Origin of the sequence: Nocardia sp. NPDC051900 (assembly GCF_044452545.1) — a bacterium.
Lineage (GTDB): Bacteria > Actinomycetota > Actinomycetes > Mycobacteriales > Mycobacteriaceae > Nocardia > Nocardia sichangensis.
Map to the genome: position 1 here is coordinate 1 of NZ_JBITBU010000026.1, position 97440 is coordinate 97440.

General features: G+C 68.3%; 85 protein-coding genes and 3 pseudogenes. 48 read left to right on the forward strand and 40 right to left on the reverse strand.

Going from position 1 to position 97440, the window contains the following annotated elements; all coding sequences use genetic code 11:
- The coding region (locus ACIA5H_RS32950) for an amino acid adenylation domain-containing protein (protein WP_397079769.1) at positions 1–4133 on the forward strand (4133 nt) is incomplete at its 5' end.
- A gap of 49 nt (positions 4134–4182) precedes the next feature.
- On the opposite strand, the gene ACIA5H_RS32955 is transcribed toward ACIA5H_RS32950, so the two are convergent.
- The 4 genes from ACIA5H_RS32955 to ACIA5H_RS32970 all read right to left on the reverse strand — a co-directional run bounded on the left by ACIA5H_RS32955 (position 4183) and on the right by ACIA5H_RS32970 (position 8378).
- On the reverse strand, positions 4183–5121 hold the full coding sequence (locus tag ACIA5H_RS32955; protein WP_379253670.1) for an undecaprenyl-diphosphate phosphatase: 939 nt from the start codon (positions 5119–5121) through the stop codon (positions 4183–4185).
- Positions 5122–5543: 422 nt separating this feature from the next.
- Complete coding sequence (gene dmpG / locus ACIA5H_RS32960) at positions 5544–6569, reverse strand: 4-hydroxy-2-oxovalerate aldolase (protein ID WP_356965940.1); 1026 nt, start codon at positions 6567–6569, stop codon at positions 5544–5546.
- Positions 6566–7549 (reverse strand): acetaldehyde dehydrogenase (acetylating), encoded by a 984-nt coding sequence (locus ACIA5H_RS32965; protein WP_397079772.1) that lies wholly within the window; start codon positions 7547–7549, stop codon positions 6566–6568. The genes dmpG and ACIA5H_RS32965 overlap by 4 nt, the downstream gene beginning before the upstream one ends.
- Before the next feature lie 4 nt (positions 7550–7553).
- Positions 7554–8378, reverse strand: a complete 825-nt coding sequence (locus tag ACIA5H_RS32970) for a 2-keto-4-pentenoate hydratase (protein ID WP_397079774.1) — start codon at positions 8376–8378, stop codon at positions 7554–7556.
- A gap of 196 nt (positions 8379–8574) precedes the next feature.
- On the opposite strand from ACIA5H_RS32970, the gene ACIA5H_RS32975 reads away from it, so the two are divergent.
- On the forward strand, positions 8575–9306 hold the full coding sequence (locus tag ACIA5H_RS32975; RefSeq protein WP_379253872.1) for an IclR family transcriptional regulator: 732 nt from the start codon (positions 8575–8577) through the stop codon (positions 9304–9306).
- A 487-nt stretch (positions 9307–9793) separates the two neighbouring features.
- Positions 9794–10039, forward strand: a complete 246-nt coding sequence (locus ACIA5H_RS32980) for a hypothetical protein (RefSeq protein ID WP_356965934.1) — start codon at positions 9794–9796, stop codon at positions 10037–10039.
- Between the two features lie 198 nt (positions 10040–10237).
- On the opposite strand, the gene ACIA5H_RS32985 is transcribed toward ACIA5H_RS32980, so the two are convergent.
- From ACIA5H_RS32985 to ACIA5H_RS32995, 3 genes are all read right to left on the reverse strand, one after another.
- Complete coding sequence (locus ACIA5H_RS32985; RefSeq protein WP_355075525.1) at positions 10238–10378, reverse strand: hypothetical protein; 141 nt, start codon at positions 10376–10378, stop codon at positions 10238–10240.
- A 254-nt stretch (positions 10379–10632) separates the two neighbouring features.
- Positions 10633–11721, reverse strand: coding sequence for an NAD(P)-dependent alcohol dehydrogenase (locus ACIA5H_RS32990; protein WP_397079889.1), 1089 nt, complete (start codon positions 11719–11721; stop codon positions 10633–10635).
- A 6-nt stretch (positions 11722–11727) separates the two neighbouring features.
- Positions 11728–12198, reverse strand: coding sequence for a DUF4334 domain-containing protein (locus tag ACIA5H_RS32995; protein ID WP_364438961.1), 471 nt, complete (start codon positions 12196–12198; stop codon positions 11728–11730).
- Positions 12199–12294: 96 nt separating this feature from the next.
- Here ACIA5H_RS32995 and ACIA5H_RS33000 point away from each other — a divergent pair, with 96 nt between their 5' ends.
- From ACIA5H_RS33000 to ACIA5H_RS33020, 5 genes are all read left to right on the forward strand, one after another.
- Positions 12295–12876 (forward strand): TetR family transcriptional regulator, encoded by a 582-nt coding sequence (locus ACIA5H_RS33000; protein ID WP_379253675.1) that lies wholly within the window; start codon positions 12295–12297, stop codon positions 12874–12876.
- A 169-nt stretch (positions 12877–13045) separates the two neighbouring features.
- Complete coding sequence (locus ACIA5H_RS33005) at positions 13046–14989, forward strand: glycoside hydrolase family 15 protein (RefSeq protein ID WP_364438967.1); 1944 nt, start codon at positions 13046–13048, stop codon at positions 14987–14989.
- 113 nt (positions 14990–15102) lie between these two features.
- Positions 15103–15738, forward strand: a complete 636-nt coding sequence (locus ACIA5H_RS33010; RefSeq protein WP_379253676.1) for an MspA family porin — start codon at positions 15103–15105, stop codon at positions 15736–15738.
- Positions 15729–16070, forward strand: a complete 342-nt coding sequence (locus ACIA5H_RS33015) for a hypothetical protein (protein ID WP_379253677.1) — start codon at positions 15729–15731, stop codon at positions 16068–16070. The genes ACIA5H_RS33010 and ACIA5H_RS33015 overlap by 10 nt, the downstream gene beginning before the upstream one ends.
- Before the next feature lie 415 nt (positions 16071–16485).
- Entirely contained in the window at positions 16486–17544 is a 1059-nt protein-coding gene (locus tag ACIA5H_RS33020; RefSeq protein ID WP_356965927.1) for an LLM class flavin-dependent oxidoreductase, read from the forward strand.
- Between the two features lie 54 nt (positions 17545–17598).
- Here ACIA5H_RS33020 and ACIA5H_RS33025 read toward each other — a convergent pair whose 3' ends face one another.
- The gene (locus ACIA5H_RS33025; RefSeq protein ID WP_397079780.1) at positions 17599–18630 is read right to left on the reverse strand and encodes an aldo/keto reductase; all 1032 of its coding nucleotides are present in this window, start codon (positions 18628–18630) and stop codon (positions 17599–17601) included.
- Between the two features lie 367 nt (positions 18631–18997).
- Between ACIA5H_RS33025 and ACIA5H_RS33030 the strand changes: the two genes are divergently transcribed.
- Together ACIA5H_RS33030 and ACIA5H_RS33035 are read left to right on the forward strand one after the other, a co-directional pair.
- A complete protein-coding gene (locus ACIA5H_RS33030) occupies positions 18998–20212 on the forward strand; it encodes an LLM class flavin-dependent oxidoreductase (RefSeq protein ID WP_397079782.1) in 1215 nt (404 codons plus the stop codon).
- A gap of 11 nt (positions 20213–20223) precedes the next feature.
- Entirely contained in the window at positions 20224–21591 is a 1368-nt protein-coding gene (locus tag ACIA5H_RS33035; RefSeq protein ID WP_397079784.1) for an NtaA/DmoA family FMN-dependent monooxygenase, read from the forward strand.
- Between the two features lie 143 nt (positions 21592–21734).
- Here the strand turns inward: ACIA5H_RS33035 and ACIA5H_RS33040 are convergent, their stop codons facing one another.
- The gene (locus tag ACIA5H_RS33040; protein ID WP_397079786.1) at positions 21735–22592 is read right to left on the reverse strand and encodes a MerR family transcriptional regulator; all 858 of its coding nucleotides are present in this window, start codon (positions 22590–22592) and stop codon (positions 21735–21737) included.
- A gap of 123 nt (positions 22593–22715) precedes the next feature.
- Between ACIA5H_RS33040 and ACIA5H_RS33045 the strand changes: the two genes are divergently transcribed.
- The 6 genes from ACIA5H_RS33045 (at position 22716) to ACIA5H_RS33070 (ending at position 29064) form a co-directional block, all read left to right on the forward strand.
- Positions 22716–23210 carry a DUF6764 family protein gene (locus ACIA5H_RS33045; protein WP_355075507.1) on the forward strand — a complete coding sequence of 165 codons (495 nt, stop codon included), beginning with the start codon at positions 22716–22718 and terminating at the stop codon, positions 23208–23210.
- Positions 23211–23275: 65 nt separating this feature from the next.
- Complete coding sequence (locus tag ACIA5H_RS33050; RefSeq protein ID WP_379253682.1) at positions 23276–24391, forward strand: polyprenyl synthetase family protein; 1116 nt, start codon at positions 23276–23278, stop codon at positions 24389–24391.
- 17 nt (positions 24392–24408) lie between these two features.
- Entirely contained in the window at positions 24409–25941 is a 1533-nt protein-coding gene (crtI, locus tag ACIA5H_RS33055) for a phytoene desaturase family protein (RefSeq protein ID WP_397079789.1), read from the forward strand.
- Positions 25942–25952: 11 nt separating this feature from the next.
- Positions 25953–26876: a phytoene/squalene synthase family protein gene (locus tag ACIA5H_RS33060; protein ID WP_397079791.1), complete on the forward strand. Its 924-nt coding sequence runs from the start codon at positions 25953–25955 to the stop codon at positions 26874–26876.
- A 123-nt stretch (positions 26877–26999) separates the two neighbouring features.
- Positions 27000–27581: a TerD family protein gene (locus tag ACIA5H_RS33065; protein ID WP_379253685.1), complete on the forward strand. Its 582-nt coding sequence runs from the start codon at positions 27000–27002 to the stop codon at positions 27579–27581.
- A gap of 133 nt (positions 27582–27714) precedes the next feature.
- A complete protein-coding gene (locus ACIA5H_RS33070; protein ID WP_397079794.1) occupies positions 27715–29064 on the forward strand; it encodes a family 1 glycosylhydrolase in 1350 nt (449 codons plus the stop codon).
- A gap of 74 nt (positions 29065–29138) precedes the next feature.
- Here the strand turns inward: ACIA5H_RS33070 and ACIA5H_RS33075 are convergent, their stop codons facing one another.
- A complete protein-coding gene (locus ACIA5H_RS33075; RefSeq protein ID WP_397079796.1) occupies positions 29139–29966 on the reverse strand; it encodes an SDR family oxidoreductase in 828 nt (275 codons plus the stop codon).
- A gap of 155 nt (positions 29967–30121) precedes the next feature.
- Here ACIA5H_RS33075 and ACIA5H_RS33080 point away from each other — a divergent pair, with 155 nt between their 5' ends.
- Together ACIA5H_RS33080 and ACIA5H_RS33085 are read left to right on the forward strand one after the other, a co-directional pair.
- Positions 30122–31747, forward strand: coding sequence for a glycoside hydrolase family 13 protein (locus ACIA5H_RS33080; protein ID WP_397079799.1), 1626 nt, complete (start codon positions 30122–30124; stop codon positions 31745–31747).
- Between the two features lie 150 nt (positions 31748–31897).
- Entirely contained in the window at positions 31898–32788 is an 891-nt protein-coding gene (locus ACIA5H_RS33085) for a manganese catalase family protein (RefSeq protein WP_379253874.1), read from the forward strand.
- Between the two features lie 115 nt (positions 32789–32903).
- Here the strand turns inward: ACIA5H_RS33085 and ACIA5H_RS33090 are convergent, their stop codons facing one another.
- From ACIA5H_RS33090 to ACIA5H_RS33100, 3 genes are all read right to left on the reverse strand, one after another.
- Positions 32904–33467, reverse strand: coding sequence for a hemerythrin domain-containing protein (locus ACIA5H_RS33090; RefSeq protein ID WP_379253689.1), 564 nt, complete (start codon positions 33465–33467; stop codon positions 32904–32906).
- 95 nt (positions 33468–33562) lie between these two features.
- Positions 33563–34858 (reverse strand): FAD-binding domain-containing protein, encoded by a 1296-nt coding sequence (locus ACIA5H_RS33095; protein ID WP_397079802.1) that lies wholly within the window; start codon positions 34856–34858, stop codon positions 33563–33565.
- A gap of 167 nt (positions 34859–35025) precedes the next feature.
- Entirely contained in the window at positions 35026–35709 is a 684-nt protein-coding gene (locus ACIA5H_RS33100; protein WP_355075491.1) for a TetR/AcrR family transcriptional regulator, read from the reverse strand.
- A gap of 65 nt (positions 35710–35774) precedes the next feature.
- Between ACIA5H_RS33100 and ACIA5H_RS33105 the strand changes: the two are divergent.
- Together ACIA5H_RS33105 and ACIA5H_RS33110 are read left to right on the forward strand one after the other, a co-directional pair.
- Positions 35775–35894, forward strand: a pseudogene (locus ACIA5H_RS33105) (SDR family NAD(P)-dependent oxidoreductase); the annotation flags it as partial.
- Between the two features lie 26 nt (positions 35895–35920).
- A complete protein-coding gene (locus tag ACIA5H_RS33110; RefSeq protein ID WP_397079804.1) occupies positions 35921–36655 on the forward strand; it encodes a 2OG-Fe dioxygenase family protein in 735 nt (244 codons plus the stop codon).
- An 86-nt stretch (positions 36656–36741) separates the two neighbouring features.
- On the opposite strand, the gene ACIA5H_RS33115 is transcribed toward ACIA5H_RS33110, so the two are convergent.
- A complete protein-coding gene (locus ACIA5H_RS33115) occupies positions 36742–38544 on the reverse strand; it encodes a CocE/NonD family hydrolase C-terminal non-catalytic domain-containing protein (RefSeq protein ID WP_397079806.1) in 1803 nt (600 codons plus the stop codon).
- 353 nt (positions 38545–38897) lie between these two features.
- Positions 38898–40121: a cytochrome P450 gene (locus ACIA5H_RS33120; RefSeq protein WP_379253693.1), complete on the reverse strand. Its 1224-nt coding sequence runs from the start codon at positions 40119–40121 to the stop codon at positions 38898–38900.
- Between the two features lie 233 nt (positions 40122–40354).
- Here ACIA5H_RS33120 and ACIA5H_RS33125 point away from each other — a divergent pair, with 233 nt between their 5' ends.
- Positions 40355–40705, forward strand: a complete 351-nt coding sequence (locus ACIA5H_RS33125) for a hypothetical protein (protein WP_379253875.1) — start codon at positions 40355–40357, stop codon at positions 40703–40705.
- Positions 40706–40755: 50 nt separating this feature from the next.
- On the opposite strand, the gene ACIA5H_RS33130 is transcribed toward ACIA5H_RS33125, so the two are convergent.
- Positions 40756–41391, reverse strand: a complete 636-nt coding sequence (locus ACIA5H_RS33130; RefSeq protein ID WP_397079809.1) for a TetR/AcrR family transcriptional regulator — start codon at positions 41389–41391, stop codon at positions 40756–40758.
- A 229-nt stretch (positions 41392–41620) separates the two neighbouring features.
- Between ACIA5H_RS33130 and ACIA5H_RS33135 the strand changes: the two genes are divergently transcribed.
- The 5 genes from ACIA5H_RS33135 (at position 41621) to ACIA5H_RS33155 (ending at position 45711) form a co-directional block, all read left to right on the forward strand.
- Entirely contained in the window at positions 41621–42547 is a 927-nt protein-coding gene (locus tag ACIA5H_RS33135; RefSeq protein ID WP_397079811.1) for a metal-dependent hydrolase, read from the forward strand.
- Positions 42548–42558: 11 nt separating this feature from the next.
- On the forward strand, positions 42559–43719 hold the full coding sequence (locus tag ACIA5H_RS33140) for a hypothetical protein (protein WP_379253695.1): 1161 nt from the start codon (positions 42559–42561) through the stop codon (positions 43717–43719).
- A gap of 138 nt (positions 43720–43857) precedes the next feature.
- Positions 43858–44313 carry a peptide-methionine (R)-S-oxide reductase MsrB gene (gene msrB / locus ACIA5H_RS33145; protein WP_355075479.1) on the forward strand — a complete coding sequence of 152 codons (456 nt, stop codon included), beginning with the start codon at positions 43858–43860 and terminating at the stop codon, positions 44311–44313.
- Positions 44310–44825, forward strand: coding sequence for a peptide-methionine (S)-S-oxide reductase MsrA (gene msrA / locus ACIA5H_RS33150; RefSeq protein WP_397079814.1), 516 nt, complete (start codon positions 44310–44312; stop codon positions 44823–44825). The genes msrB and msrA overlap by 4 nt, the downstream gene beginning before the upstream one ends.
- A 301-nt stretch (positions 44826–45126) precedes the next feature.
- The gene (locus tag ACIA5H_RS33155; protein WP_397079816.1) at positions 45127–45711 is read left to right on the forward strand and encodes a DUF2165 domain-containing protein; all 585 of its coding nucleotides are present in this window, start codon (positions 45127–45129) and stop codon (positions 45709–45711) included.
- Between the two features lie 22 nt (positions 45712–45733).
- On the opposite strand, the gene ACIA5H_RS33160 is transcribed toward ACIA5H_RS33155, so the two are convergent.
- The 3 genes from ACIA5H_RS33160 to ACIA5H_RS33170 all read right to left on the reverse strand — a co-directional run bounded on the left by ACIA5H_RS33160 (position 45734) and on the right by ACIA5H_RS33170 (position 50427).
- On the reverse strand, positions 45734–48637 hold the full coding sequence (locus ACIA5H_RS33160) for a UPF0182 family protein (RefSeq protein ID WP_397079818.1): 2904 nt from the start codon (positions 48635–48637) through the stop codon (positions 45734–45736).
- 67 nt (positions 48638–48704) lie between these two features.
- Complete coding sequence (locus tag ACIA5H_RS33165; RefSeq protein WP_397079820.1) at positions 48705–49046, reverse strand: hypothetical protein; 342 nt, start codon at positions 49044–49046, stop codon at positions 48705–48707.
- 82 nt (positions 49047–49128) lie between these two features.
- On the reverse strand, positions 49129–50427 hold the full coding sequence (locus ACIA5H_RS33170; protein WP_397079822.1) for a DUF3533 domain-containing protein: 1299 nt from the start codon (positions 50425–50427) through the stop codon (positions 49129–49131).
- A gap of 65 nt (positions 50428–50492) precedes the next feature.
- Between ACIA5H_RS33170 and ACIA5H_RS33175 the strand changes: the two genes are divergently transcribed.
- Positions 50493–51092 (forward strand): TetR/AcrR family transcriptional regulator, encoded by a 600-nt coding sequence (locus tag ACIA5H_RS33175; protein ID WP_397079824.1) that lies wholly within the window; start codon positions 50493–50495, stop codon positions 51090–51092.
- Between the two features lie 39 nt (positions 51093–51131).
- Here ACIA5H_RS33175 and ACIA5H_RS33180 read toward each other — a convergent pair whose 3' ends face one another.
- Together ACIA5H_RS33180 and ACIA5H_RS33185 are read right to left on the reverse strand one after the other, a co-directional pair.
- On the reverse strand, positions 51132–51278 hold the full coding sequence (locus tag ACIA5H_RS33180; protein ID WP_379253700.1) for a DUF1059 domain-containing protein: 147 nt from the start codon (positions 51276–51278) through the stop codon (positions 51132–51134).
- Positions 51279–51343: 65 nt separating this feature from the next.
- Positions 51344–51949: a QsdR family transcriptional regulator gene (locus ACIA5H_RS33185; RefSeq protein ID WP_397079827.1), complete on the reverse strand. Its 606-nt coding sequence runs from the start codon at positions 51947–51949 to the stop codon at positions 51344–51346.
- A gap of 142 nt (positions 51950–52091) precedes the next feature.
- Between ACIA5H_RS33185 and ACIA5H_RS33190 the strand changes: the two genes are divergently transcribed.
- From ACIA5H_RS33190 to ACIA5H_RS33200, 3 genes and pseudogenes are all read left to right on the forward strand, one after another.
- Entirely contained in the window at positions 52092–53585 is a 1494-nt protein-coding gene (locus tag ACIA5H_RS33190) for a carboxylesterase/lipase family protein (RefSeq protein ID WP_397079829.1), read from the forward strand.
- A pseudogene (locus ACIA5H_RS33195) lies at positions 53582–54250 on the forward strand (enoyl-CoA hydratase); the annotation flags it as partial. The gene ACIA5H_RS33190 and the pseudogene ACIA5H_RS33195, both read left to right, overlap by 4 nt.
- 128 nt (positions 54251–54378) lie before the next feature.
- Positions 54379–55869, forward strand: a complete 1491-nt coding sequence (locus ACIA5H_RS33200) for an AMP-binding protein (protein WP_397079831.1) — start codon at positions 54379–54381, stop codon at positions 55867–55869.
- Here the strand turns inward: ACIA5H_RS33200 and ACIA5H_RS33205 are convergent.
- The 5 genes from ACIA5H_RS33205 to ACIA5H_RS33225 form a co-directional block, all read right to left on the reverse strand.
- Positions 55858–56745 carry a VOC family protein gene (locus ACIA5H_RS33205; protein ID WP_397079833.1) on the reverse strand — a complete coding sequence of 296 codons (888 nt, stop codon included), beginning with the start codon at positions 56743–56745 and terminating at the stop codon, positions 55858–55860. The two genes, ACIA5H_RS33200 and ACIA5H_RS33205, sit on opposite strands and share 12 nt — an antisense overlap.
- A gap of 16 nt (positions 56746–56761) precedes the next feature.
- Positions 56762–57841 carry a 2Fe-2S iron-sulfur cluster-binding protein gene (locus tag ACIA5H_RS33210; protein WP_379253876.1) on the reverse strand — a complete coding sequence of 360 codons (1080 nt, stop codon included), beginning with the start codon at positions 57839–57841 and terminating at the stop codon, positions 56762–56764.
- A 56-nt stretch (positions 57842–57897) separates the two neighbouring features.
- A complete protein-coding gene (locus ACIA5H_RS33215) occupies positions 57898–58125 on the reverse strand; it encodes a hypothetical protein (protein WP_355075456.1) in 228 nt (75 codons plus the stop codon).
- Positions 58126–58136: 11 nt separating this feature from the next.
- Complete coding sequence (locus ACIA5H_RS33220) at positions 58137–59279, reverse strand: Rieske 2Fe-2S domain-containing protein (RefSeq protein WP_379253706.1); 1143 nt, start codon at positions 59277–59279, stop codon at positions 58137–58139.
- Between the two features lie 93 nt (positions 59280–59372).
- Complete coding sequence (locus ACIA5H_RS33225; protein WP_397079836.1) at positions 59373–59879, reverse strand: flavin reductase family protein; 507 nt, start codon at positions 59877–59879, stop codon at positions 59373–59375.
- A 224-nt stretch (positions 59880–60103) separates the two neighbouring features.
- Between ACIA5H_RS33225 and ACIA5H_RS33230 the strand changes: the two genes are divergently transcribed.
- The 4 genes from ACIA5H_RS33230 (at position 60104) to ACIA5H_RS33245 (ending at position 65268) form a co-directional block, all read left to right on the forward strand.
- Complete coding sequence (locus ACIA5H_RS33230) at positions 60104–60937, forward strand: IclR family transcriptional regulator (protein WP_397079838.1); 834 nt, start codon at positions 60104–60106, stop codon at positions 60935–60937.
- A gap of 37 nt (positions 60938–60974) precedes the next feature.
- Positions 60975–61550 (forward strand): PadR family transcriptional regulator, encoded by a 576-nt coding sequence (locus ACIA5H_RS33235; RefSeq protein ID WP_379253708.1) that lies wholly within the window; start codon positions 60975–60977, stop codon positions 61548–61550.
- A 61-nt stretch (positions 61551–61611) separates the two neighbouring features.
- Complete coding sequence (locus ACIA5H_RS33240; protein WP_397079841.1) at positions 61612–62847, forward strand: bifunctional 3,4-dihydroxy-2-butanone-4-phosphate synthase/GTP cyclohydrolase II; 1236 nt, start codon at positions 61612–61614, stop codon at positions 62845–62847.
- Between the two features lie 141 nt (positions 62848–62988).
- A complete protein-coding gene (locus tag ACIA5H_RS33245; RefSeq protein ID WP_397079843.1) occupies positions 62989–65268 on the forward strand; it encodes a LuxR C-terminal-related transcriptional regulator in 2280 nt (759 codons plus the stop codon).
- Between the two features lie 20 nt (positions 65269–65288).
- Here ACIA5H_RS33245 and ACIA5H_RS33250 read toward each other — a convergent pair whose 3' ends face one another.
- From ACIA5H_RS33250 to ACIA5H_RS33260, 3 genes are all read right to left on the reverse strand, one after another.
- Positions 65289–66143, reverse strand: coding sequence for an alpha/beta fold hydrolase (locus ACIA5H_RS33250; protein ID WP_397079845.1), 855 nt, complete (start codon positions 66141–66143; stop codon positions 65289–65291).
- A complete protein-coding gene (gene hsaA, locus ACIA5H_RS33255) occupies positions 66143–67306 on the reverse strand; it encodes a 3-hydroxy-9,10-secoandrosta-1,3,5(10)-triene-9,17-dione monooxygenase oxygenase subunit (RefSeq protein ID WP_379253712.1) in 1164 nt (387 codons plus the stop codon). Before hsaA ends, ACIA5H_RS33250 begins: the two co-directional genes overlap by 1 nt.
- 96 nt (positions 67307–67402) lie before the next feature.
- The gene (locus tag ACIA5H_RS33260; RefSeq protein ID WP_397079847.1) at positions 67403–68884 is read right to left on the reverse strand and encodes an FAD-dependent oxidoreductase; all 1482 of its coding nucleotides are present in this window, start codon (positions 68882–68884) and stop codon (positions 67403–67405) included.
- A 162-nt stretch (positions 68885–69046) separates the two neighbouring features.
- Between ACIA5H_RS33260 and ACIA5H_RS33265 the strand changes: the two genes are divergently transcribed.
- The 3 genes from ACIA5H_RS33265 to ACIA5H_RS33275 all read left to right on the forward strand — a co-directional run bounded on the left by ACIA5H_RS33265 (position 69047) and on the right by ACIA5H_RS33275 (position 72966).
- On the forward strand, positions 69047–71443 hold the full coding sequence (locus ACIA5H_RS33265; RefSeq protein ID WP_397079849.1) for a PEP-utilizing enzyme: 2397 nt from the start codon (positions 69047–69049) through the stop codon (positions 71441–71443).
- 80 nt (positions 71444–71523) lie between these two features.
- Positions 71524–72429: a tyrosine-protein phosphatase gene (locus ACIA5H_RS33270; protein WP_397079851.1), complete on the forward strand. Its 906-nt coding sequence runs from the start codon at positions 71524–71526 to the stop codon at positions 72427–72429.
- A gap of 336 nt (positions 72430–72765) precedes the next feature.
- Positions 72766–72966 carry a hypothetical protein gene (locus ACIA5H_RS33275; protein ID WP_364436780.1) on the forward strand — a complete coding sequence of 67 codons (201 nt, stop codon included), beginning with the start codon at positions 72766–72768 and terminating at the stop codon, positions 72964–72966.
- A gap of 46 nt (positions 72967–73012) precedes the next feature.
- Here the strand turns inward: ACIA5H_RS33275 and ACIA5H_RS33280 are convergent, their stop codons facing one another.
- Complete coding sequence (locus ACIA5H_RS33280) at positions 73013–73798, reverse strand: tyrosine-protein phosphatase (RefSeq protein ID WP_397079854.1); 786 nt, start codon at positions 73796–73798, stop codon at positions 73013–73015.
- Complete coding sequence (locus ACIA5H_RS33285; protein WP_397079856.1) at positions 73788–75950, reverse strand: pyruvate, phosphate dikinase; 2163 nt, start codon at positions 75948–75950, stop codon at positions 73788–73790. The genes ACIA5H_RS33280 and ACIA5H_RS33285 overlap by 11 nt, the downstream gene beginning before the upstream one ends.
- Before the next feature lie 366 nt (positions 75951–76316).
- On the opposite strand from ACIA5H_RS33285, the gene ACIA5H_RS33290 reads away from it, so the two are divergent.
- Complete coding sequence (locus ACIA5H_RS33290; protein ID WP_397079858.1) at positions 76317–77903, forward strand: FadD3 family acyl-CoA ligase; 1587 nt, start codon at positions 76317–76319, stop codon at positions 77901–77903.
- A 345-nt stretch (positions 77904–78248) separates the two neighbouring features.
- Here ACIA5H_RS33290 and ACIA5H_RS33295 read toward each other — a convergent pair whose 3' ends face one another.
- From ACIA5H_RS33295 to ACIA5H_RS33310, 4 genes are read right to left on the reverse strand one after another with little or no spacing between them, the layout of a single operon-like run.
- On the reverse strand, positions 78249–79067 hold the full coding sequence (locus tag ACIA5H_RS33295) for an SDR family NAD(P)-dependent oxidoreductase (protein ID WP_397079861.1): 819 nt from the start codon (positions 79065–79067) through the stop codon (positions 78249–78251).
- 58 nt (positions 79068–79125) lie between these two features.
- On the reverse strand, positions 79126–79857 hold the full coding sequence (locus tag ACIA5H_RS33300; protein ID WP_379253719.1) for a glucose 1-dehydrogenase: 732 nt from the start codon (positions 79855–79857) through the stop codon (positions 79126–79128).
- A complete protein-coding gene (kstD, locus tag ACIA5H_RS33305; protein ID WP_397079864.1) occupies positions 79857–81566 on the reverse strand; it encodes a 3-oxosteroid 1-dehydrogenase in 1710 nt (569 codons plus the stop codon). Before kstD ends, ACIA5H_RS33300 begins: the two co-directional genes overlap by 1 nt.
- 14 nt (positions 81567–81580) lie before the next feature.
- The gene (locus ACIA5H_RS33310; RefSeq protein ID WP_356965835.1) at positions 81581–82336 is read right to left on the reverse strand and encodes a glucose 1-dehydrogenase; all 756 of its coding nucleotides are present in this window, start codon (positions 82334–82336) and stop codon (positions 81581–81583) included.
- Between the two features lie 217 nt (positions 82337–82553).
- Between ACIA5H_RS33310 and ACIA5H_RS33315 the strand changes: the two genes are divergently transcribed.
- The 4 genes from ACIA5H_RS33315 to ACIA5H_RS33330 are packed head-to-tail and all read left to right on the forward strand — an operon-like array spanning position 82554 to position 85847.
- A complete protein-coding gene (locus tag ACIA5H_RS33315; RefSeq protein ID WP_397079868.1) occupies positions 82554–83681 on the forward strand; it encodes an LLM class flavin-dependent oxidoreductase in 1128 nt (375 codons plus the stop codon).
- 26 nt (positions 83682–83707) lie between these two features.
- A complete protein-coding gene (locus ACIA5H_RS33320; protein ID WP_397079870.1) occupies positions 83708–84466 on the forward strand; it encodes a glucose 1-dehydrogenase in 759 nt (252 codons plus the stop codon).
- 18 nt (positions 84467–84484) lie between these two features.
- Complete coding sequence (locus tag ACIA5H_RS33325; protein WP_397079873.1) at positions 84485–85432, forward strand: alpha/beta hydrolase; 948 nt, start codon at positions 84485–84487, stop codon at positions 85430–85432.
- A 34-nt stretch (positions 85433–85466) separates the two neighbouring features.
- Positions 85467–85847 carry a hypothetical protein gene (locus tag ACIA5H_RS33330; protein WP_355075416.1) on the forward strand — a complete coding sequence of 127 codons (381 nt, stop codon included), beginning with the start codon at positions 85467–85469 and terminating at the stop codon, positions 85845–85847.
- A 28-nt stretch (positions 85848–85875) separates the two neighbouring features.
- On the opposite strand, the gene ACIA5H_RS33335 is transcribed toward ACIA5H_RS33330, so the two are convergent.
- Both ACIA5H_RS33335 and ACIA5H_RS33340 read right to left on the reverse strand, forming a co-directional pair.
- A complete protein-coding gene (locus ACIA5H_RS33335) occupies positions 85876–87402 on the reverse strand; it encodes a flavin-containing monooxygenase (protein ID WP_397079876.1) in 1527 nt (508 codons plus the stop codon).
- Positions 87403–87964: 562 nt separating this feature from the next.
- Positions 87965–88597 (reverse strand): TetR/AcrR family transcriptional regulator, encoded by a 633-nt coding sequence (locus ACIA5H_RS33340; RefSeq protein ID WP_397079878.1) that lies wholly within the window; start codon positions 88595–88597, stop codon positions 87965–87967.
- A 96-nt stretch (positions 88598–88693) separates the two neighbouring features.
- Between ACIA5H_RS33340 and ACIA5H_RS33345 the strand changes: the two genes are divergently transcribed.
- Genes ACIA5H_RS33345 through fadD11 form a run of 6 tightly spaced genes read left to right on the forward strand, consistent with a single transcriptional unit; the run spans position 88694 to position 96461 of the window.
- Positions 88694–89587 (forward strand): metal-dependent hydrolase, encoded by an 894-nt coding sequence (locus ACIA5H_RS33345; protein ID WP_397079881.1) that lies wholly within the window; start codon positions 88694–88696, stop codon positions 89585–89587.
- A complete protein-coding gene (locus tag ACIA5H_RS33350) occupies positions 89584–90636 on the forward strand; it encodes a PDR/VanB family oxidoreductase (protein WP_379253728.1) in 1053 nt (350 codons plus the stop codon). The genes ACIA5H_RS33345 and ACIA5H_RS33350 overlap by 4 nt, the downstream gene beginning before the upstream one ends.
- 59 nt (positions 90637–90695) lie before the next feature.
- Complete coding sequence (locus tag ACIA5H_RS33355; RefSeq protein WP_379253729.1) at positions 90696–92198, forward strand: aldehyde dehydrogenase family protein; 1503 nt, start codon at positions 90696–90698, stop codon at positions 92196–92198.
- Positions 92195–93661 (forward strand): flavin-containing monooxygenase, encoded by a 1467-nt coding sequence (locus ACIA5H_RS33360; protein ID WP_397079884.1) that lies wholly within the window; start codon positions 92195–92197, stop codon positions 93659–93661. The genes ACIA5H_RS33355 and ACIA5H_RS33360 overlap by 4 nt, the downstream gene beginning before the upstream one ends.
- 8 nt (positions 93662–93669) lie before the next feature.
- Positions 93670–94635 carry a short-chain dehydrogenase/reductase gene (locus tag ACIA5H_RS33365; RefSeq protein ID WP_397079892.1) on the forward strand — a complete coding sequence of 322 codons (966 nt, stop codon included), beginning with the start codon at positions 93670–93672 and terminating at the stop codon, positions 94633–94635.
- A complete protein-coding gene (gene fadD11, locus ACIA5H_RS33370) occupies positions 94632–96461 on the forward strand; it encodes a fatty acid--CoA ligase FadD11 (RefSeq protein ID WP_397079886.1) in 1830 nt (609 codons plus the stop codon). The genes ACIA5H_RS33365 and fadD11 overlap by 4 nt, the downstream gene beginning before the upstream one ends.
- A gap of 114 nt (positions 96462–96575) precedes the next feature.
- On the opposite strand, the gene ACIA5H_RS33375 is transcribed toward fadD11, so the two are convergent.
- The 3 genes and pseudogenes from ACIA5H_RS33375 to ACIA5H_RS33385 all read right to left on the reverse strand — a co-directional run.
- Positions 96576–96707, reverse strand: a complete 132-nt coding sequence (locus ACIA5H_RS33375; protein ID WP_379253732.1) for a hypothetical protein — start codon at positions 96705–96707, stop codon at positions 96576–96578.
- 84 nt (positions 96708–96791) lie between these two features.
- Positions 96792–97085 carry a hypothetical protein gene (locus tag ACIA5H_RS33380; RefSeq protein ID WP_356965813.1) on the reverse strand — a complete coding sequence of 98 codons (294 nt, stop codon included), beginning with the start codon at positions 97083–97085 and terminating at the stop codon, positions 96792–96794.
- 114 nt (positions 97086–97199) lie between these two features.
- Positions 97200–97346 (reverse strand): annotated as a pseudogene (locus tag ACIA5H_RS33385) (FAD-dependent oxidoreductase); the annotation flags it as partial.
- Between the last annotated feature and the right edge of the window lie 94 nt (positions 97347–97440).

The window sequence follows — 97440 nt, forward strand, 5'->3', positions numbered from 1 at the left end:
TGGCGAAGTTCGATCTGCAGTTGGCGGTGGCGGAGAATCTCGACCGTCACGGTGGGGCGGGTGGGTTGTCGGCGGCGTTCACCTATGCCACCGATCTGTTCGATGACGCGACGGTGCGGGATTTCGCCGATCGGTTCACCCGGATCCTGGCCGCGGTGGCGGCGGATGCGTCGGTGGTGGTGGGTGATATCGATGTGCTGGCCGCGGGTGAGCGGGAGTTGGTGTTGCACGAGTGGTCCACTCCGGGGGCGCTGGTGCCGGAGGTGACGTTGGTCGATGTCATCACCACCCAGGCCCGTAACCGCCCGGACGCGGTCGCGATCCGTTCGGGTGAGGGGTCGTTGACGTTCGGTGAGCTGCATGCGCGGGCGAATCAGGTGGCGCGGGCGTTGATCGCCCACGGTGCGGGTCCGGAGTCGTTGGTGGCGGTGGCGGTGGCGCGGAGCGAGGAGTTGCCGGTCGCGTTGTTGGGGGTGTTGATCGCGGGGGCGGCGTATCTGCCGATCGATACCGGTTATCCGGTGCAGCGGTTGGAGTTCATGCTCGAAGACGCCGCCCCGGTGTGCGTGCTGACCACGGTGCAGCAGCGGGAGGCGGTGCCGTCGGGTGGGTTGCCGGTGGTGTTGCTGGAGGCGGCAGGAGAGTTTTCCGATGCGCCGGTGAGTGATGCCGATCGGGTGGGCCGGTTGCGTGCGGACAATCTGGCGTATGTCATCTACACCTCCGGTTCCACCGGGGTGCCCAAGGGTGTGGGTGTGGCGCACCGCAACGTCATCGAGTTGCTGGCGAACACGCAGCCGTTGTTCGGGTTCGACGAGACCGATGTGTGGACGCTGTTCCATTCCTTCGCGTTCGACTTCTCGGTGTGGGAGTTGTGGTGCGCGCTGGCGCACGGCGGCAGCGTGGTGGTGGTCGACTATCTGACCTCCCGCTCACCGGAGCAGCTGCGCGAACTGCTGATCCGCGAACAGGTCACGGTGCTGAATCAGACGCCGTCGGCGTTCTATCAGCTGGTGGAGGCCGACCGCGCCGCGGCGGGCGGGGCGGAGTTGGGGTTGCGGTATGTGATCTTCGGTGGGGAGGCGCTGGATCTGCGGAAGCTGGGCCGCTGGTATGCCCGCCATGGTGAGCGGACGCGGTTGGTGAACATGTACGGCATCACCGAGACCACGGTGCACGTGTCGTTCCTGTCGTTGGACCAGCAGATGGTCGACAACCCGGCCAGCGTGATCGGGCGGGCGATCCCGGGCCTGGAGGCGTATGTGCTCGACGACCGGTTGCATCCGGCGCCGGTCGGGGTGGCCGGACAGATCCATGTGGTCGGCGCGCAGCTCTCGCGCGGGTATCTGGGGCGTGCGGGGTTGACCGCGACACGGTTCGTGGCCAACCCGTTCGGTGCGCCGGGCTCGCGGATGTATCGCTCCGGGGATATCGGGCGCTGGCGTGCCCGTGGTGACGACGCCGCCCTGGAGTACGCCGGTCGCGGTGATCAGCAGGTGCAGTTGCGTGGGTTCCGCATCGAACTCGGGGAGATCGAGGCGGCGCTGCTGCGGTGTGCCGGGGTCGGGCAGGCGGTCGCGGTGGTCCGTACCGACGAGCATGCCGGTGACCGTTTGATCGGCTACGTCGTGCCCGACCCCGGCGCGAGCATCGACCCCACCGCGGTCCGCGGCGAAGTCGCCGAATTCCTGACCGGGTACATGGTCCCGGATGCGGTGGTCGTGCTCGAGGTGTTGCCGTTGACGGCGAACGGGAAACTGGACCGCCGGGCGCTGCCCGCGCCGCAGGTGGTGTCGGCGGTGGCGTTCCGCGCGCCGAGTTCGCCGGTGGAGCAGGCGGTGGCCGAGGTGTACGCCGGGCTGCTGGGCGCCGGCGAGGTCGGGTTGGACGACGACTTCTTCGCCCTGGGCGGCAACTCGCTGCTGGCCACCCGCGTGGTCGCACGCATCAACGAAGCCCTCGACGCCGATGTCGCGGTACGCGAACTGTTCGAAGCCCCGACCGTGGCCGCGCTCGCCGCGCGGGTGGTGCCCGGCGCCGGCGGCGGCGCCCGCACCGTGCTCGAACGCACCGAACGCAGCGAACCGATCCCGTTGTCGCTGGCCCAGCAACGCATGTGGGTGCTCAACCAATTCGACCCCGCCTCCGCCGCCTACAACATCCCGATGGCCATCCGCCTGCACGGCGCCCTGGACGTCTCCGCCCTGCGCTACGCACTGGCCGACGTCCTCGAACGCCACGAATCCCTACGCACCCGCTACCCCGCCGGCGGCCCCGGCGGACTACCGTTCCAGCAGATCCTCACCGTCGACCAAGCCCTCCCCACCGGACTGGAAGTCGTGGTCACCGACGACCCCACCACCCAGGTGATGGACTTGATGCTCACCGGCTTCGACGTCACCACCGAAGTCCCCGTCCGCGCCCTGCTGCTGGAATCCGGCCCCGATGAACACCTACTGGCGTTCGTGGCCCACCACATCGCCGCCGACGGCGCCTCCATGGCCCCGCTGGCCCGCGACCTGGTCACCGCCTACCTCGCCCGCATCGGCGGCAACTCCCCCCGCTGGGCGCCACTGGAAGTGCAATACGCCGACTACGCCATCTGGCAACGCCACGTCATCGGCACCGACGACGACGAAACCTCCGTCGCCGCACGACAACTCGCCTACTGGCGCCACCAGCTCGCCGGGCTCACCGGGCAAGCCGAACTCCCCACCGACCGGCCCCGCCCCCCGATCCCATCCATGCGCGGCGCCAACACCGGCTTCGCGGTCTCCCCCGACATCCACCAAGCCCTCACCGAGCTCGCCCGCGCCCACAACTGCACCCTGTTCATGGTCGTACACGCCGCCCTCGCGGTCCTGCTGGCCCGCCTCACCGGCGACCCCGACGTCGCGATCGGCACCCCCATCGCCGGACGCGGCCAACGCGCCCTCGACGAACTCGTCGGCATGTTCGTCAACACCCTCACCCTGCGCACCCGCGTCGAAACCGGCACGAGCTTCACCGAACTCATCGACCAAGCCCGCGAAACCGACCTCGCCGCCTTCGCCAACGCCGACATCCCCTTCGAACGCGTCGTCGAAATCGTCGCCCCCGGCCGCGCCACCACCCACAACCCCCTGTTCGGGGTCGTGCTGTCATTCCAGAACAACGAACAACCCACCCTGCAACTACCCGGCCTCACCGTCACCGCCCTGGACACCGACACCGTCGCCGCCAAATTCGACCTACAAGTCAACATCAACCCCCACCACCACGACGACGGCACCCCCGCCGAACTCGACACCATCTTCACCTACGCCACCGACCTCTTCGACGAAACCACCATCCACACCCTCGGCCACCGACTCGAACGCATCCTCACCACCATCGCCACCAACCCCCACACCCCCATCGGCGACATCGACATCCTCGACCCAACCGAACGGGAAATGGGCACGGCCAGAAGCGTTCCCACCCCGCCGCCGAACTCGGCGGCGACCGCGGGCACCACACTCGCCCAAACACTCGTGGCCGCTGTCGAGGACGATCCGGACGCCCCCGCCATCCTGGCCGGCGACGACGAGCTGTCCTACCACGATCTGGAGACCCGCTCTTCGCGTTTGGCGCGGGTGCTCATCGCGCGGGGCTGCGGTCCCGGCGCGGGCGTGGCACTGCGTCTGGATCGCGGCATGGAAGCGGTCATCGCGACCTGGGCCGTCCTCAAAACAGGCGCCGCCGTCGTCCCCGACACCGCACTGCCCGACGACCTCGAGGCCAAAATCGGCCTCACCCTCGGCGATCCACCCACCGGCACCCTCGACTGGCTCGCCCTCGACGACCCCGCCGTCATCGCCGAGATCGCCGCCGAATCACCCCGCCCGGTCACCTACGCACACCGCACCCGGGCGCTGACCGGCACCGACCCGGCCTTCGTCGGGGACCAGACCCTCAGCTACGACGATCTCGCCATCGCGGCCGCGCAACTGCGCGACCGGGACGAACTCACCTACGAGTCCGAGATCCCCTACCGCGGCGAACCGAGATCCTCCGCCGTTGTCATCGAACTGGTCGCCGCCGGGATGGTCGGCGCGGCGGTCGTCCTGGACACCGACGAGGAGGTGCACGCCGACGAATGCGTGACCGGTTGATCGTTCCGGCCGCGCCGGAGCCGGATCGGCCACTTCGGCCGAGCAGAGCTCAACTGAAGTGGACGACCGAGAGGGTGCCTGCGACGATGCAGTACATGGCGAACGGCAGTAGGGTCCGGGTCTGGAAGTAGCGCTCCAGGAACCGTACTGCCAGCCACGACGACACCCCGGAGACGATGGCTCCGAACAACACCGGTCCACGGATGCCTTCGGTTTGCGGGCCGACCAGTTCCGGTAGTTCCAGGACTCCCGCGCCGAGGATCGCCGGAGTGGCCAGCAGGAAGGCGAATTTCGCCGCGTGCTCGTGCGCGAGACCCCGCGACAGGCCGCCGACCATGGTCAGGCCCGCCCGGCTGAATCCGGTCAGCAGCGCGCCGACCTGCGCGAAGCCGATGCCGAGAGCGTCCGCTGTCCCGAGGGCGGCCAGCGGCCGGTCGGATTGGCGCCGAGTCTCCGCCTCGGCCGTGCGGGTGCCTCTGCGGGCTTCCCGTCGAGCGAACCTCCGCCCGTATTCGGCCAGCGACGGCTCGTTCCGCCGGCGCAATCCCTCACCGACGATCAGCACGATGCCGTTGAGCGCGAGAAAGATACCGGCGTAGAAAGGCGTCCCGAACAGCGCGTGCAGCGGATGTTCCAGCAGGAAGCCGAGCACGCCGACCGGAATGGTGGCGACGACGATCGACCAGGCCAGCCGCTGGGGGATGGTGTCGAGGCGCCCGGTGCGCAGCGTGGTGAAAAAGCCCGCCACGATGACGCACCAGTCGCGCCAGTAGTAGCCGAGCAGCGCCACCGCCGTCGCCACGTGCAGCGCCACCACGAACGCCAGATACGGTGTGCCCGCACCGGGCTCGCCCTCGCCGGTCAACTTCTCCCAGTCGCCTCCGAGCCATGCCGCGACCAACACGGAGTGCCCCAGGCTGGAAATCGGGAACAGTTCGGTGACACCTTGCACCGCCCCGATGACTGTCGCTTGAAAGTAAGTGAGCATCGCCCCGAGTCTCGCACGCACACAACGCAACCGTGTGAGGGCCTCTCGCGGCCGGAGACGACGGCGGTCCCGCCGCGGCGGTGGCGCTGTCGCGGCGGAACCGCAATGTCTCTGTCCGGCAGCCAAAGCCGCGGAAGGACCGTCGGAGCTCGCAGAGGATCGACGAGACGAAGAGGGCACGCGGCCTTCGGAAACCATGGGCCGTATGGCCGGGATCCAGGTGGGCGGAAGCCGCACCGGCGCGGCAAAGCCGCTGACCCAGAACACATCACAAAGGATTTGTGACGGCGATCGTTCTGCGTCCGCAGCGACACTACGTAGCCAGGAGTGTCCACGAACTCGGACACTCCGCACTCCCCGCTCGGACAATCCGAGTCGGAAAGCCGACGGTGGCAGATCACCGTCGGCGAGCTCGATGCCGTTCAGGCGGTGGCGCCGGAGGATTCGGCGACCAAGTCGAGCGCGATGTCGACGATGAGGTCCTCCTGCCCGCCGACCAACCCGCGACGGCCCACCTCGAGCAGGATCGTGCGCACGTCGATGCCGTAACGCCGCGAGGCCGTTTCGGCGTGCCGCAGGAAGGACGAGTAGACCCCGGCGTAGCCGAGCGTGAGTGTTTCGCGGTCCACGCGGACCGGGCGATCCTGCAGGGGCCGCACCAAGTCGTCGGCCGCGTCCTGTAGCGCGAACAGATCGCAGTTGTGCTTCCAGCCGTGCAGGTCGGCGACGGCGACGAAAGGCTCGATCGGGCAGTTGCCCGCTCCGGCGCCGTGCCCGGCGAGCGAGGCGTCGACCCGGGTGACGCCTTCTTCCACCGCCACGACGGAATTGGCCACCGACAGCGAGAGATTCTCGTGCGCGTGGATTCCGATCTCGGTGCCTGGGTCCAGCACCTCGCGGTAGGCGCGGACCCGGTCACGGACTCCGTTCATGGTCAGCCGGCCGCCGGAATCGGTGACGTAGACGCAGTGCGCCCCATAGGATTCCATCAGTTTCGCCTGTTCGGCCAGGCGAGCCGGTTCGGCCATGTGGGACATCATCAGGAATCCGGAGACGTCCATCCCGAGTTCCCGTGCGGTGGCGATGTGCTGGGCGGACACGTCGGCTTCGGTGCAGTGGGTGGCCACGCGCACCGAGCGCACACCGAGCCGGTAGGCGTGCTTCAGTTCTTCGATGGTGCCGATGCCGGGCAGCAGCAGCGAGGTCAGCCGGGCGTGCGTGAGATTGTCCGCGGCGGCTTCGATCCATTCCCAGTCGGTGTTGCTTCCCGGGCCGTAGTTCAGGCTGCCCCCGGCGAGACCGTCGCCGTGGGCTACTTCGATGCCGTCGACACCGGCCGCGTCGAGCGCCGCCACGATCCGGCCGACGTCGTCCGGAGTGATGCGGTGGCGCACGGCGTGCATGCCGTCGCGGAGTGTGACGTCTTGGATGAACAGTTGGGTGGTCATCGGAGCGCTTCCTGTCCCGCCGGAGCCGCGGCGATCGTGTCGGCGATGGATTCGGCGTAGCGCACGGCCGCCGAGGTCATGATGTCCAGATTTCCCGCGTACGCCGGGAGGTAGTGGGCGGCGCCTTCGACCTCGAGGAACACCGTCACCTGATGGGTGGGCGCGGTCGCCGTGTCCGGGCCGAGCAGGGTGTGCACCGGTTGGTCCTGCGGGACGGCGGTGATCTGGACTTGCTGCTTGAGGCGGTAGCCGGGGACGTAGGTGGCCACGTGCGCGATCATCTGTTCCACCGATTCGCGAATCGCCTCATGGGTGCCGGGATCCGGCGCGGTGACCAGGCACAGCACCGTGTCGCGCATGATCAGCGGCGGGTCCGCCGGATTGAGGATGATGATGGCTTTCCCGCGCCGCGCGCCGCCGACCGTTTCGATCGCGTGCGCGGTGGTTTCGGTGAACTCGTCGATATTCGCCCGCGTACCCGGTCCCGCCGACTTCGAGGCGATGGACGCGACGATCTCGGCGTAGGCGACCGGCGCCACGCGCGAGATGGCGGCGACGATCGGGATGGTGGCCTGCCCGCCGCAGGTCACCATGTTGACGTTGGGCGCGTGGCGATGCGCGTCCAGGTTCACCGCCGGGACGACGAACGGGCCGAGCGCTGCGGGTGTCAGATCGATCAGGCGTTTGCCGAGCGGTTCGAGCACCGCGGCGTGGGCGGCGTGGGCTTTGGCGGAAGTCGCGTCGAAGACCACGTCGATCTCGCCGAAGTTCGGCAGTTCCAGCAGGCCTCGCACGCCGTCGGACGTGGTGGGCACGCCGAGTCTGCGCGCGCGGGCCAGACCGTCGGATTCCGGGTCGATGCCGACCATCGCGCCCATCTCCAGGACGGTCGAGTGCCGGATCACTTTGATCATCAGATCGGTGCCGATATTGCCCGATCCGATCACCGCGACTTTGAGCTTGGCGGGGCTGTCGTTCATGGTTTCACTCCCGAATGAAGGTCGCGGTCACCGATCCGAGACCGGTGATGTCCGCGGTGACGATTCCAGGGGCCTCGATCGGCGCCATCGGTCCGAGCGCTCCGGAGAGCACTGTCTGCCCGGCGCGCAGTGGCCTGCCGAACTCGCGAGTGGTCCGCGCCAGCCAGGCCAGTGCGTGCAGCGGATCGCCGAGGCAGGCCGCGCCGTTTCCCGTCGACACCTCGACACCGTCGATCGACATCCGCATCTGCGCCGTGACGGGCTCGAAGGAATCGAGGGTGCGGCGTTCGGCGCCGAGCACGTACAAACCGCTCGAAGCGTTGTCGGCGACGGTGTCACCGAAGGTGATGTCCCAACCGGCGATGCGGCTGTCGACGATCTCGAGCGCGGCCACGGCGTAGTCGATCGCGCCGCGGACCTGCTCGTCATCGAGCGGCCCCTCCGCCAGGTCCGCGCCGAGCACGAACGCGATCTCGGCTTCGACCTTCGGCTGCAACAACCGGCTCAGCGGCACGGGTGTGTCCTGCCCGTAGTACATGTCGTCGAACAACACTCCGAAGTCCGGTTGATCGACACCGAGCTGCCGCTGCACCGCCGGGGAGGTCAAGCCGATCTTGCGGCCGACCACCTCGGCGCCCGCCGCGATGCGCTCGGCGGTCAGCAGTTCCTGCACCGCGTACGCGGCGGTCACGTCGTCGGCACCGATCAGGTCGCGCACCGGTCCGCACGGGGTGCCGGAGCGGGCGGCCGCGCTGAGCAGGTCGGCGGCGGCGATCGTGGCAGCGTCGGCAGCCACGGAGCGTCGGTCAAGGCCTGGGGGTGTTGGCATCGGAAGTCCCGGATCTCGTGAGGGGGTGAAACAGTGCTCTCACTGTCGCCGCAGGTGGGACGCATCCGCCAGCATTGCGTTCCACTGAGCCGAACGCCGCCGCGGTAGAGTGAGCGGGTCCGGAGGTTGGAGGTCGACCGTGTCATCCGCGTTCGCTGGTCGTGCGATAGACGGTTCGACCGTGCTCGGCAAGATCATGGCCGTGCTCGAGGCGTTCTCGATCGATGACACCGCGTTGAGCCTGGCCGAGCTGGGACGGCGGACCGGCATTGCGAAGGGCACGCTGCACCGGGTCCTCGCCGACATGGTGGCGGTCCGACTACTGGACCGGAACGACGCCGGGTATCGGCTCGGAAGCTATGTGTTCGAGCTCGGGATGCGCGCATCGGTCGAACGGAGTCTGCTCGAAGTGTCCATTCCATTCCTGGAGGAACTCAACGCGCGCATCCACGAGACCGTCCATCTGGGCATTCTCGACGGCACGGATGTCGTGTACCTGACGAAGATCGGCGGACGCAGGCAGGCCAGCGCTCCGTCGCGGATCGGGGGCCGTATGCCGGTGCACTGCACGGCCATCGGCAAAGTATTACTGGCCAACGCCGACGCGGCGCTTCGTGACCAGGTGCTGGCCGCGCCGCTTCGCCGCTACACCCCCCGGACGATGGCCCTACCGGGCACGTTGCGCACCCAGCTGGATCGGATCGCCGCCGACGGAGTGGCCTTCGAATTCGAGGAATCCGCGCCCGGCATCGTCTGCGTGGCCGCCCCCGTTCGCGAGGCGGACGAGGTGGTCGCCGCGATCAGCGTGGCGGGCCCGTCCCATCGGTTCAATCCCGAGACCCACGCGGCATCGGTCCGCGCGGCCGCCGACGGCATCGGAGCGACCCTGACCCGGCGGACCCGGTTGCTGTCCGCCCCTCCCTCCTGAGCACCAGGAAGACCCCGCCCGGCACGAGGCCGGACGGGGTCGGTAGTCCCCCAACGCGTATTTGTCGCTGAACCGCAGCCCGCGCTCCGCCGCACGCACACGAAAGCAGGCACAGGCAGGGCAAAAGGTCGGCGAATCCGAGTTCGCTGACGGGTTCCCAGGAGGTATATCCATCTGTTACATTACCGATGCGGAGCCTATATAAACACGTGCTGCTCCTTCGTCCGAACGACAACGACGTCACCGGACATCCGACCCGACAACGACGTCGGCAGGCCGACAACGGCGTCGGCCACAAGCGGATCCCATCCACCAGACAGCGCCTCGAGTTCTCGCCCATGCATCGCTCGCGACGGCCCGGCAGCGGCCGGCGCCTGCTCGCGCGGCCGTCCGACGTTCCGGCCGATTCGCGCCGCGCGGCACGGAGACGGACGACTCGCGGCGACGTGCCACCCGATCGGACATTGAGCCGGAGGAACCCATCGACATGCCGATCCCCTTCTCGAGCGGGTTCGATTTGATCACCGCACTCGACGTGCGCAATGTCGAAGCGCATCTCGCCGAGGCCGTCGCGGGCTGTACCGCGTGCGCCACGACCGCCAGGCCGGGGCCCGGCTGCCCCGCGGGTCTCGCCGCACAGATCCACAACGCCGCGACGGCTCCGCTGACGGCGATCGAGATCATCGACGGACTCCTCGCGCTGCGCCGGACGCCACAACCGGACGGGGCGTAGCACACGCGCACGTGCGCCGTCATACCGGAATGAGGTAGTTCAGAGAACGTTCGCGGATCCGCTCCGCGCGGGCCGGGACAAGGAAACCGGACGGCACGCCCCCCAGGCCGACGTGCCGTGAGCAGTTCAGCCAATGAAATCCACCGGGACATCTCCCCCGCTGCTCGTACTCGCACCCGGCGAACCGGCGGCCGGGGATCAACTCGATGTCGTGGTCTGAGTTCGGGGGAAGCGGTGGCCCATGACATCCGCCCACCATGCGCTCAAACGCGACTCGGGCCAGATGATCCGGTCTCGGTCTTCATCGTCGGTGCCGGGCACGTTCGCGTCCTCGATCACGATGCAATTCCTTTGCGCCATTCAACCTTAGGGGCCCCTCGTTCTCGTGCGGCGCAAGCGATTTCATGGCATTTGTCGAACCGGCCGGTGGTCGAGCAACGGGGATGCCCCGATCGCGTACCGGCGCGACCGCGCTGTCGAGCCGATACGTGCACCGGGTACCACCCGCGACCACAAACAAACCGTTCTTTCGGTGCCAGTTGTCGGAACCGCCGTGCGTGCCGAGGCGCAGCCGCGGCCTGACTTCGGTCACCTCACCAGGTGAGGACCGGTTTGACGACCGTGCCCGCGCGCTGGTCGGCGAGCGCGACATTGATGTCGGCGTGCGGGTAGGTCGTGACGAGACGGTCGATGGGGAACCGTCCCGCGGCGTGCAGGTCCAGCAGCTGCGGGATGAAGGTCGCGGGCACCGCGTCGCCTTCGAGGCAACCGCGGATCACCTTGCCGCCCAACACGATATCGCGCAGATCGATCGCCGGGACCCCGGCGCCCAATCCGACCGCGACCACCGTGCCGCCGATCGCCGCCGCGCCTGCCGCCGTGGCGAGCACGCCCGCCGATCCCGTGGTGTCGAGCGCGTGGGTAGCCCCGCCGTCGGTCAGCTTCCGGATCATGGGCACGATGTCGTCGGCCGCCGGATCCAGGGCCGCGGTCGCGCCCAGTTCCCGCGCCAGCGCCCGCCGCAGGGGTGACGGCTCCACCACAACCAGTTCGTCGACCTCGCACGCCACCGCCGCCAGCACACCCGCCATACCGACCGCGCCTGCGCCGTAGACCGCCACGCGGGCATCGCGATCCGGCCGCAGCACATTGAGCACCGCCCCGGCGCCGGTGAGGAACCCGCAGCCCAGTGGGGCGAGCACAGCCGGATCGACCTCGGTGTCGACGACCACCGTGTTGTCGGCGGTGGTCAAGGCGTACGCGGCGAAGCTGGACTGGCCGAAGAACCCGTCCCGCACCGTGGTTCCGGCGACGGTGACCCGGCGCGACCGGTCCGCCCGCGCGCCGAACTGGTTGAGTTCCACCGCTCGCTCGCAGTACGCCGGGCGTCCCGCTCGGCAATTGCGGCACGACCGGCAGTGCCGGAAGGTCAATACGACACGGGCACCGGGACGGACACCGGTCACCGCCGCGCCGACGGCCGCCACCACTCCGGCGCCCTCGTGGCCGAGCAGCACGGGACGGTCGGCGGCCCCAGCCGCCCGGGTGACCAGGTCGGTGTGGCAGATGCCGGTGGCCTGGACCCGGACCAGGATCTCGTCCTCGCGGGGGCCGTCGATCTCGACGGATTCGACGGTGAACGGCGCGGCGGGGTCGCGCGACAGCACCGCGGTGGTGGTCACCATCGGTCAGATCCGCTCGAGCAGGAAGTAGAAGTACTCGCCGTCGGCCAGCACCAGCTCCGGCCTGCCGTTCATGATGCCCATCAGCGTGTTCTCGTCGAGCCATTTGAAGTGGTCGAAGACCGGGCGCTTGTCGTAGACCATGGTGGCGGTGACCTCGCCGCGGAACTCGATGTTCCACAATGTCGCTTCCCCACCGCCGCCGAGCTCGACATCGGAGAACAGCGATCCGTCCTCGGCGCGGCAGATCAACGGCTTGGCGTCCAGCACACTGTGGAACGTCTTGCCGTACCAGCGGCTCACCGACAACGCTTTGCGCAGCGGATGCCCGGTCGGGAACGCCGCTCCCTTCCACTCGCCGAGGATGTCCTCGGCGCGCGCGGTGGGCAGGCCGGCCCACAGCGCGTCCAGCTCCGCCGCGGTCACTCCGGTCTCCCGCGCGACGAGTTCTCGCCAGCCAGTCCCCACAGAGCCCATAACCAAACCATCCTCGTTCCCGCCGCAGTTTCCCGAACCTTTTGGTTCGGCAACTGTATATCCGAACCAAAAGGTTCGGCAAGATAGGATGCGGCCATGCGCGCAGCAGGTCAGGCCACCCGCGAACGAATCCTCGTCGCGGCCAAAGCGGAGTTCGCCCGGTACGGCATCGCGGGAGCGCGCATCAACCGCATCGCCGACGCGGCCAAAGCGAGCAAGGACCGGCTCTACGCGTACTTCGCGGGCAAAGACGAGCTCTACGCCGCGGTCACCGAGGAATGGGTCGCCCAGACCACCGACGAGACCGCCCTCGACGCCGCGGATCTGCCCGGTTACGTCGGCCGACTCTTCGACCACTACGTCGCGCACCCGGACAACGCCCGGCTGCAGGCATGGGCGGAGATCGAGCAGACCCACATTCCCGCCGCCGAAGACGCCATCCGCCGGATCATCGCGGGAAAACTCGCCGAGATCCGCCGCGGCCAAGAGCAGGGATTGATCACCGGGGCGTTCGCGCCCATCACCTTGATCGTCATGCTGACCGACCTCGCCCGCACCGCGGCCATGCACGCCACCCGCACCACCCGGCACAACATCACCGAACGCCGCGCCGCCACCGTCCTCGCCGCCCGACGACTGGTCAGCCCGGAGGCACCCGGAGCCGACGGCGGTCGCTAGATCTCGGGGCTTGCCGATCCGGCCCACGAGGTGATGGGCTGATGGGAGCGTCGCAGCACTCACGCCTCGATACCGCGCACAGTGTTCTCCCGAAGAAAGGCGGTGCACCAGATACTCGCCGGTGGACGACCGCCGGACGGTAAGCCCCGAGACGACGACGGAGAAACGCATGGACGAGATCGAAGGCACACCGCGGCTCACAGCGTTCCCACGCATCGACGACTACGGGTTCATCTCCGATTGCGAGGTCACCGCCTTGATCGCGCCCAGCGGTGCCATCGAGTGGATGTGCCTGCCGCGCATGGACTCTCCCAGCGTGTTCGCCGCGATACTCGATCGCTCCGCCGGCTCGTTCCGGTTCGCTCCCGCCGACTTCGTGGTGCCCACCGATCGTCGCTACATCCCGGGCACGATGGTCATGGAGACGAGCTGGCGCAGCGGCGAGGGCTGGGCGACGGTGCGCGATGTACTGCTGGTCGGGCCGTGGCGGCACCAGAAACCCGGCCGCAGCGCCCACCGGCGCACGCCAACGGACTACGACGCCGAGCACATCCTGCTGCGCACGGTGCACTGCGAGACCGGGCAGATCCAGTTCGGGCTCGACTGCCAACCGGCCTTCGACTACGGCAGGCATCGCGCACGGTGGGAGTACCTCGGCAGTTATCACCTCGCACAGGCCGGCGCCGACGGGACCGATCTGCAACTGACCTTGAGCACCGACATGCGCTTGGGTCTGGAGGGAACGCACGCGGTCGCCCGCACCCTGTTGAAGAAGGGGGACACCCGGTTCTGCGCGCTCGCCTGGGGCAGTCGTGACGCTCCCGGCGACGTCGCGGAGGCCGAAGAGCGGCTGCTGCGCACGATCCACCACTGGCGGCACTGGCTGGCGGGCGGGCGATTTCCGGACCATCCCTGGACCGCCGAACTCACTCGCAGTGCGCTCACGCTCAAGGGATTGACCTTCGCTCCCACCGGGGCCGTCGCTGCCGCCGCCACCACGTCACTACCCGAAACACCTGGTGGTGAGCGTAATTGGGACTACCGCTATTCCTGGATCCGCGACTCCGCCTTCGCCTTGTGGGGCCTGTACACGCTGGGTTTCACCTGGGAGGCGAACGACTTCTTCTCCTACATTCTCGACCTGACCGAAGAAGCCCGCGACATGCAGATCGTCTACGGCATCGGCGGCGAGACCGATCTCGCCGAACAGACCCTCCCCCACCTGCGCGGCTACGACAACGCGGGCCCGGTGCGCATCGGCAACGAGGCCTACCGGCAACGTCAGCACGATGTGTGGGGCGCCGCGCTGGACGCGGTCTATCTCTACGGTCGTCATCAAGATCAGATCGATGCGCGGGCCTGGCCGCTGCTCGGCCGTGCGGTCAAGAGCGCCCTCACCTACTGGCGCGAGCCCGACCACGGCATCTGGGAAGTCCGCGGACAGCCCAGGCACTTCACCTCGAGCAAGGTCATGTGCTGGGTCGCCGCCGACCGCGGCGCCCGGCTGGCCCGCATCCACCAGGACTTCGCCCGCGCGCACCGGTGGCAACAGGCCGCCGACGAGATCCACGCCGACATCTGCGCACACGCGGTCGACTCCCGGCGGGTGTTCACCCAGTACTACGGCAGCACCTCGCTGGACGCTTCGACCCTGCTCATCCCGCTGGTACGTTTCCTGCCACCCGAGGACGAGCGGGTGCGCAACACGGTGCTGGCCATCGCCGAGGAACTGACCGAAGACGGTCTCGTCCTGCGGTACCGCGTCGACGAGACCGACGACGGATGCGCCGGGGAGGAAGGCGCCTTCACGATCTGCTCGTTCTGGCTGGTATCGGCGCTGTCGGAGGTCGGCGAGAAGAAGAAGGCCAAGCAGCTGTGCGAGAAACTGCTCGGCTACGCCAGCCCCCTCGGCCTCTACGCCGAGGAGATCGATCCCCGAACCGGCCGTCATTGGGGCAACTATCCACAGGCGTTCACCCACCTCGCCCTGATCAATGCCGTCATGCACGTCATCCAGGACGAGCAAGCGCTCCTGCGGCAGGCGCTCGGCGGCGAATCGATCGCACCGCGACTGGACGACGCATCGCTCACCCGGGGATACATCCACCGCTGACGAGAACCCGATCGGCGAAACCCGCTGTACCCCAATGGCGGGCGGCCTTCGCGCCGCCACGTCAGCGGAGTCAGTACTATCGCGTTCGACTGTTAACAGGACTAAGGATTCCATTGAAGGGCTCGACGATGGCGATGCTCGGCATCGCCGCGACCGCGGCATTCGGCATGACCGCCGCCCCCGCGACCGCTGACCCAGTGGCAGACAAATCTCGTGTCGTCGGCACCGAGGACGGCTGGGAATTGCGGATCAGCAAGACCGCCGAAGACGTGCAGCGCGTACCCAATCTCGCCGCGACACCGTTCACCAGGGAAGGATTCGTCACCTTGTCGGCCGCGGCAGACATCGGCGGCGAGGGCCGGGAGGCGGTGAACTCCGGAACGCTGCAATTGGGATACCAGATCGGCTGCCAGATAGACGTCTCCAACGGCCTGACCGTGGGCATCTCCGCGGCTATCGGCCCGAACGCCACGGTGACCGTCGCCCCCTCGCCCGGCCTCGGGATCGGCGGCAGCGCGCTGGCCCTGCCGAGCATGTCGACGACCATCAAGCCGGGCACCATCAACAGCATCACGCTGGGAACGAAACCGCTTGCCGGACCGCACGGCTCGATCTCCGTCGATCAGATCCAGATCAAGATCGACGCGTGCGCGGGCGCGGTGAGCCTGCGCTCGTTCGCGATCGTGTCGATATCCACGGCGACGGCGGACAATTCGGTCGCGGTCTACGGTGACCCGATATGGCTGTGACGCACGGGCGAGCGCCGCGACGCTGGATGGCGCCGATCGGCGTGTCGGTTTCGCTGATCATCGCCGCGGCAACCGCCTCCGCCGAGCCGATCGTGCCGGTCGGCCCGGGACCGAACTGCGGCGAATCACCCTCCTCCGCCACCGCTTGCGGCAACGACAAGCCCGTACCCGGGACGCGCGGCGGGCCGGCCGCGCCGCCACCGGCACTGCCGTTGCAAGTGCTGGCGCCCCCGCCCGCCAAGTCGGCGCCCAATACCAATACGCCCGCCGGTGCGCTGGTTCCGCCCGCGCCGGGACCGGGCTCGGGCACCCCGATCGTTCCGGTCGGATAACCAACGGGCCGGTCGCCGTTGCTCCGCCGGGCACGGCGACCGGCCCCGTCGATTCACCGCCGGGCAGGATCGCCGCGGGACATGCGCGCACAGCTCGGCTCCGACCACTCGCTCGCCCGCACAGCGATGTGATTCCGCCGCCTCCCCCGGTCGACGCCAGGATCGCTCCGGGACTGTGATCCACCGAAAATCGGTATCGCGCAGGGCATATCGGCCGCGCTGGAATCTGGATGAATTTATTGCTCATCGCGGCGAATCGTCGCAGCTCAGGAGCGGTGGTCCAGGGTGAACGACGCGGGCTGTGAACGGCCTACGGCCTCGTTCGAGGTCGATAATTCCGATGTCCGAAGGCTGGTCGACCCGCCAGCCGGGTGATTCGCCGTTGATCACGCCCGCCGAACAGGAATAACCGCCGATGAGTTTCCTTTGGTATATCCCGAATCAGGTCACGCCGGGACACCGCGGCGACACCATCGTGGCCGACCACAACAGCCTCGACACCCTGACCGCTCAGGCGAAGGCGCTCGAGGAGCACGGGTGGCAGGGCGCGTTGCTCGGCACCGGGTGGGGTCGCCCGGACACCCTCACCGTCGCAACGGCTCTCGCCGCCAGGACCACGAGTTTCGAGCCGCTGATCGCGATCAGACCGGGCTACTGGCGTCCGGCGAACTTCGCATCGGCCGCGGCGACCCTCGACCACCTCTCCGGCGGCCGGGTGCGGGTGAACATCGTGTCGGGCAAGGACGATCTCGCGGCCTACGGCGAGACCGAGGGCGATCAGGCCGAGCGTTACGCCCGCACGAAAGAGTTCCTCCAACTCGTCCGTCGGCTGTGGACGGAGGAGAACGTCACCTACCGGGGTGAGTACTACCAGGTCAGCAATTCCACCGCGCTGCCGAGGATCGTCCCGCGCGGCGAGCGCCGCCACCCGAAGCTCTACTTCGGCGGTGCGTCGGAGGCCGCGGAGCGGGTAGCGGCGACCGAGGCCGACGTCCAGCTCTTCTGGGGCGAGCCCCTGTCGGGAGTCAGGGAACGGATCGAGCGCCTGCGGTCGCTGAGCGAGGAACTCGGTCGCGAACATGCGCCCCTGGAGTTCGGCCTGCGGGTCACCACTTTCGTCCGCGACACCACCGAGCAGGCCTGGGCCGAGGCGGAGGCGAAGGTCGCCGAGATGGCCGACAACCACCACGCCCCCGTGCCGAACCCACATCGCCGGACGGCTGTGGGACAGCAGCGACTGCTGGATCTGGCCGCGAAGGGCGAGGTGCTCGACGACAACCTCTACACCACGCCCGGGAAGTTCGGCGCGGGTGGCGCCGGGACCACCTGGCTGGTCGGCTCCCCCGAAGACGTCGCCAAGTCGCTGCGCAAGTACCAAGATCTCGGCATCACGCACTTCGTGCTCTCCGACACCCCGTATCTGCGCGAGATCGAGCGCCAAGGCAACCAGCTGCTTCCGTTGCTGCGAGATTGACGGGACCGAGACGGGGCAGCGCCCGCGCTGCCCCTCCCGACCGCTTGCGCGAAGTCAGAGTTTCAGGCCGGTCCCGTGCACGCCGTGCTCGTCGATGAGTGCGAGTTCGTCGTCGGTGAACGCGGGGAAGTTCAACGCCGCGATGTTGTGGTCGAGCTGCGCGGTGGAACTCGCGCCGATCAGCGCGGAGGTCACTTCGGGGCGCCGCAGCACCCACTGCAGCGCCAGCTGCGCGAGCGACTGACCCCGCGCCTGGGCGATCTTGTCGAGCGCGGCGGTGCGCTGCCGGTAGGCCTCGTCGATGACGTCCGGCGACAGGAAGCTGCTGTTGCGCGCCCGCGCCCCGTCGGGAATCGTCTCCAGGTACTTGTCGGTCAACAGGCCCTGGGCCAGCGGCGAGTAGACGATCGTGCCGAAGCCGTCCTGGCGGGCGGTGTCCAGCAGGCCGTTTCGTTCGGGGCGGCGGTCGTAGATCGAGTAGCGCGCCTGGTGGATCAGCAGCGGGACGCTCGCGTTCCGGAGCAGCTCGGCGGCCTCGTGGGTGCGGTCGGGCGCGTAGTTGGACAGGCCGATGTACAGCGCCTTGCCTTGTTGCACCGCGCTGACCAGCGCGCCGACCGTCTCCTCCAGCGGCGTGCTCGGATCCGGGCTGTGATGGTAGAAGATGTCGACGTACTCGGTGCCCAGGTCGCGCAGGCTGTGTTCGAGCGAGGTGAGGATCGACTTGCGCGAACCGCCCCTGAGGTAAGGGCTGGGCCCGATCGGGTTGCCCGCCTTGGTCGAGAGGATCAGCTCGTCGCGATAGGGAGCGAGGTCCTTGGCCAGCACCGCCCCGAAGTTCTTCTGGGCGGCGCGATGCGGGGGACCGTAGCGGTCGGCGTTGTCGAAATGCGTGATGCCGAGATCGAAAGCGTGCAGGATGATCTCGCGTTGCGTCGCGAACGGGTAATCGGTGCCGAACTTCTGCCACAAGCCGAAGGAGAAGGCGGGAAGGTCGAGGCCGGAGTTGCCGGTCCGGCGGTACGGGACCTTTTCGTACCGGTCGTCGGCGGCGGCGTAGGTCAGGTCGAAGGGGCCATAACTCATCGGTGTGTATCTCTTCCTTTCGATGCGCGATCACGGAGAGTGGACCACTTCCGTCCCTGCCGTTGCGACCGGTCGGCTCACGCTGATCGAAACCCATGGTCGCCGGGCACGGCCACCCGGGGTATTTCCCATCGATCGAGCTGATCCGAATCGTTGACACCCCGTGCGCGATGACGGTCGTGCCCGTGCCCGTAGCGCCGCTCACCGCCGTGGCCACGTGTTATCCGAAGCCACTGATTGCCGCGCGGCGACCGGCCATTGATCCGGCCGAGGCCGGTGATTCCCGCCATGGTCATCGTCGGGCGGGTACGCGCAGGTTCGCGCGTTGCACGGCACGACATTCGCGCATGGAGAGAAACGGGAGACGATGGCACCGAACCCACTGCACCTCGGCGTCGCGCTCGACGGGGCGGGCTGGCATCCGGCCGCATGGCGGGAGCCGAACTCCCGGCCCGCCGAGCTGTTCAGCCCCGGTTACTGGACCGGATCGGTCGCGACGGCCGAACGGGCACTGCTCGATTTCGTGAGCATCGAGGACAGCCTGCGAATCCCCGGTGAGCGGCACGCACCGTCCGACGACGCCGTCGATCAGGTGCGAGCCAGGCTCGACGCCCATCTGATCGCCGCGCGGGTCGCCCCGGTCACCCGGCACATCGGGCTCATCCCGACCGTGACGACCACGCACACCGAACCCTTCCACGTCTCCAAGTCGATCGCCACGCTCGATTACACGTCGCGTGGCCGGGCGGGCTGGCAGGCGCGCGTGTCCGGGACGGCCGAGGAGGCGGCCCACTTCGGACGTCGCTCGGTGCGCGACCTCAGCACCGCCGAAATCGCGGAAGCGATCGCTTCCGGGAGCTTTCCCGGCCACGTCCACGATCTGTTCGACGAGGCCGCCGACGCCGTCGAAGTGGTACGGCGATTGTGGGACAGCTGGGAAGACGACGCGGAGATCCGCGATGTGGCCACCCGCCGGTTCATCGATCGCGACAAGCTGCACTACATCGACTTCGAGGGCCGCTTCTTCAGCGTCCGTGGGCCATCGATCACGCCGCGTCCGCCCCAAGGGCAGCCGGTGGTGGCGGCTCTGGCGCACGGCCCGCTGATCTACGAATTCGCCGCCCGCGGTGCGGATCTGGTCTTCGTCACGCCCACGCGCGACGAAGGCCCCGGCCCGGTCCTGGAGCAAGTCGCGTCCGCCGCGGCCCGAGTGGGACGCGCCGGTGAGCCGCTGCGGGTCTATGCCGACATCACAGTCTTCCTCGATACCGACGAGGAGCCGGGTCCGCAGCGGCTGTCCCGGTTGAGCGAGCTCGCGCGTGCCGAATTCGATTCCGACGCCCCTGTCTTCGCGGGAAGTGCGGACGAACTCGCCGATCTGCTCACCGACTGGAGCGAGCGGGGGATCGACGGGTTCCGTTTGCGGCCCGGCGTGGCGGTCGACGATCTGGCAGCGGTAGCCGACCGGCTCGTGCCCGCGCTGCAACGGCGCGGTGTGTTCCGCACCGGCTACCCGGACGGCTCGCTGCGCGCGCTGCTCGGCCTGCCCACCGACGTCCCCAATCGTTACGCGACTGCCTGAGCGAGGTCACCATGAGCACCCCCCGTAAGCAGATCATCCTGGGCGCCTACCTCGGCGGCGTCAACCATCACACCGCCTGGTGGCATCCGGAGGCGGGCAGCCAGATCGATTTCAGCAGTTTCGAACACACCGCGCGCACCGCCGAACGCGGCAAGTTCGATTTCTTCTTCCTCGCCGAAGGGCTCATCCTGCGCGAACGCGCGGGCAAGATCTTCGATCAGGACATCATCGGCCGTCCCGACACATTCACCGTGCTCGCCTCGATCGCCGCGGTCACCGAGCATCTCGGGCTCGCGGGCACCATCAACGCCACCTTCAACGAGCCCTACGAACTGGCCCGGCAGTTCGCCAGCCTGGACCATCTCTCCGGCGGCCGCGCCGCCTGGAACGTCGTGACCTCGTTCGACGCGTTCACCGGCCAGAACTTCCGGCGCGGCGGATTCCTCGATCCCGCCGACCGCTACGCCCGCGCCGAGGAGACGCTGAATGCCGTTCGCGCCCTGTGGGATTCGTGGGACGCGAACGACATCGTCGCCGACAAGGACGCCGGACGGTTTCTGGCTCGGCCGGATGCCGGGGCATTCGCTTTCCGCGGCAGCCAGTTCGACATCTCCGGTCGTTTCACCGTGCCGCGCAGCCCGCAGGGCAGGCCGGTGATCCTGCAAGCCGGTGTGTCGCCGCAAGGACGAGCCTTCGCCGCCGCCAATGCCGACGCCATCTTTTCCCCGTACGGCAAATTGCCCGAGGCGGCGGACTTCTACCGCGATATCAAGTCGCGCGCGGTAGCGGCGGGGCGGGCGGCCGACGACATCAAGATTCTGCCGTCGGCGAGTTTCGTTCTCGGGGACACCGAGGCCGAGGCGATCGAGAAATACCATGCCGTCCGCAACGAGCAGGTCACCGGACAGACCGCGTTGATTCTGCTGGAGCAGATCTGGAACCGCGACCTGTCCGGCTACGATCCGGAAGGGCCGGTGCCCGACATCGATCCGGACCCCGACGCTCCGCCGATCATCCAGGGCCGCGCCTTCCTGCATCAAGACCGCTTCGCCACCGCCGAACGTCTGCGCCAGGTCGCCGAGACGAAGAAGCTCTCGCTGCGCGAGGTGGTGATCGACCAATTCGAGCGCGGTCCCTTGGTCGGAACCCCCGCACAGGTCGCGGAGAAGATCGACACTTTCGTTCAGAACGACGGGTCCGACGGTTTCATTCTCGGTTCGCACCTCGTGCCATGGGGCCTGGACGAATTCGTCGACCGAGTGGTGCCGCTGTTGCAGGACCGTGGTGCATTGCGCACCGAGTACACCGGGACCACCCTGCGTGACAATCTCGCCCTCCCGAACGTGCGCTCGGCGAAGACGGTTTCGGCCGACGCCTGAGTTCGCGGCGGCGGCCCGTGGTATCGACCGCGAGCGCCGCCGCCCACGCCTGCCACGTCCGGCCCAGCCCACCGATGCCGGACGCGGCGGCGCGGGAGCGTGGACACTCGCCATCGGTGGGCTGGGCCGGAAGTGACCCGGGATCACGCCCCGTCGGGTCCGAGTTCGCCGAGAACCTCCAAGGCCTCCTCAAGAGTGGCGACGTAGAGAGCCCCGGGCGGTAGCCGGACCGTGGACCAGCCCGGCCCGGCGACCAGCAGCCGCGCCGCCGCCTCTCGCACTGCCCGAAGCGTTCCCGCGGTGGCGGTCGCGGGCAGCTGCGACCAGAGCACGAGTACGCAGGGCCGATCATGGCGCGCCAAGGCTTCGGCCAAAGCCGAGTCGGGCACCGCCGCGCCCAGCAACAACGCGACGACGCCCCGCTCGGCCAGCGCGGCACGCAATACTTCCAGGGGCAGCACGTGGTTCTCCCCCGCGGTGCAGGCCAAGAGCACCGGCGGTTGCGAACCCGGACGCCGGACCGGCGGGAACATGCGGTGCAATCCCGCGATCACCGCCCAGGACAACAGATGTTCCACTTCGATCAGCCCCCGACCGGCGTCCTGTGCCGCGACGATCGTCCCGAATGCCGGACGACACAACCTGTTCCACGTCGCGACCACACCGTCGCGCGCCAGCCGAGCCATGATCAGAGTCAGCGCGACATCGGGTTCCAGTTGTTCGGCGGCGACCAGGAGAGCGCTGCGACCCTCTGATACTCGCGGAGCTTCGGCGAGCGCCTGCTGTGCCGCACCGGCCGGTGTGGCGCCCGCTTCGATGAGCGCGATCATCCTCCGCAAGGTCGCGATGTCGGATTCGGAATAGCGGCGGTGCGCTCCCGGCCGACGCCTCGGCGGGCCGATCGCGTACCGCTGGTTCCAACTGCGCAGGGTGGCGACCGGAACGCCCAGCCGCTTCGCCACCGCGCCCACCGCGTACCGGGCGGACCCCTGGTCAACCATCGCGGGACCGCATCCGCCGCATGTCTCCCGCTCCTTTCGGAAGAATTCGAATGATGCATCGATTTTGCATCAAAAATGGCGTAGCGTGAAGCCTTGCAAGCCCGAGCACCAAAGGAGGACGTCATGGATCGACCCACTCTCACGCGATCGGTGGGGCTGACCACCGGCGTCGGCGCGGCGTGGCTGGGCATGCTGTTCGCCGCACCCGCCGCCACCGCCGCCCCCGCGGAGTGCCCCGCACCCGGCCTCGCCGCGACGCAGACCGCCGACAGCACCGCCTCCTGCTCGGCGAGCAGTGGCGCGGGGGGCGCCGCGGCGGCCTACGGCTTCGACGCGGACGCCACCGCGGACGCCGCACCGAACAGCCTGTCCCTGGCCATCGCGCAGAACGGAGGGGTGGCGACCTCGAACTCGACATACCTGTCCGGCCCGGCCGCGATCGCCGTCGGACCCGGCGCGACGGTCACGACCACCGGCGCGCGCCCAGGGTTGTCGATCGGCATCGCCGGTCCCGGTGCGACGGTCACGGTTACCGGCACCTCGACGCCGACCTGTGCGGGCGGGTTCGGCTTCGCGGGCGACTTCCAGACATTGCAGGGCTGCTTTTCGCCTCGATAGTGCATCGTTGTGCGTAGCATCTCAGACATGCGCGTAATTGCCCGAGGCGTGGAAGGGAATCGGGAATGAGCATCACGTGGTCCGAATCGACAGTGACCGAACCGGTCGGTGGCATCCCGGCACTGGGAGCCGCCCCCTTCTCGCAGTGGCGGGAAGCGGTGCGGTGGGCAGTACTCGGCGAGCTGGAAGCTTTCCTTCTGCGGGCATGCCCCAGGCCGCTTCATCGCCTCGGCGCACACGACGTTCTGCGGCAGTACGCCACCGGCGGGAAGTGCTTGCGGTCGACGTTCATGTACCTCGGCTGGCTGTGCGGCGGACCGGACGATCCGGCAGCGCTGCGTGCGGCCGCCGGTCTGGAACTGCTGCACGCGTTCGCGCTGCTGCAGGACGACGTCATGGACCGGTCCGCGACGCGACGCGGCGGCCCGTCCGCACATGTCCGGTTCGCCGGGGCGCACCGCGGCATGGGCGTGCCCGGCTCTTCCACCAGGTACGGCGAGTCCGCGGCGATCCTGCTCGGGGACATGTGCCTGGTCTGGGCCGAGCAGATGCTCCGCGAAAGCGGGCTCGCCGAGTCCGCGCTCGCGCACGCGTGGCCGCGCTACGACAAGATGCGGGTGGAACTCGCGACAGGCCAGTTCGCGGATCTGCTCAACGACGCGCGCACCGAGCCGGCGCTGGCCTCGGTCCTGGCGATCGCGCGGGTCAAGTCCGGGAACTACACGGTGCGATGCCCGTTGGAGATGGGCGCCGCGATGGCGGGCTGCGATGCGGCCGTCCTGGACGCGCTCGGCCGGTACGGCGCCGCGGTCGGCGAGGCATTCCAGTTGCGTGACGACATTCTGGGCATCTTCGGGTCGCAGGCCGTGACCGGCAAACCCGCGGACGGCGATCTCGGGGAACGCACCGCGACCAGCGTCGTCGTCCTCGCACGCGAAATGGCGGCCCCCGCGGCCCGAACCGAATTGTCCCGGCTCCTCCATCGCGTCCAGCTCGGTCCCGCGGAGGTCGACCGCGCCAGGATGTTGATCATCGAGTCCGGGGCGCCCGAGAGGATCGAGACGATGATCGCCGACTTGCTCGCCTGCGCCGAAAACGCTCTGCACACGGCGAATTTCAGCGCACCGGTGCACGCCGCACTGAAGCACATGGCCACCGCATGCACCGAACGCGTTGCCTGACCGGGAGGTTTTCCTCGATGCGCACCGTCGAAGGCGCGACCGACCGGGTGGTGGTCGTCGGAGCCGGGCTCGCGGGACTGTCCGCGGCCCTGCATTTGGCCGGCCGCTCCCGCGAAGTGATCGTCGTGGAACGCGAAGCCGTACCGGGCGGCCGCGCCGGGCAGGCCGATCCGGCAGGTTATCGCCTCGACACCGGCCCGACGGTGCTGACCATGCCCGATATCGTCGAAAGCGTCTTCGCGGCCGCCGGGGCGCGCAGCACTGACTATTTGCAGTTGGCGCCCGTGGAACCGGCGTATCGGGCACATTTCGCCGGAGGCCGGAGGCTGGAGGTACACACCGACGCCGCGCGGATGGAAGCGGAGATCCGCCGGTTCGCCGGCGCCGACCAGGCCGACGGCTATCGCCGCCTGCGGCGTTGGCTGACGCGCTTGTACCGAGCCGAGATGGACCGGTTCATCGCGGCGAATTTCGACTCACCGCTGTCCATGGTGACCCCCGCTCTCGCCCGGCTGATCGCCTTGGGTGGTTTCGGCCGCTGGGATCGCGCCGTCGCGCGCTACATTCCCGACCCGGAATTGCGGCGTGTCTTCACCTTTCAATCGCTGTACGCGGGCGTCGCGCCCGGCCGGGCGCGGGCCGCCTACGCGGTCATCGCCTACATGGACACCGTCGGCGGTGTGTTCTTTCCACGCGGTGGGATGCGTGCGCTCCCCGAGGCGCTGGCCGCCGCGGCGACCGAGGCCGGTGTCCGATTCCGCTATGGCACCACCGTGACCGCCCTGGAGCGCACGGGCTCGCGGATCACCGGGGTACGCACCGACGACGGCGACCGAATCTCCTGCGACGCAGTGGTATTGACGACCGAACTGCACGAGGCCTATGGCCTGATCGCGCGCACACCACGTCGACCGGTGCCGCTGACCTCCGCGCCCTCGGCGGTGATCGTCCATCTGGGGTGTGCGCCGACGGCCGAGATAGCGCACCACAATCTGCTGTTCGGCGCCGCCTGGGAGGAGTCGTTCCACGACATCATCGTCCGCGGGCAGGTGATGCGCGATCCTTCGCTGCTGGTCACCCGTCCCTCGGCTACCGATCCGTCTACGGCTGCGCCCGGACGGGACCTGCTGTATGTGCTCGCCCCGGTGCCGAACCTGGAACGCGGCCGAATCGATTGGGAGCGGGCGGGAACCAGCTATGCCGAGCAACTACTCGAGGTCGCTCAGGATCGTCTCGGCTCGGTCTTCGGCGATGCCGAGATACTGCGCGTGGACACGCCCGCCGACTGGGCGCGCCGCGGCATGCTCGCCGGGAGCCCGTTCGCGCTGGCGCATACGTTCGCCCAAACCGGTCCGTTCCGACCGGCCAACATGATCCGCGGTGTCGACAATGCCGTATTGGCCGGTGGCTCTACCGTGCCGGGGGTAGGGATCCCGCCGGTGCTGATCTCCGGCCGACTGGCCGCGGATCGCATCACCGGCCTCCAGCCCGTGCGGCCGCGCCGCATCGGCGCCGCGCTCGCCACCAGCCGCATCGATCGACAACTGTGATCGGAATCGAGATGACCCGCACCGACCTCGACACCACCCGGCTCAGCGACCAGCGACTGCACCGGTCCTACCGGTACTGCCGCCGGCTCAACGCACGCCATGGAAAGACCTTCTTCCTCGCGACCCGTTTGCTCGCACCGGATCAGCGCCCCGCGGTCCACGCCCTATACGGATTCGCCCGCCGAGCCGACGACATCCTCGACGAGTTCGACCCGCGTCTCGATATCGCCGAACGTGCCCGGCGACTCGAGGAACTCGCGGGCCGCTTCCGCGCACGCGCCGCCGACACCGACGCCGTTCTCCCGGCGGCTCTGGACACTGCCGATCGCTATCGCATTCCAGTGGAGCTGTTCGACGCCTTCCTCGCATCGATGCGAATGGATTTGACCGTGACCGACTATCCCGATCGCGCCGCGCTCGACACCTACGTCTACGGGTCGGCCGAAGTGATCGGATTGCAGTTGTTGCCGATTCTGGGCACCGGCTGTGCCGATGCGGCCGCTCCGCATGCCGCCGCGCTCGGCAAGGCATTCCAGCTGACCAACTTCCTGCGGGATGTCGGCGAAGACCTGCTGCGTGACCGGGTGTATCTACCCGCCGACGAACTGGCCGCGTTCGACGTCGATCGCGATCTCTTGCGCTGGTGCGTCACCCGGCGGCGTACCGAGCCCCGGGTACGCAGCGCCCTGGCGGCGCAAATCGCCCGCACTCGCGACATCTACCGCTTCGCCGCTGCCGGAATCGCCCTGCTGCATCGCCGTTCGCGCCCCTGCGTCGCGACGGCGACGACGCTGTACTCGGAGATCCTCGACCGCATCGAGGACAGCGACTTCGCGGTGTTCGATCACCGCGCCGCCGTGCCGAACCGGCGGCGAGCGCGAGTCGGCGCGACCGGCCTGGTCGAGGCGTGGTGGGCACGCCGAGCGGGCCGGTGATCGCTGCGGCGACAACGGTGCCGCGTCCCGCGATGGACTTCCACCACCCGGTGCGGACCTGCCTGTCCCGGAGACGGATTCGTCGTCCCGAGCGCGGCGGCTGGTCGTCAGTATCCTGATGTCGTGATTACGCTCAGAAAAGAAGACGGTGCCGCGGACCTCGCGGGTATCACGAAATTGAGTGTGGGAGTGAGCTGGGATCCGTCGTCCGGAACGAGCGGCGGCGCACTCGGCTGGGCACGCCGCAAACGCGGCGTCGACCTCGATCTGATCGCGATCCTCATGCAGGGCAACGACCCGGTGCGCTTCGCGGGACTCGATTCGCTGGACCCGTTGGGCAACGGCTCGGTCGCGCACACCGGTGACGAGCAGACCGGCGCCGCTTCCGGTGACGACGAGACCATCCACGTCACCTTCGCCGACGTCCCCACCGCGATCGACGCCATCGTCTTCGTCGCGGCCGCCTTCAAGAAGGGCAGTTCTTTCGACAAGGCGAACAACATCTCCTTCAAGATCTACGACGCCACCGGCGGCAACAGCCAGCAAGTCGCCGACATCTGGCCCTCGCTGCTCGGCACCGACAACGCCAACGCGGTCGCTCGCGCCTTCCGCAACGGCGCTGTGTGGCAGCTGGAAGTCCTCAATCGCCAAGGCAAGATCAAGCAGGGCGACATGCAGGCGCTGTTGCGCTTCGCCATGCAGTAACACCTGCGGGTGCCACGCGTCGCGGTCCGCGTGGCCCACCCGCAAACCGATCGCAACAAGTGTCCACGTCTTCGAATCGCTGCGATAAGCGGATTCCGGCAATCAGTGGACAGCACCCAGTTACTCTGGGTCGATGCGATCTCGGTTCCGTCGGTACGTCCTGGCCGCGCTCGCCGCCGCGGCATCCACCCTGCTTCTCGCCACGCAATCCGCGGCCATCCCGCCGATACAGCCGGTCGCCGGCCTACCGGCGCTGGGCGGAGACTTCCTCTGGGGCGTATCGACCTCCGGCTTCCAGTCCGAAGGACATGCGCCGGAAAGCAATTGGACCCGATACGTCGGCGCGACGCCTGGCTACGACGCCCTCGGCGATTCCGTCGACTTCTTCGGCCGCTATGCCTCCGACATCCAACTCGCGGCGGACCTGGGCGTGCGGGTGTTCCGGATCGGGATCGAATGGGCCCGAGTGCAACCCGCGCCGGGAGTGTGGGACGAAGGCGCCTTCCGCTTCTACGACGCGGTGATCTCGAGCGTCGAGCGGGCCGGTATGCGACCGATGATCACGCTCGATCACTGGGTGTACCCCGGCTGGGCCGCCGACCGAGGGGGCTGGCGCAATCCCCGCATGGTCGAGGATTGGCTGGCCAACATGCGCAACGTCGTGGACCGCTACGCGGCACGCAACCCGTTGTGGGTGACCGTGAACGAGCCCGTCGCCTACATCATGCACGAGGTCCGCCACGGCGCCGCGGATGCAGGCGAAATGCTCGAGCGGGTCGCGCAGGCACACAATGCCAGCTACGACTACATCCACCAGAAGCAGCCGGGCGCACAGGTGACCAGCAACATGGGTTACGTCGCCGGTTCGGAGGCGCAGGTGAACGGCCCGCTGATGGACCGCATCGCCGATCGGCTCGACTACGTGGGTGTCGACTACTACTTCGCCTTCGACCCGGCGCAGTCGCTGATCGAGTCCATCCTGCGGGCCAGCGGTTCGGCGATGCCCACGCTGCCCGGACCGCACATCTGGGAGCTGCCGTTGCGCACCGAAGGCATCTACTATGCGCTGCAATACTATTCGCGCCGGTTGCCCGGTAAACCGCTCTACGTCGTCGAGAACGGGATGCCGACCGAAGACGGCCGTCCACGCGCCGACGGCTATGTTCGCGGCGATCACCTTCGCGACACCGTCTATTGGATCCAGCGCGCCAAGGCCGACGGCATGAACATCATGGGCTACAACTATTGGAGCCTCACCGACAACTACGAATGGGGAAGCTACACGCCCCGTTTCGGCCTCTACACCGTGGACGTACGTACCGACCCCTCCCTCACCCGCCGCCCCACCGACGCCGTCGGCGCCTACACGCAGGTCATCACCGCGGGCGGAGTGCCCGACGGCTACCGTCCCACCCGCGGTCCGGCCCTCTGCTTGTTCGTCGATCCCCCGGCCAGTTGCATGACTCCGGTAGCGGAGCGATAGACGGACGCCCGCACCCTGGTCTGCTCGAGCTCAGCGCATCGCCCCGCGACGACACGAAGTAACCGGATCCGTGGTCACGGCGTGCGCCATTTCTCGTCGGTCAACAAGGTGCTGGCCTGCGGGCCCATCAGAAGCATGCCGCCGTCTACCACGTAGGACGCGCCGGTGACATAGCTCGCCTCCGGTGCGGCGAGAAACGCCACGACGGCAGCGACCTCTTTCGCGTGCCCCGTTCGGCCCAGCGGCACGCCGGGACGCGACTGCGCTCGGGGATCGACGTCTTCCTGGCCGGTCATCGGTGTCGAAATCTCCCCCGGCGCGACCGAATTGACGGTGATGTCGTATTCGGCGAGTTCCAGCGCCAATACTTTCGTCAGTGCGCCGAGCCCCGCTTTGGCCGCGCAGTACGGTGCGGCGCCCACCCGGGGAACGTGTTCGTGCACGCTGGTGATATTGATGATCCTGCCCCCGTTGCCCGCGGCGATCATATGTCCGGCCGCGCGCTGGGAACAGACGAACGCGCCGTCGAGGTCGACCGACAACACGTGCCGCCAGGTGTCGAAGTCCATGTCCATCGCCTTCCGCGCGGACCCGGTACCCGCGCAGTTCACCAGCACATCGAGGCCACCGAGTTCGTCGGCGAGTTCGTCGATCACCGACCCGGCGGACGACGGGGCCGCCAAGTCGAGACGGCGCACGGCGGCCGTCCTGCCCTGTTCGCGCACCTGCGTCGCGGTGCCCTCCGCGCCGCGCTGGTCGCTGTGGAACGTCAGCCCGACATCGGTCCCGCCCGCCGCGAGCGCGACGGCGATCGAAGCACCGATTCCGGAGTCTCCCCCGGTCACCACGGCTCGCCGCGGCGTGCCTGCTCGTTCTTCCGGTAGTGGAACTGTGGTAGCCATGTCCAGCGACTACCCGGGCGGGCACAGACCACACCACCGCCCGACGCCACCCCGCGCGTGACGATTCCTCCTCGACCTCGTAGCGCCGACGCGACGTTACGAGGATTCCGATTGCGGGTAACCGCCCTGGAACGAGCCGAGAGGAGGGTGCCGCGATGACTGCTCCCTGGTGGCGCGATGCCGTGATCTATCAGATCTACATCCGCAGTTTCGGCGACGGCAACGGCGACGGTCTCGGCGACATCGCCGGTATCCGGTCTCGACTGACCTATCTGCGCGACCTCGGAGTGGACGCGATATGGGTCACGCCCTGGTATCCGTCGCCGATGGCGGACGGAGGATACGACGTCTCCGACTACCGCGACATCGACTACCGGTTCGGCACGCTCGCGGAGGCCGAACAGCTGATCGCCGAGGTGCACGCGCAGGATATGCGCATCATCGTGGATCTGGTCCCCAACCACACCTCGGATCAGCATCCTTGGTTTCAGCAGGCACTGGCGGCCGGGCCGGACTCGCCGGAGCGAGCCCGTTACCTCTTCCGGCACGGCGCGTCCTCCGGCGGTCCGCCGAACAATTGGCGGAGTGTGTTCGGTGGCCCTGCGTGGACCCGAGTGGCGGACGGGCAGTGGTATCTGCACCTGTTCGACACCCACCAGCCGGACCTGGACTGGGAGCACCCGGACGTCCGTGCCGAGTTCGAGTCGATCCTGCGTTTCTGGCTGGATCGGGGCGTGGACGGCTTCCGCATCGACGTGGCGCACGGTTTGGTCAAACACCCCGATCTACCGGATATCGAAACCGATCACGAGGACATGATGGAGCCGCCGGATCGGACCGACCATCCGCACTGGGACCGGCAGGAGGTACACGAGATCTATCGCGGCTGGCGCAAGATCGCGGATTCCTATGGGCCGGATCGGGTCTTCGTCGCCGAAGCGTGGGTGGCCAAACCCGAGCGCCTCGCCTGCTACGTGCGTCCGGACGAACTACACACGGCATTCAACTTCGATTTTCTGCGGTGTTCCTGGCATGCCGACGCGCTGCGTGCCGTGGTCGACTGCACGACCGAGGCGTTGGACGCGGTGGGCGCGCCACCCACGTGGGTATTGTCCAACCATGACATCACCAGGCATGTGACCCGCTACGGGCGGGCCTCCACCCGCGGCGGCGGTTCACAGCACGAACCGCACGGTCCCGTCGATGTCGGGCTGGGTCGTCGCCGCGCCAGGGCGGCGCTGCTGCTGATGCTCGCGCTCCCCGGCAGCGCCTACCTCTATCAGGGCGAGGAACTCGGCTTGGAGGAGGTCGAAGATCTCCCGCCAGAGGTGCTGCAGGATCCGACTTGGGAGCGCTCCGGCCACACCGCCCGCGGCCGCGACGGGTGCCGTGTGCCACTGCCGTGGAGCGGATTCCGGCCGCCATTCGGATTCGGCCCCGTCGACACCCTTCCCTGGCTGCCGCAGCCACAGCGCTGGGTGTCGCTGACCGCCGAATTGCAGAAGCGGGAATCGGACTCGATGCTCGACCTCTATCACCGGGCGCTGCGTCTGCGCCGGGACCATCCGGCCCTCGGAGAGGGCTCTTGGGCCTGGCTGCCCAGTGCGCCGGGTGTGCTGCTTCTCCGACGCTCTCCCGGCCTGGTGTGCATCGTGAACGTTTCGAACGCGCCGACCACGCTGCCCAGGCACGAGCGGCTGTTGTTGTCCAGCGAGCCTTTGCAGAACAGCGTCCTGCCCGCCGACAGCGCGGCCTGGCTGGAGGTCCCCGGCGTTGGGTAGGGCATGGTCGCGCCTCGTGTCGCTGCGAACGACCGGCAATTCGAACCCGTATCGTCGCCACCGAACAAGCAACGCGTCTCTTGCTCGTCGTGCGCTGGGTTAGGCAGTAGAAGCCATCTCGTTCAGCCGACCATATCGGTAAGGAGAGCGATGTTCACCCATAACAAGGATCTCCAGTTCGAAGTTCGCGTCGACCGTCCCGATCCGCGTTTCGCGACGCTGCTGCAAGAGCAGTTCGGCGGCGCCAACGGCGAATTGAAGGCCGCCATGCAATATTTCAACCAAGCGTTCATGCTGCGTGGCAAGCACCCGAAAACCTATGACCTGTTCATGGACATCGCCACGGAGGAACTCAGCCATCTCGAAATCGTCGGCGCGATGATCACCATGTTGCTCGACGGGCTCAACGACGATTTGAAGCAAGCCAACGAGCGGTGCGACTGGATGCCGATGGTGGCGACCCCCGGCGGACGTGACCAGGTGATCCATCAGGTCGCGGTGAACCCCCTGTACTTCGCGCTCAGCGGCGGTGGACCCGTCGTCAAGGACTCCGCGGGCGTGCCCTGGTCGGGGTCGTACGTCGACGCCAACGGTGAGCCCTCGGTCGATCTGCGCAGCAACCTCGCGGCGGAGTCGCGCGCCAAGATCGTGTACGAATATCTCAAGCAGTTCACCGACGATCCCGGTGTGCAGGACACGCTTTCGTTCCTGATGACCCGCGAGATCGCACACTTCCAGCAGTTCACCGCGGCGCTGAACGAATTGCCGGTCAACTTCCCGCCCGGAGCACTGCCCGGCGACGATCGGTTCCAGAACGTGGCCTTCAACATGTCCAACGGCTCCGCGAGCGCCCGCGGCCCATGGAACGAAGGGCAGGGGCCGTGGCCCTCGGGCACGGAATGGCGCTACATCGACAATCCGGTCAGCGAATGGCTCGATTCCGACGAACGCGTGAACCATGGCGCGCAGACCAACCCGCAAGGCGAGCCCGCGGTTCACGGCACCAAACCGTTCACTCACGAATCACACGTACCGGACTGACTCCCCCACGCCTACGCCCGGAACGGAACACGGCTGTTCAGGCGTTGAGCGACGCGGCGCGCGGCACCAGGTGCCGCGCGCCGCGCGACGCGCGCGTCTTGCACTGCCGCACGGATCAATGCCGCGGCTTGCTGATCATGTCTTTGGCACGATCCATCATCGCGGCGAACGGGCCGACCAGAACGTTCGCGGCGGCGGATTCCACGCCGGGATGCGGCCGGGTCGGCGCCATCGCCTCCGCGAGCTCGACGGTCTTGCGCAGTCGTTGCAGCGTCTCGTCGTCGAGTTCCTCGCGCAGCCGGTTGAATTCCTCGCGTTCCTCATGGTCGGCATGGGCCAGCACCGCTTCGCGCAGCTTGGCCAGTCTCACCTGGAATTCCATCGAGCTGATGTCGAGCGACTCCATTTCGGCGAGCTGCTTTTTGGCCTTGTTCTCCTCTTCCAGCCGCGCGTCGACGACAGACGCGCCATCGCCCAGTTCACGCCGGGCGCGCGGGTGAATGATCTCTTCTTCGGCGGTCTCGTGCACGGCGAGCAGGCGTCGCAATTCGAAGAACTTGCTTTCGCGCTCAACAGGGTCGGAGGTGTCGGCGGTCTCGATGAACAGTTGCCGGATCCGGCCGTGCTGGTCGATGAGGAAATCGACGGCGTCGGTGGTCGAGTCGATCGTGGTTGCCATGGTTGACCTCCCTCGGGCAATCGGGACGGACTGACGAATTACGTCCGTCGCCGCGGTACCCGGCAGCGAGCACGCGAAACCGCCCGGCAGGCCGGTTACGTGCTCGCGCTGCCCGCGATGGGAGCGGGATATACCGAGGGCGGCACGCTGTGGCACCACGGGCGATGGATCTCCGAACCCGGCAGGGAAGCCAGTTCCGGTATCCAGCGCCGCACGTAGTTCCCCTCGGGGTCGTAACGTTCGGCGGTGCCGACCGCTCTCGGGTCGAAACGGCCCGCCTGCTGCCAGGTGAAGCGGTCGCTCGCCGCGTCGTCGAGCAGCCACCGGCGGAAATGCTCGGCGCCGACCCGCCAGTCCACCTGCAGCGTCGTGGTGAGGAAACTGGCGGCGATCACCCGTGCCCGCTCCGGCATCCACCCTTGCGCGGCCAGCTGCCGCATGCCCGCGTCGACGATCGGGTATCCGGTGCGGCCGTCGCGCCAGGCGCCGACGACGACCGGATCGTGCGCCTGCCGCACATCCGTACCCGCGCCGGACCGCGCGAGATCGGCCCGGGCGCCGAGGAACTGGAGATGGAAGTCGCGCCGAGCGAGCTGCCGGACGAAAGCGCGGCCGTCCGGCGTCGCCATATCGGTGTGGTACGCCATTTCGGCGGCCGACAGGCAACCGAAATGCAGGTACGGCGACAACCGGGAGCATCCCTCGCCCGTGAGGTCACCGTTGGACCGGCCGCGTGGTTGTCGCCGGTCGGCGGTGCAGCCTCGCCACAGCGCACGACCCGTGATCTCGCCTCCGACCGCCAGCTGCGGTGAAACGGCCGCGTCGCCGAGTTCGTCGAATCTCGGCACGGGATCACTCTCGATGCGAGGAACGATCAATTCCGTGGGCTTTTCCAGCGGTCGTCGCTTCGGCGCCGACAACCATCGGCGAAAGTAGGTCGCGAAGTCCGGAACCTCGTCGTCCGGCCGATACGGTCCGCAATCGGCGGGATCCACGGCGGTGAGGGTGGCGGGATGAGTGTGCAGCAGGCAGCTGCGCCGCGCCAGCCGTTCGCCCAGTGCCCGAAGTCGGCATCGGTTGTACCAGGTGACGTCCTCGGCGATGTGGACGCTGTCGGCGTGCACCTGTGCCGCCACCCGATCCACCGCCTCGACGTAGTCACCGTGCCGAATCACCAGTTGCCCTCCGGCGCAGCGAAGTTCGGCATCGAGTTCGGCCAGCGCGGCGGAGAGGAAACGCAGTTTGTTGCCGGCCGGGCGAGTGCTGCCGACGAGCCGGTCGTCGACGACGAACAGCGGAACCACCGCCGCGCCCTCGTGTACGGCGGCCAACAGGGCCGGGTTGTCGTGGACGCGCAGGTCACGGGTGAAGAGTGCGATTGTTACGGCCATTCGAGGTTCTCGACGACAGGCATCCGTCGCGGGGATCGACGACGGCGAATCGGACATTCGGCGGCGTGCCACGCCGATGCGGGCGGTATCGAAGTAACGAGCTTTACGCCAATGCTGCGCGACGGCGGCTGTCATGTCAAGTCGGGCTCGCGGCCGCGCGCGCCGGATCAGTGTTCGCGGAACAGATCGGTGAGCCAGGGCTCCAGGTCGGCGCTCAGCGCGGTCAGATCCGGCTCGCCCGACTCGTCGAGCGCGTCGGCGGTGAGCTGGCGTACGGCGTAGACGACACCCATGTACGCGGTGACGGACAACAGTGGCTGCCGGTTCCCGCTGGCGCTCTGTACCAGACCGCGGATGTACTCGGCGAACAGCCGGATCGACTTGCGCCTGCGTCGCCGGGCGGCCGGCCCGAGCCCGTCGATCTCCACCTGGTAGGCGCGCGCTACGACCAGGTCGTTCTGCAGGGAGCCGAGGTACTGGCCGAGGGCGTCGGCGACGATGGATCTGCGGTCCCGGCCCTTGAGGTCCGCGGCGGTCAGCTGGGTCAGCAGCACTTGGATGAAGCGGTCGTAGCCCGCGAATACGCACTCGTCCTTATTGGCGAACGCGTCGTAGAACGCCGCCAAGGACACTCCGGCCCGTTTGGCGACATCGGTGGGACCGAATCCGGCGTAACCGCGGGCGGCGAGCAGTTCGGTCACGGCGACCAGCAACCGTTCCCGCTGCGCCGCCATCACCTGCTCCCGCCCCAGATTGTGCCGTCCCCGCGGCAACGCGGCGGGAAGTGTGAAGAACACTCCGTCTCGCACCGGAACGATCGGTGCGTCAGCGTCGGCGGGCGCGGCGGACACCCCTGCAGACTACCGAGCCGGTCGGACCCGAGTATGGGTGCGGCTTCAGTGGGTAGCCCCAGCACATGACCGACACACCACTCGCACTCGTCACGGGAGCCTCCAGCGGTATCGGTTTGGAACTGGCCCGGCGGTTCACCGAACACGACTACGACGTCGTGATCGCGGCGGAGGACGACGCCATCTCCGCGCCCACCCGGCCCCACGTCCGTTGAACCCGGAAGGGCAGACGGCGGAGCAGGTACAACGGACCGCGAGCGACGCCTTGGTCGCCGACGGCGTGCACCTCCTGCCCGCTGACGTCACGACCGCGAGCCTCGACCTGGAGCCGGCCGACTGGGAACGATTTCGCCGACACTGGGAAGACTTGCATCCGGACGTCTACGCCGACGCCCGTGGCACGCGCAGGCTGCGCCGGTACGGCCGGTTCTCGCTCACCGGTTCGGCCGGTCGGATCGGCCTGTTGTCGTCGGATTCGTTCGTACAGCCCGAGGAATCCAACCCGCTCTATATCGGCGTGGACCGCACTTTCGAGCCCTTGACCGACGCATTCGTGACCGACCCTGTTTTCGTGGCGGTGCTGCGACTGCTCGCGCGATTGGCGACGGCGCTGGAAGCCCCGGCGCGGTGGAGCGCGAAAGTACATCCCTTCCGGGTCATCGCCTCGGCGGACGCGCACGGCCTGCCCACACCGGAAGGCCGCCACCGCGACGGCGTCACCTTGGTCTCCTCGCTTCTGGTGGGACGGCAGAATGCCCTGGGCGGTGCGAGTTCGGTGTTCGATCCGAGCGGACGACGACTGCTGCGGACCACCCTCGATCGGCCGGGAACGCTGCTGCTGGGCGATGACCGCCGCACCTTGCACAGTGTTTCGCCGGTGCGTCCGGTGGATCGGAGCCGCCCCGCCTATCGCGATGTCTTGGTGGTGACGTTCGCGCCGGGCTGAGGACCGCCGAATCGTGGTCGTGGCCCGATCCGTCGTCGACCATGGCGTGGCCCGGATGGTTTGCCCGCCCGGGCCACGCGCAACGGTCAGCCGAGCGGCAACTCCAGGCAGGACGGGGCGCCATCCGGTGCGCTGACGGTGATCGTCGAACCGGCCTTGTTCGCGCTGGAATACAGCGGATCCATGCCGTCGAGGACGAGCATCAACCGATGGCCGTCGGGGAGATCGTAGGCGGCTGCTTGCAGCTCCCACGAAACGGTCGCGGGCAGACCGGACTCCGTCGTCTTCGGTTCGTGGGTGATGATTCTCGCCGAGCCGTTCTCGTCGACATCGAGCAGATAGGCGACCACCGTCGCGGACTCGTCGGTGCTGTCGATGGTCACTTGCAACCGCGGGATCCCGCGAATCTGCCTGGCGACGCCGCCCCGTGCTGCGAGCAGCGGCCCCGTCGACCAGACGAGGGCATGACCGCGGTCGATCTCATCGATTCGGTAGACCTTGGGATTGCCCGACCACTCCTCCTGGCCCGTCGTCATGAGCTTGTCCATGGCGACGACCTCGGGCTCCTCGCCCACCGTGAAACTGCGTTGCCAACCGCCCGTGGAATCGGGGGTCAGCACACCGTCGCCGCCCTCACGCTCATCGGTCAAGACCAGCACTTCCGTGTCGGTGGTGACGTCCGCCCACGAGGCCTTCTCCTCGCGCCGCGCCGGTTCGACGATCACATTCTTGCCGTTCCCGGCGCCCGGAGTGGTCACGTAGGTGAACATGACCTGATTGCTGATCTCCGGCCACGCGTCGACGCCGTTGTCCTCGTCCTTCAGGTAGTGATCGAGCCAGGCGTATGCCTCGCGCAGTGGCTCGTTCGGGCCCGCACCGGGCATGGGTGGAGCGATCAGGCCGGGGCCTTCCGGCGCCGCGTGGTCGCCGATCCACATGTTCAGCCGTTTCGGGCGCGGAAGCTTCTCGAAGGTCTCCAGCACCTGGTTCACCGGGAAAAGCCCCTCGTGCCAGGTATTCGAGAAGAAGGTCGGAATATCACGGGAGCCGACATAGCGTTCCGGTGCGCGTTCGGTGCCCCACTCGACAACCGGATCCATGTCCACCCCCTCGGCGAACTTCGCCAGGATCTCCAGTGCTTCTTCGTCGAACTTCTCCGCCTGCTCGCCACCGGTCAGGCCGATCAGTGCCTCGACCGCCTTCAGATGGCGGGTGCCGTTGTCGTACAGACTGGTGGCGAGGTTGCCCCAGGTACTGAGCGCGACGACGACGTCGACCCGGTCATCGTGCGCGGCCACGAGCTGACTGATGCCCGAGCCGTAGGACTCACCCATGAAGGCGATGCCGCTGGGGGCGAGCTCGTCTATCGCGTAGTCGAGCACCTTCTTGCCGTCGGCCCGGTCCCATGGACCAGCGACATCGACGGTGCCTTCGGACGTGCCGAACCACGGCAGGTTCGTTCCCGGTGTGGCGGTCCAGCCGATTCCGCGCGGCGTGTAGGCCAGCACGTGATAGCCCTTCCACGCGAGGGTGAGATAGGCGTACTCGAACAAGGGCCAGCCGACGGGTGTCCACCCGGCGGGGAAGACCACCAGCGGGCACGGCCGGGTGGTGGTCTGACGCAGCATGTGCGCCGACAGACCGATCCCGCCCGCCCCTTCGATGCGCGGGAACGTCGGCACCGCGACGTTCAGCGCCCGGTTCACCAGGTCGTCCACGTCATCGGGCACCAGCCCCTTGCCGCTGCGCTTACGCACGGCGCTCACCAAGTTCGACGCGAACTGCACCGCTTCCGGGCGCACCTGCCCTTGGGCGTCCCAGGGCCCCTGGACTGCGATCCGGGCGAGCTGTTCGGACGTGGTCCCGACGATCGGATCTCCTTGTGACATCGGCGTCATCGATCCTTCCTGCCAGTTGCTACGGAACTGCGGACCGCAGCAGCGTGACACGACACATGATCCGATCGCGCCAGATCCGACAATGCGTTTCCCGTTCGCAATAGACCTTTGAACAGCGGAAACGTTGCAGGGTTCGACTATCCGCCGCGACGCGAACGGCCCGGGCGCCATCCGCGCAAACTTGCCGACCATGTGAACATGCATCGAGTGCGCCGTGGCCGGGCGCCCAGCGAGTCGTTCACCACGCTGACCGATTATCGGCAATTGCGAGTCGACCGGCGCGGCAACCGGCACGAAAGTCGGGACCCGAGACCTCGTGGTTCGGCTGCCGCGCCGGGCAAGGGTTACTGCTTCTCGGCGCCCAGTTTCACCGGGATGGACAGGGGTCCGACGGTGAAGAACGACGGCGAGTACGGGATTTCGTCGGGGTCGATGGCGAGTTCCAGGTTCGGCAGCCGACGGTACAGCGAGGCGAGCGCGAGACGGCCCTCCAGGCGGGCCAGGCCCGCGCCGATGCAGTACCGCGGCCCGTGACCGAATCCGAGATGTCCGCCGCGCTGCTCCCTCGTGATGTCGAACTCGTTCGCGGTCTCGCCGTATTCGGCCGGGTCGATCCCGCAGGCCTGGTACGCGACACCGACCGCCTGGCCCTTGGGTATGGCGACTCCGGCCACGGTCACGTCCGTCAGCGTGAATCGCCAGCTCGTCATCATCACCGAATGGCGGTAGCGCACAGTCTCTTCGACCACATCACCCCAGCGGTTTTCCGCCTTCGCGAGGGCGAGCTGCTCGGGGTGTCGCGACAGCGCCAGAATGGCGTGCCCGAGCAGATGCACCGTGGTCTCGTGCCCGGCCACCAGCATGATCCACAGAACGGCGACCAGTTCATCGGCCGTGAGTTTGTCGTCTCGATCGCGAGCTTGGACCAGACCGGTGGTGAGGTCGTCGCCGGGCGTTTCCTGTTTCCGGTCCGCCAGTTCGTACAGGTATGTCATCAGCGAGTTCTGCGTCGCGAATGCTTCCTCCGGCGGTGTGGTGTGGGCCAGCAGGGTTGCGGTCCAGCGTCGCAGCCGGTCCCGCTCCGGCTCAGGCACCCCGAACAGTTCGCAGATCACCGCCATCGGCAGCGCTTCGGTGAAGGTGGGCACCAGATCGACGCCGTCACCGGCGGCGATCACGTCGTCCAGCAATCGGTCGATGATCGCCTGGATGCGCGGCTCGAGCGCCTGCACCCGGCCCGGCGTGAACGCCTTGCTGATCAGACCCCGCAGCCGCCGGTGGTCGTCACCGTCCTTGGTGGACAGGTGATCGCCCTGCACGACGGCGCGCAGCGGCCAGTCCTCCGCGATCGAACCGTCGTGCAGGGCCGGCCAATGCTTCGGATCCCGCGCGAAGGTCTTGTTGTCCCCGGCGAGGATCTCACGCACCGCGTCGTGCGTCAGGGCCAGGTAGGCGGGCACGCCGCCGGGGAACTCCACCTCGACCACCGGCGCGATCTCCCGGAGCCGGATGCAGGTGTCCAGCAGATCCTCGTTCGCCGCGGGGAATGCGGGCAGGCTGGTTGTCATCGGTTTCCCTTCTGCGCATGAACCCTCCGGCCGCCGTGATGACGGTCGTCGCACGAGTATCGAAGCGAGTCCGTTCGAGGTGCCGGTCAATTGGCGAATCCTGCCCACAACCGGAAGTCGAGCGTCGCAAAACGACATTTCGGTGACCGTCCGGCCCACCGCGGCGGGCTCGTCGCCGCGAAAGCGGTTAGGGTTTGGGCGATGTCCGTGGGTGGCTGGAGGAATTCGTGGAACTGAAGACGGTGCTGGGACGCGTCGTGCGAGCGGTGAACGCCGGGGTGGCAGCCATGCTCGACGCGCCGGTACTCGGGCGCCTGCTGGGCAGAGGATTCGTGGTGATCACCTATGTGGGGCGACGGTCCGGGCGGACGTTCAGCACACCGGTCAACTACTGGCGAAAAGCGGACGAGCTCGTCATCGGAGTCGCGTTGCCGGACCGGAAGACGTGGTGGCGGAACTTCTTGGGCGAGGGCGGCCCCATCACGCTCCATCTGAACGGCGCCGACCGACCCGGGCACGCGGTAGCGCGACGCGACGAACGCGGCCGCGTCTTCGTGACGGTACGGCTCGACGACGCGAGCTGATCCGACTCGCCTCGTCCACATCGGCGGCACACCACAAGTGCCGCAACCGATTACGGCGCAAACCCCTGGACGCTCGCGGAGGGCTTCGCCTGGGCGATGATCGCTGCGCCCATCCAGCGCCGTAGATACCGTCGCAGATCATCTTCGCCGCGCGGTGGATTGCCCGGGGAAATGAAGAACGACTGCATCGTGCGCAGGACGTATTCGACCAGCTCGTGCAGCGACTCGTCGTCGTATCCGTAACGCGCCCAGTCGACGTCGAAGCGCTTGATCATCGTCATGCCGAAGGCTTGCGCCTCTTCGGAGGTCAGGCTCTCCGGATGGACGTTCGAGTACGTGCTCGACAGCAAGATGCCGAGGTGGGGTGTTCGACGGACCTCGGCGAGGGTGTAGACCACCCCCTCGGTCATCGCTTCCACGGCGTCCTCCAACCCGCTGACGTGCTGTGTCAGCCGATCGAGGAACCCGTCGACGGAGGCGATCGCCGCCGCGGTCATCAGCGCGTCCGCGCTGGGAAAGTACCGGTAGACCGTCTGCCGGATGACGCCGAGCGACTCGGCGACGTCGGCGATGCCGATCTCCGAACCCGTCCGTCCGATCAGTTCGACCGCGGCGGCGACGATGCGACGCGAGGCTTCCTCGTCGTCCTTCGGCGGACTCCCGCCCCACCCGCGCCTTCCTGCCACTGCCCGCTTCCTCGACTCGAAGCCCGTCGCTTCCGAACCCCCTGACGGAAAGCCTGCCGACCCTCCGGATCAAGGGTTCGACCGTATCACAAGGGTGCCGGAGTCCCGGTTCGAGCGCGATTCTGATCATACAGTTGGACAGCCGTATGTATGATCACTGCAACGCGGCTCGGCGCATCGGGTGGTGCCGCCGGACCGGTTCGTTTTCGGAAAGTCGAGGTATAGCCCAGTGACCGATCTTCAAGTGCGGAAGATGCGCTTCGCATTCGCGGACTACGACGTGCCCTTCTTGTGGAACGAGGAGAATCCGGCCTTCTCGTCCATGGCCAATGCGGTGTCCTTCCTGGCGATCGGCTTCGAGAAGATGATCGTCAACATGATCCGCGAGGCCATGCCCCTGATCACCGATCCCGAGGTCGCCGAGGAAGCCGACGCGTTCGTGCGCCAGGAGGGGCAGCACTCCACCGCCCACCGCCAGCACGCCAATGCCCTTATCCGGCGGTACCCGGGACTGCAGGAGACGCTCAACGAAGTGATCGCGGAATTCGACCGCCTCACCGTGAACACTTCGGTCGAATACCGCCTCGCCTACACCGCCGATCTCGAAGCGACGTTCACTCCGGTGTTCAAATTGATGCTCGACAACGACTCGACCTTGTTCCGGCCGGGCGACGACCGGGTGGCGTCGCTGTTCATCTGGCACTTCGTCGAAGAGGTCGAACATCGCAGTTCCGCGCTGATCATCTTCGATTCCGTCGTCGGGAGCGATGTGTATCGGATGCGCATGGCGCCGTCGATCTTCCGTCACGTGATGAAGGTGATCCGGTTGGCCTGCGCGGGCTTCAACAAGCATGTCCCCCGCGAGGAGCGCAAGGTCGACGCGCTGTCGATGTTCGCGAATTACCGGCGGAGGCAGAAGCTGCGCAAATGGTTGCCGTTTCTGCAGGCCGAGGACAACGGCCCGATGCCGCGTGCGTTCGACCACCTGCCGCTCGGTGAACAACTCGCCGCGCTGGTGGGCGTCATCCGCAGTCAATTGCCGAAGCACAATCCGGACCACGAGAAACTACCCGAACTGGCCGCCGTGTGGTTCGAACGCTATGACGCCGGCTACGACGTCTCGCACTGGTACACCGCCGACACGGTCGCACGCTAGGAGCCGGACCGATGGCTGATCATTGCGCACCCACCTTCGACCGTCTCGCGACCGCGCTCGGCTTCTCCTGCGAGGAGGCGGGCGGGCCGCTCGAGGTGCGGAACCCTTTCACGTTGGAGAACTGGACCCTGCCCGTCCTCGAATTCACGATCGTCCTCGGCGCGGTCCTGGCCCTGATCTACGCCATCGTGCGGCTGCGCCGCCACGGCGATCCCACCAACTTGGTGCTCTGGTTCGGGGCGACCGCGTATCTGTTCATCATCGAGCCGCCGCTGTACTTCCCCGCGGCGTTCGGCATCGACGCGCACGTCGACACGATGTTCGCGCACAACCTGTTCACCGTGGAATTCCTCTGGGGCCGATTACCGCTCTACATCATCGCGATCTACCCGTTCATGGCCACCCTCGCGTTCGAACTGGTCAGGATTCTCGGGGTCTTCCGGCACTACGGGGTGCTCGCCGGATCGGTGTGCGTGGGCTTCGTCCACCACGCCTTCTACGAGATCTTCGATCATCTCGGCCCGCAGCTGCGCTGGTGGGAGTGGTCGGTCGACAACCCGATCAATCAACCGATGTTCGATTCGGTACCGCTTCCGAGCGTGGTCGTCTTCGCCGCTCTGTGGCCGATGTCGCTCGCCTTCTGCGTCCAATTGTTCGTCGGCCGCCACATCGACCAGGGCCGAAATTTCTCCGGAGGGCAGCTGGTCGGGCGCACGATCGTCATCGGCATTCTCGCGTCGTTGGGCACAGCGGTGCTGCCCATCCCCGCGACCGTCTTCGGCATGGGTAGCACCACGGTGCGTGGCGTGCTCTACGCCGCCGAATTGGCCGTCCTCTCCATTGCCGCCGTGGTGATCCTGACCCGCCAGTGGCTCCGGCTGCGTCGCGGCGACTCGGACGCGGCGCCCTATACGAACGACTTCGTCCGCATTTACGGCGTGGTGTACCTGGGCGTGATGGCATTGCTCTGGGCCACCGCGTTGCCCGATTTCTTCGCCGCCGTCGACGGTGTGACCAGCGAAGGAGACCCGATCGGGAATCTGTGGTACACCCTCGCGTGCTTCGTTGTCGCGGTTCTCTGCCTGGTCGCCGTATTCACAGTGCCCCGGAGAAAGGCGCCCCCGAGCGTTGCCCCTCCCGCCCCGGAAGCCACCGCGAGTTCCACGGTATAGCGGGACGACCGACGCCGTCGGTGACGACGGGCGGCCGCCGTGGGCACGGTTGCCCGGACCGGAATGTGACGCCCGGCTCGCACGGGATTTTCCATGCCGGTGCCCTGGTTGTACCAGGGGCCGATATGAGGAGGTCATGTGGCACGGGAGTACAACCGGAATCCCGCGGCGGTCGCCGCCTTGACGCCTGAGCAGTACCACGTCACTCAGGAGAACGGCACGGAGCGGGCGTTCACGGGCGAGTACTGGGACAACCACGAGCCGGGCATCTATGTGGATGTGGTGTCGGGTGAGCCGTTGTTCGCCTCGGTCGACAAGTTCGACAGCGGAAGTGGATGGCCGAGTTTCACCAAGCCGATCGAAGCCGGGAACGTGGTGCGGAAGCGGGACTTCAGCCATCTGATGGTCCGCACCGAGGTGCGCTCGGCACACGGCGACAGCCATCTCGGGCACGTGTTCACCGACGGTCCCCGCGCGGCGGGCGGCTTGCGGTACTGCATCAATTCGACTGCGCTGCGGTTCATCCACCTCGACGACCTCGAGGCGGAAGGCTATGGGCAGTACAGGACTCTCTTCGCGAAGGAGGAGGCGTGACCGACACGCGCAAGGCGATTCTGGCCGGTGGATGCTTCTGGGGCATGCAGGACTTGATCCGCAAGCAGCCGGGGGTGGTGTCGACACGCGTCGGCTACACCGGTGGACGCAACGACCATCCCACGTACCGGAACCACCCTGGCCATGCCGAGGCGATCGAGATCGTCTACGACCCGACCAGGACGGACTTCCGGCAACTGCTGGAGTTCTTCTTCCAGATCCACGATCCGACGACGAAGGACCGCCAGGGCAACGACATCGGAAGCAGCTACCGCTCGGCGATCTTCTATCTCGACGACGACCAGAAGCGCGTCGCCCTGGACACCATCGCCGACGTGGACGCCTCCGGCCTGTGGCCCGGCAAGGTGGTCACCGAGGTGACCCCGGCGAGTGAGTTCTGGGAGGCCGAGCCGGAGCATCAGGACTACCTGCTGCGTTACCCGGACGGCTATACCTGCCACTTTCCCCGGCCGGGGTGGAAGCTGCCGAAGCGACAGACCACCGCCCAGTAGAAGCCGGTGGATTCGGCGCTTCCGCCGAGCCTTCGGAGCGCACAGTTGACGACTGCGCCACCACACCCGGGTGGCGCAGTCGTCGCGTTTCACGACGTCCCCCGCCCGCTGCCGCCGATCGTACAGCCGGCAGCCTCGCGCACAGACCCCGGGCGATGCCGGACGGAACCTCATGCGGTAGACAACATTTCGACTCGTCCCCGGCCGTGCCGGGCTCCCCGCCGTGGGGAGAATGCGTGATCGGGCACCGATATGATCGTCGACGCTTGGAGCTCCTGGCCGGTCGACCCGAGGTAGGCAGATGACGCGCAGCGGCACAAAGGTTCTCGATGTGGTGGGCAGTCGCCGGATGGCGGTGGCGACGCTGGCCACCATCACCGGCTTCTACTACCTGTTCGTCGCGTTCACCAATTGCGTCGACACCGACACCAATCGCAACGGCGTGGCCGCTGTGCTGTCGATGAAAGCGACGATCCACAATCCGGGCACGGACTGGCGCGCGATCACCAATGGCAATGTCGCGCTCGTCGCCTACATCCTCGTGGTGATCTGGGAATTCCTGATCGCCTTCGTGCTCCTCACGGCGGGAGCCGTATGGGGCCGGGTGCTGACCGGACGGCCGCGCAGGCTGCGAGCCGGTCTGAACGCGGCCGTGAAACTGTCGAGTCTTGGCTGGACCATGGCGGTGCTGCTGTTCTTGGGCGGGTTCCTGACCATCGGCGGCGAATGGTTCCGCATGTGGGCCAATGACGACGTGAACGCCTCGTCGGCCGCGTTGCAGAACTTCCTCATCGCGGGCGTCGGCCTGATTCTGGTTCACCTGCCGGACTCGCAACGCAGCGCGGTCCTCGAAAGTGACTCGGCAGCAGCGGAATCCGACCAGTAGCGGGCGGCCGACGACGCGGGCGTCAGCGGCCGTTGCGTTCGAGTTCGCCCAGCTGTTTCTGCAGACGTTCCAGTGCGGCCCGGATCTGGTCGATCTGCGCGTTGAGTTCGGCGATCTTCGCCTGATCCACCGGCGGGGGCTGCGCCTGCGGTTGCGCGACCGGTGGCGCGGCGGGCTGTTGGCCCGGCGGCAGTGGGGCACCGGGTCCGCCGCCGGGCGGCGTGGCGAGTCTGCCGGTGGCCGGACCGAACACCTGCTCCAGGGCCTCCGCGAGGGTCGGCGCATAGCCGACGAGGACACCGCCGGTGCCGGGATCGCGGTAACTGACCAGCACTCGCGCCAATTGCGGGAATGTCGACGCGTTCTGTGCCGTCGAGATCCGTTCGGTGAACAGCGGCTCGGCGTAGAGCACGCCGCCGTCGGCGATCGGCAGGGTGAGCAGATTGCCGTACTGGATCCGGTTCGAGCGCTCGAGCAGGGTTCGCTCGGAAGCGACTCTGGTGTCGGAGATCATCGAGTTCTGGATCTGTTGCGGACCCTGAGTGAGGGTGTCGGTGGGCAACTGCGAGACGGTGATCTTGCCGTAGCCCTCCGGGTCGGAGCGGGCGGAGACGTAGGCGGAGAGGAATTCCCGGTTGTAGCCGACCATCGCGCTGGCCAGCCGGAACGACGGTTCCGCGCCGGCCTGGTCGCCGACCAGGACGTAGAACGGAGGCTGATGCGGGTTGGACTCCACGGTGGGGTCGCTGGGCACCGACCAGAACGCGTTGGTGGTGAAGAATTCGCGCGGCTCGTCGACGTGGTATTTGGCGAGCATCTCACGCTGGATCGTGAACAGGTCTTCGGGATACCGGAAGTGCGCCCGTAGCTCCGGGCTGATCGACTCCTCCGGTCGGACCGTGCCGGGGAAGACCTTCATCCAGGCCGCCAGCACCGGATCCTGCCGGTCGACCTGGTAGAGGGTGACCGTGCCGTCGTATGCGTCGACGGTCGCCTTGATGGAGTTGCGCACGTAGGAGATCTCTCGCGGCGACTCCCGCTGGGTCTCGTCGCCCGGCTCGAGGGCTTCGAGCGAACTGCGCTTGGCGTAGGGGTAGCCGTCGATCGAGGTGTACGCGTCGACGATCCAGACTATCCGGCCGTTCACGACCGCCGGGTAGGGGTCGTTGTCGGTGGTCAACCACGGTGCGACGAGTTCGACACGATGGCGGGGATCGCGGTTGAAGATGATCTTCGAACCGGGACCGATCGCCTTCGAGAAGACGATATTGCGCTCGGTGTAGGTCACCGCGAAGGCGAGGCGGTTGACCCAATTGGCAATCGGGACGCCGCCCGCGCCGGCGTAGGTGTAGGTGGTGGTGTCGGTGTCGTACTCGCGGGGCTCGGTGCCGCCGCCCACGATGGCGTAGTCCGGGCTCGCATGGGCGATCACTTCGCCGAAGTAGACGCGCGGCTGATCCACTCGGATCACCTGATGCCCGGAGGCTTGGGACGCGATGTCACCGACCGCGTAGATCGGATATCCGCTGTTGCTGCTCGCGGCATCGCCCGCGGCCTCGCGGACCGCCGCGTTCACCCGGTTGGCCGGTGCGGCGACGAACCCGTTGCCGTGCGTGTAGACGGTGTGCCGATTGACCCAATGGCGCTGGTTGCCGCTCAGCGCGGTCGGGGTCAGCTCGCGCGCCGCGACCACGTAGTCGCGCAGTTGCCCACCGACCCGGTAGCGATCCAGGTCCAGATGCGGTGGGAAGCTGTAGAAATTCTTCAGCTGTTGTTGCTGGGTGAACGTCCGGGAGAGCACGCTCGGGTCCAGCAGGCGGACGTCACCGATCGTGGTGACGTCCGCGGGGACCTCGGGCGGCGACTTGGTGCCGACGCCGGGATAAGGCTGGTACTCGACCCGGTCGCTGCCGATCCCGTACGCCTGCCGGGTGGCCGCGATGTTGCGTTGGATGTAGACGCGCTCCATGTCGGCGGCGTTCGGGCGGACGGAGAACTGCTCGACGGCCAATGGCCAGACGGCTCCGACGAGGATCGACGACAGCAGCAGAAGCGCCGCGGCCATCGCCGGGATTCGCAGGTCCCGCACGACGATGGCGGCGAAGACCGCCACGGCGCAGATCACGGCGATCGCGAAGAGAATGAGGCGGGCGGGAAGCACCGCGTTGATGTCGGTGTAGCCAGGGCCCGCGAAAGTGGGTTCCTTGCTGCGGCTGGATAGCAGTGAGTACCGGTCGAGCCAATAGGCGGCAGCCTTCAAGAGGATGAACGAGCCGGCCAGTATCGCGAGCTGGACGCGGGCCGCGTGCGTCAGGCCGCCCGTCTTTCTGGACAGCCGCAGGCCACCGAACAGGTAGTGCGCGGCGAGGCTCGCGACGAAGGCGAGGACCACGGCGATGAACAGCCAGTTGAGTACGAATCGATAGAAGGGAAGGTCGAAGACGAAGAACCCGACATCGTGCCCGAATTGCGGGTCGGACACGCCGAAGGACCCGCCGTGGACGAACAGCTGGACGGTCATCCAGCTCGACTCCGCGGCAAGGCCGCAGACGAGCCCCAGCGTGGTCGCGATGCCGAGACCGAACGGCACCGGATGCCTGAGCGCCGCCGCCCGATACGGCCGAAGACTGTTCTCCTCTTCGGACTCGGGAACGAAGAGCGGACGGAACCTGAACGCGAGCCACAGCACCGCGAAAAGGACGCCACCGATGATCAGCGCGACCGCGATGAACAGCGAGAGCCGGGTGAACAGCACGGTCAGCCAGACACCACGGAAGCCGACTTCGCCGAACCACAGCCAGCTGACGTAGCCTCGGATCAGCCGAGGCACCACCAACAGCGACACGACGAACACCGTGGCGGCGACCACCAGCACCCGGGTGCTGCGATGCAACCGTCGCGGGCGGAGGCCCTCGCGTGCGCTCATCTTGCACTCCCCGTGGCTGCCGCCCGGCTCGACGATGGACGGCCGGGGCGGACTACCAAGCTCGATACTACGACGTCGCGGAGCGCTCGATCAGCTCCCACAGGTACGCCACGTGATCGGCCATGTCCACGGCCGGGTCGTACAGCCACTGCGTCTGCAGGCCGTCGAGGACGGCGAAGCGGTCGGGATGCAGATCGGCCGGTACGCGGCCGGATTCGCGAAGGTCGGCGATGGCGCGGGTGAGAGCGTCCCGGGCAGTGCGGTAGCGGTCGCGGAAGTATTCGTGGGCCGGGGTGCTCCATCCCGCTGAACCGCCTCGCCGGTTTCGGCGTCGACCCGGAGAAGCTGGACGCGCTGCTGGCGGCCGGTGACCACTGACGGTGGTGGCCGCCCAGCCCGGTATCCGCACGACGCTCGATCTTCTACTGATCAAGGAGCCGGGGAGGTTCACACCGCGCGGTAGCCCACGCTGACCACCGCGCGGCGCGCTTTCATCGAGCTAGGGCGGGTACCGCGATGACCGGCGCGTTCTCGGTCGGAGCCGAAGCCCGGTGCAGGCCGCGGCGGTCATAGGCGTAGGTCGCGGTCACACCGAGCAGCAGGCCGATCCCGAGGCCGAGCACCGTCATCCACAAGCCCTGGCCGAAACCGGCTTCGGCGTGGGCGTCGAAGAACAGGATGGCGCGAACGGCGAGGTAGATCTGGTGCATCGGTTCGAAGGCGGCCAGGTTCGCGATGTAGGCGGGCGTCGCCTCCAGCGGGACCGTGGCGGCCGACGAGGGCAGGCCCAGGACGACGAACAGGATCAGATTGACCAGCAGCCCCGCGGTGCCGAAGGTGGCGAGCACGGCGAGCGCGGTCACTCCGACCGCGACGATGGCCAGTGTTCCGTAGAGCCACAACAGCAGCGGACTGCCCAGTGGGACATTGAATGCCGAGGCGACCCCGAGGAATATCCCCGACAGAACCGGAGCCGCGGTGACGATGACCGCCCATTTCATCAGCAGCGTGCGGAACCGGGAGATGCCGGTGGACGGCGGGTGCACGAACCACGGGCCGTATTCGGTGGGCGTGAAACCGAGCACCGAGTCGACGAGCGTGTGGATGATCATGGCGCCGGTGAAGCCCGCCAGCAGCAGGATCAAGGTGTAGAAGAACGCGACGAGGCCCTGCCCGGCGCCGTCGTCCATCGGCCGGTAGGGCGCGGTGACGATCTGCACGGGATCGGTGAGCATCAGCCGGGCGGCCCCGCTGGGCTCGACCGGCGCGCCTGGCCCGGCGGCGAGGGCGGCGTTCACCCGATCGGTCAGGCTCTTGCCGACGGTCTCGTCCACCCGACGCAACGCGCGGTCGGCGATGCGCTGCATGATGCCGGTGGTGTAGGGGCCGATTCGCGGGTTGGTGTGGATGGTGATCACCGGGCGCTCGACCGCACCGGGCACCACGGCGGCGGCGCCGAGGATGGCGAGCCGCTTGGTGAAGTCGGACGGGATCACGATCGCGCCGTAGACCTCACCGTTCTGCAATTGTTTGCGCGCTTCGGCGATACCGACGACGCGCAGGTCGATTTTCTCCGCCGGGATGCCCGCGACCAGCGCGTCGCTGACCTGGGCGCCGAAATTGGCGGGTTTGCCGTCGAGCGTGTCGCCGACGTCCTGATTCACCAGGGCCACCGGGAAGTCGTGCAGGTTCTTCTCGGTATTGCTGGCGTAGCCGAGGTACATGGTGGCGAGCAGCGCCGCGAAGACCGTCAGCACTGCGGTCGGGGCGGTGAAGGTCCGAACCGTCATGCGAGTCAATGTAGTCACCGCCTACAAAGTAGGCAATGACTACATTTTGTTATCCTGCCTACACCATGCCGATCACTCGAAGCCGGTCCTATCACCACGGCGACCTGCGCGCCGAGTTGTTGCAGCGGGCCGAGGCCACGCTGCGCGAGTCCGGCGTCGACGGCTTGTCGCTACGCCGACTTGCGCGTGACGTCGGAGTCAGTCACGCCGCTCCGACCCGGCATTTCAAGGACAAGCAGGCGCTACTGGATGCCATCGCGGTGTCCGGCTTCCAACGCCTCGCCGCCGCCTTGGCACATACCGCGGCCGCCGACTCGGCCGATGGGCACATCCGCGCCCTGGCCCGCACCTATCTCCATTTCGCGACCGAGAACTCGGCGCTCGTCGCGTTGATGTTCGCGCGCAGGCACAGCCCCGCCGCGGGCGATGCGATGTCCCGGGCCGTCGACGCGGCGTTCGCGACGCCGGTCGCGCTCATCACCGAAGCACAGAAGCGGGGGGAGGTGATCGACGGCGACCCGCGCCGGATCGCGCTGTCCGCGGTCGCCGCGCTACAAGGTCTGGCCACCTTCGTCGGCTCGGGCGTGATCGCCGCCGAGACCGCCGACGAATTGGTGGACGAGACGACCACACACATGATCGAAGGCTTGCGCCCCCGCCCGTGATGCGCCGCGGTTGCTCGGCGGCCTCCACGCAGCTGTTCGTCAGTACGCGATGAACAGGATCTCGTCGCGTGAGTAGTCGTGGCCGGGATGCTTCTCGGCCAGATGGGCCTGCGTCTTCGCCACGAGATCATCCTCGTCGGTTCCGACGATCAGTTCTCCGCAGGGGCAGTTCAGCTTTCGCTTCATCAGCGTCCTTCCTCCTCGATCCGACAGTCTATGCACAGGGAGGTGATCGAGCGCGAGCCCGCTGGTCACCCCGGCCCTTTGTGCAGCAGGGAGCTCAAGACCCGTTCCGCCCCGTCCGGGTCGGGGGGCGCCCCGGCGATCGTCGGCAGGTAGTGGAACGACTCGGCGATCCGGACGCTGGCGTAGGCCAGCTCGTCGAGGGTCAGCGTCGTGGCGATGCGCTCGTCCTCGAGATCGCGCGCGAGATACCGGGCCACGGCTTTCACAAGGCGCGGCTGGAACCCGTTGCCCGCCAAGGTGAGCAGCTTCATGGCACGCTCGTTCTCCTCCAACACGAACTTCCGCGCTCCCGGTTGCGCCAGTACCGCTCGGAGATAGGCGGCGAGCAGCGCGGGCACCCGAGCGCCCGACTCGTCTCGTACCCGCTCCCACTCGTCGCGCAGTGTCGCCTCGGTGAGCGACCAGATGACCTCCATCAACAACTGGTCGCGGCTGCCGACCCAGCGGTACAGCGTCACCCGGCTCACCGCGAGTTCGGTCGCGAGCTGACCGACGTCGAGTCGCTCGCCGCGCAGGAACTTTCGCTTCGCCAGACGGAAAGCGTCCATCGGTTCGGGCCGCCGCTGCGCGACGTCCCCCAGCGCCCGCTGCAGAGGCGTTCGAGATGCCATGCGGGCCAGCGTACCGGTGATGCAACAGAGAGTCATTATGTTGCACATGTGTTACTAATTGGTCACGACGATGCTCTTGACCAGCGAGATCCCGTAGGGCTTGATTGCAACATGTGCTGAATTCCGAACAAGGATGAAACGAATGTCAGATATGTTGCAAACCGTCCAAACCCGATACGGACCGGTGCGCGGACGCACCCGTGGGCCGGTGCACGAATTCCTCGGTATCCCTTTCGCCGCCGCCCCGGTGGGGAAGCATCGGTTCCTTCCACCGGTGCCGCCGCAAGCGTGGGCCACGGTCCGGGACGCGACCGATCCGGGCCCGACCGCGGCACGCGCGCCGTACGTGCCCGCTTACGACGGGCTCGTTCCCGAAGTGTCGATCCCGGGCGACGACGTGCTCAACCTCAACGTCTGGACCTCCTCGACCAAGGGTGCGCGCCCGGTCCTGGTGTGGATCCACGGCGGAGCGTTCACCAATGGCTCCAACGCCCTGCCGACCTACGACGGCACGGCATTCGCGGCGAGCGGGGTGGTCGTGGTGGCCGTCAACTATCGCCTCGGCGGCGAAGGGTGGCTGCATTTCGGCGCGGACACGGTCAATCTCGGCATCCTGGACGTGGTGGCGGCGCTGGAGTGGGTGCGCGACAACATCGCGGCCTTCGGCGGCGACCCGGCACGGGTGACCATCGCGGGACAGTCCGCGGGCGCCATGCTCGCCACCACCCTGCTCGCCGTGCCGCGCGCTCGGGGCCTGTTCCGCGGTCTGATCGCGCACTCCGGAGCGGCGGCCAACACCGTCACCCCGGACGAGGCGCGCCTGCTGATCGACAACGTGGCCGCGCACATCGGCATCGAGCCCTCGCTCGACGCCTTCGCGGACGTGCCGATCGACGAATTGTCCATACACGTCAGGGCGGTGCTGCACGAAGTGCAAACCGCCGCGGATCCGGCGAAATGGGGACGATTGGCGCTGACCACCTTGCCGTTCGCGCCCGTGGTGGACGGTTCGATCGTCGTCGACGATCCGCTGGCGGTAGTCGCCTCCGGCGCGAACACCGACGTGGCGATCCTGGCCGGGAGCAATGCCGAGGACGCCCGGCTCATCCTGGTCGCTTCCGGCGCCATCGATCAGATCGATGAGCCGACGCTGGCCGCCGGAGCCGAGGCATACGGACTGGTCCCCGCCGTCGCGCTCCCCCGCTATCGCGTGTCCCGGCCGGATGCCTCGGCGGGCGATCTGCTGTCGGCGGTCGTCACGGACTGGTTCTTCCGCATCCCGGCGATTCGCCTTGCCGAGGCGCAGACCGACGCGGGCGGCGCGGCGTGGGCCTTCCGATTCGACTGGCGCTCACCGCGGCTCGGCGGGCGGCTCGGCGCCGCGCACGCGGTGGACCTGCCATTCGTCTTCAAAACGCATACCCGCCCGGAGAATCACACCCTGGTCGGCGCGCACGCCCCCGACGCGGTCGCCGACAACCTGCACGGCATGTATCGGGCTTTCGTGCTCGACGCCGATCCGGGCTGGGCGCGGTACGAGCCGCAGCGGCGGACCACCGGCCTGATCGCCGACACCGTCACCGTGGCGAACGATCCCGATGCCGCGGAGCGACTGCTGTGGGCGGGTGTGCGATGAGCGATCTGGTCCGCTACGACGACAGCACGCCGAGGATCGCCCGGATCGTCCTGAACCGTCCCGACGCACGCAACGCGCAGAACACCGAGCTGCTCTACGCCCTCAACGACGCGTTCGACCGGGCCGCCCGCGACGAGGGCATCCACGTGATCGTGCTGGCGGCCGAAGGCCCGCACTTCTCCTCGGGACACGACCTGCGCGAACACGACTGGCGCGCCAACATGGGTCTGCGCACGCCGGTCGGCACCTGGGCCGGCTTCGGCAGCCCGGGCGCCGAGGGACTCATGGCCCGCGAGGAGGAGATCTACGCCGGGTTCAGCGAGCGATGGCGCAACATCCCCAAACCGACCATCGCGGAGGTGCACGGCAAGGTCATCGCGGGCGGGCTGATGCTGGTCTGGCCGTGTGATCTGATCGTGGCGTCCGAGGACGCCGAGTTCGTCGACAACGTCGTCGCGATGGGCGCCAACGCGGTGGAGTTCTTCAACCACCCGTGGGAATTCGGCATACGCAAGGCGAAAGAGCTGCTGTTCACCGCCGGGACTCTCCCCGCGGCCGACGCCGAACGCATCGGCATGGTCAACCGGGTCGTCCCGCGAGCGGAACTGACCGAGCACACCATGCGGCTGGCCGCGACGATCGCCGCCATGCCGCTGTTCGCGCTGAAACTGGCCAAACGGTCGGTCAACGGCGCAGCAGACGGCCTTCGCGCTGCATCAGCTCGCGCACAGCCACAACGTCCAAGTCCACGGCGACATCGTGGACCCGGACTTCCTCGCGAGGTTCGCCCGCCGTGCCTGATCCACTCGCCCGGCCGCTCGGGCAGATCCTCACCGACCTGGCCGCCGCCGACCCGCACGCCGCGGCCATCACGTTCGAAGGCGACACTTGGTCGCGGCAGGACCTCGAGTCGGCCGCCAATCGCCGAGCCAGGCACTTCGCCGAACTCGGTGTCCGCCGAGGCGATTACGTGACCGTCGCCTTGGCGAACAAACCGTCCTACTTCGCGACGGTCTTCGCGGTCTGGAAGCTGGGCGCGGTGCCGCAACTCATCTCGCCGCGGCTTCCCGCACCGGAGCGATCGGCCGTGCTCCGGCTCGCGCGGCCGCGGCTGGTGGTCGGCGCCGCCGAACCGGGTCTACCCACGGCGCCGGACGAGGACGAGCTGTCGGCAGAGTTCTCCGACGCGCCGTTCGACCACTATCCGGTCGCGCCCGCGTGGAAGGCGCCGACTTCCGGCGGGACGACCGGACGTCCGAAGCTGATCGTGTCCGGCCAGGCGGGTCTGCTCGACGTCGCGCCGCTCAACGCGGTGCTCGGTCAGCGACCGGACGATGTCCAGCTCGTCAGCGGCCCGCTTTATCACAACGCGCCGTTCAATACCTCGTTCTTCGGTCTCCTGGCGGGCCAGCACCTGGTCGTGTTGCCGAAATTCGAGGCGCGCACGGCGTTGCGGGCGATCGCTCGCCACCGGGTCAGCTGGCTGACCGTGGTGCCGACCATGATGTCGCGCATGCTCACCGAGGTGCGTGATCGGCCGACGGATTACGACCTCGGCTCCGTCCGGCGGCTCTGGCACATGGCTGCGCCCTGCCCGCCGTGGCTCAAGCGGGCCTGGATCGAGCTGCTCGGCGCCGAGAAGATCTACGAAATGTACGGCGGCACCGAGAATCAGATGATGACGCTGATCGACGGCCGGGACTGGCTGACCCACCCCGGCTCGGTCGGCCGCGCCGTCTTCGGCGAGTTCGTCGTCCTGGATGCCGACGGACGCCCGTGCCCGCCCGGCGTGGTCGGCGAGATCTTCATGCGCCCGGCCGAGGGCGACGGACCCAGCTATCGCTACGTGGGCGCCGAACCGCGCACCCGCGCCGGCTGGCCGGGCTGGGATTCTCTCGGCGATCTGGGCCACGTGGACGACGAGGGATTCCTCTATCTCAGCGACCGCCGCACCGACCTGATCGTCACCGGGGGCGCCAACGTCTTCCCCGCCGAGGTGGAGGCCGTGATCACCGAGTATCCCGGCGTGCGCGGGTGCGCGGTCGTCGGGCTACCGGACGACGACCTCGGCAGGCGCGTCCACGCCGTGGTCGAGACCGACGCCCCGCTCGATGAGGCGCGGCTTCGCGGTCACGTCGAGTCGCGACTGGTCCGCTACAAATGCCCGCGCACCTACCGGTTCACCGACACCCCGCTGCGCGACGACGCCGGGAAACTGCGCCGCGCCGAGCTGCTCGATCTCGAGGCGCGGCTGACGAGCCGGGCCACCGGATCAGCCACGTGACCATTCGTGGCCCCAGTAGCTGTCGGCGGTGATCTCCTCCGCGCTGTAAGTGGACTCGTCGACCAGCAGACCTTCGGTGCCGTATTCGAGATCCCAGCCGCCGGGCGTGCGGACGTAGAAGGAGATCATCTTGTCGTTGGTGTGCCTGCCGAGGGTCGACGACAACGGGAGACCCGCCCGCATGACGCGGTCGAGCGCCCGGCCGACGGCGTCGAGTTCGTCGACCTCGACCATGATGTGCACCAGGCCAGGGCCGTCGGGACGGGTGCCGGGGATCAAGGCGAGGCTGTGGTGACGCTGGTTGACGCCGAGGAACCGCACGCGTACCGGTCCCACCCCGGGTGGGGTGGGCACTCGGAAGGAGCCGCGCGGCAGGAATCCGAGTATCTCGCAGTAGAAACGGTTCGCCTCCTCGAGATCGGGCACCGGTAGCACGACGTGGCCGAGTCCTGAACCCGCCGTGACGAAACGGTTTCCGTGGGGAGTGACGACCGGGCTGTGGTCGAGCACCGGGCCGTGGAAGACCTCGACGGTGAACCCGGCGGGGTCGGTGAAGGTGCAGGCTTCCTCGACGCGTAGTGCGTCGACCTGCTCCTGAGCGAGCGGCGTGACCGTCACACCGGCCTGCTCCAGCGCCTGCCGCACGCGGGCGAGCGCGCGGTAGTCGCGCACCTCCCAGCCGACGGCGAGCACCCGGTCCTGTACCGCCGGAACCAGTTCCAAACGGTAGGCGTGCTCGTCCATCCGCAGGTACAGACTGTCCGGATTCGGCCCGGTGGCCTGCGCGAAACCCATCACGTCGAAGGCGAAGGCGCGCCAGGCCGCCACATCGGCGATGGCGACTCGGACGTAGCCGAGCGAGGCGATGTCAGCCATTGATTCGTCGTACTCCTCAGGAATAGGTGACTTGCACCGTGTCGGTGACCGGGACCGCCTGGCAGGCCAGCACGTATCCCTCGGCCAGATCGGCCTCGTCGAGAATTTCGTTGTGCCGCATCGCCACCTGACCGGAGACGACCCGGCAGGTGCAGGCGCTGCACGCGCCCTCGCGGCAGGAATAGGGCGCCTCCAGCCCGTTGGCCAAAAGGACGTCGAGCAGGACCTGGTGGCGGGGCCACGGAAGTGCGCGCGTCTCGCCGTCGAGTTCCACCTCGACCGCCGCGTGGTCGCCGGAGTCGATGGAGTCGACGACATCGGGCGTGGCGGTATCGAACGGATCGCCGTTCAGCGACACGAACTTCTCGACGTGCACGCGCTTGCGGTCGGCGCCCGACCCGATCAGTGCGGCGGAGACGGCGTCCATGAACGGGCCGGGTCCGCACACGAACGCCTCGCGCTCGCGCCACGGTCCGGCCAGCGCCGCGAGCTGCGGCCGCGACGGCAGCCCTTGCACGCTCTCCAGCCAGTGCACCACGACCAGGCGGCCGGGATGCCGGGCGGACAGGTCGGCGAGTTCATCGGCGAAGATCACCGAGCGCTCGTCGCGGTTGGCGTAGATCAGCACGCAGTGCCCGGCTCCGTCTGCCAGCACCGATTTCAGGATCGACAGCACCGGGGTGATCCCGCTGCCCGCCGCGAACAACAGCACGTCCTCGTCCAGCGATGCCGGGGTGAAGACACCCGCGGGCGGCAGCGCGTGGAAATCCATGCCCGCGACCGCGTTGTCGCACAACCAATTCGACGCGTAGCCGTCGGGCGTTCGCTTGACCGTGACCTTCAGCGGCCCCGCTTCGTGCGGCGCGCTCGACAACGAGTAGCAGCGGCTCACCGAGCCGGTCAGCTCGCTCGGAATCCGCAGGGTCAGGAACTGGCCCGGCCGATAGTCGATCGCATTCGACTGCTCCGCGGTCGGACTCAGCTCCAGCGATACCGCGTCGTGGGTCTCCCGGATCACCCGCGCCACACGCAGGGTGAGGAATGCGCCGGGGCGGGTCTCGGTGTCGTCGGGAACCTCGGCCCGGGTCCCCGGCACCACGGCCGCTCGGGCTCGATCCACTGCTGCGTCTCCTCTTCGGTCCTCCACGGCTGTCACGGCACGTCCCCGTCCCGGGTGCTGACGTCGATGAGACCGCCCGCGACGGCGGCATCGATGCTGTCGCGCAGCGCGACGCAGGTCCGTACCCGCGCACTGTCCGCGCCGGCGAACTCGGCGCACGCCGCCACCGCGCCCGCGCTCCACTGCACGCTGGTGTGCTGCGGACTGAACTTCTCGACGAGCACACACGTCGCGCAGATACGGCAGGTAACCCGTTCCATCGCGGCCCCGCTCAGGCTCCGGCGGCGGCGCGCTGCTCGGCGAGATTCTCGGCGACCTCCGCCTCCCACGCCGTGACCGCCCTGGTGGTGTCCACTTCGAACTCGAAGCGGTCGGTCATCTTCGGATCGATGTCGGCCACGTCGGTGTAGAACTGCTCGTACCAGCGGCGCAGCTGGTAGACGGGTCCGTCCTCCTCGCACAGCAGCGGGTTGTCGATGCGGGTCTTGCGCTGCCAGATCGCGGCATCCTGCTCGAAGCCGCGGCCCAGGCCACCGGCGAACTTCGCCGCGATCTCCTCGGCCTGCTCCGCGGGCACCCCGTGTGGCTTCTTCACGATCGCGCCGTACTGCAGCACGAATTTCGTGGGTGACACCGGGTAGTGGCAGTTGATGAGGATGCCCTCGACCGTCAGGCCCGCACTCTCGCTGCGCAGGTGATCGATCATGTAGGACGGGCCGTAGTAAGAGGCATCAGAGTGCAGGACGTTCTTGCCCCCCAACGCCTTCGCGGTCTCCCCCATCATGTCCTCGCGCGACACCGAGGTCATGTACTGGCTGGCGATGTGACCCTCGAAGACGTTCTTGAAGTAGGTCGGGAACCCGAAGTGCACGTAGAAGAAGTGCGCCATGTCCACCACGTTGTCGATGACCTCGCGGCAATTCGCGCCGTCGATCGTCATGGTGTTCCAGGTCCAGTCGGTCCACTCGTCGCTGAACGCCCCGTCGATGCGCGGGATGGTGACCTCCTCCGGGGGCGGATCTCCCTCCGGGTCGTTCCACACGAACAGCTGCTTGTTCTGCTCCAACGTCGGCCACGAGCGGGTCCGAGCCCGGGGTGGAACTCGGCGGCCGTAGGGGATGCCGGTGCAGCGTCCATTGCCGCCCCACCGCCAGTCGTGGAAAGGACAGGCGATGGAGTCGCCTTTGATCCGGCCGTCCCCCAGGTTCCCGCCCATGTGCCTGCAATAGGCGTCCAGCACGTACAGCTCTCCGCCCGCACCGGCGAAGACCACCAGTTCGGTGCCGAAGATCTCGACGGTATGCGGTTTCCCGTCCCGGAAGTCCTGCGCGAGCCCCAGGCAGTGCCAGCCGCGCGCGTAGCGGGCGGGCGGAGCGCTCGCGTCGATCACTCGGACCTCGGTGTCGGTAGTCATCGGTTCCTCCACGATTCGCGCACGGTTGTCACTTCGATATTTCGGTTCGCCGTCCCGCCCCGGAAATGTGCAGTCCCACTGGCCGGGAGGTGCTCAGGCCTCATCGAGCCGCCTGAAGGCGGAGCGGTAGAACAGCAGCGGAGGCGCCTCGCGATGCTCCGACAGCGCGGTGACGCGTGCGATGACGATGGTGTGGTCGCCGCCGTCGACCTCCTGCTCGATCTCGCAGTCGAGCCAGGCCATGGCTCCGGCCAGCCGCGGCGAGCCGTTGGGCGAGGGCTCCCAGTCGACCCCAGCGAACTTGTCGGTGCCGCTGCGCGCGAGACGGCGGCAGATCTCCTGCTGGTCGTGGGCCAGGATGTTGACGCAAAGCCGGCCCACGGCCCGGATGCGCGGCCACGATGTGGACGTGCGCGCGGGGCAGAAGCAGACCGCGGGCGGCTCCAGCGACAGCGCCGAGAACGACTGGCAGGTGAATCCGACCGGCCCGTCCTCCGAGTGCGCGGTGATCACCGTGACGCCTGTGCAGAAGCGACCCAGCACCGCTTTGAAGTCGCGCACGTCCAGCGGCGATTCGTCCATCTCGAGCACCGGTTCCATCGGGCCTCCTATTTCGATCAGGCATATACCTGTCAGCTATGACAGCAGCGCTCGCCCGAGGGTCGTCAAGATCGGAGTCCGGTCACCGAGATGCGGATCCGTAGAAGCTACGTAGTTCTCCCGATTCATCTCGGCTGCGAAGTCGTCAGTGTGATGGGAGACACAAACGATCGAGCACGTAATGCCTGGTCGACGTTGACCGACTGTGACCGACGGAGGTTCGAATGACCGTCACCCTGCTGCCCGACAGCGAGCCGCGCACCGACCGGGTCCCGCGGCGGACCCGCGCCAAGGGGGTGGAAACCGAGGTGCCGGTGTCGATGATCGAGCGGATGACCCTCATCCTGGACGCGTTCGACGCGGCCACCCCGACGCTGACGCTGCTCGGCTTGGTGGAACGCACCGGCCTGCCGCGCTCGACCGTCCATCGGATCCTCGACCAGATGATCCGGCTCCGGTGGCTGGCCCACACGTCCGGCGGATACCGGCTCGGCATGCGAACCCTGGAACTGGGTGGGCTCACCGCCGACCACAACGAGATCCGCGACGCGGTCAGCCCGCTGCTGCACGAGTTGTGCCAGCGCACCGGCATGGTCGGACACCTGGCGGTGCTCGACGGGCGCGAGGTGGTGTACCTGGACAAGGCGGGCGGGCGCTTGGCCGCGATGCTGCCGACCCGCCTCGGCGGCCGCATGCCCGCGCACTGCACCGCGCTCGGCAAGGCCATGCTGGCCACACTCGAGCCGACCATCGCCGAAGCCGCGTTCCATTCCCGGCTGCCGCGACGGACCGCGCACACCATCACCGAGCCCGACGCGCTGCATCGCGCCTTGGCCCAGGTCCGGCTGCGCCAGGGCGTGGCGCTGGACCGCGAGGAAGCGATGGACGGAATCGCCTGTGTCGCAGCGCCCCTGCGGGGCCGCGGCACCGCCCCCGCAGCCCTGTCGCTGTCCGGGCGAGCCGAGGCGATGAGCTTCGACAAGCTGGCGCGGGTGCTGCTCGAGATCTCCCACGAGGCCGGACGGACGCTGTTCGGGCGCCGGGCGCGCTGGCGATAGTTCGAATCCGAATATGCCTGAGCGGTACAGTCCGACCATGACCGATGGCGTCACACCCGCGGTGCCCGACCTGCCGACCACCGCGTGGGCCGTACTCGGCATGCTCTCGCACGCCGACGAACTCTCCGGCTACGACCTCAAGAAATGGGCCGACTGGAGTCTGCAGTTCTTCTATTGGAGCCCGTCGTTCAGCCAGATCTACGCCGAACTCAAACGCCTCGAGAAGCACGGCTACGCCAGCTCCCGCACGGTGGTGCACGAGGACGGCGTGCGCGGCAAGCGGATGTACGCCATCACGCCGGAAGGCCGTGCGGCCGCGGCGAACTGGGTCAATCACGCACCGGTGGAGGCGCCGGTGCTCAAGCACAGCGTGATGCTGCGCGCATGGCTCGGCAACCTCGCCGAACCCGACCGGATGCGCGACATACTCACCGAGCACATCGAGTACGCCGAGAAGATGCGCAGGCGCGCCGAGGCCGACGCGCAGGGCGCCGAGGCGAATCCGGACTGGGCCTATCCCGAACTGGTGCTGCGCTGGTGCGTGCGGCACTACGAGGCGGAGCGCGATTTCGCCCGCGAGCTGCTGACGGATATCGACCGCCTCACTCAGTGAGACGCCACCTGGCTGTTCCGGCCCCGCCATATTTCTATTAGGCATATGGAGGTGGCGGACGATGACCGGTGAACTGGACTCGGTGCCTGCCGCGGTGGCGGCCATCGCGAACGGCGGCATGGTCCTCGTCGTGGACGACGAGGACCGCGAGAACGAAGGCGATCTGGTGCTCGCCGCGGAGCAGGCGACCGCGGCGAACATCGGGTTCCTGGTGCGGCACACCAGCGGCGTGCTGTGCGTGCCCATGACGGGCAGCGACCTGGACCGGCTGGAGCTGCCGCCGATGACGGCGATCAACCAGGACCCGAAGGGCACCGCGTACACGGTCTCGGTCGACGCGGCGGCGGGCATCACCACCGGCATATCGGCCGCCGACCGCGCGCACACCATGCGCTTGCTCGCCGATCCCGGCGCCGCACCCCGGGATTTCACTCGCCCCGGGCACGTGTTCCCCCTGCGAGCGCACCCGCGTGGCGTGCTCGGTCGGCAAGGGCACACCGAGGCCGCGGTCGACCTGGTGCGGATGGCGGGCTTGCGCCCCGCCGCGGTCATCGCCGAGGTGGTGCGCGACGACGGCTCGATGGCCCGGCTCCCCGACCTGCTGACCATGGCCAGGGTGCACGGAATCCCGATCATTTCCATCGCCGACCTGATCGACCATCGCCGCAGGCTGGAGCCGGGCGTCGTGCGCGTCGTCGAGACCAGGCTGCCCACCCGCTTCGGCGAATTCCGGCTCATCGGCTACCGGGACACGACCGACCACACCGAACACCTCGCGTTGGTGTTCGGCGCGCCGGGCGAGCGCGACGTACTGACCCGGGTGCATTCGGAATGCCTCACCGGCGACGCGTTCGGCTCGCTGCGCTGCGACTGCGGCGAGCAGCTCGACGCCGCCATGCGGGCAGTGGCCGCCGCGGGCCGTGGGGTCGTGGTGTACCTGCGCGGACAAGAGGGGCGCGGCGTCGGACTGCTGAACAAGCTGCGCGCCTACGCGCTCCAGGACGAGGGCGCCGACACGGTCGACGCGAATCTGCGACTCGGGCTGCCCGTCGACGCCCGTCACTACGGCGCCGCGGCGCGGATCCTGGCCGACCTGGGAGTGCGGTCGGTCCACTTGCTCAGCAACAATCCGGCCAAGCAAGCGGGATTGACCGAATACGGCATCGCCGTCGAACGACGGATTCCGCTGCAGACCAGTCCCACCGAGCACAACGTGCGGTACCTGCGCGCCAAGCGCGACCGTATGCGCCATCAGCTCAGCGACGTCGACGTCGACGCCGCTGCCGCCGCTCGGTGAGCGGCGCCGGTTCGATCCGTCCGCGGTCACCGGAACGCCGCCGCCGATCCCGCGCCGGACGGGCCCGCGGGCACGTTCATCGGAGTTGAATTTGTCCAGAACGCTCTTCCGCGCCCCGCGCGGTACCTAGGGTTGACACCCATGGCGCGGCGTCCCATCGGCAACCTCCCTGCCGAGGTCACCAGCTTCGTCGGGCGCCGGGAGGAACTCGCCGCCGCGAAGCGGCTGCTGCCCACGACACGCGTGCTGACCCTGCTCGGTCCGGGCGGCGTCGGCAAGACCCGGCTGTCCCGCCAAGTCGGCGTCGCGGTCGCACGCGCGTTCCCGGACGGGGTGTGGCTGGTCGAGCTGGCCGACGTCCAGGACCCGGATCTGGTCACGGTGACCGTCGCGGAGGCCCTCGCGTTGCGCGACGACACGGCGGCGCCCCTGCGGCGGCTCACCGAGTTCCTCGCGGACAAGCGGCTGCTGCTGATCTTGGACAACTGCGAGCACCTGATCGACGCCTGCGCGCGGCTGGTGGGCAGGATCGTGGCCACCACCTCGGAGGTCCGCGTGCTGGCGACCAGCCGGGAGGTGCTGGGCGTGCAGGGCGAACAGGTCATGCCCGTCGCGCCCTTGCCGCTACCGGACGCGGGGACCACCGACAGCGATGCGATGCGACTGCTCGCCGAGCGGGCCGCCGCCGCCAACCCCGGCTTCGCGGCCACTCCCGCGAATCGCGATGCGCTGGCCGCGATCTGCCGCCGGCTGGACGGCATTCCGCTCGCGTTGGAGCTGGCCGCGTTGCGGTTCCGCGTGTTCACTCCGGAACAGATCCTCACCCGGCTCGACGACACCATGGGCCTGCTCAGCGCGGGACCGCGACTCGCGCCGGAACGACAGCAGACCATCGAGGGCGCGATCCGCTGGAGCTACGACCTGTGCATCCCGGCCGAGCAGCGCTTGTGGGAGCAGCTGTCGGTGTTCTCCGGCGGCTTCGACATCGACGCCGCCGAAGCCGTGTGCCTGCCCGCACCGAACGGGCGCACGGTGATCGACGCGCTGACCGGCCTGGTCGACAAGTCGGTGCTGAGTCTGCGCTACGACGGCGATGTCGGGCGGTACTCGATGCTGGAGCCGATCCGGCAGTTCGCCCGCGACCGGCTGGCCGAGCGGGGCGAGGAGCCCGAGGTGCGCGGCCGCCACCGCGATCATTACCGGCGGCTGGCACTGCGCGGCCGCACCGCGTATTGGAGTTCCGATGACGTCGTCTGGTTCCGCGAACTGAACCGCGAGCACGCGAATCTGCGCGCGGCGCTACAGTTCGGCCTGACCGACGCACCCGAGTCGGCGCTCGAGATGGCGGCGGTGCTGCGGCCGTTCTGGGAGCACAATCGCTTCCTCACCGAGGGCTATCGCTGGCTGACCGACGCGCTGGCGAGGTCGAGCGAACCGACCGAGCTGCGCGCACGCGGGCTGTCCGCGGCGGCCTCGCTCGCGGCGTTGCTGTCCGATCGCGGGTCGGCGCGCCAGTTGGTGGACGAATGCGTTGCCCTGGCGCGCCGGGTCAATGCCCCCGACATCCTCGCGGAGGCGATGCTCGATTCGGCGCTGCTTGCCTTCAACGACGGCGACACCGCCCGCGCGCTCGAATTGGCCGAGACCGCCACGCATCTGGCGGCCGAGTGCGGCCATCACGCGATGGAGATGGACAGCCTCGCCTTCGCGTTCGTGTGCGCGCTGGTGCTCGCCGACGAACGCTCGACCGCCTTCGCCGAGCGGCTGCTGAAGGTCACCACAGAGCGCGGACCGTATCTGCTCGGCGGGCTGGCGCAGTGGTCGATGGGGCTGGATCATTGGCGGCGCGGCGATCAGCGTGCCGCGACCGGATATCTCGCCCGCTCCGTCGAGATGTTCAGCCTGTTCGACCGATGCGTCTGGCTCGCCTCCGGATTCGAAGGGCTGGCGTGGTCGGCGGTCGCGCGCGCCGACTTCGAGCGAGCCGCCCGTCTGCTCGGCGCCGCGGAGATCCTCGCGCGCAGCACGGTACGCCTCGCCCACGCCATCACCGGCGTACTCGGTGACAGGATGCGTGGTCGCGTGCGAGAAGAACTGGGCGAGCGGAAGTTCGAGGAGATCTTCGACAGCGGCGCGACGCTGTCGCTGAGCGAGGCGATCGATTACGCGCTGGGACGCGCGCCCGCCACGGCGCGACCGCCGCAGGCCGCTCCGGTCGAGGCACAGGCGGCGGACGTCCTCACACGCCGGGAGAAGGACGTCGCCCGGCTGGTGGCGGCGGGGCACAGCAACAAACGCATCGCCGCCGAGCTGGTGATCTCGGTGCGCACCGCCGAGACCCACGTCGAGCACATTCTCACCAAGCTCGGCTTCACCTCCCGAACCCAGATCGCGGGGTGGGTCCGCGATCACGAGGTGTGATCGACGTGGACGGCGGGCGGTCAGAGACCGGCGGTGAGGAAATCGACGACCGCGCGCTCGAACGCCGACTTGCGTTCGATCTGCACCCAATGACCACACCGGGCGAAGACGCGCAGATCCGCGTTCGGGATCTGCCGTGCCGGGAACAACGCCGCCTCCACCGGTGTCACCCGGTCGTCACGCCCCCACAGGATCTGCGTCTCGGCGCGCAGGCCGCGCAGCCGGGCCCACAGCGGAACCGGTTCGGCGAGAGCGGGATCGGCGAAGGTCGCGTACGCGTCGCGCAGCGCGGCGATGGCGGCGGGATCGGAGGCGGCGGCCGACCGGGTCTCGATCAACTCCTCGGTGAGGGTCGCCGGATCCGACACCATGGCGCGCAGCCAGGGCAGCAGCCGTTCCCGGGTGGGAGCGGCGCTGAACTCCAGCAAGCGCGTGATGCCTTCGGACGGCTCGGGCCCCAGCACGTTCACCCCGACGCCACCGGGCGCCATCAGCACCAGCCGATCGATCCGGGCGGGATGTTCCAGCGCCAGTAGCGTCGCGACCGCGCCACCCATCGAATTGCCGAGCAGGTGCACCCGTTCCAGGTGGAGGTCATCGAGCAGGCCCAGCACCGCGTCGGCGGAGATGCGCAGATAGTTGCGTTCGTACACCGGCGGGCGGCCACTGGCGCCGAAGCCCGGCTGATCCACGATCAGACAACGGAAACGCTCGGCCAGCACCGGCAGGTTGGCGCCGAAGTTGGCCCATCCCGAGACGCCCGGTCCGGAGCCGTGCAACAGCACCAGCGGCGCGCCCGACCCCGCTTCGTGGTAGCGCAGTTCCAGCCCGCCCGTCGTGCTCCGGCGCGTGGTGTTCTCCGCTGTGAGCGTCATCAGATCATCCGATCCGTGACCGGCAGGCCGAACGCGTCCCGGCCGTACAGGACCAGCGCGCGCTCCACGTCGTTGATCACGTGCACGCTCCCGGCGTGCGCGTCGCGCCAGTGCCGTTCGATCGGATTGGGTTTGCGGATCGCATGACCGCCGGAGTTGTCGAACAGCAGGTCGATGGCCTCGATGGCGCGTTCGGTGCCGCGCACCTGGTCGCGGCGGCTGCGGACCCGCAGTTCGAGGGGGATCTCCTCCCCCGCCTCGGCGTAGCGCAGCTGTTCGCCGATGTTGCGCTCCATCTGCAGGACGGCGGCGTCGATCTCGGAGGCGGCGCGAGCGACGCGGACGTGCGCGAACGGATCCTCGGCGGCCTTCTGCCCGCCGTAGGAGATCCGCACCCGCTCGCGCATGCGCTCGATGTGCGCTTCGTACGCGCCTTGGGCGGCGCCGATGATGGGTGCGGTGATGGTGTTGGAGAATACCGCGCCGAACGAAATCCGGTACAGCGCAGCGGTATTGATCTCCTGTCCGGGTCCGCGCAGCTCGGCCTGCTCACTCGCGCTGTAGGTCCGGTGGGCGGGTACGAACGCCTTCTCGATGACGATGTCGTTGCTGCCGGTGCCGGACAGCCCCGACACGTGCCAGACGTCCTCGATGCGGTAATCGGCACGCGGCACCAGAACGGTCAGATACTCCGCACCGCCTTCGTCGTTCGGCACGACCGCGCCCAGGAAGGCCCAGCGGGCGTGATCGCACCCGGAGGAGAAGCTCCACCGACCGCTGATCTCGAAACCGCCCTCGACCGGTGTCAGCTTGCCGGTCGGCGCGTACGACGACGAGACCAGCGTGTCCGGATCGGCGCTCCACACGTCCTCCTGCGCCCGCAGCGGAAACAACGCCAGTTGCCACGGGTGCGCGCCCAGCACCGAGGACACCCAGGCCGTGGACGGGCAGGCGGTCGCGATGGCGCGGATCACCTCGTAGAACGCGACCGGTGAGGATTCGTCGCCGCCGAAGCGGGACGGCTGCAGCATGCGGAACACCCCGGCCTCGGTCAGCTCCCGGATGCTCTGGTCGGGCACTCTGCGCTGCAGTTCGGCGTCGGCGGCTCGCTCCCGGATCGCGGGCAGCAGATCCCGTACCCGATCGAGCACCTTGTTGGTCATATGCGGTAGTCCTCCTGGTAGTGCCGTATTTCGACGCTAGGCCGTGCGGCGCCGTCCGGTCCGATCCATCCCGATGACCGGAACCCGCCGTCCGGATCAGCTGGTGCGGGCCGCGGCGGTACCTGCGCGGCGGCCGAAGAAGGTGCCGTCGCCGAGCGAAGTGCCACTGATGTAGCCCTCGCCGTGCAGGTTGCTCGCGGCACGGCCCGCGGCGAACAGACCGGGGATCGGGGCGCCGTCGATATCGAGTACGGCGCCGTCGAGCGAGGTGTGCAGACCACCGAGGGTGAACACGGACGCACCGGTCCCACGGCGATCACCGGATTCCGACGGTGGCCGCACCCCCGCCCGTACGTCGATCGCGGCGAGCGGCGGCGTGAGGGGCCGCACCCAGCGCGGCGCTTTCCCGAACTCGGGATCCACCCCGCGCGAGGCGAAGTCGTTGTACCGGCGGACGGTATCGGCCAGCGCGGCCGCCGGTACGCCCATCAGGTCGGCGAGTTCCTCGGCGGTCTCCGCCACATGGGTCGGCTGCACACCCCACCGCTGTGGTTCCGGCACTTCCTCGAAGGCTCGTTCGTCCAGCACGACCCAGGTCCGCATGCCGTGCCGGAACAGCGCCGCCTGGCCGATCCGGCCGGGATAGGTGTCCTCGTTGACGAACCGCTGCCCGTGCCCGTTGACCACCATGCCGCGCGCGGCGAGGCCGGGAACGAGCGAGATACCGACCTGGCCCGTGGACATGTGCCGCACGGCCGCGCCGAGCGCCTGCGCCATCCGGATCCCGCTTCCGTCGTCGGTGCCCGCGCTGACCTTGGTGTGCCCCAGCAGTTTCGGTGCGTGGGCGGCGAGCATGGCGTCGTTGTCCACGAATCCGCCGGTGGTCAGCACGACGCCGCGACGTGCCCGGATGGTCAGCTCCGTGCCGTACCGCCGGGCCACCACACCGACGACGGTGCCGTCGGCCGCCAGGATCAGGCAGGTCGCCCTGGTATCGAAAAGCGCTGTCGCGCCGGCGGATCGCGCTGCCTCGGCCAGACAGTCCATGAGCAGCTTGCCGCCGAAGTCGGCGGTGGCCGGGCGATGCCCGCGGGGCGCGGGACCGGCGAGGTCGGAGAACGGCTTGCTGTTCTCTCCCAGCCACATCAGCCCGTCATCCGTCGGCGGTACCCACGTCGGCGCGTCCCACAGTGTGGGCTTGAACGGCACGCCGCGGTCGGCGAGCCAGTGGAAGTGCGCGACGCTGTCCTCGCTGTAGCGAGAGATCTTGGCCGGATCCGCCCCCGGGCCGAGCGCGGCGGACAGGAACGCGGCCATGGCTCCCGGGTCGTCGTCGAATCCGCAGGCCCGCTGGATCGGTGTGCCGCCGCCGAGATAGATCTCACCGCCCGAGAGGACGGATGCGCCGCCGGGACCGCTCATCCGGTCCAGCACCAGCACCTGCGCGCCGCTCGCCGCCGCCTCGAATGCCGCCGCCGCTCCGGCGCATCCGTAACCGACCACCAGCACATCGGTCTCGAGGTCGTAGGCGCGCACGTCGGCGGCCTCCCGAGGCGCGACCGAATACCGATCACTCATGGGTCGACCTTCCCGCGCCGGTCGCGATGGCAGGCCGCCCGTCTTGGTGAGCGACCCGCCGGTCCCGTTCATCGGGACTGTGGTCGGCCGCGGGCTCGCCGTATGGCGATGGTGTGTGAACGGCGTCACGTCTGCATGGGCGCCAGCGAGGAGGAAGATTTCATGCGGGTCCTGGTCACCGGAGTTTCCGATCCGACCGGTCGCGCGGTGGCGCGCATGCTGCTGGCCGCGGGCCACGACGTGGTCGGGCTGGACCGCGCGCGGCACCGGTACGTCGACCCTCGGGTCGAGGTGATCACCGGTGATCCGGCCGAGCCCGAGCTGTGCGCACGGGCCGTCGCCGACTGCGCGTCGGTAGTGCATCTGGGCGGTTCGCTCGCCGCCATCGCGACGGCGGCCCGAGCGGCCGGGGCGCGAATCGTGGTTCCGGTGGTCGCGGGGTCGGAATCGATCGCCGAGGACGTCGTGCGGTCCAGCGGGGCGGCGGCGTTGATCGTGTGCACCGCGCCGGTCGCGGGCAGGCGCGTCGATGGCGCGAGTTGGCGAATCCTGCGCGGGCTGCTCGGTTCTCGCCGAGCTGGCGGATTCCAGGTGCTGCACACCGACGACTTCGAACGTTTCCTGGTGCTGGCCGCGCAATCCGAGCGCACCGGCGTGGTCGAACTGGCCGCGTCCGGGGTGGTCTCGACTGCGGACGCGCATCGCATCCGCCAGGCGGCCCGAACACGGAAATCGCGGCGGACGGCCGGCACGCCACCGCAGGTGGATCCGAGGGTGGCACGCGACGAATGGGGATTCCGGTGCGGCTGGACCGCGTCCGAAGTGGCGGCCGACATCGTCCGCGGACTGACCGGTCGCAGACTCGACGGCGACGAGTTCGTCGCCCGGCCCGGCGCCATCCCGCTGCCCGGCTACCTGATACCCACCCGTGCGGCCACCTCGGACGGACACGCGCTGGTGTCGGTCGCGCCGGAAGGTCTCGAGGGCGAGTTCGACGATCGCGTCGACCCGGCCTATCCGGTGCACACCGCGACCAATACATCCGAGGCACTGCCGGGACCGCTCACCCCGCTGACGGTGGATCTACAAGCGGGCGCTATCCGGCTGGCCAATGCCGCGATGGGCACCATGATCGCGCTGGACGGCATCGCGCTGGAGCACTGGACGAGCCGGGTCACCACGGTGCTCGGGCACCACATCTACATCAACGCCTCCATCGGCGTGCTGGCCGCGGAGAACATGCCGGGCTGGGACGAGCAGAGCATCCGCCGCGACGTCTACGGCAACATCCCGCCCGAGATCTCGCTGACCCCGCACGGCAAGCCACCCACACCGACGGGATTCGCCAGTACCCGCGCGACATGGCGCGCGGCGGGCCGGGTGCTGCGCACCGCGCTGCGCTACCGCGAGACCACCGACGGCATCAATGCCGCCGCGCATCAGGAATCCCTTGGCGCCGCGGCGATTCGCGAGCTCACCGATGAACAACTGCACGCCCGCGCCCTGCTGTGGCGGGATCGGCTGAATCAGTCCTGGGCGGCGGCGTCCATCGGGGTGATGATGACCGGCGCGGCCACCGCCATCCACTCCCGCGGCAAGGAAGCGGCGACCGTGCCCATCGATCTGGAGCGCTTGGAGTCGGCCAGGACCATGCTCGCGGTGGAACGGCTCGCCGCCTTGTGCCGGGCCGACACCGCGTTGCACGACGCGGCGCACGCGGGCGACGTCACCGCGGCGCGGACGATCTCCCCGGCGTTCGCCGCCGCGCTGGAGGAAGAGCTGCGGCGGATCGGACATCGCGGACCGGGCGAGTGCGAGCTGCTCAACCCGACCTTCGGCGACCGGCCGGAGCTGCTGGTGACCGCCGCCGCACGCGCCGCTCGGATGCCCGCGCCCAAGCGGGAACCGGTCGACCCGGCGCCCAGCCGCACCGCACGGATGGCGGCGGGAGCGACGATGGCGCGCGAACGCGTCCGCGACGCCGTGGTCCAGTACACCCACTGCCTGCGCCTCGCCGTGCGGGAGCGGGCGGATCGGCTGATCCGGCAGGGGCTGCTACAGCAGGCCGAGGACGCCTGCTTTCTCACGCTCGACGAAATACTCTGGGCGCCAGGCGATCTGACCGAACGGGTAGCACGCCGCCGAGCCGAGCTGAGCCGGTTGCGCGGCGTCCGCATGCCGGATGTGATCGCAGGTGACTGGGAGCCGCTGCCGAACGCGGACGCGTTGACGCCCGGAGACGGCCTGACCGGCATCGGGGTATGCCCCGGCGTCGTGGAAGGCACGGTGAAACGCGTCCTGTCCCTGGACGACGACATCGAGCCGGGCGACATCCTGGTGGCATCGGTCACCGACACCGGGCACACCGCGATGTTCGCCTACGCCGCCGCGGTGGTCACCGACATCGGCGGCTCCGCCTCACACGCGGCCATCGTGGCCCGGGAATTCGGCATCCCCTGCGTCGTGGACACCAAGACCGCCAGCACCCGGCTGGCCGATGGGCAACGGGTGCGGGTCGACGGGGCGGCCGGCACGGTCACCCTGCTCGCCGACGCCTGAGCCGTGGCCAGGGTCGCACACTCCGGCCCACTTGGCGGCTCGGCGTCGCCGGGCCGCGACTCTATGGAAGGAATGAGCCAGTGACGATTTCGCGTGCTGTTCGCGGGGCGCTGACCGGTGTCGCCGCCGCATTGATCGCCGTGTTCCCGTCCACCACCACCGCAGTGGCGGGGCCCGGACTGGTGCACACTGTGCACGACCGCTCCATGCAGTTGTCGTCGGCGCCGAATGCGCGGGACATCGGGGACTATCCCACCCAGGGCAACGGCAAACTCCGTACCGGCGTGGTGTTCCGCACCGACGCCCTGGACAAACTCACCGCCGCCGACCAGCAGAAGCTGGTCACGTCGGGCATCACCGCGGTGATCGATTTCCGCAGCCCGAACGAGGCCGGGGCCAACCCCGACAAGCTTCCGGCGTCGATTCCCGCGCTCGCGCGTCCGGTGTACGACCCTGGCAACGACTTCTACCTGATGGTGGGCAAGGCGGTGCAGGGCGGCCCCGCCGTGCAGCAGCAGATGTTCGGCGACGGCAAGGCCGCGGGCATCATGCGCGACTACTACCGCTGGCTGGTCACCGACGCCGCGGCTCGCGCGCAGTTCGGGGCCGCCATCCGGGACATCGTGAACGCGAACGGACCGGTGTTGTTCCATTGCACCGCGGGCAAGGACCGCACCGGTTGGATGACCGCGATCTTGATGACGGCGCTCGGTGTCCCGAAAGGCCAGGTGTACAAGGACTATCTGGAGTCGAACGACAACCTGGCCGCGAGCAACAAGTCGACGATGGACGGGCTGGTGGCCAAGGGGCTGGTCACCGATCCGGCGCTGTTCGATCCGATCCTCGGCGTGCGCGCCGAATACCTCGACGCTGCTTTCGACCAGGCCGCCGCGTCCTTCGGATCGTTCGACCGGTTCGTCACCGACGGACTCGGCGTCGACGGCGCCACGCTGGAAGCGCTGAAAGCCGAACTGTTGCCGCGGTAGTCGACGACCGGAGCGGGTCGGGTGGATCGTGATCCACCCGACCCGCTCAGACGTTTCGGGACCCACCGGACGACCGCGCCGCTGAGCGGATGCGGGTCACGAATTCGCGCTCGAGGATCGGGCCGCCATCAGCACGCGGAGGGTGTCGCCCGGACCCATAACCACCCACCGGTGGCATGCGGCATCAACCGACCGTTCGATGGGGTGTGCGACTTCCGGCACAGCGGACTTACTCCTGAATGGTGATGTTTCCAGCGCGATGGGTGGCGACACTGGAACCACGCCGGTCGGGGAATCGCTACAGCGTCGGCGCCCAGTCGAGTGAGGAGTCGATCAGTGACACAGCAGGAGTGGCGCGGGACGGTCGTGAAGAAGTCGCGTGGGTTGCTGGACGGCGCGAATCTGTATCGGCGCTTGCACGTTCGGTTGCAGGACGGCAGCACGATGAAGATCCGTGTGGACCGGACGTTGTGGAAGGTGCTGGAGGTCGGCGACTCGGTGATCAAGCGGGCCGGAGCCGACCCGGTCAAGGACTGACCTGCCGGAGCGGCTCGGTGAGCTCGCCGGACCGGGCCGCGATGTCCTATTCCGGCGCGATCAGCACGGCACGCAGTCGTGCCAGCTCCCCTGTGGTGAGCCCGCCGGCCAGCAACCACTCGGCCGCGCCGCCGTGGTCCGCGGACAGTTTCGCGAGAAAACGCCGCATCACTTCGGCCTCGACGCCGAGAATGCCGGTGCTGACCGGGGGCAGCCCCGTGTAGGAAGGAAGCGCGTCGAGCCGGTCACGGACCCGGTGCATGCGTTCGCCGGTCAGGGCGTAGTCGGCCGCGATCGGCTCCGGCGGCACGCCCACCGCGTCCAGGAGCACCGCTGCGAGCACTCCGGTGCGATCCTTGCCCGCGGCGCAGTGGAACAGCACCGAGTGGTGGCCTGCGTCGATGACGAGCCGGACCGCCGCGACGATGGACTCGGCGCTGCCCGCCAGCAGCTTGTCGTACAAGTCGACCAGATCCACCCGGCTCGAGTCGGGGACCAGATCTCGTGCGGCGAGCGAGGATTGCGGCGATTTCCGCACCGGGAGGCAGACCCGCCGCACGTCGGCGGCGGCCAGCAGGCCGTAGCCCTCGCGCTCCACCTCGTCGGGCAGCCGCAGATCGATCAGTGTGCGCAGACCGATCGGTCCGAGCAGCTTCGCCATGTCGGACTCGGTGAGATTCTGCGGCGTGCTGGAACGGTAGACGACGCCGAAACGGGTTGTGCCGCCGTTCTGCACGGGCAGCCCGCCCAGGTCGCGGACGTTGTCGATCTGGGCGAACTCGACCCACCGGTCACCGGGCACGGTGGCTTCGCCCGTGCTGTCAGTGGGCACGGCCGGCCGCCGCCTCGTCGGCGCGGCTCAGGCCGCACAGTCCGATCAGGTCTTCGTGCAACTCGAACCACACGGTGTGGTAGCTGTCGAGCACCGGACGTGCGACCCAAGCGTGGTCACCATCGGCGATCCGCTCGACGGCGTGTGCGAAGCGGGCGCGGTACCGTGCCAGCCGGGGCGCGACGTCGCCGATCCGCCGCAGCAGCGGCTGCACGGCGCCGTGCAGGTCGGTCAGCCGGGTCAGCACCGCAGCGTCGTAGTCGGCGTCGGCATGATCGTTGACGGTGGCCGGATCCTTCATCTGCCAGGCGGTGACGACTTCTTTCAAAACGCCGTTGAAATCGCAGAATTCGGCGTAGACAGAGGCGATCGCGGCACGGTCGACGGTCCGTCGCTCCGCCGCCAGCAGGCCGTCCAGGTGCTGTCTGCCCTCGGGTGTGAGCCGCACTCCGATCGGTGTCGCGGCGCACCAGCCCGCGGTTACCAGCTGTTCGCATCGACCGGCGACGGTCTCGGCAGACGCACCTACGCCCGCGGCCAGCGCGTCATGGGCGGCCCGGCCTTTGATGCCGATCAGCCGCAGCAAATCGAGGTCGGGAATATCCGTCACGGTCGCCGGGGGTGACACATCTACTTGCCCCGGGACATCGGTCGCGCGCGCGTCGAGCCACGCCGCCAACCGGTCGGCGTCGGTGCCCGCCCACCCGGCCAATCGGCCGACGTCCGCGAGGGTGCTCGCATCGACGGGTTTGCCTTCGACCCGGCCCGGCCAGACGCTGCCCGCACCGCCGTCAACGGTCACCACCTGACCGGCGAGGGCCGCGACGACGCCAGGGCCGCAACCGACCACGCACGGCCTGCCGATCTCGCGACCGACCAGCGCGGCATGCGAAGTGGCTCCGCCCAATTCGGTGACGATCGCCCGGGCGGCGATCATGCCGTGCAGGTCGTCGGGGCTGGTGGTCGGGCGGACGAGGATCACGTCCTCGCCCGTCTCCGCCCTACGCTCGGCCTCGTGCGGATCAGTGACGACGACACCCGAGGCCAGGCCCGGACACGCCGCTTCGCCGCGTGCGAGCGGTGTCCCGGTGTACTCCCCGGTCGCCGGGCGCAGCACAGTGCGCACCTGGTCGGCGGTGACCCGGTTCAGCGCCTCGTCGGTGCCGATGAGCCCTTCCTCGGCCATCGCGACCGCGGCACGCACCGCCGCCCGCGCCGAGCGCTTGGCCGACCGCGACTGCAACAGCCACAGGGCGCCGGACTCGACGGTGAATTCGATGTCCTGGATATCGCGACCGTCGCGTTCCAGCAGGTCGGCCGCCGCGATGAGTTCGGTGTGCACCTGCGGTGACAGCGTCGCCAGTTCGTCGAGCGGCCGGGGGGTGGTCCGGCCGGACACCACGTCCTCACCCTGTCCGCCGACCAGCCACTCGCCGAACGTCGCACGCTCTCCGGTGTTCGGGTTGCGGCTGAACAGCACACCGGTACCGGACTTCTCGTCGAGATTGCCGAACACCATGGCTTGCACCGTCACCGCCGTGCCGAGGCTTGCGGACACGCCGCGATTGCGCCGATACGTCTGCGCCCGGGGCGAATCCCAGGACCGGAACACCGCACTGATGGCCGCCCGCAACTGCTCCCAGGGGTCCTCCGGCACCGCACCGGCGGGATCACCCAGCACCGTTTCGCGATACTGGGTACGGAACCGCTCCCGCGTATCGGCCGCGTAGCCCGGATTCCCGGTCTCCGCCGCCAGCGCTCGCTCGACCGCCTCGTTCATGCCGAGGTTGAGCACCGTGTCCATCATCCCCGGCATGCTCACCGCGGCGCCCGAGCGGACCGACACCAGCAGCGGGCGGGTGCCGGAGCCGAAGATGCGGCCGGTGCCGCGCTCCACAGCGGCGATGCCCGCCCGGACACCGTGCCAGATGTCCTCGCCGATCTCCCCGCGCGCGGAAAAGTCGGCCCAGCCCTCGACGGTGATCACGAACGCGGGCGGCACCGAGAGGCCGAGTGCGCGCATGCGGTTGACGCTCCACGCCTTGCCGCCGATGCGTTCCCGGGACAGCGAACAGGCGCCGTCGAGTTCGACGACCGGCCCCGCGCCCGCTGCCTCGTCGTTTCGCTCCACTAGCTCTGCTCCGGCCGTCATGTCACTCCTTGGCAATCACTGAACGTTCCGCGCCTCAGCGCGATTCGGATCTCGTACACCGGGCCGTGCGCGGCGCGAACCGCGGCGCACACACCTGTCGCTCGTTTCGAGCCTGCCGTGCCACTGGTCACCTGTCGTACCCGTGGTCCCGCTGAGCAGGACCAGTGCTCCCGCGTGAGCCGACCGGATGGCGGCATGCCGGTCGTCGCCGCCCTCGACCGCTCGACGTGCCATATCGCGACCGCGCCGGTACCGATGGGCGATCCGCGGTACCTGCGAACTCCTGACCGGGAGAGAATTCCCGGTCAGCGGGATGTTCGGCGGCGATCGGTCCGCAGCGAACGGCTGGTACGGCACGATCGCGGCATGGATCGACGGCGCGCGGCGACCGGTGAGCTCGCGACCATTCCGGCGGTACTGGCCGACCGGGCACGGCGGCACGGCGCGCGGATCGCGGTGGTGGCGCCGGAGGGTCAGCTCACCTACGCCGAACTCGCCGTCGCGGCGCGGCGGGTCACACGGGCGTTGCTGGCACGATCGGTGCGGCCCGGCGATCGGGTGGCGATCTGGGCACCCAACACCGCGCGATGGGTGACCGCCGCGCTCGGCGTGCTCGGTACGGGCGCGACGCTCGTCCCGATCAGTACTCGGCTGCGCGGTCGCGAGGCGGCCGACATCCTCGCTCGCGGCCGGTGCCGCATGTTGCTCACCGTGGCCGGATTCCTCGGCACCGACTACCCGGGGATGCTGCGGGAGTCGGGGTGCGCGCTGCCGGAGTTGCACACCACCGTCGTGCTCGACGACACCGCCGCGGAACTCTCGTGGTCCCGATTTCTCACACTCGGCGTCGAAGCTCCCGTCGCGGACGCCGACGCGCGGATCGCGTCCGTGGACCCGGAGTCGGTCTCCGACATCCTGTTCACCTCCGGCACCACGGGAGTGCCGAAAGGCGTGCCGTCCACCCACCGGCAGACGATCGATGCGTTCAGCCGTTGGGCCGATGCGGTCACTCTCTCCGGCGACGACAGGTATCTGCTGGTGAACCCGTTCTCCCACACCTTCGGCTACAAGGCCGGGATCATCGCGTGCCTGTTACGCGGCGCCACCATGGTGCCGGTGGACCGATTCGATCCGCAGCGTGTGTTCAGGGCCATCGAGCGCGAGCGGATCACCGTGCTGACCGGCCCACCGACGCTCTTCCACGACCTGCTCACGCACCGACGCGCCGCCCACGATCTGAGTTCCCTGCGGCTGGCGGGCACGGGTGGTTCGAGCGTGCCGACCGAATTGGTGGAGCGGATCCGCCGTGAACTGGGTGCCGAGAAGATCTTCACCGGGTACGGACTGACCGAGTCGACCGGCGTCGCCACGATCTGCGCACCCGATGCACCGGCGCACCTCCTGGCGCACACTGTAGGAAAAGCGCTGCCCGGCATGCTGATTCGGGTTGTGGACGATTCCGGGCGACGGGTGCGGGCGGGTGAGCCCGGCGAGATCGTGATTTCCGGTCCCAACGTGATGCACGGTTACCTCGACGACCCCGCAGCGACAACAGCGGCCATCGATTCCGGCGGCTGGTTGCACACCGGCGATATCGGCACCCTCGACACCGACGGCTACCTGCGCGTCGCCGACCGCCGCGCGGACATGTTCATCGTGGGCGGGTTCAACGTCCACCCCGCCGAGATCGAGCGAATCCTCCTCGACCATCCCGAGATCGCCGAAGCCGCAGTAGTCGGTGTCCCCGACGCTCGTCTCGGTGAAGTCGGCCACGCCTTCGTCGTCCCCGACGGCCCCGTCGAAATCGACCCGACAGAGATTCTCGCCTGGGCCCGGACCCGTATCGCCGGTTACAAGGCCCCGCGTCGCATCGAGGTCGTAGCGGCACTACCTCGAAACGCTGCCGGCAAGGTCCTCAAACGGGTCCTTCGTTCGCAGGGTGCCCAGCCCTGAGCACTTCCCCGCCTCTACCCCGGTAATCGCCTCCCAGGCCGCCGGCGAACCTGTAGGTGAACCCAATCCACCGTTGCACCATCCCCCACGCGGCAGGATAGCCATATGGGTCAGGAGACCAATGCATCGCCCCTTGGAGCGCCACCGTCTCGAGCCCGCTCCATTGCCATCCCCCCAGCATGGGCCGTCCTTCTTGTCGAAGCGCCGGAAACGAGCAAGGCGGTCCTACTCCGCCAGGTCGCGAAGGACCCGGTTCGGTAGGACCACCTTGTGCAGTGGGTGATCAGCGAGAACGCGTCCGGCTGCTGACACGCACCTGCCGCCCACAGGATCGCGCGCCGCGTGTCAGGCGACCTCGTTCTTCATCTGGGCGGTGAGGATCTTCTGATAACCGGATCCGAAAAGCCTTGGCAGCCAATCGATGACGTGGGCGTCCGCGCCGATCAAGATCTTCGCCTTGTTCTTGCGGATACCGTTCACGATGACCCGCGCGGCGTGCTCCGGGGTGGTCTTGGCCAGGCGGTCGAAGTTGGCGGCCAGCGCGTCGCGGTCGCGATCGCCGCCCGCCCGCGCCTTCCAGGCGATCTCCGTCTTGATCATGCCCGGATGCACGCTGCTGACGCCCACCGCGTGCCCGGCGATGTTCATCTCCTGCCGCAGCGCGTCGGTGAAGGCGCGAATGGCGAATTTCGTCGCACTGTATGCGCCCTGGCTTGGGCAGGCGGCCAGGCCGAACATGCTCGACACGTTCGCGATATGGCCGTCATTGGAGGCGATGACATGAGGCAGGAACGCCTTCGTGCCGTAGGCGACGCCCCAGAAGTTGATGCCGACAATCCACTCGAAGTCGGCCCAGCCGAGTTCTTCCACATTCGCGGTCAGCGAGACTCCGGCGTTGTTGACCACCAGATTGATCCCGCCGAAGTCCTCGGCCACCTCGTCGGCGTGGCGGTACACCGCCGCCCGGTCGGTCACGTCCAGCTTGTACGCGCGGGCTTGCGCGCCTTCCTTGGCACACAGCGCCGCGGTCTCGGCGACGTTCTCCACGTTGCGGCCCGACAGCGCCAGCCGTGCACCGCGGCGGGCGAGTTCGACCGCCAACGCCCGGCCGATCCCCGCGCCCGCGCCGGTGATCACCGCGGTCCTGCCCTCGAAATTCTTCACGGTCGATTTCCTTGTCTCGCTCGGCGGTCGGCCCGCCGGTTTGCTCTGCCGGTGGTCCTCACAGGCACGTGTAGCCGCCGTCCGCCACGAATTCCGAGCCGGTGCTGAAGCTCGACTCGTCGCTGATCAGGAACAGCACCAGGTTCGCCAGTTCCTCGGGACGGCCGGCCCTGCGGATCGGCTGATTGCCCGACATGCCCTGCGAGCGTGTCGAATCCGCGGTCATCTCGGTGACCACGACACCGGGGTGCACCGAGTTGACGCGAATGTCGTCGGCGGCGAACTCCTGGGCGGCGGTCTTGGTCATGCCGCGCACGGCCCATTTGGACGCGGTGTAGCCGAGGATGTTGGAGAAGGCGATGATGCCGCCGATCGAGGAGATATTGACGATGGAGCCGCCTCCGGCCCGGCGCATCGACCCCAGCACCGCCTTCATGCCGAGGAACACCCCGACCTGGTTGACGTCGATCACCTTGCGGAAATCGGCTTCCGACAGCTTTTCGATCGGATCGACGTGGACGATGCCCGCGTTGTTGACCAGGCCCGAGACCGGCCCGAAGACCTTCTCGGTGTAGGCGACCACGTCGTTCCAGGCCGACTCGTCGGTGACGTCGAGCGGGAGGAAGGTCGCCGCGTCGCCCAGCTCGGCGGCCAGAGCCACGCCATCGTCCACCAGGACGTCGCTGATCAACACTCTGGCGCCCTCGGCGACCAGCCGCCGCGCGAAGGCCGCACCCATTCCCCGGGCGCCGCCGGTGACGATCACGTTCTTACCCTCGACGCGTCCCATCAACGCGCTCCTTCCGATGTCTGCGCCCGACGTTCGGTCGTTCCCGGCTGGTTCCCTGCGATATGACCGGCCGCGATGTAGCCGAATACCATGGCGGGACCGATGGTCGCGCCCGCGCCCGCGTAGTCGTTGCCCATCACCGAGGCCGAGTTGTTCCCCGCCGCGTACAGGCCGGGTATCGGCTGGTCGTCGCTGTCGAGGACGCGCGCGTGCTCGTCGGTGACCAGACCTCCCTTGGTGCCCAGATCTCCCGGCACCATCTCGACGGCGTAGAAGGGCCCCTGCTCGAGCGGCGCCAGACACGGATTCGGGCGCACGGTCGGATCGCCGTAGTAGCGGTCGTACGCGGAATCACCACGGCGGAAGTCCTCGTCGCGACCGGCACGGGCGAATTCGTTGAACCGCTCCACCGTCGCGGTGAGCGCCGCGGGCGGCACGCCGATCTTCGCCGCGAGCTCGGCCAAGGTGTCTGCCTGCTGGATGATCCCGGCATCCAGGTACTTCTGCGGAAGCGGACGCTTCGGGAAGTTGCCCAGGAACAGGTACCGGTCCCGGAACCGCTGGTCCATGATGAAGTACGCCGGAATGTGCCCGACGCCCGCCGCTTCCTGCTCGTACATCTTGTGCACGACGTTCACGTAGGGGGCCGATTCGTTGACGAACCGCTCGCCCGCGTGGTTCACCATGATGCCGCCGGGCTGGGAGCGCTCGGCCAGGCAGAAGAACGGCGGCCCGTCGGGATTGCGCACGGACGGTCCCCACCAGGCGTCGTCCATGAGATCGACCGCGCCACCGGCCTTCTGGCCCGCGACGATGCCCTCACCGACGTTCTCGGTGGCGCCCACCGTCCATTCGGTGGACTGGGGGCCGCTCATGTACTGCCGACGCATCTCCAGGTTGTGCTCGAAGCCGCCCGCCGCCAGCACCACGCCGCGACGCGCCTTGATCACCACCGGTGTCCCGTCGCGTTCGGCGCGTACGCCGACCACCGCGTTGCCCTCGGTGATCAGTTCGGTCAGCGGCGTGTTCAGCCACACCGGCACCCCGGCGTCGCGCAGCGACAGCCACAGCCGGGCCGCGAGAGCCTTGCCCAGGCTCAGCGGCAGCCGTCCGCGCAGCTTGTTCCCCACCGCTTGGATACCGACCTTGATCGCGGTGCGCTTTCCGGCCCAGGTGCGGGCGATCATGTTCAGATCGTGGAAGTCGCTGACGGTGAAGGCGATGCCCTTGGGACCGGACATGGTCGGCTGGTTGATCTTGTGCAGGTCGCCGCCGAGCAGCCGTCCGTCCAGCGGGGCCGGCTCGATGCTGCGTCCCTGGGCGAGACCACCGGGGAACTCGGGATGATAGTCGGAATAGCCACGGTCGTAGACGAATTCCCAATATTTGCTGCGAGCGCCGAGGTAGCGCATCATCTCCGGTCCGCGCTCGAGAAACGCCCGCTGCCTGGCCTCCGGTACCCGATCGCCCACCACGGCCGCGAGATAGGTGCGGGCAAGTTCCGGGCTGTCGGGCACGCCTTCGCTCTGGAGTACCGGGTTGTTCGGGATCCAGATGCCGCCGCCGGACCGTGCCGTGGAGCCGCCGAACGCTCGGCCTTTCTCGATCAGCGTCACCGAAAGTCCACGGTAGGCGGCCGTCAGGGCGGCGGTCATGCCCGCGGCGCCGGAACCGACGACCACCACGTCGAATTCGAATTCCTGAGTCATCGCGTCGCTTCCCGTCAGTAGCCGCAGCCGGTGAGCATGCCGCCGTCGACCACGAATTCGCCTCCGGTGCAATAACTCGCCGCGTCCGAGGCCAGGAACACCGCCACATGGGAGACCTCGACGGGCTGCCCCCAGCGCGGGATCGGCAGGCTCGCGAAGAAGCCGTCGCCGTCGACGCCGGAAGCACCGGACACCGCCGCGGTCATGGGCGTGGCGATTCCGCCCGGGTGCAGCGAGTTGACCCGGATACCCAGGTGGCCGAGCTCGCGGGCGGCCGACTTGGTGATGCCGCGGATCGCGAACTTGCTCGCGCTGTAGGCGGACAGGCCCGCAGCGCCGACGAACCCCTCCACCGAGGAGACGTTCACGACCGCACCGCCGCCGGTCTCGGCGAGCGCCGGTGCGGCGGTCTTGATGCCCAGCCAGGTGCCGGTCACGTTGACCGACATGATCGCGGTGAAATCCGCCAGAGCCATTTCGGCGATCGGGACGAACCGCAGGATGCCCGCGTTGTTCACCACCGCGTCCAGCCGCCCGTAGTGGCCGACCGCCTCCGACACCGCGGCGGACCAATCGGCCTCGCTGGTCACATCGTGGTGCACGTACCGCGCGGCGTCACCCAGTTCCGCGGCCAGCGCCGTTCCCTCGTGATCGAGCACGTCACCGAACACCACCCGCGCGCCCTCGGCCACGAACTGCCGCACGTGCTCGGCGCCCATCCCGCGCGCCCCGCCGGTGACCAGCGCCACCTTGCCGTCGAGTTGTCCCACCGATTTCCGTCCTCTCTGACCGTCCCTTGCGCACCGACGCTAGGTCGCCCACCGGGGCACGGCACCGGACGGTCCCGGCCACCGGGACTAGCTCCTGACCTGAGAAATTCCAGCGGTCATATTTCGATTAGGCATACAGCTTCCGACTGTCCCGCAGCGGGACGAATCACCCCGACGAAACCGGAAACGCCCGATCGGGCGTCGAGAAGGAGACCGGATGAAGTTCTCGATGATCTTCGAGGCCCAGATGGCCAACCCCTCGCGTGAGCACGAGCACCAGGTGCTGCGCGACTGTGTCGAGCAGGCGGTACTCGCCGACGAGATGGGATTCGACACCGTCTGGGCGGTCGAGCACCACGGCTTGAAGTGGTACGCGCACATGAGCGCCCCTGAGGTCTTCCTGACCTGGGTGGCCGCCAAGACCGAACGGATCCGGATCGGGCACGGCGTGGTGTGCATGCCGTTCAACTTCAACCACCCCGTGCGGGCGGCCGAACGCGCCGCGATGCTCGACGTGCTGTCCGGCGGCCGGCTCAACCTCGGCGCGGGCCGCGGCGCGACGCCGGTGGAGACCTCCATGTGCGGTGTCGACCCCGAGCGCACCTACCAGGAGGTCGAGGAGTCGCTGCGCATGATCGGCAAGGCATGGCAGGATCCCGAAGCCGAATTCGAGTACAACGGCGAACTCTTGCAGGTCTCGCCGCATTCGCTGCTGCCGCGGCCGGAGCAGCTGCCGCATCCGCCGCTGTTCATGGCGTGCACCAAGAAGGACACGCTGAAAATGGCCGCCGAATACGGAATCGGCGCGCTCGTGCTGGGTTTCGCGGGCGTGGAGGAGATCGCCGAACTGCGGCGCACCTATGACGAGGCGATCGCCGCGCGCACCGGTGAGCGTTTCGTCTCGACCGTCGTGAACGATCATTTCGCGGCGCTGTGCCCCACCATCGTCCTCGACGACCGGGAGAAGGCCCAGCAGATCGGCGCCCGCGGACAGCGCTTCTTCGCCCAGTCCATCAAGCACTACTACGGCGCGGGTCCGGCTCCCGACGAGGCCGTTGACCCGAACGCGGACGAAGTCGCCGCCATCAAGCAGGCCGCCGACGACCACGTGGCCTACCTGCACGAGGCCAAGATCCCCGTGAAGACCGGCGCCACCTCGGTCTTCAACGTCGAGCACGCCTACGGCAGCCCCGAGGACGCCATCGCCTACGTCGAGCGTCTGCGGGCCGCGGGCGCCGACGAGATCCTCTGCCTCATCCAGATGGGCACCGTGCCGCAGGAGGCCTGCCTGGAGACCATCCGGCACTGGGGCGAGAAGGTCATCCCCCACTTCCGCAACAGCTGACCCCGCAAGACGACGAGGAGTTCGACATGGTTGACCTGAGTGGGAAGGTCGCCCTGATCACCGGCGCCGCCCGGGGACAGGGCGCCGCCGAGGCGCGGCTGTTCGTGGAGCGCGGCGCCCGGGTGGTGATCACCGACGTGCTGGAAGCCGAAGGCGCGCAACTGGCCGAATCGCTGGGCGCCGCCGCACGTTTCGTCCGGCACGACGTCGGCAGCGGTGACGACTGGGAGGCCGCCGTCGGCACGGCGGTTTCGGCGTTCGGCACGCTGGACGTCCTGGTGAACAACGCCGCCATCTACACCGCGAAGCCGCTGACCGACACCGCGCCGGAGGAGTTGGAGCGAATCCTGCGCGTGAATCTGGTCGGTCCGTTCCGCGGCATCCAGGCGGCGATCGGGCCGATGACGCGGGCGGGCGGCGGCTCGATCGTCAACATCTCCTCGCAGGCGGGCCTCGAGGGGCTGATGGGTCACTCCGCTTACGGCTCCTCGAAATGGGGACTGCGCGGGCTGACCAAGACCGCCGCGCTCGAACTGGGCCCGGCCGGAATCCGGGTCAACTCGGTGCATCCTGGCCCGATCGCGACGCCGATGGTCCCGTACCTGACCACCGGCCCCGGCAGCTTCCCGTCCCTGCCGCTGCAACGCACCGGCGCGCCGGAGGAGGTCGCCGAACTGGTCGCGTTCCTGGCTTCCGACGCCTCGGCCTACATCACCGGCGCCGAGGTGACGATCGACGGTGGCCTGGCGGCGGGCAAGTTCCTGCCACCGGACCTCGAGCAGTAGCGAAAGGAGCGAGCCGCGATGCCGCTGACACCACAGGCGCGGGCGATCGTCGAGGCCGCGGGTGCCGCGTTCCCGAAATTGGGCACCGAAGTGCTCGACGCCGCCGAGGCCCGGCGGCTGCTCGCCGCCCGCCCCGCGCCGGTCATCGATCCGATTCCCGTCGCCGAGGTGTGGGATCGACTGATTCCCGGCCCGCCGGGCGCACCCGAGATCCGGGTCCGCATCTATCGTCCCGCCGCGGCGGTGCAGCCGCCTCCGATCGTGATCTTCTGCCACGGCGGCGGATTCGTGATCTGCAGCCTCGACAGCCATGACCGGTTCTGCCGAGCCATGGCCGTCGGGGCCGAGGCGATCGTGGTGTCGGTGGACTACCGGCAGGCGCCCGAGCACCGGTTCCCCGCGGCGGCCGAGGACGCGTACGCGGCGCTGCGCTGGGTCGCCGACCACGCCGAGACCCTGGGCGGCGACCCCGCCTGCCTCGTCGTGGCCGGGGACAGCGCGGGCGGCAACCTCGCCGCGGTGACCACGTTGATGGCACGCGATCGAGGCGGCCCCGAGATCGCCCGGCAACTGCTGCTGTATCCCATGCTCGATCCGGCCTGCGCCACGCCGTCCTACCGCCAGAACGCCGACGGCTATTTCACCACCGCCGCCCACCTGCGCTGGTATTGGCGTCAGTACCTGGGCTCGCACGACGGCGCCGATCCGTACGCCAACCCACTCACCGCCGACCTGTCCGGGCTCCCGCCCGCACACATCGTCACCGCCGAGTTCGATCCGCTGCGCGACGAGGGCGAGGACTACGGACAGCGGCTGCGGCGAGCCGGAGTCCCGGCGGCGATCCACCGCTGCGACGGCATGTTCCACGGCTTCCTGAGCATGGCCGACGACCTGCCCGAGGCGGTCCGGGCCAACACCGCCACCTACGAGGTCGTACGCGCCGCCCACGCCGAGCGGCGTTCCTGAACGAGCCCGCACCACGCACTGTTAGGACCCACCCATGACGATCCAACGGATCGGCCCCGCCTACCCCACCGACGACCTGCCCGCCACGGTGGCACTGCTGGCCGCCGTCCTCGCGACCGAACCCACCGTCGTCGACGGCGACCGCTGGGCCCAGTTCGACAGCGATGGCGTCCGCGTGATGCTCGCGGGCACCGACCGCGAGGACGACAGCCCGTTCCTCGCGATCAAGGTGGACGACCTGGATGCCGCGTTGAACCGGCTGCGCGCCGGAGGTTTCGAAGCCGCGCAGCCGGTCATCGGACCGCACGAACGCCGCGCCGTGATACGGCCGACGCCCGGCTCCGCCTGGCACATCGCCCTCTATGAACCGATCTCGGGTGCGAATCCGGCCCAGCGAGCGGAAACATCCGAGTAGCAACGAAATACGGCTCAGCCGGGCATTGTCACTCGGAGTGGATTCCGGCGGCCGGTTCCGATGCGGCCGGATCTGTCGGGCTCGCCGGATCGGGGGGAACCGCACGGAACGATTCGGACGGCGGTCGCCGTAATGCGCGATCGAAGGCACGCGCCGAGGCGGGCCACGGGTTGGTGACGCGCCCGCTGGCGTGTTTGTACCAGCAGTTCTGTCCCATCGCGGGCCACACCGTCTTGATGACCGCTTGCTCGAGCCACCGCTGATGTGCCCGCATCGCGGTTTCCCTGACCTCGATGGCGGACGCGCCGATCCGATCACGCCAGTGCAGGCAACGGACGATGTAGTCCACCTGACACTCCTTCATTCCCGGATTGCTGCCCGCGGGGTTGAAACTGTTCGGCCCGGCGATCAGGAAGGCATTCGGATAGCCGGGGACCGCCATGCCCAGTAGCGCGGTCGCTCCGGAACGCCACTGGTCGTGCAGCAGCACGCCCCCGCATCCACGCACGGTGATCGGGACCAGGAACTCCGGAGCACGGAAACCGGTGGCGTAGATGATCACATCCGCGGCATGGTGTGCACCATCGGCGGTGCGCAGTCCATCACGGGTGATCCGGGCGATCGGGTCGGTGATCAGCTCGACGTTCTCGCGGGCCAAGGCCGAATAATAGTGACTGTCGAAGATGATGCGCTTGCCCCCGATCGGATAGTCGGGGGTGAGTTTCGCCCGCAGCCGCGGGTCCGCGATCCGGCTGTGCAGGTACCGCCGGGCAGCCCATTCGGCGGGCCGCGCCGACCAACCTCGGCGCATGATCGGCGCGAGCACGGCATCGGAGCCGTAGTACAGGACTCGGCGATAGAGATGGTGAGCGCCGGGCAGCCGCAGCGCCGTTCGAGCGAGCGGCCCGAAGTCGGCGGGTGGTTTGGGCAGTACCCAGTGCGGCGTGCGCTGGAAGACGCGGACCCGCCGGGCTTTCGTGGCCAGGGTCGGCAACATCTGTGCCGCGCTGGAGCCGGTGCCGATCACCGCCACGTCCCTGCCGTGCAGGTCCTGGTCGTGGTCCCAGCGCGCGGAATGGAACGACGGTCCGGCGAAATCCGCCCGGCCCGCGAGATCGGGAATGCTCGGCCGGTGCAGCTGGCCCACGGCGAAGATCACCACCTCGGCGACCACACGCCGCCCGTCGGAGGTGGTCAGTTCCCACCCGCCCTCGGTTTCCAGATAGCTGGCTTCCCTTATCGCGGTGCCCAATCGCAGATGCGGAACCAAACCGTGGTCGGCGGCGACCCGGCGCAGATACTCCAGGATCTCCGCCTGGCGCGGATATCGGATGCGCCGACTTCGGTAGGGCGCGAACGAGAACGAATACAAGTGGGACGGCACATCACAGGAGCAACCCGGATAGGTGTTGTCTCGCCAAACCCCGCCGACGTCGCCGTCCCGCTCGAAGATCACGAAATCCGTGATCCCGGCTCGCCGCAACCCGACTCCCATCCCGATGCCGCCGAAGCCCGCTCCGACGACAGCCACCTTGTAGGTCATTGAGATCGCCACCCTCCTCCTTCATCGTCACACAGTCAACATGCAGCTACCTCATCTCTTCGTTGGCTGAAGGCTTCTGGATGGAAACACTTCCGAGTGGTTGACCGCTGGACGGCGTAGGCCAGAAGTACGGGGCCACAGTGAAACACCGCGCATCACATGATCAACGGGACGATGTTCGACGATCCGCTGACTGTCGCGGTCCTCCATTCACCACGCGGTCATTCGCGATCGATCGCCCGTCAAGTAGCACACTCTCCGCTATTTGCCGGGCCTTGTCGCAGGTACGGCCGATCGTCCCGTCGCAACGAGAGCGCGGGAGATGCCGAGGACCGTTTCGCCGAACGCGACGGATTCGACGTGGCGCTGGTCAACGGCACATCCGGGATCGCCAAGTGGACGAAGGCGTCTTCTGAACGAATTGCGGCGCAGCGTTTTTCGCGGGGACACCGGACGAATCGACAGACACGCCTTACAAGCCGGCGAATGCGGTTGCCGCGATACAACTGAGCGTTCGCCCGTTGGACATCCGCGCGCGGCATTCCACGGAGCGACCGGCCCGGCGCGTCCGGTGTCAGCGGGGCGCGACGTTCGGTCCGGCCACCACCGGTACCAGGTATGTGCGCGCGAAATCGTCGAGTTGCCCGTCGGTCCGGAGTTCGGTGAGTCCGTGCGGCGCGAGGATCAGCGAGTGGACGATCCGGCACACGATTTCCGCACGAGTGGTCAGATCCGTTGCGGGCGGCAGGATTCCCCGTTCGACAGCGCGCTCGAGCGCGGTGACCGTCGCGTGGACGGACATCGCGAACGGGCCCGCGCCATCGACGGTGAGTTTCAGGACAACGCGCGCCGGTTCCAGCGCCAGCATGCGGTCGACGAGCGGATTCGTGCGCCAGCGGGTGATCACGGTGACGAAGATGTCGGCGACGAGATCGCCGAGCTCGTCGTGCCGGTCGGCGATCTGGGTGATCTCGGCGAGCACCGCGGCCACCTCTCGGCTGATCACGGCTTGCACCAAGTCGTCGCGACCACCGACATGGCGATAGACCGTCACCCGGTCCACGCCCGCCTTCCGCGCCACTTCCTCGATCGTCGTCTTCTTGACGCCGACCTGCTCGAAGAGGACCAGAGCCGCGTCCAGGATCCGGGTGACGAGGGTGTCGGCGACGTTCTCGCTGCTCGCAGTGGCCTTCGAAGCGGTGGGCATGGGCCAACGCTAGCAAAACGGATCCATCGTGCAACATTCAGCCCGAGTTGTTGCTGCAACATTGCAATGCGATTTGTTGTTATGTACGGTCGGGTCATGGCTGAGCAGGCAGGCGCGACGCAGCGCCGGTATCGCGACGAAGCGCATGCCATCCATGCGCGCGACGTCCATTTCGATTTCGACTCCGTGCCCATGCACTACGTGCCGGGCGAGGCCTTGGCCACCCACATCGTCAATGTGATGCACCTGGTGCTGCCCGAAGGGGAACGAGCCATGGCGCAGGCACTGGCCGAAGCCCTGCCGCACATCGACGACGAACGATTGCGGGAAGAGGTCACGGGGTTCATCGGGCAGGAGACCATGCACGCGAACAGTCACGAAGCCGCGCGCGCCCACCTGCGATCGATCGGGTTGGACGTCGATTCCTACGTCGGCAAAGTCGCCTGGCTGGTCGATCGCATCCTCGGTGACCACGGCTTGACCGGCCGGGCGCGGGAGGAGTGGCTCAAGGAACGGCTGGGTCTGTTCGCGGGCATGGAGCACTACACAGCGGTGCTCGGGGAATGGCTGCTCAACGCCGACATCCTCGAGGAGAAGGGCATGCATCCGGCGATGCTGGACCTGGTCCGGTGGCACGGCGCCGAAGAGGTGGAGCACCGCAGCGTCGTCTACGACGCTTTCATGCATATCGACGGCAGCTACGCACGGAAAGCCCGCACGGCGATCCTGGCCAGCGCGACCTTGCTTCCGCTGTTCATCGTCTCCACCGCCTATCTCTACCGGAAGGATCCGTCGCCGCAGAAGGGCCGGTTCTGGGGCCTGCAGTTCTGGAGCGCGACCCGGCGTGGCGTCATCCCGAAGTGGACGATCTTCGTCACCGAGATGCCGCGGTACCTGCGGCCGGGTTTCCATCCGTCCCAGCTGGGTCCGATGGACAAGGCCCTGCGCTATCTGGCGCACTCGCCTGCCGCGCGGGCGGCGCACCGATGAACGGATCACCCACCCTGGCCGAGCGCTCGGCGACCGGGGGACTGCGCCTGATCGGCGATGTCATGGACATCTATCGGAAGGTGTTCGTCACCGGACGCACCGCCGCACTCCTGTCCCGCCCGAACACGGTGCGCCGCACGGGCTTCGATACGGACGTAACGATCGCCGGGATCGAACGCGAAGCCGCCGACGTGGTGAGCCTGACACTGCGCGCGGCCGATGGCGGTCCGCTGCCCACGTGGCGGCCGGGCGCGCACGTGGATGTCTTCTTGCCCTCGGGACGGCAGCGCCAGTACTCGCTGTGCGGCGACCCGAGCGACCGGTTCCGGTATCGCATCGCGGTGCGGCTCATTCCCGACGGGGGCGGCGGATCGCGCGAGATCCATCATTCGCTGCGAGTCGGCGACCGTCTGCGCATTCGCGGGCCGCGCAACGCGTTCACCTTCGTCGAAGCGCCGTCGTATCTGTTCCTGGCCGGTGGCATCGGCATCACCCCGATCATGCCGATGGTCGAGGCCGCGGGCGCGCGTGGACGCCTGGTGTACGTCGGCCGCTCACGCGAGACCATGCCGTTCCTGGCCGACCTGCCCGGCGCCGACGTCAGGCCGGACGACGAATTCGGCCCTCCGCATGTCGCCGCACTGCTGGCGCGCGCAGAACCCGGCGCGGCGGTGTACGTGTGCGGGCCGCCGCCGATGCTCGAGGCGGCGCAACGGTGCCTGTTCGAACTCAACCCGACGGCCTCGCTGCACACCGAACGGTTCTCCGCGCTCCCGGTCGTCGACGGCGCGGAATTCGACCTCACTCTGGCGCGCACTGCGACCACCGTCCGGGTCGCGGCCGACGAAACGGCGCTCACCGCGATTCATCGCGCACTGCCGGACACCCCTTACTCCTGCCGGCAGGGATTCTGCGGCACCTGCAAAGTCGCGGTCGTCTCCGGCGCCGTCGACCACCGTGATCGCGTGCTCACCGCGGCCGAACGCGAGAACCAGATGCTGGTCTGCGTCTCCCGCGCCGCGGGCGAACACCTCGTGGTCGACCTCTGAGACCGTCATACGAAAGGGACAGCGTTGTCTATGCGTTGCCGATCGAGGGAGACGACCCGATGAGCGTCTCCACCGACAACCACGCACCGTCGGTCGTGTCGACCTTCGACGTGCGCGATCCGGCCACCGGCGAGGTGGTCGGAACCTACCCGGTCCACGACCGCCATGCCGTGGACACCGCCGTCGCCGCCGCGCACGAGGCCGCGACCTGGTGGCACGATCTCGGCTTCGCCGGACGCGCTCGGCATCTGGACGCCTGGCGCGCCCAGATCGCCACCGGCCGTGACGAACTGGCCCAGATCATCCACCGGGAAATGGGCAAGCCGGTCTCCGACGCCAAACTCGAGATCGCGATGGCCCTCGAACACTTGCGATGGGCGGCCCGCAACGCCGAGAAGGTGCTCGGCCGTCGCTCCGTGCCGTCGAGCATGCTGACACGCAACCACGCGGCCACGGTCGAATACCTTCCCCTCGGCGTGGTCGGCGTGATCGGACCGTGGAACTACCCGGTCTTCACTCCGCTCGGCTCCATCTCCTTCGCGCTGGCCGCCGGGAACGCGGTGGTGTTCAAACCCAGCGAGTACACCCCCGGCGTCGGGCTGTGGCTCGCGGAGGCGTTCGCACGCACCATGCCCGCCGAGCCGGTGCTGCAAGTGATCACCGGGCTCGGCGACACCGGAAACGCTCTGTGCCGCAGCGGCGTCGGCAAAATCGGGTTCACCGGATCCACGGCCACCGGCAAACTCGTCCTCGCGGCGTGCGCGGAGAACCTCACGCCGGTGCTGATGGAGTGCGGCGGCAAGGACGCGTTGATCGTCGACGCCGATGCCGACCTCTCCGCCGCCGCCGACGCGGCGGTGTGGGGCGGGTTGTCCAACGCGGGGCAGACCTGTCTGGCCGTGGAGCGCGTCTACGTCCACGCCGACGTCTACGACGACTTCCTCGCCGAACTGGTGGCGGCGGCGGGACAGATCGACGCCGGTAGGGCGGATTCGAAGATCGGCCCCATCACGATGCCGAAGCAACTAGCGATCATTCGCCGCCACATCGAGGACGCAGTCGCGCGCGGCGCCCGGGCGGTGCTCGGCGGCCCGGATGCCATCGATCGCCAGTTCGTCCAACCGACCATCCTCGTCGACGTCCCCGAGGACGCGTCCGCGGTGACGGAGGAGACCTTCGGTCCCACCCTGACGGTCACCAAGGTCAGGGACATGGACCAGGCCGTCGAGTTGGTCAACCGCTGCGCCTACGGGCTGGGCGGCACCGTGTTCGCCCGCCGCAACGGGCGCGACATCGCCGACCGCATCCGGGCGGGCGGCATTTCCATCAACGCGTTCGTCGCGCACGCCACCATTCCCGCGCTGCCGCTCGGCGGCGTCGGCGCCTCCGGATTCGGCCGCGTGCACGGGCCGGACGGGCTCAGGGAATTCACCTACGCCAAAGCCACCACGCGCCAGCGTTTCCCGTCCCCGTTGCCGCTCACCTCGTTCCGGCGCGACCACCGCGTGGACATGGTCGTCGACCTGCTCATCGCGGTCCTACACGGAAGGAAGCGCCAGTGACCTCCGATCCGATCGAACACACCCCCATCGCGATCGTCGGCGCGGGTCTGGGCGGCATCGGCCTGGCGATCAAACTCCGCGAGGCCGGATTCGACGATCTGGTGGTCCTCGAACGCGCCGACGACCTCGGCGGCACCTGGCGGGCCAACACCTATCCCGGTTGTGCCTGCGATGTGCCGTCCCACCTCTACAGCTACTCCTTCGCACCCAATCCGGAGTGGTCGCGCACCTATGGACGGCAGCCGGAAATCCTGGACTACATCCGCTCGGTGGCCATCGAGCATGATGTCGTCCGCCACATCCGGTTCGGCGCCGAACTGCTCGACGCCCGGTGGGACGAGCAAGGTTCGCTCTGGCGGATCGAGACCTCGCGCGGCACGCTGACCGCGGACTTCCTGCTCTCGGCCACCGGGCTCTTCGCGGAGGCGAAGTATCCCCGGCTGCCCGGCATCGACTCCTTCGCGGGCACGTCCTTCCATTCGCTGCACTGGAACCACGATCACGATCTCACCGGCGAGCGGGTCGCGGTGATCGGCACCGGCGCCTCGGCGGTGCAGTTCGTGCCGGAGATCCAGCCGAAGGTGGCCCAGCTGCTGCTGTTCCAGCGATCGGCCCCCTGGATCGTCCCGCGCATGGATCGCAGCACCCTCGAACTCGAGCGACGGCTGCTGCGCCGTATCCCGCTGGCGCAGCGCGCCATTCGCGGCGGGTTCTACGCGGCCATCGAGACCTTCGGGCTCATCTCGCTGGTCGATCAGCGCTTCCGGCACCCGTACGAAGCGCTGGGCCGACTGCAATTGCTGCGGCAGGTCCGCGACCGAGAGCTGCGCAAGAAGCTCACCCCCGACTACGTCATAGGCTGCAAACGAGCGATCTTCTCCGACACCTACCTACCGGCACTCGACCAGCCGAACGTCGACGTGGTCACCCAGCCGATCGCCGAGATCCGGCCGCACTCGATTCTGCTGCGCGACGGCAGTGAGCATGCGGTGGATACCCTCATCTTCGGAACCGGTTTCACCTCGATCCCGACCGCCTACGAGCGCTACGTCGGGCGCGACGGGCGAACGCTGGCGCAGCTGTATCGGCAACGACCGCAAAGCTATCTCGGTGTCGCGCTGTCCGGGTTCCCCAATTTCTTCTGCACGCTCGGTCCGTTCGGCGCGGCCGGTAACCAGTCCGCGATCTACATGATCGAATCCCAAATCGCCTACATCGTCGACGCATTGCGCGACGCGCGCTCCCGCGGAACACGCCGGATCGAGGTGCGACCGGCAGCGCAGGCCGATTTCGTCGCGGAGATGGCTCGCCGCAGTTCGTCGACGGTATGGCTCACGGGCGGATGCCAGAGCTACTACCAGACGCCGGACGGGCTCAATGCCGGTCTCTACCCGAACTGGAGCTTCGAATACCGGCAGCGCACCAGCCGATTCGATACCGCGGCCTACGAGGTGACCCGGTGATCGGCGACATGCTCCGGATCGCCAGGGGGCGGCGCGGATATTCGGTCGCGGGCCGGGTCGTGCTGATCACCGGCGCGGGGCGCGGCATCGGCGGCGAACTGGCGGCGTTACTGCACCACAAGCAGGCCTCGGTCGTGCTGGTCGATCTCGACCGGGACGCGGTCGACGCGGCAGCCGCCGCATTGGGCGATCGAACTCTCGCCATCGCCGCCGACGTCGCCGACCGCTCGGCGATGCGGGCGGTCATCGACCGGGCCGCCGACCATTTCGGCCGCTTGGACGTGGTGGTGGCCAATGCGGGCGTGGTGCCCCGCCCGGCGACGGTGCGCACGCTCGACGGGCAGGACTTCGACCGGGTGATGGACATCAACCTCACCGGTGTGTTCAACACCGTGCGCCCGGCGCTCGACCACGTCGTCGCCGCCGAAGGTCATGTGGTCGTGGTGTCGTCGTGCGCGGCGTTCGCTCCCGGCATGGCGGGAGCCCCGTACATGATCAGCAAAGCCGCGGTCGAACAGCTGGGTCGGGCGTTGCGGGTGGAACTGGCGCCCTTCGGCGCTTCGGCGGGCATCGCCTATTTCGGCATCGTCGACACCCGGATGACCCACGACACCCTCGATCACGACGAACTCGGCCGTGAGCTGGACGACCTGCTGCCGTGGCCGTTGAACACGCGCATCTCGGCGGCGCAAGCGGCCAGGACCATCGCGGACGGCATCGAGCGTCGCGCCGCGCGCACCATCGCACCGGCAGGGTGGGAGCCCTACGCGCTGCTGCGCGGGGCGGTCAATGTCGTGCTCGACAGCGCACTCGCTCACGACCGCCGCGTCCACGACCTGTTGCGCAGGGTCGAAGCGCGCACGACGCCGTCGCCGTATGCCGGTCACGACGGCTCCAGGTCGCCCGTCGCATCTCCACTCAGCACGGTCCAGCCGCAGCATGCGCCGTCCGACCCGAAGGAATCCCTCTCGTGAGCACTCCACGCTTCGACACGCTCCCCGCCGCCTTCCAGCACAACGCGGCCGTCGATCCCGACGCGATCGCGCTCCGCACTCCCGGCGACGCCGCCACCCTCACCTGGCGCGAGTACGCGACGCGGGTCCGTCTGATCGCCGCCGGACTGTCGGGACTGGGCGTCCGGCGCGGCGACACGGTGGCCCTGATGATGTCCAACCGCATCGAGTTCTATCCGCTGGAGGTCGGGGCGCAGCATCTCGGCGCCACCAGTTTCTCCGTGTACAACACCGCGTCGCCGGAGCAGATCGCGTACGTTCTGGACAACGCCGGTGTGCGCGTGCTGATCTGCGAGCCTGGATATGTCGAACAGGTCCGCGCGAGCGGCGTCGAACTCGACCACATCGTCTGCGTCGACGACGCCCCGGAGGGCACTTTGTCGGTCGCTGACGTCATCGCCGCGGGCGAGCGAGACTTCGACTTCGACGCCGCGTGGCGCGCGGTCCAGCCCGACGACGTCGCGACGCTGATCTACACGTCGGGCACCACCGGCGATCCCAAAGGGGTGGAGACCACGCACGCGAACCTGATGTTCGAGTGCTACGCCGTCGATCAGGTGCTTGGCATCCGGTTCGGGGACACCATCACGTCCTACATGCCCACCGCGCACATCGCCGACCGGCTGACCGCGCTGTACTTCCAGGAGGTCTTCGGCACCCAGGTGACCTGCGTCGCCGTTCCGACGGGGATCAGCGCCGCCTTGGCCGACCTGCATCCCACGATCTGGGGCGCCGTGCCCCGGGTATGGGAAAAGCTCAAAGCGGCAATCGAATTCGCGGTCGCCAACGAGCCCGACGAGCAGCGCCAGGCCGCGTTGCGGTGGGCGTTGGCGGTCGCCGCCCAGCGCAGCGCTCATCAATTGGCCGGGGAGCCGGTCCCCGAATCCGTCGCCGCCGAGTGGGCACGCGCCGATCGACTCGTCCTGTCCGGGCTGCGCGCGAAACTCGGTCTCGACCGCGTCCGCTGGGCGATGTCCGGCGCCGCGCCGATCCCCGCCGAAACGCTCGGATTCTTCGCCGGGCTCGGGATCCCGATCGCCGAGATCTGGGGCATGTCCGAACTCACCTGCATCTGCAGCGTCAGCCACCCCGGCGACGCCAGACTCGGCACCGTGGGCAAACTGTTGCCCGGCATGCGGGCCAGGATCGCCGACGACGGTGAACTCCACGTCCGCGGCCCGCTCGTGATGAAGGGCTATCGCGGTGAGCCCGGCAAGACCGCCGAGACCGTCGACTCCGAGGGCTGGCTGAGCACCGGAGACGTCGTCACCATCGATGACGCCGGATATCTCAGGATCGTGGACCGCAAGAAGGAGTTGATCATCAACTCCGCCGGGAAGAACATGTCCCCCACCAACATCGAGAACGCGATCAAGGCGGCGACACCGCTGATCGGGGCGATCGCCGTGATCGGCGACGGCCGCCCCTACAACACCGCGCTCGTCGTCCTCGATGCCGAAACCGCCGGACCGTACGCCGCGCGGCACGACCTGCCCGATTGCTCGGCAACGGCCTTGTCGGCCGACGCCGGCGTCATCGAGCAGATCGCCGCAGGCATCGCCGCGGGCAATGCGAAGCTCTCGCGGGTAGAGCAAGTCAAGCGGTTCCGCGTCTTGCCCACCTTCTGGGAAGCGGGCGGCGACGAAGTCACCCTCACGATGAAACTCAAGCGCCGGGTGATCGCCGAGAAATACGCCACCGAAATCGCCGGACTCTACGCACCCGACCTCGGCCCGGATGTCCACGAACCGGCCGGGCCTGTCGCCGCCCCGGTTGCCACCGGCTGAGCGAACCGGCGGCTGATCATCGCTCCTTGACCCAGTACATCCCACGACCCGACTCCGCGGGCGCACGCTTTTCGCGTGGCTCGATCTGGTCGAGCCGGTAGCCGAGCCGCCGGGCTACCGCGGCACTGCGGACATTCGCCTCGTCAGGTCCTCCGGCTGCCATCGCCGTAACAGCAGCTCGTCCAGTTCGATCCGTTCCGGTGGCACGACGCCCGGTGCGAGCGCCGAGCACGGTTCGATGCTCATACCGATATCGTGGCCATCCGGCACGTGACCGTGCAAAGCGATTTCCGGCAGATCCCATAGCCGGCCGCACGGGCCGCCGGCGTTTCAGGCACCCCGGAGACGAACTTCGGTGTCCAGCTCGGCGGCGGTCTCGGTCAGTGCGGCGGCGTCCGGGTCCTCTCCGATCCGGGCGGCCAGTTCGGCCCGCGACAGGATGAGCATTCCTTGCGGCTCGGACCCGAAGGCACCTTCGATTCTGATCTGCCCTTCCTCGAGGACCAGGTACGCGTCCGGTTGGCCGGTGGCCAGCAACCGGCGTAGATCATCCGCCGTGACTCGGCCGAAACGCTGTGCGCTGCTCGACGACGTGTCTGCTGCATTGGTGTTTTCCGCATCCATGGTGACCGATTGCCCGGGTGATCCCGCGGGAAACCGCTGGTCACCCCGGACCAGCCGGTGGTGTCGCCGCGGCAGCGTCAGGCGAGGGCGAGGATCAAACGATGGCCGGGCTCGTCAATGCCGGAGCGCCCGCTGCGCGGCATTCACGCCGCACATCCCGTGCGCCCCTGGGCCCGGCGGTGTGGCCGCGGAGCACAGGTAGTGACCCGGCACGCCTACGTCGTAGGGCTGCAGAGTCCTACGCGGACCGAACAGCAGCTGGGACTGCCCCGAGTTTGGTTGACTCGTGGGTTTGGTCTTTCAGGCCGCGACTGCGGGCCGGTTTATTGTCTCAAACTCGATCGGGGTGAGCCGA

Bases quoted from the DNA above. Each gene is read 5' to 3' on its own strand.
- ACIA5H_RS32955 (WP_379253670.1), bottom strand. From the start codon at position 5,121: ATGCTCACTTACTTTCAAGCGACAGTCATCGGGGCGGTGCAAGGTGTC.
- dmpG (WP_356965940.1), bottom strand. From the start codon at position 6,569: ATGACCACCCAACTGTTCATCCAAGACGTCACACTCCGCGACGGCATG.
- ACIA5H_RS32965 (WP_397079772.1), bottom strand. From the start codon at position 7,549: ATGAACGACAGCCCCGCCAAGCTCAAAGTCGCGGTGATCGGATCGGGC.
- ACIA5H_RS32970 (WP_397079774.1), bottom strand. From the start codon at position 8,378: ATGCCAACACCCCCAGGCCTTGACCGACGCTCCGTGGCTGCCGACGCT.
- ACIA5H_RS32975 (WP_379253872.1), top strand. From the start codon at position 8,575: ATGGCCGTGCTCGAGGCGTTCTCGATCGATGACACCGCGTTGAGCCTG.
- ACIA5H_RS32980 (WP_356965934.1), top strand. From the start codon at position 9,794: ATGCCGATCCCCTTCTCGAGCGGGTTCGATTTGATCACCGCACTCGAC.
- ACIA5H_RS32995 (WP_364438961.1), bottom strand. From the start codon at position 12,198: ATGGGCTCTGTGGGGACTGGCTGGCGAGAACTCGTCGCGCGGGAGACC.
- ACIA5H_RS33000 (WP_379253675.1), top strand. From the start codon at position 12,295: ATGCGCGCAGCAGGTCAGGCCACCCGCGAACGAATCCTCGTCGCGGCC.
- ACIA5H_RS33005 (WP_364438967.1), top strand. From the start codon at position 13,046: ATGGACGAGATCGAAGGCACACCGCGGCTCACAGCGTTCCCACGCATC.
- ACIA5H_RS33015 (WP_379253677.1), top strand. From the start codon at position 15,729: ATGGCTGTGACGCACGGGCGAGCGCCGCGACGCTGGATGGCGCCGATC.
- ACIA5H_RS33020 (WP_356965927.1), top strand. From the start codon at position 16,486: ATGAGTTTCCTTTGGTATATCCCGAATCAGGTCACGCCGGGACACCGC.
- ACIA5H_RS33025 (WP_397079780.1), bottom strand. From the start codon at position 18,630: ATGAGTTATGGCCCCTTCGACCTGACCTACGCCGCCGCCGACGACCGG.
- ACIA5H_RS33030 (WP_397079782.1), top strand. From the start codon at position 18,998: ATGGCACCGAACCCACTGCACCTCGGCGTCGCGCTCGACGGGGCGGGC.
- ACIA5H_RS33035 (WP_397079784.1), top strand. From the start codon at position 20,224: ATGAGCACCCCCCGTAAGCAGATCATCCTGGGCGCCTACCTCGGCGGC.
- ACIA5H_RS33040 (WP_397079786.1), bottom strand. From the start codon at position 22,592: ATGGTTGACCAGGGGTCCGCCCGGTACGCGGTGGGCGCGGTGGCGAAG.
- ACIA5H_RS33045 (WP_355075507.1), top strand. From the start codon at position 22,716: ATGGATCGACCCACTCTCACGCGATCGGTGGGGCTGACCACCGGCGTC.
- ACIA5H_RS33050 (WP_379253682.1), top strand. From the start codon at position 23,276: ATGAGCATCACGTGGTCCGAATCGACAGTGACCGAACCGGTCGGTGGC.
- crtI (WP_397079789.1), top strand. From the start codon at position 24,409: ATGCGCACCGTCGAAGGCGCGACCGACCGGGTGGTGGTCGTCGGAGCC.
- ACIA5H_RS33060 (WP_397079791.1), top strand. From the start codon at position 25,953: ATGACCCGCACCGACCTCGACACCACCCGGCTCAGCGACCAGCGACTG.
- ACIA5H_RS33070 (WP_397079794.1), top strand. From the start codon at position 27,715: ATGCGATCTCGGTTCCGTCGGTACGTCCTGGCCGCGCTCGCCGCCGCG.
- ACIA5H_RS33075 (WP_397079796.1), bottom strand. From the start codon at position 29,966: ATGGCTACCACAGTTCCACTACCGGAAGAACGAGCAGGCACGCCGCGG.
- ACIA5H_RS33080 (WP_397079799.1), top strand. From the start codon at position 30,122: ATGACTGCTCCCTGGTGGCGCGATGCCGTGATCTATCAGATCTACATC.
- ACIA5H_RS33085 (WP_379253874.1), top strand. From the start codon at position 31,898: ATGTTCACCCATAACAAGGATCTCCAGTTCGAAGTTCGCGTCGACCGT.
- ACIA5H_RS33090 (WP_379253689.1), bottom strand. From the start codon at position 33,467: ATGGCAACCACGATCGACTCGACCACCGACGCCGTCGATTTCCTCATC.
- ACIA5H_RS33095 (WP_397079802.1), bottom strand. From the start codon at position 34,858: ATGGCCGTAACAATCGCACTCTTCACCCGTGACCTGCGCGTCCACGAC.
- ACIA5H_RS33115 (WP_397079806.1), bottom strand. From the start codon at position 38,544: ATGTCACAAGGAGATCCGATCGTCGGGACCACGTCCGAACAGCTCGCC.
- ACIA5H_RS33120 (WP_379253693.1), bottom strand. From the start codon at position 40,121: ATGACAACCAGCCTGCCCGCATTCCCCGCGGCGAACGAGGATCTGCTG.
- ACIA5H_RS33140 (WP_379253695.1), top strand. From the start codon at position 42,559: ATGGCTGATCATTGCGCACCCACCTTCGACCGTCTCGCGACCGCGCTC.
- ACIA5H_RS33155 (WP_397079816.1), top strand. From the start codon at position 45,127: ATGACGCGCAGCGGCACAAAGGTTCTCGATGTGGTGGGCAGTCGCCGG.
- ACIA5H_RS33160 (WP_397079818.1), bottom strand. From the start codon at position 48,637: ATGAGCGCACGCGAGGGCCTCCGCCCGCGACGGTTGCATCGCAGCACC.
- ACIA5H_RS33170 (WP_397079822.1), bottom strand. From the start codon at position 50,427: ATGACGGTTCGGACCTTCACCGCCCCGACCGCAGTGCTGACGGTCTTC.
- ACIA5H_RS33175 (WP_397079824.1), top strand. From the start codon at position 50,493: ATGCCGATCACTCGAAGCCGGTCCTATCACCACGGCGACCTGCGCGCC.
- ACIA5H_RS33180 (WP_379253700.1), bottom strand. From the start codon at position 51,278: ATGAAGCGAAAGCTGAACTGCCCCTGCGGAGAACTGATCGTCGGAACC.
- ACIA5H_RS33185 (WP_397079827.1), bottom strand. From the start codon at position 51,949: ATGGCATCTCGAACGCCTCTGCAGCGGGCGCTGGGGGACGTCGCGCAG.
- ACIA5H_RS33190 (WP_397079829.1), top strand. From the start codon at position 52,092: ATGTCAGATATGTTGCAAACCGTCCAAACCCGATACGGACCGGTGCGC.
- ACIA5H_RS33205 (WP_397079833.1), bottom strand. From the start codon at position 56,745: ATGGCTGACATCGCCTCGCTCGGCTACGTCCGAGTCGCCATCGCCGAT.
- ACIA5H_RS33215 (WP_355075456.1), bottom strand. From the start codon at position 58,125: ATGGAACGGGTTACCTGCCGTATCTGCGCGACGTGTGTGCTCGTCGAG.
- ACIA5H_RS33220 (WP_379253706.1), bottom strand. From the start codon at position 59,279: ATGACTACCGACACCGAGGTCCGAGTGATCGACGCGAGCGCTCCGCCC.
- ACIA5H_RS33225 (WP_397079836.1), bottom strand. From the start codon at position 59,879: ATGGAACCGGTGCTCGAGATGGACGAATCGCCGCTGGACGTGCGCGAC.
- ACIA5H_RS33230 (WP_397079838.1), top strand. From the start codon at position 60,104: ATGACCGTCACCCTGCTGCCCGACAGCGAGCCGCGCACCGACCGGGTC.
- ACIA5H_RS33235 (WP_379253708.1), top strand. From the start codon at position 60,975: ATGACCGATGGCGTCACACCCGCGGTGCCCGACCTGCCGACCACCGCG.
- ACIA5H_RS33240 (WP_397079841.1), top strand. From the start codon at position 61,612: ATGACCGGTGAACTGGACTCGGTGCCTGCCGCGGTGGCGGCCATCGCG.
- ACIA5H_RS33245 (WP_397079843.1), top strand. From the start codon at position 62,989: ATGGCGCGGCGTCCCATCGGCAACCTCCCTGCCGAGGTCACCAGCTTC.
- ACIA5H_RS33250 (WP_397079845.1), bottom strand. From the start codon at position 66,143: ATGACGCTCACAGCGGAGAACACCACGCGCCGGAGCACGACGGGCGGG.
- hsaA (WP_379253712.1), bottom strand. From the start codon at position 67,306: ATGACCAACAAGGTGCTCGATCGGGTACGGGATCTGCTGCCCGCGATC.
- ACIA5H_RS33260 (WP_397079847.1), bottom strand. From the start codon at position 68,884: ATGAGTGATCGGTATTCGGTCGCGCCTCGGGAGGCCGCCGACGTGCGC.
- ACIA5H_RS33265 (WP_397079849.1), top strand. From the start codon at position 69,047: ATGCGGGTCCTGGTCACCGGAGTTTCCGATCCGACCGGTCGCGCGGTG.
- ACIA5H_RS33285 (WP_397079856.1), bottom strand. From the start codon at position 75,950: ATGACGGCCGGAGCAGAGCTAGTGGAGCGAAACGACGAGGCAGCGGGC.
- ACIA5H_RS33290 (WP_397079858.1), top strand. From the start codon at position 76,317: ATGGATCGACGGCGCGCGGCGACCGGTGAGCTCGCGACCATTCCGGCG.
- ACIA5H_RS33300 (WP_379253719.1), bottom strand. From the start codon at position 79,857: ATGGGACGCGTCGAGGGTAAGAACGTGATCGTCACCGGCGGCGCCCGG.
- kstD (WP_397079864.1), bottom strand. From the start codon at position 81,566: ATGACTCAGGAATTCGAATTCGACGTGGTGGTCGTCGGTTCCGGCGCC.
- ACIA5H_RS33315 (WP_397079868.1), top strand. From the start codon at position 82,554: ATGAAGTTCTCGATGATCTTCGAGGCCCAGATGGCCAACCCCTCGCGT.
- ACIA5H_RS33320 (WP_397079870.1), top strand. From the start codon at position 83,708: ATGGTTGACCTGAGTGGGAAGGTCGCCCTGATCACCGGCGCCGCCCGG.
- ACIA5H_RS33325 (WP_397079873.1), top strand. From the start codon at position 84,485: ATGCCGCTGACACCACAGGCGCGGGCGATCGTCGAGGCCGCGGGTGCC.
- ACIA5H_RS33330 (WP_355075416.1), top strand. From the start codon at position 85,467: ATGACGATCCAACGGATCGGCCCCGCCTACCCCACCGACGACCTGCCC.
- ACIA5H_RS33340 (WP_397079878.1), bottom strand. From the start codon at position 88,597: ATGCCCACCGCTTCGAAGGCCACTGCGAGCAGCGAGAACGTCGCCGAC.
- ACIA5H_RS33345 (WP_397079881.1), top strand. From the start codon at position 88,694: ATGGCTGAGCAGGCAGGCGCGACGCAGCGCCGGTATCGCGACGAAGCG.
- ACIA5H_RS33350 (WP_379253728.1), top strand. From the start codon at position 89,584: ATGAACGGATCACCCACCCTGGCCGAGCGCTCGGCGACCGGGGGACTG.
- ACIA5H_RS33355 (WP_379253729.1), top strand. From the start codon at position 90,696: ATGAGCGTCTCCACCGACAACCACGCACCGTCGGTCGTGTCGACCTTC.
- ACIA5H_RS33365 (WP_397079892.1), top strand. From the start codon at position 93,670: ATGCTCCGGATCGCCAGGGGGCGGCGCGGATATTCGGTCGCGGGCCGG.
- ACIA5H_RS33375 (WP_379253732.1), bottom strand. From the start codon at position 96,707: ATGAGCATCGAACCGTGCTCGGCGCTCGCACCGGGCGTCGTGCCACCG.
- ACIA5H_RS33380 (WP_356965813.1), bottom strand. From the start codon at position 97,085: ATGGATGCGGAAAACACCAATGCAGCAGACACGTCGTCGAGCAGCGCA.